Source organism: Verrucomicrobium sp. GAS474 (assembly GCF_900105685.1).
Classification (GTDB): Bacteria; Verrucomicrobiota; Verrucomicrobiia; order Methylacidiphilales; family GAS474; genus GAS474.
In genome coordinates this window covers 2746343-2860195 of record NZ_LT629781.1, presented here as the reverse complement: position 1 = coordinate 2860195, position 113853 = coordinate 2746343, and the positions used below count along the sequence as shown (strand labels likewise).

Below are 113853 nucleotides of genomic sequence, written 5' to 3'. Positions count from 1 at the left end.
GGCGAGGTCGGAGACGAAGGCCGTCGCGCCGGGGAAGTTGATCTCGTTGTCGAGGAAGATGCCGATGCACCAGGGATCGTTGAAGGCGTCGGAGCGGGTCGCGAGCGCCTTCTCGACATTCGGGCGGAAGGTGGGACTGAACACGTCGGGGAGGTGCTTCGGGAGGACGGTGTCCCGCTTGTACTCGATGTCGACGACGTAGGCGGTCTTCCGCACCCGGGTGAAATCGCCGTTCGACCACGCGCCCATCGTGTTCATTCCCCAGCTGGCGAGGCGGCGAACGGAGAGGTCCCGGTAGGCGTTCTTCCAATCGCTGCCGAACTTCCGGTAGAGATTCGCCTGGGTGTAGGTGAAGTTCCCTTCCTTCCCCATGAACTGGGCCAGGGGCGAGTCGGAGGCGGGGAGGTCGGAGAAGAATTTCTCCCGTCCCGCCATCCGCGTATCGGCGCCGCCCAAGCCGCAGCAGGTCACGCCATGGGACCAGAAGAGCCAGCCCTCGGGGTCGACGAGCCACCACTTCCCCTGATATTTCTCGGTGCGGAAGAAGCCGGTCGCCTCCAGGTGGGGGCCCTTCGTCCAGCCGCCGAAGCGGGAGCGGTCGGCGGGAGCGGGATGGTCGGCGAGGTCCTTTTCCTCCTGCCGGGCCGATTCCCGCAAGTCCTCGTCCCTCGTCACCTTGCCGGGCCACGTCTCGTGGATGTATTGGCCGTAGCCGTCGACGAACGGGAAGAACGCCTCGGGATTCGCCTTCAGGAGGGGGGCCACGGGCGGGTGGGAAGCGTAGATGGCGCCGACGGAGAGCTTCACGTCCTGGTCGGAGGGAAGGACCGTGATCCGGATGTCCTCGATCTTCGAGGGGTCGAAGGCGTGGTCGTTGTCGAAGAGGAGGCCGCCGGGACTGCTCTTCATGCCGGGAGCGGGCTTGGGCGGGGAAAAGACGAGGAGCTCGGGATAACGGTCCCGAATCACGTTCTTGCGGACGAAGAGGATGTTCCCGTTCTTCGCCTGCCCGGCGGTGATCCGGCCCGCGAAGGTCTCGATGCCGCCCCAGGCGAGGTCGAGGCTGGTGCGACCCGCGGCGAGGGCGACGCGCTGCGCCTCGGCGGCGCGGGGGTTGTCGATGCGCAACTCATACTGGACGTCGGAGAGCCCCTGATTCTTCAGCTCGAAAACGAGCCGGGTGAATTCGTCGGCGTCGTAAAGGCCCTGCGGAGGCCGGATCTCGACCGAGCCCGAAGTCCCCTTCGGAACCTGGATCAGCAGGTTGCCGTCGGGATAGGAAACCGTCGCCCCCTTCGCGGTTACGGCTCCCGTCTGGCCCAGTTGCCGCCACCCCTCCCCGCCCGGAATCAGCGTCTTGGTCGGCATCTCGACAGGCTGCAGCGGTTCCCCCTGCGCGACGATGGCCAGGAGAAGGAAAGAGAGGGTGGTGAGGAGCAGGGAGGGAGAGGGCTTTTGCATGAAATCAGGTTCGTTCAAAAAAGGAGGGATCGTCCGCCGTCTCTATGCCTGGCAAGTCTGCCTGCGGCGGGCCGCGACGGAAAGCACCGATGCTCCGAGGAGGAGGAGCCAGAGCGGGCCCGGTTCCGGCACTGCGATGGCGGAGAACGTCAGGACGCCGCTCGAGCTGAGCGTGGCCAGGTAATCGGCCGTATCGTACCCCGTGATTGCGAGGCCGGAAACACTGCCGCTGGTGAACCCGCTGAACAGGGTGTAGGCCGAGGCGTAATCGTAACCGGTCCCCAGGGTCAGGGAGAGCGTCCCCCCGGAGATCGTGAACGTCCCCGAGCCGAGGCTGAGGACCTGGTCCTGCGCGGTGCCGATGTCGAAGGCAAGAGTGCCGCCCGTCATGGTGAAGTTCTGCCCGGAGGCGAGCGTGATCGTTCCCGCCGTGCCGACGCCGTTCAGCTGGAGGCCGCCGCTGGAGAGCGTCACCCCGCCCCCGGTGCTCAACGCCGCCTGGGCGATGTTCAGGAAGCCGTTCTGGACGGCCAGGGCGCCGATCGTCCGGTTGGAGACCAGTGTCGCTGCGCTCGACGCAGTGGCGGAGCCGGAATAAAGGAAGGTCGAGGTGGCGCTGATCGTGCCGGTCGCAGTTCCCGCCACGGCGGTCGAGCCGCCGACGCTCAGATTCCCGAGATTGTTCGCCGTCCCGTTCCCGCCCGCCGCCTGGATCGTGACGCTCCCCAGGATCGAGGAGGAGCGGATGTTTGAAATGTCGAACGATCCCGCCTTGACCGTCCCGCTCCCCTGCATGACCCAGTTCACCAGGGTGGTGGTGCCGCTCTGGTTGGCGGGGGCGAGGGCCCCGTTGTTGGTTCCCGCGCTGAGATCGAAGACGTAGCTGGCCGTATCGATGATGTAGTTCTGGGTGTAGCTGCCCGCGCCGTAGGCGCTGTTCGTCGGCATCGCGGCATTCGTCGTCAGCGTCAGGTTGCTCCCGAGGAGGAGGGTGATGCTCGCGCCCCCGGAATGGCCGTCGAAGGTGATCGCCCCGATCGTTCCGGTCGTCGAGCTGATGGTCTTCACCGCCGTGCTGTTCGAGGTGCTGTTGCGGAGGAGGACGGTGCCGATCGAATTCGATCCGATGCTCAGCGATTGGGTGGAGGTGGTCCCCGTGGTCGTGGGCGAGTTCGAGAGGCTGATGCCGATGTTCGTGCTGAAGCTGGTCAGGCCGGAGAGGTCGTTCGTCCCACCGTTCAGGTAGAGCGAGGTGTAGCCCTTGGCAAGCGAGGTGGTGATCGAGCCTCCCGTCGCGATGAAGTTGCCGGTGACCGAGAAGCGGGTGTCCTGGGCTGTCCCCGCCGGGCCGCTCAGGGGCGTACTTCCGATCACCAGCATCCCCGCCGACATCGAGACCGCGCCGGAGATGGTGATCGGATAGGCGACGAAGTTGACCCGGCCTCGCTCGACGTTGACCGTGCCGCCGGCGATTGACAGATTGCCGCTGAAGGTCGATCCGGCCGCCGCCGTGGTGCCCGAAAGGCTGGTGCCGAACTCGAGGACGCCGCCGCTCGCCACGGTCAGGGTTCCCGTCCCGGAGCCGACGGCGAGGGTCAGCGCGGAGTTCGCCGTATAGCTGTCGAGGTAGAGGAGGCTGGTCCCCGCGCTCGCGCCGAGGGTGAAGCTGTTCGCCACGGAGAGGCTGCTCTGCACGCTCAGCTCGTTCGTTGCCCCGCTGGTACTCTGCACGAGGGAAAGCGTTCCGAGAGAGCCGCCCGATCCCGAGCCGTAGACGGAAACCATGGTCCCCGAGGCCACATTCCCCAGGATGGCGGTGTCGCCAGCGCCAGGGAAAGTCGTCCCGGTTCCGGTGGTCGGGCTCCAGTTCGCGGCGGCCGCCCAGCTGGACCCGGAAGCCCCGGCCCATGTGTAAGTGGTTTGCGACCAACCACCCAGCGGCATGAAGACGACCAGGGAGAGGGCCAGCAGCGAAGGGATTTTCATAGGGGAATGAGTTTTCGTTAAATAGCGTCGTTAACACAATAATGTGAGGTTCATCTTGCCGGAAGCCCATTTCAATGCCATCAGTAGCATCATGGAAAAGCGGGTCATCCTGCGTGACGTGGCGTTGAAGGCGGGAGTCCATCTCACGACGGCCGGACGGGCGATGAAGAACGATCCCCGGGTCCGGCCCGAGACCCTGGCCAAGGTCCAACGGATCGCCCAGGAAATGGGCTATGCCCCCGATCCGATGCTCTCCGCCCTCAGTACCTATCGTACGCAGAGCCGCCCTTCCCTCTATCATGGCACCATCGGGTGGATCACCAATTACCCGACGCGAAACGGCTGGCAGCACGAGTCCTTCCGCTATTACCGCCAGGGCGCCGCCGAGGCCCTCACCCGCCACGGCTACCGGCTGGAGGATTTCTGGCTACAGGAGCCGGGATTGACCGCCAAGCGGGCCGTCCAGATCCTGCAAAGCCGGGGCATCCGCGGCCTCCTCATCTGTCCCCTCCCCGGCACCTCCGGCCACCTCAGCCTGAAGTGGGAACGCTTCGCCGCCGTCACCTTCGGCTACACCCTCCTCCGCCCCGAGCTCGACCTGGTCACGACCTCCCACTACCAGAACATGCAGATCTGCATTCGGAACCTCCACCACCTCGGGCACCGCCGCATCGGCTTCGTCACCTGGGAGGAGATGAGCCGACGGCTCCACCAGCAATGGAGCGCAGCCTATCACACGCCGCCCCCCTCGATCGCAAAGGGGAAGGCCCTCCCCATCCTCGACCTGAAGGTCAGGAACGGCCTCTTTTCAGCCCACAACAAGGAGATCTTCTTCAAGTGGTTTGACGCCCATCGCCCCGACGCCGTCATCGTCGTCGACGAGCATATCCTCCATTGGCTGCGCGAGCGCGGCTGCCGGGTCCCCGCCGAGGTCGCCTACGTCTCCCCCGGCCTCCAGGAATCGAACGTCGATCACGCGGGGATCCTCGAGCCGTCGATGGAGATCGGCCGCACCGCCGGGGACTTCCTCGTCGGCAAGCTCAACCGGGGGGAATACGGCATCCCCGCCGTCCCCCGCCGTATCCTCCTCGACGGCTCCTGGCAGAAGGGCAAGACCGTCGAGAAGCGTGCCCGACCTTCCGCAGGGCATCGATGACCCACGTTGCCCTTCCTGCCATTCTGCTCGATGAAGCTTGCAGCCCGCCTATTTCACGACCTCGGACAGTCATTGTCCGACGCCGTAAAACTCAGCGGTTCTTTCAGTCTTCTTGGGTGCTTTTAAGGGAGCCGTCATTTGCCCGCATCTCCAGCGCCATTCCGGAGTTTGCACGCATGACGTAGTGCCGGGGAGGGCGAGGCCAGACTACCGCGAACCAGACCACGATCAGGAAACCGATGAGGCTCCACGAGTAAAAAGCATCGCTGGAATTGGAGAGCGGCTTGAAAATCTGAACCAGCAGGACATAGGTCGCGTTCCGCCAGAGGCAGGGTTGGAAGGGCGGCGACGTTCCCGTGCCGGAGAGGCAGCCCCCCGCTCCGGCGAGGTGGGTAAGGCGAAGGAGAATCCCGAAGAACATGCCCAGGACTACGGCCAGCATGACGACCCCCGCGATGCCGAAGTTCAAAAAGGATTCGCCGAAGAACGAAATACGGAGGCCGAAGTGGTTTTCGGTGTCCAAGCCGACCATCCGGAGGGCGTTGAGGCCGAGGTGCCACTCCTTCTTCTGCGGAAAGAGTCCGCTCGGCACCATGGAAACCATGCCGCCGAGATAGGTCTTTCCCATGAGGGGTTGGAAATCCCAATGACTGAAGACCCATGCGCCGTCGTGGAGGTCGATGATATTGTCCCCGTAGAAGGTCTCCTCGATGCTCGACTCGAGCACGTCGCCCGACTGGAGCTTGGCGACGTTGTTGCGCAGCAGGGCGCTGAATCCGGCCAGGACCGTGAAGCAGCCCAGATAACCGACAAAGAACGCCGCGAGGAGCCAGCGCGGCCACTTCCGCTCCATCGAGAGCAGCGCCGCCGTCGCCATGATTGCGAAGAGGAGGGAAGAGCGTTCCGACGTCAAGATCTGGAGCAGGAGGAGCGCTCCCAAGATCAATCCATCCGGTCCCAGAAACCGGCGCGGCTTCCGGTAGAGCATCACCGAAAGACCTCCGACCATGATGGGGAAGAACGTCTCGGCAAAGTTGTACGTCGCCCGCAGGGGATCAATGATGCCGAGTGCCAGGCGATCCCCCCGTCCCGAGAGGAGCGGGATCGTCCCGGAGTAGATCATCGGAAGGGCGATGAGGAGGGCGCAGAAACAACCTCCCACCCGGAAAACCGTTTCCATCCTGCGATCAAGAACTTCCTGGGGGCGGGGCAGATCGGGCAGGCGGGCGTGAAAGGCTGCGGCGGCGCGGTAGAAGAAAAGCATCGCAAAGAGAAGGACGAAGAAGCCGATCGCGTTGATCAACAGGAGTAGCCCCACCATCTGCAGGATGCCGATGGCTTCCTTCGGGATCTTGTTGGCCGTGGTGCTGATGGCGAAGTAAGCGAAGAGATTGATCGCCTCGAGAGGGAGAAGGAGCGAGAGGAAATCAATGGTCCGATGCCGCCAGACCCACACGAGGGGGCAGAGCAACAGCGCCGAACCTGCCACCGCACACAACGTCGCCAGCCCCGGATCAGGCCACGGGGTGGTGAAGTTCTGGAACAGGGCCGGATCGTAGGTCCCCGTCCAAAGAGAGATCGCCAGGCCGAGCCCGAGAAGGATGACCTCCATCGCAAAGACGTGGCGGAAGCGAAGGGCAAACCCGGAATGAGGCGAACGAGAGATGGGAGGATGCGGCGTAAACAAGATCAAACGGTGACGCACATTCGGGAAAACTCAAAATAGCCACCCTCCCCTTATTTATTAATTCCGAAAACCGAAACCTTCTTTTTCGATCTCGGAGTCGGCCTTTCCATCTTTCCTCTCCCGCGCACTCCTCTTAGGGGAAACCCGTAAGGTGTTCCGCGCAGCGTTCTCTGACGCATGCCTCTGATGTCATACGGCAGCCTTGTCCCATCACCCACTCCACGCCTCCAAAAGCGGAGGCCGCCTACTCCCCCACGGGCATCCATTGCCGCGCTGAAAATTCCCTTCGATTTTTTCGGGACCGCCGTTGCGATCCTTCCGTGTGTTAGGTTACCCGTGAGCCTTCCCTGACTTTCGCTCTTTTCCCACCCACGAAACATGCCCACTCCCCTTCCGCCTCCCTTTCCCGGCGCATTGCCCCCGTCCGCGGTCAACGCCCACGCAATCGCCACCAGAAAGGGCTACGGCATGGGAGAGGCTGCGGCCAGACACGCCCTCCTCCTGCCCCACCCCGCCGCGCCGATTCCGGTCGATTACGTCGCCGACGAAAGCCGCGATCCCACTTTCCAGAACTTCTTCGTCATCGCGAGGGAGCAGATGCATATCTGGCTCATCGGCCTCGCCTTCGGGCTTCTGATGGGGATCGTCATGTATCTGTTCACCCCGCGCACCTATCAGGCCAAAGGCGTCTTCCTTGTCGACCAGATCCCTTTCCAGACCACGGCCGAAAATGCGAACGACGCCGAGACCGCGCGGGAAATGGTGCAGAGCCTCATCCTCAGCATCCCGGGGCGGGAGATCAAGCAGGCCATCGCCCGGCAGCTCGATGTCCTGCCCGGTGCCCTCGCCTTCACCGACAAGGAACCGAAGATTTCCCTCCGCCGTTTCGACTCCGACCGCGCGAACATCCGGATCACCTCCACGCGGAACAGCCGTCTCGGGACGATCGTCGTCGAGTCTCGGAGCCCCGAGTTCGCCACCCGGGTGGTCAATGCCCTCTTCGACCAGCTCATGACGATGAACTCACTCGCCGGACGGTTGGGCGACGTCCAGTCCCAGCTTCTCCTTGCCAGAGGCACGGCGGGGAAGCTTCTCGACAATCTCGCAATCGTGAGCGGGGAACGCCTCAAGCTGGAAGAACAAGTGAGGGAGCTCGACGCATATGCCTCCGATAAATTCCCCCTCGAGGAGTTCCCCACCTTCAGCAATGACGCGACGATCAACAACCTCAAGACCCAGCTCATCCTCGTCGAATCCGAATACGCCTCCCTCGCCTCCCACCTGACGCAAGGAGCCCGCCTCGACGGGAAGCGGGGCGAGGTGCGCGACCTCCGAAGCCAGGTTTCCCGGCAGGGCTTCCACCTTGCCCAGTCCCTCCGCGTCTCCCTCAAAATCAGCCGCACCGAGGAAGGAGTCCTCTCCGGGCAAGTGGCGGAAAACGAGAAAAGCATCAAACAGCTTCAGATGAAAAAGGGCGATCTCGACCGTGCCTTCAGCGAGTTCAACCTCCGCCAGCGCCTCCTTGCCGAAGACAAGCCGGAGGGCGGCGTGGAAAACCAGGCCAGCGTCTTCGCCGTCGTCGATCCCGGACTCGCGGACAAGAAGCCCGCCCGGCCCAGCCTCTTCCTCAACCTCGTCCTCGGCGGTTTTTTCGGCCTCTCCGGAGGCGCGGCCATCGCCTTCCTCATCCATCTGCTCGACTCCCGCCTTCGGGCTCCGATCCAGATCGAACTCGCCACCGGTTTCCCCTGCCTCGCAACGCTTCCCCTTCAGGCCGCCTCGGGACGTCCCCCCACCCACTTCACCGACTCCCCCTCGGACCTCGGTTTCATTCGCGGGCAGCTCTTGCGGGATTCGTTCACCAGCCGGGAAAATCAGATCTTCGCCCTCACCACCGTCGGCGTGGGGGGCGATTCGACCGAGGTTCTGGCCCAGCTCGCCATTCTTCTGGCGAAGTCGGAAAAGAAGACCCTTGTCGTCAGCCTCAACTTCTCCGACAAACGCCTCGCCCGCCGTCTCGGCGTCACCCCGGCCAGCGGCCTCGCCGACTGGCTATTCGCCGATGACGGGATCGAAAAGCACATCGCCTATTCTGCCGTGCAGGAACTGGCGATGATCGATGCCGGAGATTTCGAGGGCGATATCGACAGCCTGATCTCCCGCCGATCCCTTGCACCCGAATTGACCCGGCTGACGGAAAAATGGGATTTCATCCTCATCGACGGCCCTCCGCTCCTGGAGCAGTGGCACCTCCTCCTCGTGGCTCCGCCCAGGACCCAGGTCATCGTGGTTTCAGCCTATCTGGGCGCGACCACGTCGGACCTCCTGCGCCTCGCCGCCCGGGCCGCCACCGCCAGGATGGAAATCTACGGCGTCGTCCTCCAGCGCTGCCCCGACCTGGAGCCGATCAAGGAATGGTTCCTGCGGGCGAAGACATTCGCCGAAAACCTAGGGAGAAGAAGCTCCGCCGCAGCCGCCTGATCGGGTCTCCACGTTTTCGATCCTCTGCCCGATCATGCAATCGACACGGGGAGTAGACCCATAGATATCCACCCGCTTCTTCCTTAATATTGACCCATCCCTTATGATCACCGTCAAAACACCCACCGTCTTTGCTCTTGTTTCCGATGCCGAGCAGGTCGAATTCGCAGTCTATCGCTTTCGCGATGCCGCCATCCTCCCCGATTCGATCTCCCTCCTTTATCTCAATGCCCCCGGAACGAATAAGCTTTCCTCGGTGAACTCAACGAAAGCCCCCGAAGGTGCCGTTGTCGGCGGCACCGCCTTGGGTGTTCTCGGCGGTGTCGGCGGTTTTCTGTTGGGCCTCGGCCTGCTGGTCATCCCCGGCGTCGGGCCATTCCTGGCAGCCGGCCCCGTCATGACCGCTCTCAGCGGCGCGGCAGTGGGCGCAGCCGTGGGAGGTATCGGCGGCGGCCTCATCGGCTTCGGCTTGACCGAATACGAGGCAGGGACCTATGACGAAAAGGTGCGCAAGGGAAAGACGCTCATGGCGGTTCATTGCATCGACTCGGTCCAGGCAAAGGAAGTGCGCGCCATGTTCGAGGAAATCGGGGCGACCGATATCTCGACGACGAACACGACCACGAGTATCGACCAGCAAAAGCCCGCCACGATCCTTTAGAGGAATCTTTCGATAACGTCTTTAAAAGATGGCCCCCGGTCAGTTCGCCTCTCCTGATACCGCATCAAAAAAGACTGCGCCCCGATCGCGATGATCGGGACGCGGCGATGTGACGACGTGTTGGATGCGGCGTATTACTTGTTCTGCGTCGGCTTGTCGCCGAGGGGCTGCTGGAGCTTGCTCTTGAGGACGCGGTTGCCGACGAGGGGGCTGGCGATCGCGATGACGCGCTGCTCTTCTTCCTGGCTCTTCACTTTGCCCCAGAGGTAGACCTCGCCGTTGGCGGTGGTGACGACGCGGGCGTGCTTGGCTTTCAGGGAGAGGTTCGGGTCGTTCTTCAGGGCCTGCTTGATGTCTTGGGTGACCTTCAGATCGTCGGAGGCGGTCGACTGGATGACGGGGACGGTCGATTCGTTGCGGTCCTGGGTCTGCTTCGCGGTCGTCGTGGCGACGTTGTCCTTCGAGGTCTGGGCTCCTTCGGTGGCCGCGGTGGCGGCGCTGCTGGAGGTATCGGAGGAGGCACTCTTGCTGCTCGGGCTCGACTGAGTTTGCGCGACGAGGGACATGTTGCCCAGGGAGAGGGTGGCGGCGGCGCCCGCGAGGGCGACGATCTTCAAGGAGGTCTTCATGGAGGGTGATTCGGTATTTGTTTCTAGGGTTGTTGCGGGAAAGGATCGGGGGGCGGGGCCTTTCTAGGCGTGCTGGCCGGAGTGGATGCCCTCGGCGAATTCCTCGACCATCTTGGCGTTGAAGGCCGGGATGTCGGCGGGGCTACGGCTGGTGACGAGGCCCTGGTCGACGACGACTTCCTCGTCGACCCATTCGGCGCCGGCGTTTTCGAGGTCGGTGCGGATCGAGGGGTAAGAGGTCAGCTTGCGGTCCTCGACGACATCGGCCTCAATCAGCAATTGGGGACCGTGGCAGATCGCGGCGACGGGCTTGCCCTGGTCGAAGAAGTCGCGGACGAAATCGACCACGTCCTGATCCTGGCGGAGCGTGTCGGGATTCATCACACCTCCGGGAAGCAGGAGGCCGTCGTAGTCGTCGCAGGTGGCGTTTCCGATAGGGAGATCAACCAGGATCGAGGCTCCCCAGTTATGGTCGCTCCAGCCTTTGACTTCCTGCTCATTGGTCGAAATCACGGTGACCTCGGCTCCCGCGTCGCGCAAGGCGTTGACCGGCTTTTGAAATTCGCTTTGCTCGAAGCCGTCGGCGACGACCACGGCGATCTTTTTTCCATCCAAGCGGTATGTAGTCATAATAAAAGGGGAGGATCAGATCACGTGCCAGCGTCCGGGATTCAGGCGTAAGCCGCTTGATTCCAGCGACTTTCCGATCAACCCCCTTTCCCTCCCCTGCCCTCCGGGTTGCAGCCTGCATCGTTGGCACCCTTCTTTCGCACGAAAGAGGGTGGCGGAGCGGCGGCTTATCCGGCGGGGAGGACGTCGTGATTGGCGAGGGCCCGGCGCAGGCCTTCCTTGCCGCCGGTCTCCACGACTTCGTTGTGCCCGGCGATGATCCGGTCGAAATCCCATTCGAGCATCCTCCGCACCGAGCGGTCGAAGGCGGCCCGGTCCTCGATCTGGCCGGGCAGGTTCCGCGCCACGTCGGGATGGTCGTGGATGCCGACGACCTTTTCCCGGAGGAAATGGGTCCATCCCGAGGAAGGACCGAAATTGAAGACCAAGTCGGCGACGATCAGCGTCCGGGAGGGGATGTGAAGGAAGACGTGCTCTTTCGCCTTCGGCATCCCCTCGATCAGCAGCACCTCGACCTCGCCCCTCCACGCGGCGGGAGGCGGCAGAAGGGGCCGGGCGTTGACATGGGCCGCCTCGGCAAACCCCTCGGGCGCGAGGTAGGGCAGGTAGGGGAAGGCGGCGCGGCCCTCTTTCGCAAAGGTGTCGTGCCGCAGCATCGAGTCGACGAGCCACGAGGGACGGCCCAGCGCCTCGATCTCCGCGACGTGGGCGCGGGAAAACGGAGCGGTCGAGTGGATGATCAGTTCCCCCGTCTTCAGCCGGATCACCGTGACCACCCGGCCAAGGTGTCCGCCGAGGACGTTGAGGTCGAAGTGCTCGATCCAAAGGTTTTCAGCGATGGCTTTCATCCCTTAATTTAAGCGCCTCCGCGCCGATGCGCAATCGGAGCGAGCCGCCGCCGGAAAGGGCGAGCCCTTCTTTTTTGCGTTCCGCGAGAGGGCGTGTAAAGTGGAGGGTGCCTTCCACCCCCTACCCCGCGGAAACGGATGTCCTCCTGCGGGTCTCCGACGCCGAGTTCCGCAGCGAAACCATCTACTTCATCGTCGTCGACCGCTTCCTCAACGGCGCGGGACCGAAGCAGGGTCTCCTCGATCCGACGCTCGACGACCTGGAGCACAAGGACTGGCGCAAATACTGGGGCGGCGACCTTCAGGGCGTGATCGACAAGCTCGATTACCTCCAGGCGATGGGGGTGACCGCGATCTGGTGCACGCCCCTCTTCGAGCAGGTCGAAGGGATGTTCGGCGGCAACGCCCCGATGCACGGCTACTGGGCCCAGGATTTCAAGAAGCTCAACTCCCGCTGGGTGAACCAGCCCGACGAGGTCCATCTCTTCAGCCATCCCCACACCGTCTTCGACGAACTCCTCGACCAGCTCCACCGGCGCGGGATGAAGTTCATCCTCGATATCGTCTGCAACCACAGCAACCCCGAAACCCCGAACGGCAAGGGCAAGCTCTACGATGACGGCAAGCTGGTCGCCGACTTCAATGACGACAAGGACCATTGGTACCACCATTACGGCGAGGTCACGAACTGGCAGGACGACTGGCAGGTGAAGAACTGCGAGCTGGCCGGGTTGGCGACCTTCAACGAGAACAACATTCTCTACCGCCGCTACATCGTCGAGACGATCAAGGCGTGGCTGGACCGCGGGGTCGATTCCCTCCGGATCGACACGGTGAAGCACATGCCGCTCTGGTTCTGGCAGGAGGTGACCTCCGAGTGGCAGTTCCACAAGCCCGACCTCTTCATCTTCGGCGAATGGTACGCGAGCGATCCCGAGGTCCCGGAGTCGGTCGAGTTTGCGAACAAATCGGGGATGACGACCCTCGACTTCGGCCTCTGCTACGCCGTGCGGGCGGCGCTGGCCCAGAACCATCCGGACGGCTTCGGCGCGGTCCAGCAGGTCTTCGAGAAGGGCATCCGCTACCGGGGTGCGAATGAGCTCGTCACCTTCTGCGAGAATCACGACATGCCCCGCTTCCAGTCCCTCGGCGCTTCCGATGCGACCCATCGGCTGGCCCACATCCTCCTCATGACCTGCCGCGGCATCCCCTGCATCTATTACGGGGCCGAACAATACCTCCACAACGACACCGACGGCGGCGAGGATCCCTACAACCGCCCCATGATGAGCGGATGGGCACCGACCGAGATGACCCGTGTCCTGAAGATCCTCTCCGACGAGCGGAAACACAATCCCGCCATCCAATGGGGCGCCCAGCGGGAGCGTTACGTCACCAAGGACCTGTTCGCCTTCACCCGCGTCTACCGCGACTCCCGGTGCTTCACCCTTCTCAACAAGGGCGGCGAGGTCACCGTCCCCCGGATCGAGACCTCCCTCTCCGACGGCCTCCACCGATGCCTCCTCACCGGACGGGAACTCACCGTCCGGGACGGGGCGATCGAGAACGTCTCCCTCGCGGCCCAGGAGGCGATCGTCCTGAGCTGGATCGGCCAGGTGGTGACCGGAAAGACCGTGATCCACCTTCAACTCAACGGCATCCACACCCAGCCGGGGGAACGGATCGCCGTCATCGGGAACTGCCCGGAGCTGGGGGAATGGGATCTGAGCCGCGCGGTGCCGCTCGATTACGTGAACGGGACGACGTGGTTCGGCCAGCTCGTCTTCGAGGCGAGCGCGGGGATCACCATCGCCTACAAATTCGTCCTCTTCGCCGACGAGGGCATCGATCAGCCCCGCCGAGAAAACCGGACCACCCGCCGCCGCCCGCTCCCGTACGAGGGGATGGCCAAGTGGCGCGACGTCTGGGAATCGTAAGGCCCCCGCTTCCTTGCGATTCGCAATGCGTTGAAACTGCGTTAACGTGGGTAAGTGGCCTTCTTCGTTTCCTTCCTCAACCAGCATCGCCGGGGCCTCGCCTGGAGCGCGGCCGTCTTGCTGCTCCTCCTCGCGGTCGGCATCGCGGGGGGATTCCTGGTCGGGGAACGGCTCACCGCCTACGTTGCCAGCGACCTCTTCCGCGACAGGGTCTCCGAGTCGACCTCCCACGGATTGAAGGTCGAGGGGAAATACGATCTCTTCCATCCCGACGGCCTCGAGGTGACGACGGCGGGCTGGCGGAGCGTCGGCCGCCCGGGGGAGAGCATCGCCGCCCTCGACGCCGACGGCATCGCGGGCCGCTTCAACCCGTGGGGCGTCCTCCTCCGCCGCTGGACCCTCGACTGGGTCTCCCTCGACCACGCGTCGATCACCCTCCGCAAGGCCGACCAAGCCGCGAAGATCCCCCTGCCCGTGAAGAAGAAGCCGTGGTACGCCTTCCTCATGCCGAAGCGGATCTACCTCAAGGAGGTCCGCTGCGAGAGCGGCGAGGTCCTCTGGAACTTCCGGGGCCAGACCGGCGGCATCCATCATATCCGGGTCCTCATCACCCCCTACGGAAAGAAGGATTGGCGCTTCGAGAGCTACGACGGCAGCGGGGCGCTCGACTTCCCTCCCCTCCCCCCGCTCCGCCTCGCCGAAGTGTCCGCGACGTTGAGCAAGCCGTGGCTGACGCTGGAGCACGTCGTCCTCGCCCCCGCCGATCCCGCCGATCCGGGCCGCTTCTACCTCTCGGGCAAGGCCGGGCTCCAGCAGGACAAATCGCTGGTATTGCAAACCAAGTTCGACCGCATGCCTCTCTCGGCCTGGCTTCCCGAGGACTGGTCGCACCGGATCGCGGGTACGGTCGACGGCGAGGCCGCCTGGGATGGGGATGGCACCCGCCTCGAAAAATCGCACGGCGACGGCGCGCTCCGGGTGAACGACGGGACGGCCTCCCATCTGCCCCTCCTCGACCAGCTCGCCCTTTTCAGCGGGAATCCCGCTTTCCGCGACCTCCACTTCTCCCGCGTCTCGCTCGCCTGGCGCTGGCGGGATCCGGCCGCCGACATCACCGACATTGCCGTCGAGGTCCCCGGCCTCGCCTCCCTGAACGGCAACGTCCACGTCGAGGGCGGCGTCCTCTCCGGCACCATCCGTTTCGGCCTCCGACCCGACGACTTGAAGTGGCTGCCGAAGCACGGCGTCACCCTTTTCCCCGAAGAACGCGATGGCTTCCGCTGGACCGAGATCGCCCTCTCCGGGACGATCGAAAAGCCGAAAGAAGACTTCACCCCCCGCCTCCGCGCCGCCCTGTTCCACTCTCCCGGGACGCTCCTCAAGCTCGGCTGGACCGAGCTCTTCGCCCCCGACGGGATTGGCAAATAGTTTCCCATGGCGCGATTTGACCTTTTCTTGCTGGGCTTTTTTGGGCTATCTTTGTCCTATTGCCGACTTCCAAGGCAATAAGGGGAGGGAGAAAGAAGTGAGCCGCGCGTCGATTCCATATTTGGAATTCACGCCGTCTTCGCTTATGCATGGCAGTGATGAAACTCTCTATCGGCGTCAAAATCAGTATCGGCTACGGTTTGGTGCTGGTTTCCCTGCTCCTCATCGGCGTCGTCTCCTTTCATAATCTCAAGCAGCTGAACTCCGATTCGGAGTGGGTCGAGCATACCGCCCTCGTCCTCCAGAAGATGGAGAGCCTCTCCGCGCACCTCACCGAGGCGGAGAGCAGCCAGCGCGGCTTCCTTCTCACCCGGCTTCCGGGCCTCCTCAACCGGTTCGACGAACTCTCTCCCTTCGTCCTCGACGACCTCCAGCAGATCCGCACCCTCACGAAGGATAACGCCTCCCAGCAGGCCAACCTCGATGACCTGGAACCGGTCCTTGCCGAGCGGATGGAGCTCCTCCAGCGGGTCCTCCATATTTTCCAGGCCAAGGGAAAGATCGGCCTCGACGAGGTCGCCCTCTTCGCGAAGGGCCAGCAGGACATGGAGTTCTGCCGCCTCACCATCCAGAAGATGGAGGCCCAGGAATCGCGGCTGCTCGCCGACCGCAAGGAACGGGCCACGTCGGCCCAGAGCCTGACCGGGCTCACGATCACCTGGGGCACCCTCGCCGCCTTCCTCATCGTGGCGCTGGCCAGCTGGATCATCGTGCGCGGGATCAGCAGCTCCCTGCGGACCCTCACCAACGCGGCGACGAAGATCGGCGCGGGCGATTACAGCAAACGGGCCGACGTCATCGCCCGGGACGAGATCGGCCAATTGGCGACCGTCTTCAACCAGATGGCCGACCAGGTCGAGCAGCGCCAGGATCAATTGGCGAAACAGGAATGGCTGAAGGGCAACCTCGCCCATTTCAATTCCCTCTTCCAGGGGAAGAGGAGCCTCCAGGAAGTCTGCCAGACCCTCGTCTCCCAGCTCGCCGCGATCCTCGACACCCGCCGCGCCTCCCTCTACCTGGCGCAATCGGTTCCCGGAACGTCGGGCGGCAAGCCGCAGTTCGCCCTCCGCTGGCAGGCCGGCTTCGCGGTTCCCGAGGAGCGCCGGGCGATCCGCCCGGGCGAAGGCCTCCTGGGGCAATGTTTCCTCGAGAAAAAGCCCTTCTTCATCGACGACGTCCCGCGCGATTACTTCACGATCGGCTCGACCCTCGGGGAGGCCTTGCCCCGCTCCCTCGTCCTCCTTCCCATCCTCTTCGAGGATAAGGCCAAGGGGGTTCTCGAGCTCGCCTTCTTCCGGGAGCTGACCGAACTCCAGAAAAACTTCCTCGTCCAGCTCCTCAACGGCTTCGGCCTCGTCCTCAGCGCCATCGAGGCGAATCTGCGCACCGAGGAGCTCCTCACCCAGGCCGAGATCCTCTCTTCCAACCTCCAGACCCAGCAGGAGGAACTCCGCCAGACCAACGAGGAGCTCCAGCAGACGAACGAGGAACTGGGGCAGGCGAACACCGAGCTCGAGGAGCGGACCCGCCGCCTCGACGAGCAGCGGGTCGAGATGGAGCGGAAGAACCGCGAGATCGAGGAGGCCCAGCAGGCGCTCGAGGAAAAGGCGGGCCAGCTCGCCCAGACCTCGAAGTACAAGTCGGAGTTCCTCGCGAACATGTCGCACGAGCTCCGCACGCCGCTGAACAGCCTCCTCATCCTCTCGAACATCCTTGTCGAGAACAGCGAGCGGAACCTCAGCGAGAAGCAGATCCAATACGCCGAGACGATCCGCGGGGCCGGGAACGACCTCCTCCAGCTCATCAACGACATCCTCGACCTCGCCAAGATCGAGTCGGGGACCGTCGGCATCGAGATCGGCGACCTCGTCTACGTCGACCTCGCCCATTCGATCGAGCGGGCCTTCCGCCCGATGGCCGAGGCGAAGAAGCTCGACTTCACGATCGATCTCGACCCGAACCTCCCCGATTCCCTCCGCACCGACGTCCGGCGCGTCCATCAGGTCGTGAAGAACCTCCTCTCGAACGCCTTCAAGTTCACCGAGCAGGGCGTGGTCCACCTGAAGGTGGGGATCGCCCCGAACGGCGAGATCGCCTTCTCCGTGAAGGACAGCGGCATCGGCATCTCCGAGGAAAAGCAGCAGATCATCTTCGAGGCCTTCCAGCAGGCCGAATCGGGGACCGCCCGCCGCTACGGCGGCACCGGCCTCGGCCTCTCGATCAGCCGGGAGATCGCCCGCCTCCTCGGTGGCTCCCTCCGGGTCTCCAGCACCCTCGGTCAGGGGAGCACCTTCATCCTCACTCTCCCCGCGACCCTCGCCGCCGCCTCCGACGCGGCGGCCCCCTCCCCCCAGCGTCCCGCCTCGGCCTGGGAGCCGAAGCCGAGGATCGGCCACGGCCATGCCCCGGCGGCTTCGGCCCAGCCCCAGGAACTCGCCAGCGAGAGCGGCGGCGTCGAGGACGACCGGGCGAACATCTCTCCCGAGGACCTCGTCCTCCTCGTCGTCGAGGACGACGCCAACTTCGCCGGGCTGATGGCCGATTTCGCCCACGGGAAGGGCTTCAAGGTCGTCATCACCCGCCAGGCCGGTTCGGTTCCGCTCCTCGCCGAGCGGTTCAAGCCCGCCGCGATCACCCTCGACCTCGGCCTGCCCGACCGCGAGGGCTGGGTCGTCCTCGACCAGCTGAAGCATTCCGCCGCCACCCGTCACATCCCCGTCCACATCATGAGCGTCCGGGAGGAACGGGAGCGCGGCCTGAAGCTCGGCGCCGTCTCCTACCTGAAGAAGCCGGTCACGAAGGAACAGATCGACGGGATGCTGGGCCAGGTGAAGGAATTCGCCGCCCGCTCCGTGAAGAACCTCCTCATCGTCGAGGACGACGAGCGCCAGCGGAAGAGCCTCATCGAGCTGATCGGCAACGGCGACGTCGTCACGACGGCGGTGGGAACCGGCCTCGCCGCCCTCGCCGCCATCGAGGAAAAGCATTACGACTGCATCATCCTCGACCTCGGCCTGCCCGACATCGGGGGCCTCGACCTCATCCGGCGGATCAAGGACCATCCGGGCGGCGAGAACCTGCCGATCATCATCTACACCGGCCGGAGCCTGACCGAGGCCGAGGAGCGGGACCTGAAGCAGTTCAGCGAGGCGATCATCATCAAGAACGTGAAGTCCCCCGAGCGGCTGCTCGACGAGACGGCGCTCTTCCTCCACCGCGTCCAGAGCAAGCTCCCCGAGCGGAAGCGGCAGGCGATCGAGCTGGCACGGCAGGAAGACTCGATCCTCGCGGAGCAGGCTGTCCTCATCGTCGACGACGACCCCCGGAACATCTTCTCCATCACCGCGGGTTTGGAACAATACCGGATGCAGGTGCTCTACGCGAACAACGGCCGCGAGGGGATCGAGATGGTCGAGAAGCATCCCGAGATCCGGGCCGTCCTGATGGACATCATGATGCCCGAGATGGACGGATTCGAGGCGATGCGCCGGATCCGGGCGAACCCGAAGTACCACGACCTGCCGATCCTCGCCATCACGGCGAAGGCGATGAAGGGGGACCGCGAGAAGTGCCTCGACGCGGGAGCGTCCGATTACGTCACCAAACCCGTCGACATGGAGCAGCTCCGCTCGCTCCTCCGCGTCTGGCTCTATAAATGATGACCGACGATTCCGCCCGCGCCGCAGCCTTCGCCGGAGAGGACGAGGACGGGATCTCCCTCCTCTCCGCCGATCCCTCCTTCGTCGCGGCGGTTCCCCGGCTCTTCGAGAAGGTCTTCGACCAGTATGGCTTTGATTTCCGCCATTACTCGGAAGGCTACCTCGAACGCCGTGTCGCGCGGGCCCTGGCCGATTTCAAGCTGGAGAACGTGGCCCAGCTGGAGGCGCGCGTCCTCGGCGATGCCGACGGCATGATGCAGCTCGTCGAGATCCTGACCATCCGCACCACTTCCCTCTTCCGAGACGCCGCCTTCTACCGGGCCGTCCGCTCCGAGATCATTCCCTGGCTCCAGACCTATCCCTTCATCCGCATCTGGGTCGCCGGATGCTCGACCGGCGAGGAGGCCTATTCCCTGGCGATCCTCCTCCACGAGGAGGACCTCTATTCCCGCTGCCGGATCTACGCCACCGACTTCAACGAGGGCAATCTCGCCCGGGCCCAGTCGGGCGTCTTCCCCTTCCCCCTCGTCGCCGAGTATTCCAAGAACTACAAGGCGGCCGGAGGCACCCGCGAGTTCTCCGACTACTACGTCCACGACGGCGAGAACGCGATGATGCGCTCCCATCTTGCGGAGCGGATCGTCTTCGCCCACCACAACCTCGCCTGCGACGGCTCCTTCAACGAGTTCCACGTCGTCTTCTGCCGCAACGTCCTCATCTATTTCAACCGCGACCTTCAGTCCCGCGTCCGGGACCTGATCTGGAAGAGCCTCATCCCCCGGGGCTTCTTCGCCCTCGGCAGCGGGGAGAGCCTCTACCTCTCCTCCTACCAGGACCGCTACGAGGAAGTGGCCGAGAAGAAACGCATCTACCGCAAAATCCATGCCGACTAAGACCCAACCCATTCCCATGAGTACCAGCACCAGCACTACATCGAAGGTCAAGATTCTCCTGGTCGACGACGAGCCCTCCAACCTCCTCTCCATGGAAGCCGCGCTGGAGTGCCTGGGTCAGGAACTCGTCAAGGCGAACTCGGGCGAGGAGGCCCTCTCCCGCCTCCTGCGGGACGACTACGCCGTCGTCCTCCTCGACGGCCACATGCCGGGCATCGACGGCTTCGAGACGGCGGAGCTGATCCGCCAGCGCCCCCGTTCCCGCCACACGCCGATCATCTTCGTCACCGGTTCCTTCGTCTCCGAGGAGATGATGTTCAAGGGCTATTCGAGCGGCGCCGTCGACTACATCATCAAGCCGGTCATCACCGGCATCCTCCGCGCCAAGGTCGAGGTCTTCATCGAACTCGCCCGCATCCGTCACCAGCTGGAGGCCGAGGTCGACGACAAGATCCGCGTCGCCGCGAAGGTCAGCAAGCTGAACCTCGAGCTGGAGAAGAAGAACCGGGAGCTCCGGGTCGCCAACTCGAGCCTCGAGTCGTTCAGCTACTCCGTCTCCCACGACCTCCGCGCGCCCCTCTCCCACATCACCGGCTACATCGGCCTCGTCGAGCGGTATAAACCCCAGCTCAGCGAGGAGCTCCAGGATTACCTCGAGAAAGTGAAGAAATCGGCGATCCGGATGCGGGAGCTGATCCACTCGATGCTGAACTACGCCCGCTCCGGCCACGTCGCGATGAGCGAGGAGCCGATCGACCTCGATGTCCTCATCGCCGACATCGTCCGGGAAGACCTCCGCACCGAGGACCGGCGGATCGAGTGGACCATCGCGAAGCTCCCCGAGGTGAAGGGCGATCCCACCCTCCTCCGCCAGGTCTTCAGCAACCTCCTCTCGAACGCCGTGAAATACACCGGCCTCCGGCCCGTCGCGAAGATCGAGGTCGGCTGGAACGAGAGCCAGAACGGCAACGACCGGATCTTCTTCGTCAGGGACAACGGGGCGGGCTTCGACATGAAGTACGTCAACCAGCTCTTCGGCGTCTTCCAGCGGCTCCACTCCGACGACCAGTTCGAGGGCAACGGCGTCGGCCTGGCCACCGTCCGCGCCATCGTCGAGAACCACGGCGGGAAGACGTGGGCCGAGGGGAAGGAAGACGAGGGCAGCGTCTTCTCCTTCTCCCTACCGAAATGAGTCTCGCCACTTCCTCCTTCGCGCCCCACGAAGCCCTGGCGGCCGCCCTCCTCCCCCATATCGACGGGGCGGGCGACGGGGCGCACGACCTCGCCCATCTCGTCCGGGTCTGGAAAAACGCCTTCCTCATCCACGCCGAGGAAGGAGGCGAGGCCGAGGTGCTGGCGGCGGCGACGCTCCTCCACGATTGCGTGACGGTCGAGAAAAGCTCCCCCCTCCGCTCCCAAGCCTCGCGCCTCGCGGCGGAGCGGGCCGCCGCGGTCCTGGGCTCCCTCGGTTGGCCTGCCGAGCGGGTCGAGGCCGTACGGCACGCCGTCGAGGCGCACAGCTTCACGGCGGCCCTCGCGCCCCGGACGCTCGAGGCGAAGATCCTCCAGGATGCCGACCGCCTCGACGCCATCGGGATGATCGGCGTCGCCCGCTGCTTTTACACCGCCGGGCGGATGGCCAGCGCCCTCTACGATCCCGCCGATCCCCGCGCCCGGCATCGCCCCCGGGACGACCGCCGCTTCGCCCTCGACCACTTCGAGGAAAAGCTCCTGAAGCTCGCCTCCGGCTTCCAGACCTCCGCCGGAGCCCGGATGGCCGCGACCCGGCAGGACCGGCTCCGCCGCTTCATGGAGGAATTCCTCGACGAGGTCGACCTCTCCTGAGCTTCGCCCCGGAGCCCCCTGCGGAAAGGGGGGTTGCCAAATCGATCTCTTGGGCTAACTAGAAAAGGTGCATCCATTGGCAAGGGTATCGGTATCGGATCAGGCGGCGCGGGGCGTTTCGCTGCTCCGGCTGGCTTGCGCCCTCCTCCTGGCCCTCCCCCTCCTGCTCGGGACGGGCTGCTCGAAGAAATCGAAGTATGCCCCCGTCGGCATCGTGACCGACAAGCACGGCGCCTATGCCAAGGCCCTCCAGGACGCCCTGGCCACCGCCTCCCCCAACCTCCCCGCCAGCGACCTGATCGACGACCTCGACCTTCCCTCCCTTCCCGACGACCGCCTTTCGGCCTACCTCGTCGACCAGGCCACCGCCCGGATCGCCGAAGGGAACCTCCTCGTCATCGCCGTCGCCACCCAGGGCGGCAAGGACCACCCCCTCCTCCTCGTCCGCAGCAAGGCGAAGAAATACTACCTGGCCGAGAGCGGCTCCATCGTCAGCCTCCTCCTCCTCCGGGAAAACATCGACAAGGTCTGGATCCTCGACAAGCCGGAGTACTACCCCGCCGGTTCGCTGAAAACCAAGGAAGGGGAGGTCCCCCCGGCCCGCGTCATCATGAACGATCCCGACGCCCTCGCCGCGCTCCTCGCCGCCCTCTCCCCCGCCCTCGCCCTGCCGCCGAAGAAGCAGACCAACGATTACGGCACCCCCGTCAAGACCCCCGATCTCCTCCCCTTCAACACCCCCCACACCGCCGGCCAGACCGTGAGCGGGGAAATCCTCTTCATCGATTCCGAGGGCAATATCGTGACGAACATCCCGAAGGGCGTCGCCACATGGCTGAAGGAGGGAACCCTGCTCCGGATCCTCTACGGGAAGGAACGGATCCATGCCCCCCTCGTCGCCACGCCGAACGAAGTCCCCATCGGCCGTTACGCCGCGATTTACTCCCCCGAAGGCAAGCTCCTCATCATCGTGAACAAGGGATCGGCGGCGCGCCTGCTCAAGGCCCACCTCGGCGATACGTTCACGCTCGAGCCCTAAAGCAAAAGCTCAAGCCCTGGGCAAACTACGCGCCGCGCAGGTCGGCCAGCGCGGGGGCGATCCACTCCGCCACTTCGACCGCGCCGAGTCCTTCCTCGGCCCCGCGCGACCGTACGGCCAGATCGGCGGCCCGGCCATGGAGCCAGACGGCCAGCGAGGCCGCCTCCCGCAACGCCAGCCCCCGGCCCGCCTGCGCCGCGATCATCCCGGCGAGGAGATCGCCGCTCCCCCCCGCCGCCAGCCCGGGATTGCCCGTCGTGTTGAGCCGCGCCGGAGCACCGGGGGCCGCCACCACGGTGCGGACTCCCTTCAGGACGAGGACGACGCCGTGCTCCTCGGCAAAACCGACCGCCACCGCTTCCCGCTCCGCCTCGGCGCAGGGGCGACCGAGGAGCCGCTCCATCTCGCCCGGGTGGGGGGTCAGGATCGCCCGGCCCCGGCAGGCGTCGAGGAGGGTCCGGTCCTGCGCCGCGAGCGTCAGGGCATCGGCATCGAGGACCAGCGGCACCGTCGTCTCGGCCAAAATACGGCGGAGCAGTTCCGAGGCGTCATAATCGGTTCCGAGGCCCGGCCCCACGACGAGGACCGACATCCTTCCCAGCAGCCCCGTGAAATCGGCCCCGTCGCCCGCCGCCACGACCATCGCTTCGAGCGGTGCCCGAAGGGAGACCGTCGCAAGGGCCTCCTTCCGCGTCGCGATATGAAGGAGCCCCGCGCCGGAGCGGAGCGCACCCAGGGAGGAGAGAACAGGCGCGCCGGTCATTCCGCGCGATCCGCCGACGATCAGGATGCGGCCATAGGTCCCCTTATGGGACCGGGCGGCGCGGCGCGGCACCAGCGGGAGGAGGAGCGGGGGCGTCAAGGCCTCGGCCCGATCCGATGCCGCCCTCTCTTCCTCTTCCTGCCCTTCAAAGATCGGAACGGCGATGATCCGTCCCACCGCATTGGCGGCGGCCTCGGCGAAGAGCGGCTCCTTGCCGAAGCCGAGCGTCAGCGTCACGTCGGCGATCAGGGCCTCCTCCTTCTCCGCCAGGCGATGCGCCCCGGTCGGCCCGTCGATGGCCGCGACCCGGAAGAAACGTCCGTTCCGTTCCCGGTTCACGAGAGAGACGATCTCCCCGAGGACCGGCGAGAGGCCTCCCCTCGCCCCGATGCCGAGGAGGGCGTCGATCACGAGGCCCTGCGCTCCGGGCCACGGGATCGGTTGTCGAGAAGGCTCGGTCAGGGAAAAAACGGGAACGGCGGGAAAAGCCGTCCGCAACCATGTCAACTTCGCGGCACAGAGGGGGGTGGCGGCGGCGGGCTCGAAGGCCAGGCCGACGGCGACGCGCCAGCCCGCTTCGGCCAGGCGGCGGGCGACGGCGAGGCCGTCCCCGCCGTTGTTCCCCTTCCCGATCAGGCAAAGGACGTCCCGGGCGGCGGGAAATTCCCGAGCGAGCGCCGCGACGATGCCCTCCGCCGCCCGTTCCATCAGGGTGTCGGCGGAGGTTCCGGAGGCGATGATCCGGTTCTCGATTGCTCGGACTTCTTCGTTCGTGAGGATCTTCAAGGTGGCGTCAACCTACCACAGCCCCCTTACAAGCGACAGATCAGGAGTTCCCGCTCGAAGATCATCTCCTTCGGCAGATGGTCCTGGAGCTTCAGGAAGAGCTCGCCGTGGCCGAGGGTCTGCTGGCGCCAGGAATCGTGGTCGATCTCCATCGCCTCCTCGAACTTCTTCTGGGGGAAATCGAGGCCGGTGAAGTCGATGTCGCCGTAGCGCGGCATCCAGCCGATCGGCGATTCGGCGCCCCAGGCCTGACCGCGGCAGCGGCCGACGATCCACTTGAGGACGCGCATGTTCTCGCCGAAGCCGGGCCAGAGGAATTTCCCGTCGTCGCCCTTGCGGAACCAGTTCACGTGGAATATCCGGGGCGGCTGCGGCACCCGCTTGCCCATCTTCAGCCAATGGCGGAAGTAATCGCCCATGTGATAGCCGCAGAACGGAAGCATCGCCATCGGGTCATGCCGCATCTGGCCGGTGGCGCCGACGGCGGCCGCCGTCGTCTCTGAGCCCATCGTCGCCCCGAGGTAGACGCCGTAGCTCCAGTTGAAGGCCTGGAAGACGAGGGGCAGGTCCTTGCTCCGCCGTCCGCCGAAGACGAAGGCCGAGATCGGGACGCCGGCCGGATCTTCCCAGGCCGAATCGATGCAGGGGCACTGCGAGGCCGGGGCGGTGAAGCGGGAATTGGGATGGGCCGCCTTGCGCCCGCAATCGGGGGTCCATTCCTTGCCCTGCCAGTCGGTCAGCTTCGGCGGGGGCGTGTCGGTCATCCCCTCCCACCAGACGTCGCCGTCGGGCGTCAGGGCGACGTTCGTGAAGATCGCATTGGCCTTCATCGAGGCCATCGCGTTCGCATTCGATTGTTCCGAGGTGCCGGGGGCGACGCCGAAGAAGCCCGCCTCGGGATTGATCGCGCGGAGCTGCCCCTCGGCGTCGGGCTTGATCCAGGCGATGTCGTCGCCGACCGTCGTCACCTTCCACCCCTTGAAGGCCGGGGGCGGGATGATCATCGCGAAGTTCGTCTTGCCGCAGGCGCTCGGGAAGGCCGCCGCGATGTAGGTCTTCTCCCCCGCGGGCGATTCGACGCCGAGGATCAGCATGTGCTCGGCCATCCATCCCTCGTCGCGCGCCATCACGGAGGCGATGCGGAGCGCGAGGCATTTCTTCCCCAGCAGCGCGTTGCCGCCGTAGCCGCTGCCGAAGGACCAGATCGTCCGTTTCTCCGGGAAGTGGACGATGTACTTCTCCTTGTTGCACGGCCAGGGCACGTCCTTCTCCCCGGCGGCGAGCGGCTTCCCGACCGAGTGGACGCACGGGACGTAACGGCCCCGGTCGCCGAGCTCGGCGAGGACCGCCGTCCCCATCCGGGCCATGATCTTCATGCTGACGACGACGTAGGGGGAGTCGGTCAGCTCGACGCCGATGATCGAAAGCGGGGAGCCGAGCGGCCCCATGCAGAACGGGACGACGTACATCGTCCGTCCCTTCATGCAACCGGCGTAGAGCTCCTCCATCTTCGCCCGCATTTCCTGTGGATTCATCCAGTTGTTCGTCGGGCCGGCGTCGTCGCGGACGCGGCTGCAGATGAAGGTCCGGTCCTCGACCCGGGCGACGTCGTCGGGATCGGAGAGGGCGAGGTAGCTGTTGGGCCGCTTTTCCGCGTTGAGCCGCTTGAACGTCCCCGCGTCGACCATCTCCTGGCAGAGGCGGTCGTACTCCTCCTTGCTCCCGTCGCACCAGACGATGCGGTCGGGCGTCAGATGCTCGGCGACGGTTTCGATCCAGCGGAGAAGTCTCCGATGGGAGGTCGGAGGAACGGCGGGGTGCGTCGGGATGGGGGTGCTCATGAAGAGGGGTGGGAGGTAAAAAAGAAGCGGAACCGGATCCGGGGACCTCGGTCAGCCGCTCCGCTTCATTATTTGCTCCGAAGACGCCCCGGGCAACCCCAACTTTTACTTATTTCAGGCCTTTTTAAGGGGCCGACTCGATCTTGATGAGATGCCGGACCGGAGCGATGCACCCGACGGCGTCCTTGAAGAGCGTCTCATCCTGTTCCAGGGCCGCCGCCTTGAGATCATCGAACGTCGAGTCGTGCCGGGGGGCGACCTTCTTGAAAGAGGTCAGGCCGTGAAAGAATCCCTTTACGAGGGGGACTTCGTTGGACTGCTGGATCTTCACCGCGTTGTGGACCTTCTGAAAGGCCGCGCTCAGCGGCGTCTGCCCGATGAAGGCGGCCGCAAGGTTCACTCCCTTTTCGAGGTCGGCGGCAGGGAAGACCTGGGAGACCGAGACCGAGCCGTCCGGGCTACTCCAGGTCACCTTCGCCTTGTCTCCCTTGAATCCCTTCACGACGAGGAGGTAGCGGTTCAGGTCTTCGTTGAACGTCGTGAAGGCGACGATCGCGGCGGGGGTGCTCTCGACGGCCTTCGGATCGCCCTCGAAGAAGAAGGGGAGGCGGGTGCTCTCGACCTCGACCGTGCCGTCCTTCACCGAGACAATCTTCTGCCCAGGGGTCCCCTCCCCCTTGCCCGAGGCGAGGTCGACGGTGATCGTTCCGATCGCCCCGTCGCAGCCGAGGCCCTTCAGGATCGCCCCCGCCATGAGGAGGTGGCCGTTCGGGCCGGGATGGACGCCGTCGCCGCCCGCAAAGACATAGGCGTCGCCGAGGGCCGCCTTCGCCTTCCCCATCGCCTCCATCATCGGTCCATGGACATCGGCGAAGTTGACCCCCTCCTTCTGGGAGACATCGAGGGCGGCATCGCTCAATTGGCGGAGGTTCTCATTGTAATCGGCCGCCGAGACCGAGCGCTTGAACGTCGTCGAATCGACGACGCCGGGCGTCCCCAGAACGATCGATCGGACGCCGTTCTTCTTGAGGTCGGCAACCGTATCGGTCAGCCCCTTCCGGTAGGTTTCGACGATATCGGGCTTCACCGGGACGTATCCGCCGTCGTTCATCCCGTAGCAGGTCGTGACGACGGTCGGCTTGAAGGGATAGAGATCGCTCTGGAGCCGGGAGAGGAAGCCGCCGACCCGTTCCCCGCCCCAGCCCAGCTGGACGATCCGCTGCCCCGGCGTCGGCTGGCAGAGGAGGAGGTAGTCCTCGACGAAGACCGAATAGATCTGCTGCTCGGTGATCGAATCGCCGCAGATGGCCACCACATCGTTCGGCTGGATCAGGAAGGCGGCCTGGGAAGCGGTGCCGAAACCGAGGGAAAAGAGGAGTGAAAGGAGGACGCGTTTCATCGAATTTCGATCATTGACCCAAAAAAAGGGGATGACAAGGGCGTTCCCAAGTCATCCCCCAGGGACGGTCTTAAGCCTAAGCCCAGGCCGGGGCTTAGCCTAGATCCACCAGCTGGACGCGGACGATGTCCTTATCCGCCTCGATTTCCTTCAACGCCTCGGCCGAGGGGAAGCTGTCGAGGCTGAGGATGCTCAGCGCCCGGTCGCCCTTGTCGGCGCGGGCCAGGGCCATGTTGCCGATGTTGACCTTGTGCTTGCCGAGGATCGTCCCGATCCAGCCGACGATGCCGGGGCGGTCGATGTTCTCCATGAGGAAGAGGAGGCCGGAGGGGATGAATTCGAGCGAGTAGCCGCCGAGGGAGACGATCCGGGCCTTGTTCCCGTAGAAGGTCGCCGCGATCTCGAGCTTCGTCTCGCCCGAGAGGGCCTCGACGGTGATCAGGTCGGTGAAGTCGCCCGGCTGGGAGAGCTTCGTCTCGACGATCTCGATGCCGAGGTTCTTCGCCAGCATCGGCGCGTTGACCTCGTTGACGTCGCTCCCCGACGACTTGCGGAGGATCCCCTTCAGGACGGCGCGGGTCACCGGCGTGGTGTCGAACTCGCGGACCTTGCCGCTGTAATTGATGCGGAGGCTGTCGAGGCGGCTCGGGGCGAGCTGGCTGACGAGGAGGCCGAGCTTCGTCCCGAGGTCGAGGTAGGGCTTCAGGAGGGCCGCCGTCCGTCCGTCGACGTTCGGCATGTTCACCGCGTTGCGGATCGCGCCGTCGACGAGGGCGTCGCGGAGGATCTCGGCGACCTCGATGCCGACGTTCTCCTGCGCCTCGGTCGTCGAGGCGGCGAGGTGGGGCGTGAGGACGACGTTCGGGAGGCTGCGGAGGGGGAAGTCGGCGGGCGGGGGTTCCTGCTCGTAGACGTCGAGGGCGGCCCCGGCGACGTGGCCCGACTTCAGCGCCTCGTAGAGGTCGGCCTCGTTGATGAGGCCGCCGCGGGCGCAATTGATGATGCGGACGCCCTTCTTGCACTTCGCCAGGCGCTCCTTGTTGATCAGTCCCTGCGTCTCGGGGGTCAGCGGGGTGTGGATCGTGATGAAGTCGGCGACGTCGAAGAGCGGGTCGAGCTGGTCGACGAGCTCGACCTGGAGGCTCTTCGCCCGGGCGGCGGAGAGATAGGGATCAAAGCAGACCACCCGCATCCCGAAAGCGATCGCGCGGCGGGCGAACTCGCCCCCGATCCGCCCCATCCCGATGATGCCGAGGGTCTTACCGCAAACCTCAGTCCCCTCGAACGTCTTCCGGTCCCACCGTCCCGCAACCATCGAGGCGTGGGCCTGCGGAATCTGGCGAGCCAGCGAGAGCATCAGGGAGAACGAGTGTTCCGCCGTCGAGATCGTGTTCCCGCCCGGGGTGTTCATGACGATGACGCCCCGTTCGGTCGCGGCGGCGACGTCGACGTTGTCGACACCGACCCCGGCGCGGCCGACGATCTTCAGCTTCGTCGCGGCGGCGATGACCTTCTTGGAGATCTTCGTCTGGCTGCGGACCAGGATCGCGTCGTATTCGGCGACGATCTGGAGGAGTTCGTCCTCCTTCAGCCCCGTTTTCACGTCGACCTTGAAGAGGGAATTGCTGGAAAGGAGCTCGATACCCTTGGTCGAAATCGAATCGGCGACGAGAACGCGGAACAGATCACTCATAGAGGGGGTCGAAAGTAGATATTCGTCCCCGTCTCGGCAACAACCGAATCACGATTCGCCCCGCTTCTGATTTTTATATTTAAATACGTGTAAAGTTTCCTGCAAAAAGACCGATCTCTTTTTCGTTGCAATTTGAAAGCATCAACCTAAAAAAGTAAAAACCTCGGCGCTTCCGTTTCACCACGGAATGCGGGGGCGGTTTTTACAATTTTTTTTCTTAATTACACTCATCCGTTTCCGTCCAAAAAGAGTATGAACAGTGATTTGCTGCAAAAGGTCGTGAAAAGCCAGAAATACCAGATTCTGGCCGAGATCAAGCGCAGCCAAGGCCTCTCGGTCGCCGAGCTCTGCAAACGGGTGAACCTCTCCTACATGGGGGTGAAGCAGCACTGCATCTCCCTCGAAAAGGACGGCTACCTCGACACGTGGCGCCGTCCGAAGGGTATGGGACGGCCCGAGAAGGCCTACCGCCTCACCCCCCGCGCCCAGGACTTCTTCCCGAACGAGTTCACCAATCTCACCTGCCGCCTCCTCGAGAGCATCGGTGAGGTCTACGGTCCCGCCGCCCCCGAGAAGATCCTCTACCAGATCTATCAGACGCAGACGGAAAGCATGCGGGCGAAGATGGTCGGCACCTCCCTCGAGGAAAAGACCCGCGCCTTCGCAGCCCTCCGCGAGGCCGAAGGCTACATGGCCGAATATTACTTCGACACCGAGGCCCGCCGCCATCAGGTGATCGAGTTCCACTCCCCTCTCCTCCCCCTCCTCGATCATCATCCGATCATCAAGGAGATGGAAGAACGCCTCTTCGAGGCCGTCTTGGAGACCCGCGTGATCCGCAACGAAGAGCGGATTTCCGGCCTCTACAAGTGCACCTTCTCCCTTTTCCCCACCGAGTAATCGGCCGGAGAAAAGCGTCCCACCCCCTGTCCGAATCCCCCCACTCCCCCTAGCCATGCCCGTACTCGTCGTTGGTTCCGTCGGTATCGACCACATCAAAACCCAGACCGAAGACCATCCCGAGCTCCTCGGCGGCTCGGCCAGCTATGCGGCCGTCTCGGCTAGCTTCTACGCCCCCGTCCGCCTCGTCGGCGTCGTCGGGAACGACTTCCCCCCCCAGCACCGCGCCCTCTACGAGGCGAAGAAGATCGACCTCGAGGGGCTCGAAGTCGCCGACGGCGAGACCTTCCGCTGGACCGGCCAATACGAGGCCGACATGAACAACCGGAAGACCCTCTCCCTCGCCCTGAACGTCTTCGAGCACTTCTCCCCGAAGATCCCCGCCTCCTACAAGAGCACCGACTTCGTCCTCCTGGCGAACATCGCCCCCGCCCTCCAATCCCAGGTCCTCGACCAGATCGAGAAGCCGAAATTCGTCGTCGCCGATACGATGGACCTCTGGATCGAGATCGCCCGCCCCGACCTCCTCGCCCTCCTGAAGCGGATCGACCTCCTCGTCCTGAACGACAGCGAGGCGAAGGCCCTCACCGAGGAAGGGACCGCGATCCAGGCGGGCAAGAAGCTCCTCACCTGGGGTCCCAAGTTCGTCATCGTGAAGAAGGGCGAGCACGGCGCGATCCTCTTCTCCAAGGAAAAGCTCTTCGTCCTCCCCGCCTTCCCCCTCGACACCGTCTTCGACCCGACCGGGGCCGGGGATTGCTTCGTCGGCGCCCTCGTCGGCTATTGCGCCAGCAAGGGGGATGCCTCCTTCGCCACGCTGAAGGAAGCCCTCGTCCACGCAACCCTTGTCGCCTCGTTCAATGTCGAGGCGTTCAGCCTTCGCCGCCTGGAAAAGTTGACCAAGGCGGAGATTGAGGCTCGCGCGGTGGAGTTCAAGGAAGCGGCGGGGTTGGCTTAAAGGGGACGGCCGCTTTGGTTTGGAGGGCTTGGGCCGGGAAAAGCGCGGCCTTAGCGTCGTCTTCTCGGAATGCCCTTCGGGGCTGGCGCATTCCACCTTGTACAGCTGGATGTAATCCGTTTTATAGCCACAGAGGGGCTTGCCCCTCCGTGACCTCCTGTTCTGAGGGCCTGAACTAGGCGGGCGCGTTTCCCCCTGCGCCTCGTCTTCTCACTGGATTAAAATCGGATGCTTACGGTACGCCCGAGGGTACGTATTGAAGGGGTAGACGGCACCCATGCGCCCTGATTCCTATCGGGAGAGGAGCGCTTCGCTACTTCTTCTTCTCCGCCGCTCCTGAGAACGGGGAGGAAAAGAGGACGCCCGAGACCAATCCATCCTTCACGGCCATCCGGAAGAGGAGATCGGAGCGGGTGCCGGGGGCACTGATCTTCCAGAAGTGGACGTCGTGGCCCTCGTGGCGCAGCGGTCCCATGTAGGTGCATCCCGCTTCGGAGGAGCGGAGATAGGAGCCCAGGCTTTCCGAGACGGTCTCGAAGTGGGCCTGCGGGATCGCCGCTTTCACGTGCTCGTTCACCACCGAGCACCATAGCGCGTAATCCTTCGTTTCGGTCGCCTTCAGGATCGTTCCCGAAAGGGCGAAGATCGGATCGGCGGCGGGGGAGTCGTTCGTTTCCATGCTCAGCTCAGGCGAGGAGGCCCTTCATCCCGACGCGGGACTTGAGGTCGCGGCAATAGGCCTCGATGTCGGCGTCCGCCCCGGCCTGCAGGATGCCCGAGACGACGACGACCCGGTCGGCCCCGGCGGCGAGGACCTCGTCGAGGTTCTCCCGCTTGATCCCGCCGATGCAAAAGCGGGGGATCGCCACCCGGGCCGCGACCTCGCCGATCAGGCCGAGGCCGACGGGAACGTAATCGGGCTTCGTCGGCGTCGCGAAGAGCGGGCCGACGCCGATGTAATCGGCCCCCTCCCCTGCGGCGGCGACGGCCTGCTCGACGCTATGGCTCGATTTGCCGACGATCTGATCGGGCAGGATCCGGGCGCGGATCTCGGGGACAAGGCCGTCGTCCTGGCCGATGTGGACGCCGTCGACCTCGGCGTCGCGGGCCGCCTCGGGGTCGTCGTTGACGATGAAGAGGGTGTCGGTCCCCTGGAAAATCGGGCGGAGGAGCCGGGCCCAGGCGGTGATTTCCTCGTGGCTCCGGCCCTTGGCGCGGAGCTGGATGAGATCGACGCCGCCCCGGATCATCGCCTCCCCGACCGGGACCAGTCGATCCGGGGAGAGGTAGCCGAGGTCGAGAATGCCGTAAAGGCGGGCTTTCTGGAGGCGGATGCGCCGCTGCAGGAGGAGGTCAGACATGGCTGTCTGAAACCCTACTCCTTCTTCGCCGCGCCGCCAACGCCGGCGGAGAAATGGCTCTCGATGAAGTGGGTCGAGTAATCGCCCTTCTGGAAGTCGCCGTGCCGGAGGATTTCGGAAGCCAGGGGGATCGTCGTCTTCACCCCGCGGATCGAGAACTCGCCGAGGGCGCGGAGGGCGCGGTCGATCGCCGTCTTCCGGTCGGGGCCGGTGACGATCAGCTTGCCGATCATCGAGTCGTAATAGGGCGGGATCACATACCCGGCGTAGGCGTGGGTATCGAGGCGGACGCCGATGCCGCCGGGGGCGAACATCGACTCGATCTTGCCCGGAGAGGGGCGGAAGTTGTCGTAGGGGTCCTCGGCGTTGATCCGGATCTCGATGGCGTGGCGGAGGGGCTTCACGTCGTCGTATTCCTTGCCGAGGGGGAGACCGGCGGCGATCTCGATCTGCTTCCGGACGAGGTCGATGCCGTAGACCTCCTCGGTCACCGGATGCTCGACCTGGATCCGGGTGTTCATCTCCATGAAGTAGAAGTTCCCGGCGTGGTCGACGAGGTATTCGATCGTCCCGGCGTTCTCGTACTGGACGGCCTCGGCCAGCTTCACGCTCGCCTTGCCCATCTTCTTGCGGAGGTCGGCGTTGACGATGGCGGAGGGGGCCTCCTCGATCAGCTTCTGGTTGCGGCGCTGGATGGAGCAATCGCGCTCGCCGAGGTGGATGACCTTGCCGAAGCGGTCGGCCAGGACCTGGAATTCGATGTGGTGGGGCTGCTCGATCAGCTTCTCGACGTAGAGGCCGCCGTTGCCGAAGGCCTTCTCGGCCTCCATCTTCGCGGCGTGGAAGCCCTGGATGAGGCTGACGTCGTTGTGGGCCCGGCGCATGCCGCGTCCGCCGCCGCCGGCGACGGCCTTGATCATGACCGGGTAGCCGATCTTCTTGGCGACCTTGAGGGCCTCCTGCTCGGTGTCGACGAGGCCGTCGCTGCCGGGGGTGATCGGGACGCCGGCCTTGCGGGCCGTCTCGCGGGCGACGGCCTTGTCCCCCATCGAACGGATGGCGGAGGGCTTCGGCCCGATGAACTTGATGTTGCAGCTCTCGCAGACCTCGGCGAAGTGGGCGTTCTCGGCGAGGAAGCCGTAGCCGGGATGGATAGCGTCGACGTCGCCGATCTCGGCGGCCCCGATGATCCGCTCGATCTTCAGGTAGCTCTCGTTGCTGGCGGCCTTGCCGATGCAGATGGCCTCGTCGGCCAGGCGGACGTGGGGGGAGTTCTTGTCGGCCTCGGAATAGACCGCGAGGGTCTTGACCCCGAGGTCGCGGCAGGCACGGATGATCCGGAGGGCGATTTCCCCCCGGTTCGCAATGAGAATCTTGTTAAACATTTGGGAAGGCGGATCAAAACCCAAGACCGATGGCGCAAAAGGCGGCGAGGAAGCGTGGGGAACGCTTACTTCGCCCGGACCGCGAAGAGAGGCTTGTTGAAGTCGACCGGCTTGCCGTTTTCGGCGAGGACTTCGGTGATCGTGCCACGGATCTCCGCCTTGATCTCATTCATGACTTTCATGGCTTCGATGATGCAAACCACGGTATCTTCGGTGACTTCCTGTCCGACGGTGACGTAGGGAGCCGAATCGGGCGAGGGAGAGTGGTAGAAGGTGCCGACCATCGGGGAGACGATCTCCTTGGCATCGGCCGCGGGGGCGGCGGGAGCCGCCGGGGCCGGGGCGGCTACGGGAGCCGCAATGGCGGGAGCGGCCTGAGGTTGGGCAAAAACGGCGCCGACGGGGGCGTTATAGGTCGAAATCTCGTGAATTTCCCCCTTTTTGATCCGAATTTTGAAATCCTGCTTTTCGAGTTCAAATTCGAGGAGGCTGTTTTTCGTCATCAAATCGATGACGGCTTTGATTTCCTTCAAGTCCATTAAACGTATCCTTGTTTGAGGCTGCTGCGGGCTGTTCGGGTTCACGTTAGGGGGGGGCGGGGGCAAAGGTCAACCCTTTCCTGTAGCTAAAAAAACCGCCTAAAAAGGGCTGAAAACCGGGGTAAATCATAAAAAAACGGGGTGAAAACGGGAAAATCGCGCTTTCCCCCTCTTTTTGAGATATAAGGAAGAACGATGTCCTCCCTCTTCCCGATTTTCCAGGAAAAGCGTTCCCGCCGGGGCCGCCTGCTCCCCGCCCTCCTCCTCGCGACCCTCGCCGGGATCGGCTTCATCCTCTTCTGCCTTTCCGCGATTCTCGCCGATATCGCAATGACGATTCCGCCGGTCTCCCATTCGGGATGGACCCCGGCGATGGCCGGTCTCGGGTACGAGGAACGGGAGGCGACGGCCTCCGACGGGGTCCGGCTGGCCGGTTGGTTCATCGCCCCGGACGAACGGGCGCAGGGACGCAACCTGCCGACGGTGGTGATCGTCCACGGGCTCGGCGCGGGCAAGGAATTCATGGTGAATTATATCCTGCTCGCCCATCAGCAGGGGTATCCCGTCCTGGCGATCGACCTCCGGGGCCATGGGGCGAGCGCCCCCGGCCTGACGACGCTCGGCTACCGGGAGCCGCTCGATATCGTCGCCTGGGCACGGACGCTGCGGGCGGCGGGAACGACCCGCGTGATCTTCTGGGGGACCTCCCTTGGGGCGGTCACCTCCCTTCGCGGTGCGGCGGCGGTCGAGAAGGCCGCATCCGATCCCGTCTCCGGCCTGCAGGGTCTCTCCGTCGCCGGGGTGATCGCCGACGCCCCCTTCGATACCCTCCCCCATTCGATCGCGAATCACGGCCGGATCTTCTTTCACCTCCCCTATTTCCCCCTGGTCCCCCTGACCGAATGGCAGATTCACCGGAAATTCGGCTTCGCAACCTCCGAGGTCGATTCCCTGGCCGCCGTACGGCATCTCCACGCGCCGGTCCTGATCCTGGCGGCCGAACTCGATCAACGGATGCCCCGGCCCGAAGTCCACGCGATCTACGAGGCGGCGGCCGAACCGAAGGAATTTTACCTGATCCCGGGGGAGACCCACGAGACGCGGCGCTTCGCCCCCGCATTCCGCGAACGGATCACGGCGTTTTTGGCGCGGTACTCGACGGGGCAGCCGACGGGACCGGTGCCGACGGCTCCGGAGCAGGCCCGCTAGCGTCGGTTTTCGGGACGACGACGGGACCGTATTTCTTCGTGAGATGGCGGTCGAGTTCCCGGTCGTAAGCCTCGGGCGCGGGGCTCTTCCCCTTTTTCTTCTCGGCGATGAACCGTTTGTGGAGCCGGAGCCGTTCCCGGAGGTAGTCGTCGGTGAAGGCGTCGTGCTTCTCCGGGGGGACGGCGAGGCCGATCTTCACGGCATGCTCCAGGGCCCGTTTCTCAGTCTGCTTCCGCATCGCCGCCATCCGGCCCAGGAAGGCCGACTGCTCTTCCAGGGTCATCTTCTTGAAGGACGGCCACTTGGAGAGCTCCTTCCAGAGCTTGTCCTTCGGCAGGAGGAGGAGTTCGGCCATCCGTTCCCGGACTTCGGGAGGCTGCTGCGGCTGGCCTCCTTCCTGAAGCTCGCCGCCCTGGACCTGTACCCGTTCCTGCGCGAGGAGGGGGTAGATCGAGAGGAGGGAAAGGAGGACGATCAGGGCGCGGACCATGAAACCCCTTCGACGACGAGCGGAACGGAAGCCCCATCAACATTGGCCTGGGCCGTCCCCTTCCCTCCCTGCGCGATGGCGTCGAGGGCGGCGAAGGTGACCTGATCCTCTTCCGAGACCGTCTTCGCATGCTCCCCGATGCCGAGGAGGAGAATGAAGAGCGCGACCAACCCGGAGGGGATCAGGACGCGAGCCCAATGCTGGCGGCGCATCCGGCGTTCGGCCTGCTCCGACTCCTCCCGGCGGATGCGGGCGAGCACCGAGGTGGCGAACCAGGCCGAGGGCTCGGGCGTGGCCGCGCCTCCGCGAATGCGGATGGCGGCGAGGAGCGCCGGGGGCACGGGATCCCGTTCCACCGCTCCGGGGTGGGAGGAGAGGAAGGAGGTCAGGAAAGAGAGGAAATGCCGTTTCATCGCGCTGAAGCCGTCGGTCTATTTCGATTAAACACCTTGTTTCTCAAAAAGTTTCGATCAAAAAGCCCCATCGAAGAGGTCGCCCGCCGCCTCCCCCAGGGAAGCCTTCAGGGCTTCGCGGGCGCGGAAGAGGAGCGACTTGGTCGCGCCGAGGGAGGTTTCGAGGATGGCGGCAATCTCCTCGTAGGGGAGATCCTCGTGGGCCTTCAGCAGGATCGCCATCCGCTGGTTCTCCGGAAGGGCGGCGATGGCGCGGTCGAGCTTCCCACGGAATTCCTTCCCCGCCAGGAGGCTCGCCGGATCGCGCTGCCTCGGGTCGAAGAGATCGGGCTCCGACGGCTCCTCCTCACCTTCCCTCGGCTGGAAGAGCTTCGTCTCGACTGTCCGGAGGCGGGAGAGGCGGCGGCTCTCGTTGAAAACCAGATGGCGGACGATGGTGAGGAGCCAGGTGTTGAACTTCGCCTCGGGCCGGTAGCGGGGGGCCGCCTGCCAGACACGGACGAAGACCCGCTGCGCCACGTCCTCCGCCTCGAAGGGATCGCCCAGCATCCGCAGCACCGTGCCGTGGACGAGGCGCTGGTGCCGCTCCATCAGCAGCCGGAAGGCCCCCTCGTCGCCCTTCGCGACGGCCTCCATGAGCTGATGATCGGTCAATTCCATTGCGATTTCGGTCCGACGATCTTATTTAGGTACCGTCGCGAAAACCATCCCGAACCTCATGCCCCCCTATATCTTCCTCGACCATCAGGCGGGAGCCCCCCTTTCCGAGGGGGTCCGGGCGGCGATGCTTCCCTTTTTGAACGAACCGGCCAACCCGGCGAGCCACCATCGCGGAGGCGTCCGGGCCCGCGAGGCCCTCGACCTGGCGCGGCGCGAGGTGGCAACGCTGATCGGAGCCGCCTCGCCCGAGGAGATCGTCTTCACCGCCTCCGGCACCGAGAGCGTGAACCTGGCCCTCCTCGGCTATGCCCGGGCCAATCGAGACAAGGGAACCCATCTCCTCCTCGGAGCGACCGAACATCGCGCCGTCCTCCGCACGGCGGCCGCCCTCGAGCGGGAAGGCTTCACCGTCACCCTCGTCCCCGTCGATGCCGCAGGCCTTCTCTCCGCCGACACCTTCCTTGCCGCCGCCCGGGCCGGGACGATCCTCGCCGCCGTCCATTGGGCGAACCACGAGATCGGAACGATCGAGCCGATCGCCGAGCTCGCCTCCCGCTGCGCCGAGCGGAGCATTGCCTTCTTCACCGACGCCGGGGCGGCGGCGGGCTCGATCCCGATCGACGTGGCCGCCGCGCCGGTCTCCCTCCTCTCCTTAAGCGCCCATCGCTTCGGCGGGCCGCAGGGCGCGGGGGCGCTCTATCGCCGTCGGGGAATCGCCCTGGAACCGCTCCTCCACGGCGGGGAACAGGAGGGAGGCCTCCGCGCGGGGACCGAGAATCTCCCCGCCATCGTCGGCATGGGGGCCGCCGCGGCCGAGGTCACCGCAGCCCTTCCCTCCCGGCAGGAAACGCTGGGCCGCTGCCAACGCCTCCTGCTCGACACCCTCCGCGCCACAATCCCCGGCCTTCTCCTCAACGGTCCCGAGCCCGGGCCGCTGCGGAACGCCGCCAATCTCAACGTCGGCATCCCCGGCCTCGACGGCGAGGCCCTCGTCCTCCTTTGCGACATGCGGGGCCTCGCGCTCTCCAGCGGGGCGCTCTGCGTGAGCCGCGAGGAGCGGAGTTCCCACGTCCTCGCCGCCCTCGGGCTGCCGCCGGAGCGGAGCCGCTCCAATGTCCTCTTCACCCTCGGGGCGGGAACGACCGGGGAGGAGATCGCCGCCGCCTGCGCCATCGTCTCCAAGGCCGCTGAAAAACTGCGCGCGACGTAAAACGCGCAGGCCTCTTCGTCCGCGAAACCGGATCAATTCAGGCGAACTCGAAAGAAGCTTCGGCCCGGGCACGAAAAAACCCGGACAGCAAGCTGTCCGGGTTTTCGTCAAACTTGGAAAGAATCCAAGATCGAAGAGAAGAACTAGAGGCTCTTCTTGAAGCCGCTGCCGACGGAGAACTTCACCGTCTTGGAGGCCTTGATCTTGATCTTCTCGCCCGTCTTCGGGTTGATGCCCGTGCGAGCCTTGCGATTGGCAACCTTGAAGGTGCCGAAACCGATCAGCTGGACGCCGCCCGACTTCTTGACCCCGACCTTGATGCTTTCGATGACGGCCTCGACGGCGCGCTCAGCGGCGGCCTTCGTGGTTTCCTTGCCGAGGGCCTTCTGGACCTGGGCGACCAATTCTGCGCGATTCAAACTCATGGTTTGTTTTTACTCCTTTTTGGTTTTGCTTGGCCCTCCGCCCCTTATGCAGTGGGCGTCGAGCCGCTATTCGGTAGTTACAGTGCGGGGGAAAACCGTCAACTTCAAAAGTGATTTTTTGAAAAAAAGAAATTCCGCGGAACCCTGTAAAATCAGGCCTCCGCGGGGATCGGGGCCCGTCGCTCCGCGTCGATTCGCGCCGGCTTTTACGAGCCGAAGGTCCCCTCGATCGCGAGCGTCGCGCGCTCCACGGCGAGGTTCTGGTCGACATTCTGCAGGAGGCTGGCGTTGAGCTCCTCGAGGGCGCGGACCGATCGGAAGGCCGTGGAATCAAGGGTCGAAGCCTCCCCCTCGACGACGGCCCCGCGCCAGGCCTCGTGCTCGAGCGCGGCGATGAGGCGGCGGCGGGCGAGGAGATACTCGCCCTCGATCGCCGCCTTCATCATTTCCTCCGCCTCGTCGGAATCGTCGTCGGCCTCGCGCGCGGCGGCCTTCGCCGCGCTCTCGATTTCGTCGCGGAGTTCCTGGCAGCGCGTCGAAAAAAGCGCGGCGCGGAAATACGCGCGGAGCGATCCGGGAGCCTGCCCCCCCGCATGGAACCACTCGCCGGCGAAGGCGGGGAAGCGCGGATCGTCCTGCGCGCGGTCGGTGACGGGCAGGCGGATGCAGCGCGAAAGGATCGTCGGGAGGACGGCCTGCGCCTCCGCCGTGGTGAGGAGGAGGAGCGTGCCGGGCTGGGGCTCCTCCAGCGTCTTGAGGAAGGCGTTGGCCGCGTCGGCGCTGCCGAGGCACATCCGCTCGACCTCGCAGAGGAGGGCGACCTTGTATCCCCCGCGGTAGGCCTTGAGATGGAGCGCCTTTTCGAGGTCGCGGATCTGCTCGATGCGGATGCGGCGGGACTTCGACTCCGGCTGGAGGAGATGGAAGTCGGGATGAAGATCGGGCGTCTCCCCGGCGGGGAGGCCGAGGACGGCGGCGGCGACGCGGAGGCCGAGTTCCTTCAGGCCGTTCCGGTCGTCGCCGGTCAGGAGGTAGGCGTGGGCGAGGCGGCCATCGGCGCGGGCCCGGTTGAGCCGGGCGAGGACTTCGTCAGGCGGGAAAGGCATGGAGGAAATGGGTCCAGATGATCTCGGCGACGGTGCCGGGATCGGCGTCGGCGTTGATCCGCTTGATCCGGTCGGGTTCCGACTCGGCCAGCGTGACGAAGCCCTCGCGGACGATGTCGAAGAACTCGGGCTCCTCGTCCTCGATCCGGTCCCGGGTGGCGCGGTGGGCCATCCGTTCCGCCGCCTTCGCGGGAGAGACCTCGAGGAGGAGGGTGAGGCCGGGGACGAGATCGCCGGTGGCGAAGAGGTTCAGCGTGCTGATGAACTCGATGGGGAGCTCGCGGGCGATCCCCTGGTAGACGAAGGTCGAGTCGGTGAAGCGGTCGCAGAGGACCCAGGCCCCTTCCTTCAGCGCGGGGGCGATGACCTTCGTGACGAGCTCGGCCCGGCTCGCGGAGAAGAGGAGGAGCTCAGTGGCGTCGGTCATCCCCTTCCCTTCGGGGGCGTCCTTCAGGAGGTGGCGGATCTTTTCGCCGAGCGGGGTGCCGCCCGGCTCGCGGGTGACGAGGACGGTCTCGCCGCGCGTTTCGAGCTTTTCCTTGAGGAGGCTGATCTGGGTCGTCTTGCCGCAACCCTCGGAGCCCTCGAACGTGATGAGCCGGTTCATGCGTCTTCCTTATTTTTTGACCAATTCCTGCCCCTTGGCCGAATCGCGGACCGACCAGCCGAGGCGGGCGAGCTCGTCGCGGACGGCGTCGCTTTTCTTCCAGTCCTTCGCGGCGCGGGCGGCGAGGCGCTCCTCCCCGAGGGCCGCGATTTCCGGGGGGATCTCGGTCTTGAGGATGCCGAGGCCGAGGACGGCGTCGATCTTTTCCCAGATGGCGGGAAGATCGGGGAGCGGCTTCTTCTGGTCCATGAGGTTGTTGGTCTCGCGAATGAAATCGAAGAGGTGGCCGAGGGCGCCGGAGATGTTCAGGTCGTCGGCCAGGGCGGCGGAGAAGGCGTCGAGGAAGGCCTTCCCGTCGGGATGGGTGACCATGAAGCGTTCCGGCGACTCGGCCTTCCAGCGGACGATCCAGTTGTCGACCCTCGTGAGCGCGGTGCTGGCGGCCTCGAGCTCGGCCCAGGTGAAGTTGAGCGACTGGCGGTAGTGGGTCTTCACCAGGACGTAGCGGAGCTGGCGGCCGGTGAAGCCCTTCGCCTCGACGTCGCGGACGGTGAAGAGGTTCCCGAGCGACTTCGACATCTTCTGGGAATCGACGAGGAGGTGGGCGCTGTGGCCCCAGCACCGGGCGAAGGGGCGGCCCGTCGCGCCCTCGCTCTGGGCGATCTCGTTCTCGTGATGGGGGAAGAGGAGGTCGATCCCGCCGCAATGGAGGTCGAGTTCCTCGCCGAGGTAGCGCATCGCCATGGCGGAGCACTCGATGTGCCAGCCGGGGCGGCCCTTCCCCCAGGGGGATTCCCAGGCGACGTCGCCGTCGTCCTCGGTCCACGCCTTCCAGAGGGCGAAGTCGCCGAGGGTCTCCTTCTCGTACTCGTCCTGGGCGACGCGGGCACCGGGCTTCAGCCCCTCCTTATCGAGGTGGGAGAGCTTCCCGTAATCGGGCAGGGCGGCGACGCGGAAGTAGACGGAGCCGCTGTCCGCGCCGTTCCCGGAGACGTAGGCGAGGCCCTTCCCGATCAGCTTCCCGATGAGGGCGACCATCTCCGGGATGTGGTCGGTGGCCCGGGGCTGCTCGTCGTGGGGGGTGATGTTGAGGATCTCCATGTCCCGGCGGAACTCGGTGATATGGCGGTCGGTGAAGGCGCGGAGGCCTTCGCCCGCGGCGCGGGAACCCCGGATCGTCTTGTCGTCGACGTCGGTGAAGTTCATCACGCTGGTCACGGAGAAGCCGAAGTGGCGGAGGGTCCGCCGGAGGAGGTCGCCGTAGAGGAAGGAGCGGAAGTTCCCGATGTGGGCGTGGTTGTAGACCGTCGGCCCGCAGGAGTACATGCCGACGCGCTTCGCCTCGCGGGGCTGGAAGGCCTCGACCGTCCGGGTCAGGGAGTTGTAGAGCCGGAGGTCGGCGCTCATCGGGTCGGGTAAGAGTCCGCTTGAGGATTGGTTCAGGAAACCTTCGTCAGCGAGGCCACAGCCATCGCCGCGATCCCCTCGCCGCGTCCGACGAAGCCGAGGCGCTCGTTGGTCGTCGCCTTGATGCCGATCCGCTCGGCCTCGATGCCGAGGGCGGTCCCCATCGCCTCGCGCATCTGGGCGAGGAACGGCCCGATCTTCGGCGCTTCGGAGATGAGGGAGGAATCGATGTTCTCGATGACGAAGCCCTTTTCCTTGGCGATCCGGGCAATCTCGGTGAGGAAGACGGTGCTGCGGACGCCCCGCCAACGCTCGTCGCTGTTGGGGAAGTGGTGGCCGATGTCGAGGGAACCGATGGCACCGAGGATGGCGTCGGCGATCGCGTGGATCAGGACGTCGGCGTCGGAATGGCCGTCGAGGCCCCGGTCATAGGGGATCTCGACTCCTCCGAGGAAGAGCTTGCGCCCCGGGACAAGGGGATGGACGTCATAACCGATTCCGACACGTGACATAAGAGGGGAAGAATACGGCCTCTCTCTCAAGAGTAAAGCGACCAGTGCAGGAAGAGAAGGAGGCCGAGGCCCGAGCCCGCGACGAAGCGCCGCCCCGGAAGGAGGAGAGCCTCGGGGGCCGTTCCCCTCCCCGTCAGCCAGACGAAGAGCGCGAGGGCGTTGAGGCCGACGTAGGCCTGCGCGAGCAGGAAGAAGGCGGCGAAGGAAGAGAGGGGCTGATGCCGCAACCCGAACCATGCCTCCAGGCCGAGCGACCAGGGAAGGAGTCCCGCGGCCATCGCGATGAGGGAGGGCGTCTTCCCCCAGCCGAGAGAGAGCAGGAGGACCACCGAAGCGACGGCGGCGGGCCAGAGCCCGCGCAGGGCCAGGGCCGTTCCGGGAGCGACCCAGAAGGCGGCCCCTTCCCTCAGGACGATCGCCCCGCCGACGAGGGCGGCGAAGAGCATGAAGTCGACGGCCAGCAGGAAGAAAAAGCCGAGGCGGACCGCCGGAGAGGGAGCCTCACTTGACGGCATCATAGGCCATGAGGCCGAGCAGGAGCGGGAGATAGAGGATCGAGGCGAGGAAGAGGACGCGGGCCGAGGCACGGTCCCGGCGCTGGAAGAAGCGCCAGCCCGCCCAGACGTATCCCCCGCCGATCACCACCGCGCCCCAGAAGTAGGGCTTCCCGGCGATGTGGAAGAAGGTCGGAAGGAGGCCGATGGGAAGGAGGGCCGCGGCCGTGTAGAGGGAATGCCGGGAGGTCTTCTCCCCCTGGGGGTCGTCCCCCGTGATCATGCGGAACCCGGCGTCGCGGTATTCGTCCCGGTAAAGCCAGGCGATGGCAAGGAAGTGGGGGATCTGCCAGAGGAAGAGGATGGCGAAGAGGATGTAGGCCTGGGGGCCGACCTCGTCCCGGGCGGCGGTGAAGCCGATGACCGGCGGCAGCGCCCCGGGGATCGCGCCGACGAGGGTGTTCAGCGTCGTGTGCCGCTTCATCGGGGTGTAGACGAGGACGTAGGAAAGGAGGGTCGCCGCCGCGATGACGGCCGAGAGGACGTTCACCGCCAGGGCGAGCCAGACCGTCCCGCCGATCCCGGCGAGGAGCGCCCCGACGAAGACCTCGCCGACGCGCCGCCGTCCCGAGGGGAGCGGCCGGGAGGCCGTCCGGGCCATCCGGGCGTCGTGCTTCCGCTCGATGACCTGGTTCAGGGCCGAGGCCGAGGCGGCGACGAGGCCGGTCGCGAGGATCGTGTGGAGGAGGAGCCGCCCGCTGACGACGCTCGGATTGCCGAGGTAGAACCCGGCCAGCGTCGTCATCAGGTTGAAGAACGTCAGCCGGAATTTCACCAGCTCGAAGAGGTCGGAGAGGAGGGTGTGCCTCTCAGCGGGGGCCTCGATCTCGACGGCGGCGGCGGTCTCGTCGCCCTTCATCGGAGTTTCTCCATGCGCCGCCAATGGATGATCAGGAAGGTCAGGTGGGAGCCGACCAGGAGGAGGAGCGCCCCCGTCACCACGTGGAGCGAGGTGATGAACGGATTCTTCTGGCTCCAGATCACCGTCATCCCGAGGGCGACCTGGAGGCAGACGAGGCCGGTCCAGATCCCGCTCAGGAAGCGGAGATGGGGCGGGCTCTGGCGGCAGCGGAAGATGGCGAGCGTCGCGGCGATGATCCCCGAGAGGATGACGAGGGCCATCGCCCGGTGGGCCACCTGGAGGTAGATCTGGACGAGCGAGGTCGGCACCTGGCCCGCCTGCTGCCGGTGCGCGTTGATGCGGACGAGGTCGGCCTCGGTCACGTGGGGGACGACGTGGCCGTAGACGGTGGGGAAGTCGGGGATCGAGAGCCCGGCGTGCTGGTGCCGCATGACCGCGCCGAGGATGAGCTGGCAGAAGATCAGCGCCGAGACGAAGGCGATGCCCTGCTCCCACCCCTTCGGCAGGCGCGCGCCGTTCGAGGGGAGGACCCGCCAGTTCCGGCTGTAGACGAGGGCGAGGAGGCCGGTGGTGACGAGGAAGAGCTGGGCGAGGGTGCCGTGGACGATGCCGTAATCCTGCTGGGCCTTGATCACCCGGATGCCGCCGACGACGCCCTGGAGTATGACGAGGGCGACGGCGAAGACCGCCAGCTTCCGCACCCAGGGGCGCGGTTCCTTCAGCCAGACCCACCCGGCGAGGATGACGGTGAAGAGGCCGACGACCGAGGCGACGAGGCGGTGGGTGTGCTCGTAGAAGATCGGCCCGATCCATTTCTGGATGGGGAAGGTGAACATGTTGTACCCGTAGCTCGTCGGCCAGTCGGGGACCGACATCCCGGCATTGAAGCTCGTGACCAGCGCCCCGATGCAGATCAGGAAGACAACCGAGGCGGCGACGAAGGCGCTGTAGAGGGGAAGGCCCTTTGGGAAAGCAGGGAACGTGGGGAAGGCAGGCGGAGAGGGGGGCTGGGGCTGGCTCATTACGGGGTTGGCAAGGGAGGAAGGTTAGAGCGGCTTGTCCTGCGATGAAAAGTCCGAGTTTTCGTCGGAAGCGGAAGAGGCACTGTATTCATACGGGCCCCGGTGGACGACAGGTATTTTTCCGAAGTTTCCCGGCGGAGGGGGCGACGGGCAGGCCCATTCGAGGGTCGCGGCCCGCCACGGGTTCTCCCCGGCCGGTTCCCCGCGGCGGAGGCTGAGGCAGAGGTTCACGAGGAAAACGAGCTGCGCCAGCCCGAGGCCGACAGCGGCGAGGGTGACGAACTGGTTGAGCGGCTGGAGGGAGCGGAGGTGCTCGTACTGGGTCGCGTCGGGAATCCGCCGCATCATCCCGCCGAGGCCGAGGGTGTGCATCGGGAAGAAGGTCAGGTTGAAAAAGACCAGGGTAAGCCAGAAGTGGAGCTTCCCCAGCCCCTCCCCCATCTTCCGCCCACAGACCTTGGGGAACCAGTAGGCGATCGCCCCGAAGACGCCGAAGAGGCTCCCCCCGAAGAGGACGTAATGGATGTGGGCGACGATGAAGTAGGTGTTGTGGATGAAGAGGTCGACCGGGGTCGCCGCCATGAAGATCCCGCTCAGCCCCCCGATGACGAACATCGAGATGAAGGCGAGCGCGTGGCACATCGGGAGGTCGAACCGGATCGAGCCCCGCCAGAGCGTCCCGAGCCAGTTGAAGGTCTTCACCGAGGAGGGGACGGCGATCAGGAAGGTCGAGAAGGAGAAGGCGGCCGAGAGGAGGAGGCTCATCCCGCTCACGAACATGTGATGTCCCCAGACGACGAAGCCGAGGCCGCCGATGGCGATCATCGCCCAGACCATCGCCCGGTAGCCGAAGAGGGGGCGGCGGGCGAAGACGGGGAGGATCTCCGAGACCACCCCCATCGCGGGGAGGATCAGGATGTAGACCTCGGGATGGCCGAAGAACCAGAACAGGTGCTGCCAGAGGAGCGGCTGCCCTCCCCGCGTGACGTCGAAGAAGGCGGTCCCGAAATCGAGGTCGAGGATCAGCATGACGTCGGCGACGAGGAGGACCGGGACGGCGATCAGGACGAGGAACCCGGTGATGAAGAGCGACCAGGTGAAGACCGGCATCCGGAAGAGAGTCATCCCCGGGGCCCGCTGCGTCGCGACCGTCACGGCGAGGTTCGCCGCCGTGAGGAGGGAGCCGAGGCTGTTGATCCCGAGGGCGACGCACCAGAGCGATTGCCCGGCGAGGCTCTGGTTGTAGCGGGCGAAGGTCGAGAGCGGCGCGTAGGCCGTCCATCCCGTCGCCGCCGCCCCGCCCGGGGCGAGGAAGCTCGCGATCCAGACCGCGCCCGAGAGGAGGTAGAGCCACCACGCGATCGCGCCGAGCCTGGGGAACGCCGTCCCCCGCGCGCCGATCTGGAGCGGCACGATGTAGTTCCCCAGCCCGCCCAGCAGCAGCGGCATGACGACGAGGAAGATCATCACCGTCGCGTGCATCGTGAAGGAGACATTGTACCCCTCGGCCCCGAGGAGGCCGAGCTTCGGGAAGGCCATCTGGCAGCGGATCAGCAAGGCCAGCGCCCCGCCAACGAAGAGGAAGCCGAGGGCCGAGACGACGTAGCGGAGGCCGACGGCCTTGTGGTCGTCGGAGGCGAAGAGGGAGCGGAAGGCGGGAGGGCGGGTCAGGTCGTTCATGGTTTCCTCGCCCCCTTCACCCAGGCTTCCCATTCGGCCTCCGTCACGACGCGGAAGCGGCCCTGCATCAGGCCGTGGCCCGAGCCGCAAAGCTGGCTGCAGGCGATCGAGAACTCGCCCGTCCGCTCCGCCGTGAAGGAGATCCAGTTGATCGTCCGGCCCGGCAGGAGGTCCTGATGGATGCGGAACTCGGGCGCGTAGAAGCCGTGGATCACGTCGAGGGAGCGGAGATGGAGATGGATCAATTTCCCGACGGGGACGACGAGCTCGTTGAACGCCGTCACGTCGTCGGCCCCGGCCGGGTCGGCGGGATCGAGGCCGACCTTGTTGTCGGGGCTCCGCTTCGCATCGTCAGCCCGGCCCAGGAGGCCGTCGGGGCCGGGATAGCGGATCACCCAGTCGTACTGCTCCCCGCAGACCTCGATGTCGATGGCCGTGCCGGGCGGCGGCGGGACGATCATCCGCTTCCAGAGCCCCTCCCCGAGGCAGAAAAGGAGGAGAAAGACCGCCGTCGGGATCACCGTCCAGATCACCTCGGCCTTCCAGCTGCCCGCGACGGGACTCGCCGTCCTCCCCTCCTGCCGCCGGTACCGGTAGAGGAACCAGAGCAACGTCCCCTGGACCCCGACGAAGACCGCCAAGACGATCCAGAAGATGAGGAGGAGCAACCCGTCGATCTCATGCCCGCCGACGGTGACGCAGGGAGGGAGGAACCAGAGGCCGCTCTGCCGCACCTCGGCCCGGAGCGGGAGGGGGAGGGCGAAAAAAAGGAGGGCGGCGATGGACAGGAGGCGCTTCAAGGGGAGTCCCGAAAGGGAAGTGCAAATTGAATCACCCCGACGCCGCGCCTTGCCAGCTTAAAACCATGGGCCGGTTCCCCTTTCCTGCGGCGTTTTGCCGCTGGGCCAGAATGTATTGCGGCGGGACTTGGGGAGACGGTAGCCTTTCCCTCTTCATGCGCCTCCCCTTCGTCACCTCCCTGACCAGCGAGGAGCGTTCCGCCCGGATCGCGGCGCGGCGGCAGCGGTCCCTTTTCTGGCGCTGGGTCCACCGCGGGGCCTCCCTCAACGTGGCGATGACCCTCCTCCTGACCCTCGGCCTCGCCTGCGCCGCGGCGACGATCACCGAGTCCCGCTTCAACACCGACGTCGCCCGGTATTACATCTACCGCAATCCGCTCTTCCTCGGCTGGCTCGCCATCCTCTTCCTGAACCTCTTCTGCGTCACCCTCGACCGCTGGCCCTGGCAGAAGCGGCACCTTCCCTTCGTCATCACCCACTACGGGATCATCACCCTCCTCCTCGGCGCGGCGGTCGGCTCCCGCTTCGGCTACGAGGCCTTCATGAGCCTCGAGAAGGGAGGCGTTCCCGAGGGCCGCGTCGCCCTCAACCAGAACATCGTCGTGATCCAGGGGCTCCGCACCGGCGGCACCTACGAGCATCCCTTCTCGACGCTCGTCGACCTCCCCGACGCCTCCCGTCCCCACCTGATCTCGGTTCCGGAAGCCCCCGCCAATCACCCCCTGACGCTGAAGATCGACGGCTACGCGACCTCGCTCGGCTGGGTCGAATCGCTGGCACCCGACGCTCAAGGCGGCCCCGGCCTCCTCCTCCGCTTCCGCAACGGCGCGACCGGGCAGGAGATGCCCCTCGTCCTCCTCCGGGAGAGCGAGGCGGGACGGAAACGGAGTTTCTTCGGGCTGGCCAGCGTCGATTGGGTCGCCTCTTTCGACGCCCCCGCCCACGAGGAGAAGCCGACACCGACGCTCCAACTCCTCGGCGGAACCGAGGCCCCCCTCCGTTACCGCCTGCTGCGCGGCGAGCGGGTCGAAAAGGAAGGGACCCTCCTCTCCGGCACTCCCCTTCCCCTCGGCTGGGCCGAATGGCAGGTGACCCTCGAAAGCGCCCTGCCGAACGCCCGCGTCGAGAAAACCATCGCCCCGACGATCGCCGCCACGGCCGAAGCCAACTCGGGCATCCGGGTCGCGCTCCTCGACGGGGAGAAACCGGTTTCCCCGTCCCTGTGGATTCCGTCCGGCACCTCCCAGGACCTCCCCAATCCGCTCAACGCCGAACATCCCGTCCGGGTCGGCTTCGGACTCCAGACGAAGCCCCTCCCCTTCGCCGTCGAGCTCGTCTCCTTCGACGTTCCCCGCGACGAGGGCGGAACCACCCCCTCCGATTTCATCAGCACCCTCCGCTTCTACGACCTCCGGGGGACGACCTCGAAGGCGACCGCCCACATGAACTACCCGGCCACCTACCCCGCCGGTTTCTGGCTCTCCGCGCTCGGCCTCAACTACAAGTTCTCCCAGGCCAACTGGGATCCCGACAACCTCGACCACACCACGCTCCAGGTCCTCCACGATCCGGGCTGGCCGCTGAAATGGGTCGGCTCCCTGCTGATCGTCTTCGGCATCGCCTCTCTCTTCTACTCCCGCACCCCTTCCCCATGAAACGCCTCCTCCTTCTTCTGCTCCTTGCGCTTGCGCTCATCGTCGGACTTCACGATGCCGATGCGGCCGGGGCCGCTCCGGAATTGAAATTCGATTCCCTCTCCCAGGTCGCCATCCAGGACCAGAGCCGCAAGAAGCCGCTGACCACCTTCACCCGCGAGGCGACCCTCCAGCTCACCGGGCGGACGAGCGTTCTCCTCGAGGACGAACACCGCACCCTTTCGGCCGACGCCTTCATTCTCACCCTCTGGCTCAATTCCGAGGGGTGGGACGAGAAACCGCTCCTCCTCGTCGATTACCTCCCCCTCCGCAAGGCCCTCGGCCTCCCCGCCGAGAAGAAGCGGTTCACCTATCGCGAACTCGCCGGGAACGCCGCCCTCCAGACCCTCCTCGCCGACGGCGGACGGATGAAGCCGACGCTCAATCCCGCGGGCGGGAACGACGGCGCCCCGCGCCTCCAGAAGGCCGCCGAGGATGTCGCCGCCCGGCTCCATCTCTTCGAGGCGATCGCCACCGGCCGCGCCTTCACCCTCCTCCCCTCCCCGCCGCACGCCGAGAACGGGGCCTGGCACGTCCTCACCGACATCGTCTCCCTCTACCCGAAGGAGACCTGCCTCGACGTCCTCCTCCCCTTCCGCGATTTCGTCGATGCATGGAAGGGTGGAAAACAGAAGGAACTCGACGACGCCTCGGTCCGCCTCGCCCGTTCCCTCCGCTCCCTCAACCCCGCCGCCTATCCGACCTCGGCGAAGCTCTCCCTCGAGGCCGCCTACCTCCGCCTCCATCCGTGGCGCTGGGCATGGATCTGCTACGGCGCGGCCGTCCTCGCCTTCCTCCTCACCGCCCGCTGGTTCCCGCAGGGCGGTTACCGGGCGGGATGGGCGCTGGCGCTGGCCGGGTTCGCCTGCCAGCTCTTCGGCTTCGTCTGCCGGATCCTCATCGCGGGACGCCCCCCGGTCACGAACATGTACGAGTCGATCATCTGGGTCTCGTTCGCCGTCGTCCTCTTCGCCCTCATCCTCGAGGCCGTCCACCGTTCCCGCGTCTTCCTCGCCGCCGGGACGCCCCTCGCCGTCCTCGCCCTCATGGCCGTCGACTTCCAGCCCCTCGCCTTCGACGCCTCGATCCAGCCGCTGACCCCCGTCCTGCGGAACAACTTCTGGCTCGCGATCCACGTCATGACGATCACCCTCTCCTACGGGGCCTTCGCCCTCGCCATGGCCCTCGGCCACGTCACCCTCTTCCGCTCCCTGCGGGGCAAGCTGGCCCTGAAGAACGACGCCATCACCCTCTACGTCTACCGCGCCCTCCAGATCGGCGTCCTCCTCCTCGCCGCCGGGACGATCCTCGGCGGCGTCTGGGCCAATTATTCATGGGGCCGGTTCTGGGATTGGGACCCGAAGGAAACTTGGGCGCTCATCACCCTCCTGGGCTACCTCGCCGTCCTCCACGGGCGGATCGCGAAATGGTGGGGCGACTTCGGCCTCGCGGTCGGCGCCATCGTCGGATTCCTCTCCGTCGTCATGGCGTGGTATGGGGTAAACTTCGTCCTGGGCAAGGGGCTCCACAGCTACGGCTTCGGGACGGGGGGGACGACGTGGGCGGTGATTTACGCGGTGATCGAGATTGCTTTTGTCGCGGTGGTTTTGCGGCAGAGGAAGAAAGCCTAGAACGTTTTTCCTTCCTGATCCCGAAGGGATCAAAGAAGGTAGCCGGGGGTTGAGCGAAGCGATACCCCCGGCTAATTTCTTCGACCCTTTCAGGGTCAAGAAAGGCTTACTCCTTCTTCCCCCACTTCACCAGGATCTGCGGCGCGACCAGGAGGCTGGTGATGAGGCACATTCCGACCCCGGCGAACATCAGGAAGCCGAGGCTGAAGAGGCCGGTATACTTGCTGACCATCATCGAGCCGAAGCCGATCATCGCGGTCAGCGCCGAGAGGAAGATCGCCTTGCCGGTGCTTCCCTCGAAGAGATGGACTCCGCCGTCTTCGCGGCAGCGGTCGACGGTGTAGACGCCGTAGGCGACGCCGATCCCGATCACGAGCGGCAGCGTCACGATGTTGGCCGGGTTGAAGTCGAACCCGAAGAGCCGCATCATCCCGACCGTCCACAGAATCGCGATCACGAGCGGGAAGATCGCCAGCGCGATCAGCCCCGGCTTGCGGAAGTGCAGCGAGATCAGGACGACGATGGCGACGAAGGCCCACTGCGCCGCCTTCACGTAGCTGGCGCGGAGGAGGTCGATGTACTCGTAGTTCTGTACCGCCATCCCGGTCACATGAGGATCGACGGTCCGCAGTTCCTTCACGAAACGGGCGTCGGGCTCCCGATCCCAGATGTTTTCCTTCGGCACCACCTCGATGAGGAGCTTTCCGTTCGGCGAGAGGTAGCGGTCGCGCAGCGGTGCCGGGATGTCGGCGGAGGTGATCGTTCCCGTCGTCTTCTGCTTCGCGAGGAAGGCGAGGTTCCGCTGCATCGTCCCGAAGACGCTGATCTGGTAGCGATTCAGCCGCTTCCCGAGTTCGTCCTGGGAGAGGCCCGCCATCGCCGCCTGGGCGCGGGTGAGCGGGGGGATGAGCTTCCCGAGCACCTCGACGGCCTCCCGCGCCTGCGGGATGACGGGGGCGAATTTCTTCGCCTGCGCCACCCCTTCGGTGCAATCGGCCAGCAGGGAGGAGATCTTCGTCCGCGCCCGCTCGACGTCGACCTGGTTCTTCACGTCGGTGCTCAGGGAGAGGCCCTGGAGGGAATCGACGATCCGCTTGATGATGGCGGCCTTGCTCGCCGCGTCGGTCGGGATGAGGTCGACGGGAGGGCAGCGGACGTCGGCGACGGTCGGCAGGGCCTTGAACGCCGCGATCTTCCGCTTGGCGTCGTCGATCGAGTCGGCGACCGAGACGGCGTAGAGGAGCGATTCCGAGTTGCCGCTCTCCTTGTCGGCCTGCGAGTCGTCGTTGAGGCGGTGGAGTTCCCGGACCGAATCGATCTTCGGGTTCTGGAGGTGGAGCGTGTTGTAATCGAAGCCGACCTTCGGGGCGAGGAAGGCCGCGCCGACGGTGACCGCCGCCGCGACGGAGAGGACGAGGCCGGGCCGGGAGAAGAGGACCGCGTTGATCTTCGCCGCCTGCTCGGAGGAGACGGTCGAGCCGGTTTCCCGGAGAACCTGGGGCGACTTCCGCCGGTCGAGGAGGACGTAGCAGGCGGGGAGGAGGAAGAGATTCGCCAGCAGGCAGAGGAGGACGCCGGAACCCGCCACGATGCCGAACTCGGAGAGGCCGACGAAGTCGTTGAAGCACATCGTGTAGAAGGCGATGGCCGTCGTGCTGCCGCCGGTGACGACGGCGACGCCGGTGTGGCCGATCGAGGCGACGAGGGCCTGCTCGAGGTTCGCGCCCTTGCCGAGTTCCTCCTCGTACCGCCCCATGATCTGGATGCCGAAGTCGATCCCGAGGCCGATCACCATCGCGACGAAGGCCTGGGAGATGATGTTCAGGTGGCCGACCGTGATGACGGTGAAGCCGAGCGACCAGCAGACCCCCATCAGGAGGACCCCGATGGCGACGAAGGGCCGGGTCCGCGCCCGGTAGCCGACCGCCATGAGGATGACGACGAGGACGAGGGCGAGGAGCCCCGCGTGGAGGCTGTCGGCGGAGCTGGTCTGGAGCTCGTCATCGCTCAGGACGGGAAGGCCGGTGAGGCCGAACTCGACGCCGGGGAAGGCGGCCCGCGCCTCGACGAGGAGCTTCCGGAGATCTTCGGTCGTCTTGCCGTAGGGCCGCTCGGAATCGACGACGGGGCCGGGGACGGCGCTGACGAGGAGGACCTTGCCGCCCTGGAGGCCGGGGTATTCGTGCTCGGCGAGGACGCGGTCGATGTCCTGGAGCTGGTCCTGGACGTGGCTGCTCGCCTGGTTCGAGACGGGGGAGGCATTCAGCGACGGAGGGCGCTTCCCTCCCTTGCCGCCGGTCTTGCCGGGCGCCTTGTCGGCCGTTCCCTCGATCGAGTCGGCCAGCTGGTTCAGCATGTCGACGAAGCGGTCGACGAAGGGCTTGAATTCCTTCCAGTTGTCCTTCTTCCGAAGGTACTTGTCGTTGAACATCCGGTCGGTCTCATCGAGCATCGAGTTGAGATCGAGGCGGACGTTCGCCTGCCGCATCTGCGTCGCATACCCGCCGACCTCCTCCTCGACCTTCTTCAGCTCGTCCGGGTTGAGGAAGAGGAGGAAGTGTTCCGAGATGTGGGAGAAATCGAAATGGTACATCACCCGGCGGATGCCGGGCTGCATCGCCTCCATCCGCGGCCCGATCCAGCGGATCGCCTCGCGGTTCTTCTCGACGTCGTCGGAGCGGATGATGACGACGTACTCGTCGTCGGCGTCGAATTCCTTCGCGTAGGCGAGGTAGTCCTTGTTCGCGTCGGAGTCGGCGCGGATCAGGTTGCTGGTGTCGTTGATGACCCGGAGTTTCGTCGCCGTCAGCCACGCGGCGACGGCGGTCACGATCAGGGACAGGAGGACGATGGTCCCGGCGCGGCGGAAGACGATGCCGGCCGCGCGGCGGAGTGCCCCTTGGAGAAGACGATGGATCATTGGAAAAAGTAACGCTAAAAAGGAAGTGACGCTAGGCGAGCGGCGCCGAAAGGGAAGCCTTGCCTGCGGGAGGAGGGGACGATTTCGCGGCTACGGCCTCGGCGGCAACGGGAAGCGGGGCGACCCCGATCTCCCGCAGCACCGCCTCGGCAGCCCGGACGCTCGCCCCGGCCTTGCCGAGGCGCTCGACGACGCGGCGCATCCCCTTCCGCATCTCCTCCTGCTGGACGGCGTCCTTCAGCAGCTCGGAGGCCCGGGCGGAGAGGAGGGCGGGGCTGAGGTCGCTCTGGATGAACTCGGGGACCACCTCGCGGTCGGCCAGGACGTTGACCATGCTGACGTAGGGAACCTTCACGACCATCCGGCCGATGAAATAGGTGAGCGGATTGACCTTGTAGAAGACGATCTGCGGGACGTCCATGCAGGCGCACTCGAGGGAGACCGTTCCCGAGGCGAGGAGGGCCAGATCGCACCGGCTGAGGTGGGAGAGCTGGTAGCCGACGTACGATTCGATCGGGATGTCGCCGCCGCCGCATTCGAGGAGGATCCGCTGGCCGAGGCGTTGCCGCTCCAGGTCGGGGCTCATCCAGACGAAGCGGAGATTCGGATGGCGGCCCATCAGGTCCCGCGCCGTCTCGATGAGGATCGGCAGGTGCTTGCGGATCTCCCCTTCCCGGCTGCCGGGGAGGAGTGCGACGCGCCGCTCGATCCGGTTCCCCGTCTCCTCGCCCTTCGGCTGGATGCGGTCCCAGATCGGATGGCCGACCCACTCGGTCCTGAGCTTCGGCACCCGCTCGGCGAACCAATCCTTCTCGAAGGGGAAGATGACGAGGAGGAGGTCGAGGATCTTCGCCATCGTCTTCGCCCGCCCGCTCTTCCACGCCCAGACCTGCGGGCTGATGTAATAGACGAGCTTCGTCGCCTTCAGCGCCTTGATCTTGCGGAGAGCCTTGGCGAAGCGGAGGTTGAAGCCGGGATAATCGATGAAGACGACGGCGTCGGGCTGCTCCTCCTTCGCCAGGGCCAGGAGGCGGCCGAAGAGGTCGCGGAGCGTCGGGTAATGCTTGAGGACCTCGACGAAGCCGACGACGGCGTGGTCGGTCAGGTCGAAGAGCTGCTCCTGGCCCGCCGCCCGCATCCGGGGGCCGCCGGTGCCAATGCAGCGGAGGTCGGGCCGGAAGCGGCGCAGGGCGTTGACCAGCTCGGCCCCGTGGCCGTCGCCGCTCGGTTCCCCGGCAATGAGGAAGACGACGGGGGGCCGTCCGTCGGCGCGGGCCGATACCGATTTCGCGAGGGATTCGGGAACGGGGACGCTCACGACGTCGCCCCCAGCGGCAAAGGCTGCGGCACGAAGGGGGCCATCCCCGAACCGGCCAGCTTCGGGTCCCAGATCATCGCCGTGATCCGCATCGCCACGTCGAGGGCGGCGGCGGCCCGCTCCCCGTCGACGAGGGGCGTCCCCCCGGCGGCGACGCACTCGAGGAACGACTCGAGCTCGAGCTTCAGCGGCTCGTCCTTCTCGACCGGGATCTTGTCCCGCGTGATCTTGTCCCCGGCCTTCCGGTAGATCTCGCCGCTCTGGTTCTGGTAATCGAGGGAGAGGTAGGCGTCGTCCTGGAAGACGCGGATCTTCCGCATCTTCTCCGGGCTGATCCGGCTCGTCGTGATGTTCGCCACGCAGCCGTTGCGGAAGCGGAGCCGGACGTTGGCGATGTCCTCGCTCTTGCTCAGCACCGCCACGCCGACCGCGTCGATGCTCTCCAGCGGGGAGCGGACGAGGTGGAGGATGATCTCGATGTCGTGGATCATCAGGTCGAGGACGACGCCGATGTCGATGCTCCGGCCCGGATAGGGGGAAAGGCGGTGGGCCTCGATGAACTTCGGCCGGGTCAGCATCCCCTCGAGGGCGCGGAAGGCGGGGTTGAAACGCTCGATGTGGCCGACCTGGAGGATCGTCCCCCGGCGGGCCGCCGCCTCGACCATCTCCCGGGCCTGGGGGAGGTTGTCGCTGATCGGCTTCTCGATGAGGAGGTGCTTCCCGGCGGCGATCGCCGCCATCCCGATCTGGTGATGGGTGAAGGTCGGCGAGGCGATGGTCAGCGCGTCGACCTGGGCGAAGAGTTCCTCGACGGAGGCGAAGGCCGTCCCCTTGTGCTGGGAGGCGATCTTCTTCGCCGTCCCGGCATCGGCGTCATAGAGGCCGACGAACTCGGCCCGATCGCTCTTGGAATAGATACGGGCATGCTCCTTGCCCATGTGACCGACCCCCACGACCCCGACACGCACTTTACTCATCTTTTATAAATACAGAAATACCGCAGCGAACGACGAACGTGAACCAAGCCTAGCCTATAAACCGATCAGCGCCACCTTGCCCTCGGCGGCCAGGGCCAGCACCCGCTCCCGGTCGAGCAGGAGCGTCCGCCCCGCCTCGCAACCGATGGCGGCGATGCCCGAGGCGATCGCCCCCTCCAGCGTCCGGGGACCGATCACCGGAACGTCGAAGCGGAAATCCTGATTCGCTTTGCTCACTTTGACAAGCGTCGATCCGCTCCGCCCCAACTCCCCTCCCCGCTTCAGCGCCGCATCGGTACCCTCGAAGGCCTCGACCGCCAGCACCGTCCCCCGCTTCACCACGACCGATTGGCCGACGTCGAGCCGGGCCATCTCCTTCGCGATCTGGAAGCCGAAGGCCGTATCCTCCGTGATCTGCCGCTTCGGCTTGGGACCGCCGAAGTGGCCCGTCGGCGCGAGGGAATCCTCCATAAACGTCGTCGCCGGAAGGAGTTCCGTCCCGCCCTTCGCCAGCTCGTCGGCCACCGCGCCGAAGATCGTCTCCGCGTTCCGCTGCTTCAGCTTCGCCAGGAGGAGGAAAGCCTTCAGGTCGGGCTTCAGGTCGAAGAGGCGGCCCGGGGTGATCTGCCCCGCCATCACCGCTTTTTTGACGCCGTGCTCCTTGAAAAAGGAAAGAAGCGCGCCGAGTTGTCCCACCCGGAGCGTCGTCGCCTCGTCGGCGAGGGCATGGAGCGAGGGGTCCGTTTCGGCATCGAAGGCGACCAGGGAAAGACGCTGCACCCCGGCGGCGCGGGCCGCCTTGGCCAGGAGGACCGGATAGCTCCCCTTGCCCGCAATGAGACCGAGGTGGATAAGAGAGGGAGGCATTTTTACGTAAAGAATAGATGGCGAAACAAAACGGTCCTTGACCGTCTACCTCGAATTGCTAGGTTACTTGTCTTTTGGTACACTAAGCAGTTCGTCGGAGGAGGTGGAAACTTTCGCTAGTTTCCACTTTTTTGTCTCCGGCGATCAAACAGAAGGAGACAACCATGAGTCAAGAAATCGTTGCGATCATGGAGTACATGGAGAAGGAAAAAGGGATCAAGCGGGAGATTCTCATCGAAGCGATGCAGAACGCCCTGCTGGCCTCCTCGCGCAAGAGCTTCGGCCCTGCGAAGGACCTTCGCGTCGAAATCGACCCGAAGAACGGCAAGATCCGCGCCTTCGCCCGTCTCGAGGTCGTTGAGAAAGTCACCGTCGCCCACGACCAGATCTCCCTCTTCCGCGCCCGGGACATCAAGCCCGACGTCCAGCTCGGCGAGTCCGTCGACATCGAGGTGACCCCGAAGGAATTCGGCCGCATCGCCGCCCAGGTCTTCAAGCAGACGATCAACCAGACCCTCCGCGGCATCGAGCGGAAGATGATCTTCTCCGAGTTCAAGGACCGTGCCGGCTCCATCGTCAGCGGCACCATCCGCCGCTTCGAGCGTTCCGACATCATCGTCGACCTCGGCAAGTTCGAGGCCATCATGCCCTCCCGCGAGCGCGTCCCCACCGAGGAATACAACCCCGGCGAGCGGATCCGCGCCTACGTCGTCACCGTCGACGACGGCCTCCGCGGCCCCGAGATCATCGTCAGCCGCAGCCACCCGAACTTCGTCCGCCGCCTCCTGGAGCTCGAGGTCAACGAGATCAACGACAAGACCGTCGAGATCAAGGCGATGGCCCGCGAGGCCGGCTACCGCACGAAGATCGCCGTCTTCTCCGCCAACGACAAGATCGACCCCGTCGGCGCCTGCGTCGGCATCCGGGGCGCCCGGGTGAAGAACATCGTCCGCGAGCTCAACAACGAGAAGATCGACCTCTTCAAGTGGTCGTCGAACCCCCGCGAACTCGCCGTCGAGGCCCTCAAGCCCGCGAAGCTGAAGAGCATCGAGGTCGACGAGGCCGCCAAGCGCGTCAAGGTCCTCGTCGACGGCGAGAACTACTCCCTCGTCCTCGGACGCAAGGGGCAGAACACCCGCCTCGCCACGAAGATCCTCGGCGTCGGCTGGGAGATCGACATCACGAAGGAACACACCGCCGAGGAAAACTTCGCCGAGCAGATCGCGAAGGCCGCCGGCGAACTGGCCCTCTCCCTCTCCATCGACGCCGCCCTCGCCGACAAGATCGTCCACGCCGGCCTCGTCAGCGCCGAGGCGATCGCCGAGGTCGAGGAGGCCGACTTCCTCGACGCCCTCCCCGACATCGACCCCGAAGTCGCCAAGGGCGTCCGCAAGGCCGCCCTCGACAAGGTCAACGCCACCGCTTAATCCCCGCAGCCAGACAACCCTCCGATCCCGCCCTCTCAACCGCCGCCCGATCCAGCCCCACCCCACCGCATGCCTCCCGCCAAGACCACCGCCCCCGCCACGAAACCCTCGGCTCCCGCCGCTCCCGCTCCTGCCACGGCAGCGGCCCCGGCCGTCGAAACTCCCGTCGGCGGCGGCAATCCTGGTGCGGAAGCCGCTTCCGAGGAAAAGCTGATCACCATCAAGGGCCCCGTCGTCGTCAAGGACCTCGCCGGGAACCTCGGCCTGAAGCCGTTCCAGCTCATCCATCACCTGATGGAGCTGAACATCTTCGCCACCCTCACCCAGGTCCTCGACGAGGAATCGGCCAAGAAGGTCTGCACGAAGCTCGGCTACTCCTTCCATACGGAGAAGCGGGACCGCGCCGCCCATCCGCCCACGCCCCCCACGCCGAAGAAGGACAAGCCGAAGAAGGAGGAAGTCTCCGTCGACACCACCCTCAAGCTCCGCGCCCCCGTCGTCACCTTCATGGGCCACGTCGACCACGGCAAGACCTCCCTCCTCGACGCCATCCGCAAGACCCGCGTCGCCTCCGGCGAAGCCGGCGGCATCACCCAGCACATCGGCGCCTACAGCGTGAAGCGCGGCGAGCAGCACATCACCTTCATCGACACCCCCGGCCACGCCGCCTTCACCGAGATGCGTTCCCGCGGGGCCAAGGTCACCGACATCGTCGTCATCGTCGTCGCCTCCGACGACGGCCTCATGCCCCAGACCCTCGAGGCCATCGCCCACGCCAAGGCCGCCAAGGCCCCGATCATGGTCGCCATCAACAAGTGCGACCTTCCCGCCGCGAACCCCATGAAGGTCAAGGGCCAGCTCCAGGAGCAGGGCCTCGCCCCCGAGGAATACGGCGGCGACACCATCGTCGTCGAAGTCTCGGCGACCAAGGGGACCGGCATCGACGCCCTCCTCGACATGATCCTGCTCCAGGCCGAAGTCCTCGAGCTCAAGGCCCGCTACACCGGCGACGCGAAGTGCCGCGTCATCGAGTCCCAGACCGAGGTCGGCCGCGGCCCCACCGCCACCGTCCTCGTCCTCGAAGGCTGCCTGAAGGTCGGCGAGATCGCCCTCTGCGGCCCCTTCTACGGCCGCGTCAAGGCCCTCATCGACGACATGGGCAAGAACGTCAAGGAGGCGACCCCCTCGACCCCCGTCAAAGTCATCGGCCTCGACGGCGTCCCCTCCCCCGGCGAGGAACTCGTCACGCTGGAGAACGAGCGCCAGGCCCGGACGACCGCCGAAGAGCGGGCCGCCGCCCTCCGCACGAAGAAGATCGAGTCGGCCCCCAAGGTCACCCTCGAAAACCTCTTCGCCACCATCGCCGACGGCCAGAAGAAAGTCCTCAATCTCATCATCAAGGGTGACGTCCAGGGCTCCCTCGAGGCCGTCGTCGGCCAGCTGCGGAAGATCGAGAGCAAGAAGGTCGACCTCGAGGTCGTCCACACCGCCGTCGGCCCGATCAGCGAGTCGGACATCCTCCTCGCCAAAGCCTCCCAGGCCATCGTCATCGGCTTCGGCACGAAGACCGACAACGCCGCCGCGAACGCCGCCAAGCGCGAAGGAATCCAGATCAAGCTCTTCAGCATCATTTACGAGCTCGTCGACCAGATCAAGGACGCCATGGCCGGCCTCCTCGACCCCGAACTGCGTGAAAACCAGATCGGCACCGCCATCGTCAAGAAGGTCTTCGACCTCTCGAAGTACCCCGTCGCCGGTTGCTCCGTCCAGACCGGACGCGTCACCCGCAACGCCCGCGCCCGCATCATCCGGCGCAAGCAGCCGATCTACGACGGCGGCGTCCAGACCCTCAAGCGGTTCCAGGACGACGTCTCCGAAGTCCGCTCCGGCATGGAGTGCGGCATCCGCCTCGGCGACTTCACCGAATACGAGGAGGGCGACATCATCGAGTGCTACACCCTCGAGAAGTTCCCCCAGAGCCTCTAGCCCGTCCCGGCTCGACCGAACCCAAGGCCTCCCCCCCGGAGCCTTGGGTTCTTTTTTGCACGAGGCCGAGATTTCGAGAGTCTCCATTCCAAGCGACTTCCCGGGGTGGTGAAGTCAAAACGGGCGGCCATCCCACAGGCTCATGCATTGCACTTCAGTCTTGTTTAGAATAAGATGGGAATCGCACCCGCTCTCATTATTGGACGCAAAACGTGTAGTCCGGTGATGCAAAGGCCGCAACGAATCGGGATCTTCGTTTGGTTCGCCGGGTGTCCCCCCCTTTCTTCGCATAGACTCCGCCCTGATCGCAATCCCCCCGAGTTTCAGGGATTCATTGCTTCGAGCTAGAGACGATGCTCTGGCGAGACCCAGATAAGAAGCCCCACAAAGAGCAGGATAGCAATCCAATGCATGGAATGATCATTGCATCGCATCATGATCCAAGCTTCCCAATGTTCAGCCTGGATAGCGCATTCCCTTAACACTCATGTAGTTCATCTCATGAACTTTTCACCCTCATAAGATTGCCTCCTTTCCAAAAGCCGTTAATCTAGAGGGCCGTTCATGGAACCCGCCGCCCTCGCCCCTGTTTCCTCCCCCGCCTTCGATCCTTACGCGAGCAAGATCGCGCGGCGGGCTGCCGAGCATGGTTGGCTGAAATGGGCGATCCTCCTCGCCGCCTCCTTCGGCGCGATCCTCGAGGTCATCGACGTCAGCATCGTGAACGTCGCCGTCCCCGACATGCAGGGGAACCTCGGCGCGACCCTTTCCGAAATCGGCTGGGTCTCCACGGCCTACACGATGGCGAACATCATCGTCATCCCCCTCTCCGCCTGGCTCGGCCATCGCTTCGGGAAGAAGCGTTACTTCATCTTCTCCCTCACCGGCTTCACCTTCGCCTCGGTCCTCTGCGGCATGTCGGTGAACCTCACGATGCTCCTCATCGCCCGCGCCCTCCAGGGCCTCGCGGGGGGCGGCCTCCTGGCCAAGGCCCAGGGCATCCTCTACGAGACCTTCCCGAAAAAGGATCAAGGCAAGGCGACGGCGATCTTCGGCCTCTGCGTCATCGTCGGCCCCGCCATCGGCCCGGCGCTGGGCGGCTACCTGACCGACGCGTTCAACTGGCGCTGGATTTTCTTCATCAACATCCCCTTCGGCATCCTCGGCGTCTGGATCGCCTACCTCTTCTTCCTGAAGGACAATCCGGCCGACCTGAAGAAGGACGAGGACGTCGATTGGCTCGGCATCGCCCTCCTCTCCATCGGCCTCGGCACCCTCCAGATCGTCCTCGAACAGGGCGAGCAGGAAGATTGGTTCGACTCGAGCTTCATCCGGAATTCCCTCGTCATCAGCGCCGTGGCGCTCTTCTTCTTCGTCCGGCACGAGTTGAAAACACCCCACCCCGCCGTCGACCTCCGCGTCCTCCGGCACCGGACCCTCGCCGTCGGCAGCCTCTATTCGATTGTCCTCGGGATCGGCCTCTACGGGGCGATGTTCGCCGTCCCCCTTTTCACCCAGCACTCCCTCAACTTCACCGCGGCGAAGACCGGCCTCATCCTCATCCCCGGCGCGCTCGCCTCCGCCGTCGCGATGATCGCGGTGAACATCGGGATGAAGCGGTTCGACCCCCGCATGCTGATCGCCTTCGGGGCCATCGTCACCGTCGTCTCGATGCTCCAGCTCGTCGACATCAATCCGGGGACCGGGGCCGGGGCGCTCTTCTGGCCCCTCGTCCTGCGCGGGTTCGGCTCGGCGATGATCTTCATGCCGCTCTCGATCGCCACCCTCGGCTCCCTGCCGAAGATCGACGTCGCGGCGGGCGCGGGATTCTTCAGCCTCACCCGGCAGCTCGGCTCCAGCGTGGGCATCGCGATCATCACGACGATGGTCCAGAAAGCGACGGCGACCCACCGCGCCGAGATCGTCACCCACATCGATCCCTACCAGGCCGCCTACGCGGAGCGCCTCCAATCGGGCATCGCCTCCTTCACCGCCTCCGGCTCCGATCCCGAGACCGCGCAGAAGCAGGCCATCGCGATGATCGACGCGGCGGTGAACGGGCAGTCGGCGCTCCTCGCGTATGTCGATATCTTCTGGCTGATGGTCATCCTGTTCGGTCTCACCCTTCCGCTCCTCCTCTTCTTCAAGAAGAGCGATCCGAAGATCGCGGCGGAAGCGGCGGCGGAAGCGCATTAGGGATTAAAAGGGGGGGGCGCGGGTTGAGGAGGCCCTTCGGGCAGGGTAGAATCACTTCGCTTCCCCGTACAGCTGGAGGCGATCCGCGCGTTTGAACGAACGGAGGGGCACACCCCTCCGGACCTTGTATCCCTACCCTGCAAGTTAGTTCCCCTTTACAAGATGTTGCGCTATCGCGCAGGCAGTCCTGTCTGATAGGCCGTGGTGTAGATGGGGCGCAACCCAAGAGGCCTATCTTCCCTAAGCCCGCTCTACTCCGCTGAATCTAACTCGATGGGGTGCCATGACCCTTGGCGAGATGGGGAAGCCGAGGAGAGAGTCGCTTCCCCGGCCTTGTCCTCACCGGCGATTGGCTTTACCCTCTCCCTCTTCATGAAACGGCGCGTCGTCATCACCGGTCTGGGCTGCCTGACCAGCTCCGGCCCCGACGCGGCCTCCCTCTGGCAGGCCGTCCACGACGGGCGGAGCGGCATCGCCCCCCTCACCCGCTTCGACGCCACCCCCTTCAACGCCAAGTGGGCCGCCGAAGTGCCGCCCTCGGACTACGATCCCGCCGCCCACTTTCCACCCCACCAGCTGAAGCGGCTCGACCGCTACGCCCAGTTCGCCCTCGTCGTCGCCGCCCAGGCCTGGGCCGATGCCGGGCTCCCGCCGCGCACCGAGGAATCGGAACCCGACAACGAGACCGGCGTCAGCTTCGGCACCGCCCTCGGCGGCATCGCCATCGCCGAGTCCCAGCACAGCCGCTTCCTCGAGAAAGGAGCGGCCTCCATCCCTCCCGCCCTCGCCTTCCAGGTCTTCGGCGCCTCGGCCCACGCCAACATCGCCATCCGCCACCAGCTGCGCGGCTATGCCACGACGAACACGAACAGTTGCGCCGCCGGGGTCGTCGCCATCGGCGAGGCCTTCCGCGCGATCCGGGACGGCTACGCCGTGCGGATGATCGCCGGGGCCGCCGAGGCTCCCCTCGCCCCCCTCACCTACGGTTCCTTCGCCGCCGTGAAAGCGATGAGCCGGGAGCCCTCCGACGCCGCGCTGGCCTGCCTCCCCTTCGATCTCCGCCGCACCGGCTTCGTCATGGGCGAGGGTGCCGCCGCCCTGATCCTCGAAGAGCGGGAATCGGCCCTGAAGCGCCAGGCCCCGATCTATGCCGAGGTTACCGGTTACGCCCTCAACAACGACGCCTACCACATGACCTCCTCCCTCGCCGACGGTGCTGCCGCCGCCGTGGCGATGAAGAAGGCCCTCGCCGAGGCGGCCCTCGCCCCCGGCCAGATCGACTACATCAACGCCCACGCCAGCGGCACCCCGATGAACGACGCCAACGAGGTCGCCGCGATCCGACGCCTCTTCGCCCCCTCCGGCAGCCGCCCCGCCGTCAGCGGGACGAAGCCCTTCTACGGCCACCCCCTCGGCGCGGCAGGCGCGATCGAGACCGTCCTCTGCGCCCTCGCGCTCCGGGACCAGTACCTCCCCCCCACCCTCCACTGCACCGAGCCCGAGCCCGCCTGCCTCGACGGCATCGACCTCATCCGCCTGCAGGGCCAGCCCCGCCCCGTCCGCCACGTCCTGAACAACGCCTTCGGCTTCGGCGGCATCAACGCCTCTCTGGTCTTGAGTCGGCCCTGATGTTTTGAGACAAATCCCCACGCCCATGTCCCTCCGCAAGCCGACCCTCCTCTCCCTCTTCCTGATCGTCTTCATCGACCTCATCGGCTTCGGCCTCATGATGCCGCTCCTTCCCTACTTCGCCCGGGACTTCGGCGCTTCCGGGGCCAAGGTCGGCTGGCTCCTCGGCATCTTCTCGCTGATGCAGTTCTTCTTCGCCCCGGTCTGGGGCCAGCTCTCGGACCGCGTCGGGCGGCGGCCCGTCCTCCTCGTCAGCCTCGCCGGGTCGACCTTCTCCTACCTCCTCATGGCCTTCGCGCAGAGCTACCTCCTCCTCTTCCTCGCCCGCATGCTGGCCGGGATCTGCGCGGCGAACATCGCGGTGGCGAACGCCTACGTCTCCGACATCACGACGAAGGAAAACCGCTCGAAGGGCATGGGCGTCATCGGAGCCGCCTTCGGAATCGGCTTCGTCTTCGGCCCCATCCTCGCCGCCCTCTTCGGACGGCACGGCCACCTCGTCCCCTCCCTCATCGCCTCCGGCATCTCGGCCACCAGCTTCGTCCTCACCCTCGTCCACCTCCCCGAATCGCTTCCGGTCGAGCTCCGGAAGGCCGACCGCCTCACCCTCTGGCGGAACCCCTTCACCGGCTGGAACGAGGCCCTCTCCCTTCCCTTCATCGCCCCCCTCGCCGCCATCGCCTGCTTCAGCAACGTCGCCATGGCCCAATGGGAGACGACCTTCGCCCTCTACCTCAAGGAACAACCCGCCTTCGGCTACGACATCGGCACCGTCGGAAAACTCTTCGCCTTCGTCGGCCTCCTCAGCGCCATGATGCAGGGCGGCCTCCTCGGGCGGCTCGTGAAGCGTTTCGGCGAGGGGGCGCTCCTCCGCGCCGGCCTCGTCGGGACCGCCCTCGGCACCCTCCTCATGCCCCTCGCCCCCGGCCTCGGCCTCCTGCTCTGCGGCCTCACCCTCTTCGGCCTCGCGCTGGGGGCCGTCCGCCCCGTCCTCTCCGGCACCGCCTCGCTCGCCACCTCGCCGGAAAAGCAGGGCCTCGTTCTCGGCGTCATCCTCGCCTCCGGCAGCATCGGCCGCATCGCCGGTCCCCTCCTCGGCGGCTGGCTCTTCGACCACGGCCGCGCCCTCCCCTTCTTCATCTCCGGCGGCATCATGCTCCTCCTCCTCCCCCTCTCCCCCCGCCCCGCCCTCGTCTCCGCCCTGAAGAAAATCTAAGCAATCGCGATTTTGCTTTTCAAAAGCGGGGCCGCTTTGCCAGCCTGTAGCCTGATGAGGTACATCACGGCCCTTTTGCTCACGCTCAGCCTCCTTTCCGTTTCCGTTGCCGAAGACGCCGCGCCGCCCGATCCCGCCGTCGTCTTCATCCAGGCGAGGGCGCTGATCGCCAAGGCCAAGGAAACGTCGAATTCCGGAGCCCAGCTTTCCTTCCTCAGCATGGCCCTGCGCCAACTCCGCAGCCTCCCGCCCTCGACCAAATACAAGGGCCACCGCGGCGAGGCAGTCGAGGCGCTCTCCTCCATCATGGGAGTCAATATGCCCATCGGCCTCCCTCCCGGTGCCGTCATGACCTCGAAGCCGACCGATCCCGCGAAGATCTCGGACGCGATCGACGTCGCCCTCCAGGAAATCGATTTGGCCGTCCTCGCGTGGAGCGGGGTCGATAGTCCCGGCTCCGACAGCACCCCGGTCGTCAAGGCCGATGCCAAGGCCGTGACCGCTCCTTCCGAATCGGAGTCGGCCGCGCTCCAGTCGGTCGTCATCATCAAGGGCGATCAGGGCCAGGGGACCGGCTTCCTCGTGAAGACCGCCGACGGCCCCTGCGTCATCACGAACCTTCATGTCCTCTTCAACAACCCGAACCTGAAGATCACGACCCCGGGGGGCGACGAAGTCGTCGTCACCACGCTGAAGGGGGCCGCCGACCGCGACCTCGCCCAGATCAGCATCGAGGACAAGGGATACAAATACCTCGAGCTCGCCTCCGACGTTTCCAAGGAGGCCCAGATCGGCGACGACCTCATCACCCCCGGCAACAGCAAGGGCGGCGAGGTGATCCTCCCCACGCGGGGGAAGCTCCTGGCGTCGGGCAACCAGAAAGTCGAGTTCGACAATCCCATCTATCACGGGAACAGCGGCGGCCCGGTCTTCGACGTGAAGATCGGCAAGGTCATCGGCGTCGTCACCCAGGCAGTGAAGGTCAACACCGGCAACGAGCTCGATAAGGCCTCCTTCAACAGCAAGAACTCGGCGATCACCGGATCGATGCGCTACTTCGGCTACCGGGTCGACAGCGTCTCGAAGTGGGAGACCTACGATTGGGGCCAGTTCCTGGGCGAGAGCAAGTTCGTCGACGACTTCCATTCCCGGAGCGAGGCACTCGATTCCTACCTCAACGGCGACGAAAAGAAGCCCAACGGCATCAGCGCCACCCTCTACATGCAGGACGATCCGATCCGCCTGGCCCACCTCGAATTCCGCAGCCAGATCGATCACAGCATCGACGGGAGCACCGCGCGGGGCCGGGCCGTGAACCAGCTCATCGTCACCCTGCGGAACCTCGCCGACATGCAATGCGAGGAGATCGACCGCTCCATCGAGAGGAAACGCTTCTACGGCTACACGCTGCAGCGGGCGAAGGAGGAAGTCGCCTACCGCAAGGAGCTCAAGGACGAGCTCGACCATCTGAGCGAGACCTTCGACCGCCGCTAGGGCGAAAGAAAGGCCGCCCTCGCGCGGCCCTACTCCTCCTCTTCGAGGAGAAGCTCGCGGACCTTGTCGCCGACGTTTTTCGCCCGCATGAGGGTCTCGCCGACGAGAATCGAGTTGATGCCGTTCGCCCGGAGGAACTTCACATCGTCGGCGGTCTTGATCCCGCTCTCGCTCACCGCGATGGCGTCGTTCGGGATCTCCTCGGCGAGGTCGGCCGTCGTCTGGAGGGAGACCTGAAACGTCGCCAGGTTCCGGTTGTTGATTCCGATGAGGTCGGCTCCCAGGTCGAGGGCGCGGTCCATCTCGCGCAGGTCGTGGACCTCGACGAGGACGTCGAGCTGGAGGGTCCTCGCCAGCTCGTAGAGCCGGACGAGGCTCTCCTGCGGCAGCGCGGCGACGATCAGGAGAATCGCGTCGGCCCCGGCCACGACGCTCTCGTAGACCTGCAATTCATGGACGATGAAATCCTTCCGCAGCAGCGGGAGGCCGACCTGGCCCCGCACGTCGTCGAGGTAGCTGAGATGGCCGCCGAAGTATTTCTCGTCGGTCAGGATGCTCAGCGCGTGGGCACCGGCCTTCTCGTACTCGCGGGCCTGGGTGATCGGATCGAAGTTCTCCGCGATGATCCCGGCGGAGGGCGAGGAGCGCTTCACCTCGGCGATCAGGGAGAGGCCGGGCTCCCGGTAGAGGCCGGGGCGGAAAGGGCGGAAATCGTTTCGGGCGAGGGCCTTGCGCCGCACCAGGTCGGCGATCGGGACGAGGCGCTGCCATTCGGCCTCCTTCGAGGCGAGGATTTCGAGAAGCTTGTTCGAGAGAGGGGCAGTCATCGGGATGGAAGAGGAAAAAGGCGTGAAGGGAACGCCTTTTCTACACCCCGAGAGAGAGGGCGGGAAAGCCCAAAATAAGGCCCCCGCCTCGCCAGTGCCCTAGGCGTGGTGGACTTCCGGATCCGATTCCGGATTGAACGTCGCGGCCTCGGCCGCCGCCTTGGCCGCCGCTTCCTTCTTCGCGCGGAGGGGGGCTCCGTAGAGTTCCCAGCTGTGGAAGACCTTCGCGCCGAACTGGCGCGTCAGGTTCGCGATCGCCGTGGCGTGGGTTCCCTTGCCGGGAGTGAACCACGCGTCGTAGAAAAATTGGGGTTTCACCCGCTGGGACCAGACCTCGGCGGCGACACCCTGGAGCCAATCATGGACGTTCGCCCCGATGACGAAGACTTCCTTGGCCGTCTTCACCTTGTCCCGGATGACCTGGGGGAGATCGTCGGCGGCATGCATCGGGATCGTCGGCAGCCCCATCTGTTCGAGCTCGGGATAGATCGCCCGGTCGTAATCGAGGCGGACTTCCTCGAAGGCCTTTTCAAAGGCCCAATCGGGGGGATTCTGCCACTTGAGGATGTAGACGTCCTCCATCAAGTCGGCCGCTTCGACAATGCTTTTCAGGACCCCGCTATTGCACTTTTCCAGGAATCCATTCTGAGGAGCGACAATCAGGAGCATTCTTCCGTTATACCACAACAAATCCCCATCGCAACATTCTGCCCTTTAACCAGTTAAAATTACCTAGAAGAAAACGCGTAAAATGGCGCGCCCGCTCTTCCGGCCTCCTTCCACGCGCCGTTTGCGGCTTGCGCTTGGGAGGAGATTTACGCCATGATAGACCCTCCCATGGTACTGCCGATTCAAGACCTCAACGTCGCCTCCATTGTCCGGATCCCTTCGCCGAAGGAGATCAAGGCGCGGCGTCCCCTCACCGCGGCGGCGGAAAAAACCGTCATCGAAGGGCGCGAGGCCGTCAAGGCCGTCCTCGAGGGCCGCGATTCCCGCTTCCTCGTCGTTATCGGGCCGTGCTCGATCCACGATCCCGAGAGCGCCTTCGACTACGCCCGCCGCCTCCGCGCGGTCCAGGAAGCGACGAAGGATGTCTTCGTCATCCTGATGCGGGTCTACTTCGAGAAGCCCCGGACGACCATCGGCTGGAAGGGCCTGATCAACGACCCCCATCTCAACGGCACCTACGACATGGAGGCGGGCCTCGTCCTCGGCCGGGAAATCCTCCTGAAGATCACCGAAATGGGGATACCGACGGCGAGCGAATTCCTCGACCCCATCGTCCCCCAATACACCTCGGACATCGTCAGCTGGGCCGCCATCGGCGCCCGGACGACCGAGTCCCAGACCCATCGCGAGATGGCGAGCGGCCTTTCCATGCCGATCGGCTTCAAGAACGGCACCGACGGCAGCCTCCAGGTCGCGATGGACGCGATGCAGTCGGCCCGGCACCCGCACAGTTTCCTGGGAATCGACCAGGACGGCTGCACCGCCGTCGTCTCCGCGAAGGGCAATCCCTGGGGCCACATCATCCTGCGCGGCGGCCATAAGCGGACGAACTTCGATCCCGAGAGCATCGCCGACGCCGCCACCCGGCTCCGCGCCGCGAAGCTCCCCCCCGGCCTCATGGTCGACTGCAGCCACGCCAATTCGGAAAAGAAATTCGAGCGTCAGGAAACCGTCTGGAACTCCCTCATCGACCAGAAGCTGAGCGCCGAGCTGAAGGGCAGCCCCGACCTCATCGGCGCCATGGTCGAGAGCAACATCAACGAGGGCAACCAGCCCTTCCCGAATCCCGCCGGGCTGAAGCCGGGCGTCTCGATCACCGATGCCTGCATCGGCTGGGCGATGACGGAAAAAATCCTCCTCGAAGGAGCCGAACGGCTCCGCGCGGCGAAGCTGGCGGCGGCGTAGAAGCTCTCTGCCCCGAAGGGGCCAGCGCCCTACTTCCGCACCTGCCCGTTGCCGGTGATCAGATACTTGTAAGAGGTCAGCTCCTCCAGGGCCATCGGCCCGCGCGCGTGGAGCTTGTCCGTGCTGATCCCGATCTCCGCGCCGAAGCCGAACTGCGCGCCGTCGGTGAACCGCGTCGAGGCGTTCCAATAGACCGTCGCCGAATCGATTTCCTGGAAGAAGCGCTCGGCAGCCTTTGCGTCCTCCGTGATGATCACGTCGGAATGGTGCGAACCGTACCGTTCGATATGGGCGATCGCCTCGCTCTCGTCGCCCACTACGGCGGCGGAGAGGATGAGGTCGAGGTATTCGGTCGTCCAGTCGGCCTCGGTCACTTCCTTCACCTCGGAGCCGCCGAGCTGGCGGGTCTCCCCGTCGCCCCGGACCTCGACCTTTTCCTTGTGCAGGCGGGCGACGATGCGGGGGATGAAGGTCGCGGCGACGGCGCGGTCGACGAGGAGGTTCTCGATCGAGTTGCAGGCGCTGGGGCGCTGCACCTTGGCGTTGACGATGATCTCCTCGGCCATGCCGAGGTCGGCGTCCCGGTGGACGTAGGCGTAGCAGACGCCGTGGAAATGCTTGATGACCGGCATCCGCGCCTCCTTCACCACCGCCTCGATGAGGCCGTGGCCGCCCCGGGGGATCAACACGTCGACCGTCTTGTCCTGGCGGCAGAGAGCCGCGATGGCGTGGCGGTCGACCGTCCCGATGACGCGGACGGCGTCGGCGGGAATGCCGCCCCGTTCGAGGCCCTTGCGGAGAGCCGTGGCCAAGGCGTGGTTCGAGTGGAACGCCTCGCTCCCCCCGCGCAGGACGACGCCATTGCCGGTCTTCAGGCAGAGGACGGCGGCGTCGATCGTCACGTTGGGACGGGACTCGTAGATGATGCCGATGACGCCGAGGGGCGTCCGGACCTTGCGGATCGCGATGCCGTTGGGCTGCGTCCATTCCTTCAGCGTCTCCCCGACGGGGTTGGGAAGGGAGATCACCTGCCGGACGCCGTCGATCATGTCGGCGAGGGTCTTCTCCTTGATCGCCAGGCGGTCGAGCATCGCGGAGGAAAGGCCCTTGGCCTTGCCCGCCTCCAGGTCCTTCCGGTTCGCGGCAAAGATCGCCTCCCGGGCCTGGTCCAGTTCCTCGGCGACGAAGCCGAGGGCGCGGTCGATCTGGTCCTTCGGCGTGTTCGCGAGGACACGCGCCGCCGCCTTCACCGTAACGCACAGTTCGGCGACGTGCTTTTCGACTTCGTTGACGACTTCACTGACGCTGGGCGCGGCGGCACTCATGGGAGGAATAGTATAGCCTAAATCTTGCCCTTCAGCTCGCCCAATTCGCCGAACAGCGTCCCGATCTTGTCGCCCTTCGCGATCTTCACCAGGACGTCGGTCGTCCGTCCGTGGGCGATCTGCATGAGGATCCCCTCCCCGTTGGCGATGCGGGCCGCCGTCAGCTTCGTGATCATGCCGCCGACGGAACGCTCGCTCGCCGTCTTCCCGGCGAGGGAGAGGATCCGCTCGTCGATCTTCGGGACGTGGGCGATCGCCTTGCCGCTGCCGTCGGAATTTTCCGTGAGGCCGGGGACGTTCGAGAGGATGATGAGGCGGTCGGCCTTCGCCATGACGGCGACGTGGGCGGAGAGCTGGTCGTTGTCGCCGAACTTGATCTCCTCGTGGGAGATCACGTCGTTCTCGTTGATGATCGGGACGTAGCTCCCCTTGTCGAGGCGGAGGATGTGGGAGAGGGTCTTCTGCGCGTTCGCGTAGAGGGAGCGGCTGTCGAGGTCGAAGTAGGTCAGGAGGATCTGCGCGACGTGCATCCGGTGCTTGCCGAAGAGCTCCGCGTAGAGGCTCATCAGGTAGGGCTGGCCGATGGCGGCGCAGGTCTGGAGTTCCTCGATCGCCTTGGGCCGCTTCGCGAGGCCGAGGATGCCCATGCCGCCGCCGATCGCGCCGGAGCTCACGAGGATGATCTGGATGCCCCGCGCCCGGAGCCGCGCGACCTGCGAGACGAGCTTCCGGATCTGCTCCAGGTCGAGGCGCCCCTCGGGCGTCGTCAGGATGCCGGTGCCGAGCTTCACCACCCAACGCTGGAGGGATTTGCCCTGCGACTTTTTCGATTTGGAAACAGACTTGGAACGGGACTTGGGGGAGAGAGACTTCGCCATAACGTGAAAGGGAAATCCTGCCCGCGCTTTTTCGGGGAAACAAGGCCGCAAACAAGGTCGCAAAGTGGATGAATCAGGTGAGGGGGTTTACTCAGGTGCTTTCCCTGGAGCTTTCTTGTTGCCTCCCTGAGGGTTAAGACAATATAAGCGTGGCTGCCATGCAGGTCACATTCTTGGGTACCGCCGACGGACATACCAGCCCTCTCGGACGCAGCCATTCGGGCATCCTGATCCAGGCTTCCGACTTCAGCCTCCTCCTCGATTGCGGCGCCAACGTCGCCCAATACCTGTCGATGCACAAGATCGACCCGAACGTCCCCGAGGCGATCTGGCTCAGCCACGCCCACAGCGACCACATCGGCCAATTCCCCATGCTGATCCAGTCCCTCTGGCTCCGCACCCGCCGCGCCCCCCTCCACATCTACGCGCCCGACGCGATCGTCCCGGTGCTGCAGGACTACCTGGTGAAGTGCATCCTCTTCCCGGAACTCATCGGCTTCCCCATCGTCTGGCATCCCCTCACCCCGACGGCCAAGGCGACGAAGCACGGCGGCTTCACGTTGAAGGGCTTCGCCACCGCCCACCTCGACAACCTCGCCAGCTTCTTCCAGAAGAAGTATCCGCAGACCTGCTTCGACTGCTACGGCCTCGTCCTCGACACGCCGAAGGGCCGCTACGTCTACTCCGCCGACATCGCCCTTCCCGAGGAACTCCGCCCCGCGCTGAAGAAGCCGGTGAAGGCCCTCTTCTGCGAATTGACCCACTTCCCCGAGGCCGCCCTCTTCGAGGAGCTGGCCGGGAAATCGGTCGAGACCCTCTGCGTCACCCATTATCCCGACCACTTCGTGAAGGCCGAGGCCGCCCTCCGCAAGCTCGCGAAAAAATCGGGCTACAAGGGCAAGGTCGAAGTCATGACCGAGCGCCAGACCTGCGAGCTGTAGCCCTGACGCGCGGTTCCGGCCGATTGTAAAAACAATCGGCCGCCTTTTTTGAGGCAACGTCCTTTCCGCCGCGCATTCGGCTAGACGCCTTTCGTCGCGCTCTCTACAATCACCCCCCATGCACGAACTTTCCGCCATCGGTATCTTCTCCACTCTCAAGGAAGATGATCGGGACCTTCTGGCTTCCTATGGGGAATTCCAGCCCGTCGCCGAAGGAGCCGTCCTGATCGAGGAAGGCCAGCTGCAGCCCTACCTTTACTGCATCCTCAGCGGCCAGCTCCGCGTCGTCCGCTTCAACGAGAGCGACGCCTTCGTCATCGCCACCCTCTTCCCCGGCGAGTCGATCGGCGAGATGGCGATCTTCGACCTCTCCCCCGCCAGCGCCACCGTCCAGGCGACCCAGTTCACCCACGTCTGGCGGATCGCCTACGAGCAGTTCATGGCCTTCGTCACCGACAATCCCGTCACCGGCGTCCAGATCCTGACCTCCCTCCTCATCACCCTCTCCCGCCGGATGAAGCAGATCGATCCCCTCACCTCGCCCGGCGTCGCCCAAAAAATCGAATAGATCAACACGATCGAGCAGAAGATCGAGCAGTGAAAGCCGCCCGCCTCCTTTCCCTTCTTGCCGCGGCGGCGTCGATCTGCGCCGGCCTCGTCCTGCCCTTCGCCCCGCAGGCGGCGGCCCTGGCCCAGAGCCAGACCCAGCCCGCCGAGCCGACCGCCCCCCAGCCGACCCTTCCCGCCGTCGAGCTCCGGATCGGCAATGCCCGCGTGACCGCCGAGATCGCCCGCACCCCGGAGCAGCTCGAGCGCGGCCTCATGTTCCGCACCGCGATGGCCGACAACGCCGGGATGCTCTTCGTCCTCGGCCCCGAGCGGCGGGCGACCTTCTGGATGGCCAACACCCTCCTCCCCCTCTCCGTCGCCTACATGGACAAGAACGGCCGCATCCTCGAAGTCCACGACATGCGCCCCCTCGACCGCAGCCCCGTCCCGAGCCAGAGCGACAAGATCGCCTACGCCCTGGAGATGAACCAGGGCTGGTTCGAGCTCAACCGGATCACGCCCCCCGTCGCCGTAAAACCCGCAGAAGGGACTTTCGGCAAGGCCCCGCTTGCGCCATAGTGAGGCTTCCCTCATGAAGCTCTTCACCGACTACCACAGCCATCCCCAAGCCCACAAACTCCAGCCCTACACCGCCGAGCTCCTCGGCCCCTGGGCGGTGACGGCCCGGGAAAAGGGGCTGCGGGACATCGCATTCACCGATCACGACCGTTATTGCGCCGGGGTCGACCTCGACGCCCTCGACCGTTTCCGCGCCGCCAATCCCGACCTCGCCATCCGCGCCGGGATCGAGCTCGACAACGATCCCGAGACCTCCGCCGCCGGACGGGCGTGGGTCGAGAGGAACTGGGACCGCCTCGACTTCGTCCTCGGCTCGGTCCACTACCTCGCGGGCAAGGAGAAGATGTTCGACTCGGCCGACCAGACCGCCCAGTTCGCCGAGCGGCCCGTCGAGGCCATCTACGAGGATTACATCGACCAGGTCTTCCGGATGATCGACCGGGGCCACATCGATTGCCTCTCCCACCTCGACCTCGTGAAGATCCACGGCTTCCGCCCGGCGGGGGAACCCCTGCCCTTCTTCGAGCCCCTCCTCCAGCGGATCAAGAAGGCCGACCTGGCGATGGAGATCAACACCGCAGGCTGGCGCAAGACGGTGAACGAGCAGTACCCGAGCGAGACCCTCCTGCGGCGCGCCGTCGAGTTCGGCATCCCGATCACCTTCTCCTCCGACGCCCACTCCCACTTCCAGCTCGGCGAGGATTACGCCAAGCTCGCCCCCATCGTCGCCGCTCTCGGAATCAAGGAAGTCCCGATCTTCGAGAAGCATCGGCGGACGATGGTCCCCCTCATCTGAAACGAAAAGGGGAGGAACCCTTCCGGATTCCTCCCCCCTGCGCGATAGCGCGTCCGACAGGACGCCGGGGCTCGCCCGCCTAGGGCGTCGTCCCCACGTCGAGCGCCTCGAGGCTCACCCAGCCGACGTCGAACGTTCCCGCCGTCGAGCTGTTGGTGAGGAGCACCTCGGCGTAGTTCAGCGGATTTCCATTGAGGATCTGCCGGGGGCAGAAGTCGATCGTCAGATCCTGCCACGTCCCGGTCCCTCCCGTCACCGTCGCGGAACTGGGACTCGACGAACGGAAGCCGTTGATCGTATCGAAGACCTGGAGCCGGATCTTCGCCCCGCTCGAATTGAGGCCCGTCGCCCGGACGTGGGCGCGGAGCCGCCATTTCTCGCTCTGTCGGAGGGAGAAGATCGAGCTCAGCCCCGCCAGGTTCGTTCCGCCGCTCTGGACGTAGGCGATGTCGCCCGCCGTCGAGGTCTTCACGAGGCGGGCGTAATGGAGGCCCGTCGCCGCGTCGGCCGCGATCGTGATCGTGCCGGTGCCGCTCCCCTCGCCGCGCGGGCTCCAGCTCCCTCCCGTCGTGAAGCCGGGGTTCTGGAGCCAATTCTGCCGCCGGATCAGGGTGAAGCCGTCGGCGTCGAGCGAGCCGACCGACGAGCCGATTCCGAGGATCGCCTCCACGCGGCCCAGCGCGATCCCGTTCAACAGCGAGCCGGGGACGACCTCGGCGCTCAGCGTCTGCCATGTCGAGCCGCTGTTCGTGGCCGCCGCCGAGCTCGCCGCCGAACTGACGTTGCCGTTGATGTCGAAGAGCTGGAGACGGATCGACGCGCTGCTCGCGTTCAGCCCCGTCGTCCGGACATGGCCGCGCAACACGTAGCTGTCCCACGGATTGAGGGCCATCACGCCGGTCGAGGAGAGATTGCCGTTCCCGTTCCAGTAGGTCTGGGCCAGCTCATAGCCGCCGCCGGCCGTCGAGGTCCGGGCCATGTGGACGAGGTTCGCCCCCTCGACCGTGTTCGCCGTCGACGATCCCGCCGAGAGGGTGAACGATCCGCTGCCGCCGTTGGTGCGGACCTCCCACCCGGTCGACGAGGTGCTGCTCGACTCGAAGCCGCCGTTGACGAGGAGGTTCTGGCCGACGACGGTGTAGTTGAAGACCCCCCTCGCCTGGACCGGCACCGTTCCCTGGTTCGAGGCGACCGTCACCGGAAGGTAGCGCCGGACGATGGAACCGCCGGTCGTGTCGTCGCCGCCGACGCTCTCCTGCCGGACCACCCATTCGCCCGAGACCCACGACGGCAGGATCCACTTCAGCGGATACCGGGCCGTCGCGCGGTTGGCCACGAGGAGGCCGTTGGAGCCCGACGCTCCGTAGCGGTAGGCCGCGACGCGGAGGTCATAGGGATTCGACTGCGAGGTGCCGTAATTCGACGCGCGCGGGGTGACCAGCGTCGTCCCGATCACCTGCGCCTGATAGAGCGTCCGGTTCAGGAGCCGCAGCGTGTAGGCGAGCGGCCGGGGCTGGAAGGTCGAGATGTTGTAGCTGCCGTCGGCGTTCACCACGTCGAAGAGCGCCCACGGGCTGACCGAGCCGAGGGCGTGGTCGAGGTCGGCCTTCACCTCGGGACGGAAGGCCTGGGTGATGAGGAAGTCTCCCGCGCCGATGGAGCCGGCGATGTCGGTGGTCATCGACCAGGTCGTATTCGCGCCGACCGTGGTGCCCCAGGGCCAGCGGCCATGCTCGGTGACGTAGATGCCGGGCGTCGTCGTCCAGGAGTTCGCCGTCACCGCCGAGTTGATGTCGTTGTAGATCTGCCCGTCGCACTTCAGCATGTCGGGGATGTCGTAGCCGTCGTAATAGGGATGCCAGGCGATCCCGGTGAGGTTGCTTCCCACCTGCGCCAGGACGGTCTGGTGGAAGGCGGCCCAGCCCGAGGTATCCCAGGGATTGGTCCGGGCATGGGCGATGAACTTGAGGTTCGGCATCTTCGCTCGGAGCGTCGTGATGATGTCGGCGCAGCGGGCCGAATAGTCGGTCGCCGAGAGGCCCGAGGCACCGAGGTCGAGCTCATTCCCCAGCTCGACGATCTGGACGTTGTAGGCACTGTGGCCGTTGGTCTGCCGGGTCTGGCCGTCGTAGGTACCGTCACCGTTCCAGTCGGCCGTGGCCGGGGCGTTCAGGTACTCCATGAGGCCGAGGGCCCGCTTCTTGCACTCGGCCCAGTTCGGATCGGTCGTCCCGCCGATGAGGCCGACCCCGTCGACCGAGGCGATGTTCAGCTGGATGAGCGGCGTCCCGCCGACCTGGTTGACGAAGGCCATGAACTCGTCGAGGCCGAAGGTCGCGACGTAGGAGCTGCCGTAGTTCGCGTTCATGCCCGCGCGGGAACCGACCGCGCCGATCGAGTGCTTCCACTCGAAGAGATTCGAGAGGGTCCCGCCGGGATAGCGATACATCGACCCGGGGAAACCGTCCTGGAGGAATCCGGTCAGATCGCTCGTCGGGGCCTGCGAGGTGCTGTCCCACAGGATGCCGTCGCCGCTGCTCCCTCCCTGGAAATCGGCCCACTCGACGTTGAATCCCAGCTGGAGGGGATTCGTCGTGTCGCGGATGACCGAGGTCCCCACCGTGATTTGGGCGGAACTGGCTGCGGTGCTCGTGTATCCCTGTGCATAACCCGAGACAATGGTCCCGGCTATCACCAACCCTGCGGCGCACAGGCCGGAGAGGAAACGATGCGTGGCGTGATGTGGCATGTCGAATTCCTTTGTTTATTATTAATAAACACCTTTTCGCCTACGAAATGATTATCGAATTTGAAACGGTATTGATTGAAGATGACATCGCATTGATAATGAAGATGTCACCCAAAACTTCCTTTATTTCAACACCATCGTCAAATGGAATCCTGCTAACCGTGGTGCGCTAATATGATTATATATTGTAAACGAAACGAATGAAATACTTCCATCACCACTGAGGAAGAGAGAAATCGACTCCGCGGGCTACGGAGGAGGCAAGGACGAAAAAAATCGGAAGCAACCCGCCCCAACTTAGGCCTGCTCGGCGAGCGCCGCCGCCTCGTAGCGGGCATGGATCTCGGCGATCTCGGGGAAGAGCTCGGTCCAATCCCCTTCGAGGAGCTCCTTCTCGAACGAGAGCGTGCTGGCCGTGCCGAGATGATCGGCGACGGCAAAGAACGCCGCGACGATGTCGGCTCCGAAAAAGACTTCCCGCGAACGGATCTGCGCCAGGGCCCGGTCGAGCCGCTGGGCCTCGGTCAGGCCCGCCGTCTCCGTCGTGTTCCGGTAGGCGGTATTGTGGAAAAAATCGGCGACGGCGATGATCCGGGCCCCGACGGGGATCTGCTCCCCGGAAAGCTTCTTCGGGAAGCCGCTCCCGTCGAGGCGCTCGTGATGGGCTTCGACCAGATTCCGCACCTTCTCGGGCAGGCCGGCCTTCGCCAGGATGGCGACCCCTTCGGCGACATGGCGCTCGTAGACGGTCTGCTCCACCGGGGTCAGCCTTCCCGGCTCCGGCCAGAGGACCGAGGAGGAGACCTTCTCGGACAGGGAAGGCGCGCTTTTGCCGACGTCGTGGAAGAGGGCCGCGACGACGAGGGGCATCATCTCCGCCTTCGGCAGATTCATCGCCCGGCCGATCTCCCGCGCGACGTAGGCCGTATGGAGCGCGTGGTTCGTCTGATGGATGTCGCCCAGGGTCAGGGCACCGAGGAGTTCCCCGAGGATCGAGATCATCTGGAAGTGGTTCCGGGCCAGCTCGGAGGTCTCCGTCGCCATCCGGCGCTGGGAGATCCGGTTCTCCTCCCGGACCTTGTCGAGGACGGTCGACTCCCGCGACTTCTTCGCGCGCAGGCCCATGGCCTGCGTGTTCAGGCGGTAATACTGGAAGGCCAGGCGGACGGCCTGGATGATTTCCGGGATCTGCCATTCGAGGTTCAGGAACATGTAGTCCTGGCCGTTGAGGACGGTACTCAGGCCCAGCACGTTCATCTGTTGACCCGTGACGGTGTAGACCACCGCCACCCCGGGCATCATGCGCCGGGCGTCCTCGATGAAGCTGTCCCCCTTCAGGTTCATGTAACGGTGCGAGGTCAGGATCACGTTCGGCTGGAACCCCTGGCGGATCATGACGCCCGCGTCGGTCGCCGACTCGCAGAAGGCGACCGAATAGATGTTCCGAAAATAGGAGGCGAGGCTGTCGAGGACGACCCGGTCGTCATGGACGATCAGGAGATGCTTCAGCGGTTCGGTGGCGGCGGGAACGGACATCGGGGGTTTTCCGGGGGGCGGGGAATCGATTGTAGCTTGGTAGTGAAGTGCGCCCTTTTCAATCCGGAATTCGCGTTTATTGTTCCCCTATCTCCGCATGAGCGTCTCTTCCCGCATTCTCGTCGCCTCGAACGACGCCAATCTGAACTTCGCGCTCGACGGCCTCCTCGGCGCCTTCCGGGCCTCGATCTTCTACGCCGACACCGAGGAAAAGCTCGTCACCTTCCTCTCCGCCGCCGACGGCTTCGACATGGTCGTCTTCGACGCCGCCTGCGCCGAGATCTCGATGGAGACCGTCTACCGGACGATGCAGAAGCATCCCGGCCTGGCGCAGACCTTCCTCCTGATGCTCCTTCCCGAGGTCACCCCCGGGACGGCGATCTTCGCCTACAACCTGAAGGCCGACGCCGTCCTCGCCCGCCAGCTCGACATCCCCGCCTTCATGACCGTCTGCCGCGAGGCAATCCGTTCCGCCGGGACGATCCGCCGCGTCGCCGAGGTCGAGAAGCGCCTCGATGCGCTCGAGGAAAAGGCCGAGGACGAGGAGAAGCAGGCCTTGGAGGAGGAAGAGACCGCCCGGAAGGCCTCCGTCGCCCTCTCCGGGCCGAAGGAGAACAAGCCCCTCATTCTCTCCGACGAGAACCGCCCGCCCCTCATCCAGCATCTCGAAAAGGCGGTCCTCGCCTTCTTCTCCGAGATGAAGGTCGCCGGGAAGGACATCTACAGCAAGAAGGCCGAGGGCGTCCTCCTCCGGGGCGACTTCATCGGCTGGACCGGCGTCTTCCTCCCCGCCTCCTCCGAGTGGTACGACGTCGTCCTGAACTTCACCCGCCCCGGGGCCGAATACATCTCCGGCGAGCTCTACGGGCGGGGGACCGACGACACCGCCCTCCAGCTGGCGATCGTCGACTTCGTCGGCCGGGTACAGACCCTCTACCGGGAAAACAGCGAGACCGGACGCGGCCCCTCCAGCGCCGTCTTCACCCAGCCCCTCACCTCGCCCCGCTTCCCCTGGATCGGCGAGATGGGGACCCCCTCCTACTCCCATCTCTTCCGCCTGCCGAAGCTGATGATGGTCTGCGATTTCTACCAGACGCGCGGTACGCCGAAGATCAAGCCCGCCGGGGGGATCAGCCCGGGCGACGTGATGAACGAGAACATCTCCGCCCCCGGCCAGAGCCGCATCGCCCTCGTCAACCGGGGCGTCGTCCTCACCGAGGAGCGCCTGCGGAAGATCGTCCCGATGGTCGAGGCGACGCGGAACTTCTGGGTCATCGAGCCCTCCCTCATGACCCGCCAGCTCCACGCCGGCCCCGGGAAATAGCGCCCGCATCGCCCAGCCCCCCAGCCGAATGGCTCCCCCCACCCTTTCCCTCACCCGGGACCACCTCGCGAGGATCGGCGGCTGGCCCGTCCTGAAGGAGGCCGAGGCCCTCGTCAACGGCGGCCGCGTCGAGGGGGTCGAGCTCGATCCCGCCACCGGCTTCCTCACCGGGAAAGTCCGCCTTCCCTCCGGCACCGCCTTTCTCACCCCCCGGCTCCGTCCCGCCTTCCGCCTTTCGGAAGTCGAGGCCGTCTGCAGCTGCCGCCCCTCCCGCGAGGGCGGGATCGTCTGCGCCCACGCCATCGCCCTCGGCCTGGCCCGGCTCAAACACGGCACGGCGGGAGAAAAGGCGTCACCTTCCGCCGCCCCGTCCGCGCCGCAACAGCAACCCCCGCCCCCCTCCCTCTTCGTCCCCCTCGACGAAGCCCCGCCCGGAGCCGAGCCGCTCTTCCCCTCCTTCCTCCTTCCCCTCCAGTTCGCCGAGGCGTGGCGGGGGAACCGGATGCGGATCATCCTCGAGGCGGCCGCCGAAGAGGGGAAGCCCTCCCAGCCTTGGGATGCCGTCGTGCGGGGGAAGAAGCCTCCCTTCGCCGTTCCCGAGCCGCTCTGCACGGCCCTCCGCATCCTCGAAAAAAAGAACCATCCCCTCCCCGGCATCGTCGTCCTGGAGTCCGCCGACTTCGACCCCTTCTTCCTCGCCCTCGCCCAGACCGGAACCGGGAGCCCCTCCGCCTCGCTCGGCAAGAAAGAGGCCGTGCGGGTGGGACGCTCCGACGTCGTCCCGATCCTCCACGTCACCCGCCTGCCCGACACGGCGCAAAAGCAGAACCGCCTCCGGGTCGAACTCCTTTCCCCCACCGCCGAGGTCGGGGAATGGCTCCCGTCCGCCACGGGCCGGTGGCTCCTCGGCAACGGACGGCTCACCTTCCACCCCGGGGCGGGGCCCGCCCTCCAAAGCCTTTCCAAGGCGCCGACCGAGATCGGCATCGCCGAGTTGCCCCACCTCCTCCAGCTCCCCTCGATCGCCGGGAAGATCGAGGTCCAACTCGACGCCGCCGTCGCCGCCATCGAATGGCGGGAGAGCCGCCCGAAGTTCTCCGTCTTCCTCGACGGCACCCTGAACGCCCTGGTCTGCCGCCTCGAGGCCCATTACGGCGAGCGGGGCTTCCCCCTCCTTGGACGACCCCTCCCGAAGCCCTCCGATCCCGCCCGCTGGATCGCCGACGCCGTCACGCCGGGGCTCTTCCACGGTCGCCAGATCGGGACCGAGACCGCCGCACTCCACGACCTCGCCGCTGCCGGATTCCAGGCCGCGCCGGGAAACTCCGACATGGCGAAGCTCGCCGGAGAGCGGGAGATCATCGCCTTCCTCGCCGATCACCTCCCCGAGTGGCGGCGGGAATGGGAGGTCGAGACCTCCCCCCGCCTCGCCTCCCTCCTGGCCCAATGCCGGACCATCGAGCCGACGATCCGGGTTTCCTCCGCTGCAGGAGGCAACGACTGGCTCCAGGTCGAGACCTCCTTCGCCAGCCGGGACGGGGCCGTCACCCTCTCCCCCGGCGAGGTCCGCCAGCTCCTCGACACCGGGCGGACCCACAAGCGGCTCGCCTCCGGCGCCATCGCCCTCCTCCCCGGGAAGGCCCTCGCCGAATGGCAGGCGACCCTCGCCGATTGCGATCCCGAATCGGAGGCGAGCCTCGGCTCGGCCCGCGTCGAAAGCCGGTACGCCCCCTACCTCGCCGAGACCCTGAAAGACCGCTCCGGCGTAACGTGGACCGCCCCGTCGGTGCTGAACGCGAAGGCCGCCGCCCCGGCCCTCCCCGCCTCGCTCGACGCGGTCCTCCGCCCCTACCAGAAGGAAGGGACCGCCTGGCTCCACCGCCTCACGGCGGGCGGCTTCGGCGGCATCCTCGCCGACGAGATGGGCCTCGGCAAAACGCTCCAGACCCTCGCCTTCCTCCTCTCGCGGAAGGAATCGGGAAGCGCCAAGGGCCCCTCCCTCGTCGTCGCCCCCACCGGCCTCCTCTACAATTGGCAGCGCGAGGCGGCCCGCTTCGCCCCCGGCCTGAAGACCGCCCTCCTCCACGGCCCCGACCGCCACGCGATGCTGGCGCAGGCGGCCGGGTACGACCTCCTCCTCACCTCCTACGCCCTGCTCCGCCGGGACGGCGACGCCTACGCCCCGCTCGCCCTCGACACCGTGATCCTCGACGAGGCGCAGCACATCAAGAACCGCTTCAGCCAGAACGCCCAGGCGGTGAAGCGGCTCCGCGCCGCCCAGCGCCTCATCCTTACCGGGACGCCGCTCGAGAACAGCCTCCTCGACCTCTGGTCGATGTTCGACTTCCTCATGCCCGGCTACCTCGGCCCGGCGAAGGCGTTCCGCGACCGCTACGAGACCCCGATCACGAAGACCGACGACGGCCCCGCGTTGAAGCGCCTCCGCCGCCGCATTCACCCCTTCCTCCTCCGCCGCACGAAGGCCGACGTGGCGAAGGAAATCCCCGACCGGATCGAGAGCGTCGCCTGGTGCGAGCTCTCCGCCGAGCAGCGCGAGACCTACCAGGCGCTCCTCGAGGCGGGCCGCCGGGAGGTCTTCGAGCATTCGGGGAAGCAGGGCAACGCGGCGAAGCGGACGATGGCGATGCTCTCCGCCCTCACCCGCCTCCGGCAGGCCGCCTGCCACCTCGATCTGCTTCCGCTCCCGAAGGAGAAGAAATGGGAGGAACCGTCGGCGAAACTCGACACCCTCTTCGACCTCCTCGAGGAAGCCGTCGACGGCGGCCACCGCCTCCTCGTCTTCAGCCAGTTCACCCGTTTCCTCGACCTCATCGAGGCGCGCCTGAAGGCGGAGGGGATCGCCTTCTGCCGCCTCGACGGCTCGACCTCCCCGCTGGCGCGGCAGGCCGAGATCGACCGCTTCCAGGGCGACGCCGCGGTCCCGGTTTTCCTCATCAGCCTCAAGGCGGGCGGCGCGGGCATCAACCTCACCGCCGCCGACACCGTCGTCCATTGCGATCCGTGGTGGAACCCCGCCGCCGAGGACCAGGCGACGGCCCGCGCCCACCGCATCGGGCAGGAGAAGGTCGTCACCTCCTACAAGCTCATCGCGCGCGGGACCGTCGAGGAGAAGATCCTCCAGCTCCAGGAAAAGAAGCGCGACCTGGTCGAGAAGACCCTCCTCGGGGAGGAGGCCCTCCTCTCCCGCCTCACGCAGGAAGAGTGGGAAGACCTCCTGGCAGGTTGATCCATCGCCTACTTGTTCGGCGGGTACTTCGAGAGTTTCCGCTGGAGGGAGCGCCGGTCGATGCCGAGGACGCGGGCCGTCTGGCTGATGTTGTGGCCGCAGTCCGATAGGATCCGCTGCATGTGCTCCCACTCGACCCGGTCGAGCGTCGGCGTCTCGACCTCGGGAAGCGGAGCCTCGACCGAGGGGGTCTTCCCCTGCAGGGCCTCGTGGATGCGGTCGGCATCGGCGGGCTTCGTCAGGTAATCGGCCGCCCCCAGCCGGACGGCGTCGAGCGCCGTGGCGATGCTCCCGTAGCCGGTGAGGACGATCACGACGATGTTCGGGAACCGCTCCCGGAGGGCCTTCACCAGGACGAGGCCGTTTTCCTCCGGCATCTTCAGGTCGACGACGGCGGCGGTCGGCCCGAAGGCCGGGGCGAGGCGGAGCGCCTCGGCGGCGGAGGGGGCGGTGAGGGTCTCGTAGCCGCGTCGCTTCATCGCCACGGCGAGCCGCTCGCGGAACGCCTCGTCGTCATCCACGAGGAGGAGCTTCTTCAGCGCGGGAGCCTGCACGGGGTCGGGTGTCTTCATAAATCCAAAGGAATCGAAAGGAAAACCGCGGTCCCCTGCCCCCGCACCGACTCGACGCGGAAGGTCCCCCGCGCCTTCTCGGCGAAGGCGCGGACGAGGAAGAGCCCCAGCCCCATGCCGAGGCCCGGGGCCTTCGTCGTGAAGAACGGCTCCCCGACGCGACGGACCGTCTCGACATCCATCCCGCATCCCTCGTCGCGGACGATGAAGGAAACGTGGCCCCCCTCACGCTCGATGCGGACCACCACCCCCGGCTCCGGCGAGCGGTTCCCGGCGACGGCCACCGCCTCGGCCCCGTTGTTCACCAGGACGGCAAGGGACTGGAGGAGCGCCTCCTCCGAGATCACGAGCCGGAGGTTCCGGGCCTCGACCGAAATCTCGTAGGCGACCTGCCCCCGGGAGGAGGCCTTCAGGTAGGAGGGGAGGAGCTCCGGGATCTTCCCCAACGCCACCGGCGCGGGCGACTCGCCGAGGCTGCTCATCGTCTTGTCGTTGAGCTTTTCGAGGATATGGCGGCACCGCTCGACCTCGTTGCGGATCAGGCGAGCGTCGGGGAGGATCTCCTCGCCCGGCTTGTTTTCCTTCGCCAGGTATTCGAGTTCGGAACTCGCCACCGCGATCGTCCCGAGCGGGGTCGCCAGCTCGTGCGCCACCCCCGCGGCGAGGGTCGCCAGGGCGGCGAACCGCTCCCCCCGCTCCGAGATCGCCCGGGCGCGGGCCAGCTCGGCCTCGTGCCGCCGGAGGTCGGCGCTGAGGCGGGTGACGAAGTAGGTGATGCAGGCCCCGGTGAGGACGAGGCCGGAGATATTCCCGTAGAGGAAGAAATCGGGATCGGAGATCAGGATCTGTCCCGAGGTCGTCCGCAAGAGCGAGGGCGAGTAATAAAGAAGGACCGAGCCGACGCCGCTCAGGCTCACCCCGATCCACGTCCAGAGGGGCGGCAGGAGGATCGCCGCGATGGTGAGGTGGAGGAGGAAGAACGTGGCGAAGGGATTGTGGATGCCGCCCGTGACGTAGAGCATCGCCGTGAGGGTCGCCGTATCGAGGAGGAGGAGGGCGCCGCAGACGAGCCGCGAGGTCGACTCCTCCAGGGGCGACCGCCGGAGGCTCATCGCGATGACCCCGGCATTCGTCACCACCGTCAGGACGATCCCGGCGGCGAGGGTCACGACGGGGAGCTCGATCTTGAAGACGAGGCGGGCCACCAGGCAGGCCGCGATCTGGCCGATCACCGCGACCCAGCGGAGCCGCAACAACCCGTCGAGGGCGAATTTCTGCGATTCGATCGGCGTGCCGGAAACCATGACCCCTTCAGGATGCCCCATTTCGCCCCCGATGGCGACGCTTTCCCACGCGACAAATTACCGCATCTCCCTCCCCGCCTGCATCGGAATGGACAAGAAAGGGCGACGGAGCTTCAATAGGCCCACCCATGAAACGGCCCGGCCTGTTTGTCCTCTTTGCCCTCTTCGCCCTCCTCCTCGTTTCCTCCCGCCTGCTGGCCGACGGTCTCTCCCCCGCCTCGGGCTCGGGTGCCGCCGCTCCCCTTCCTCCTCCCGGCACCCTCCCGATCCAGGACCGGGAGAACGTCCTCGCCCTCTTCCAGGACCGGTACGCGAAGGCGAAGCAGCCCCGCCTCCTGATCTACATCAACCGGGACCTCGTCCGCGACCGGGGCGAGATGACGACCGTGACCCAGGTTCAAAACGGGACCCAGGTGAAGGGCGACGCCGTCCCCACCCCCGGCGCGGGGGCGACGAACATCCAGATCGGCTCCAACCAGAGCGCCCCCGGATCAAGCTCTGCCACCTCCCTGAATCCGACCGCGACCGGGGCGGGCGGGGAGCGGCAGGAGAGCTCCTCCGTCGCCGTCCGCGTGAAGGACGGCGCCGACAAGGGGGTCCTCCCGATCAACGATTACGACGCCCGGCAGGTCGAGGAACTCTTCACCCAGCCCTTCTTCGACGCGGGAGCCCGGTTCCTCGACCAGAAAATCTCGGCCCTCCTCCTGAAGCCCTTCGCCGAGGCCGGCACCCGCTTCCTCACCGCCCCCGAGACCGACAAGGAAAAGGCCGACATCGAGGCGCTGAAAAAAAGCGCCGACATCGTGATCGAGGTGATGGCGCGGAAGCGGGTCGTCGTCATCCCCCTCCCCGGCGGCGAGGAGCGGCGGGAAGACCGGATCGCCCTGACCGTGACGGCGATCGACCTCCGCCAGCCCGGCCTGATCCTCGCCCGGATCTCAACCGACACCCTCTTCGGCTTCAATGGCCGGGACGGCGAAGCGCGGGAGCGGAAGGCGAAGAAAATCGTCTCCGCCGAGATCATCGACCAGGCCGCCCTCGCCCTGATGCAGCGGCTCCAGTTCTAGAACGAGATCTAGAACTCTTTCTTCCGTCCCCGCTTTTCGAGGACGCGGGTGATCTCCCCGATCTGGTGATGGCAGATCCGCTTCCACGTCTTCGTGAAAAGGGAGATGAGGAAGAAGACCGCCAGGATCGCGCTGCAGCTCAGCTCGATCGCGAAGGCCAGGGCACTCCCGAACGGGCTGTAGCGCGAGGGGACCGCATCGAACCCCGGCCAGAGGAACGGGGCGAGGCCGAGCAAGACCCCCAGGAGCGAGAGCGCCAGGAACAACGGCCCCAATCCCTTCACCCGGGAGAAAAGCCGACGCTGCCCCGCCAGCTCCCGGTCGGAGAGCCGATTCAGGTAGGAATCGCTCTTGGCGAAGAGGATCAGGGCGAAGCGCATGGGACAGTCGGCCTTAGGAAATCGGCTTCGGCGGCCGGGCATTGCCGCGCACCGAGGGGTGGGGGACGACGGCGTACTGCATCTTCGCCGCCTTCGCCGCATTGATCCCGGTGAGGGCATCCTCGAAAACCAGGGTCTTGTCGGGCGTCGTCCCCATCCTCTCGGCGGCGAGGAGGAACATGTCGGGGAACGGCTTCCCGTGGACCACGTCCTCGGCGGTCACGACGATGGGGAAGAAATCCTTCAGGCCGATCGCCTCCAGCGTCTTCAGGACCACCGGCCGGGTCCCGCCCGAGGCGACCGAGACCGGTTTCCCTTCCGCCTTGTACTGCCGGGCGAGGGCGATCACCTCGTCGATCGGCGTCAGGTCGTGCATGATCTCGGTGAAGATATGCTCCTTGTGGTCGGAGACCGTCTGGGGATCGTAGCTCGTCCCGTACTTCTCGTTGAAGATCTGGACGATCCGGACCGTCGGCGTCCCGCCGAGGCTGTAGAAGTAATCCTCGTCGAAGACGAAGGGCGTCTTCAATTCCTCGAAGGCCCGGGTCCAGGCCTTGTAATGGAGCGGCATCGTCTCGGCGAGGGTGCCGTCGCAGTCGAAGATGTAGCCGTCGAAGGGACCGGCGGGGACGACGAGTTCAGCGTGGGGATTCATGGGGATAAGGGGAAGTTCTACTCGTCGTCGGGATCGATGTCGGTCCGTTTCTTGCCGCGGAGATAGGCTTCGATGAAGGGGGTGATCTCGCCGTCGAGGACGGCCTGGACGTCGCCGGTCTGCTCCCCCGTGCGGAGGTCCTTCACCATCTGATAGGGCTGGAGGACGTAGGACCGGATCTGGCGGCCCCAGCCGATCTCGCCCTTCTCGCCGTAATACTTCTCCATGTCGGCCCGCTGCTTGTCCTGCTCCAGCTCGTAGAGGCGGGACTTGAGGACGTTCATCGCCGAGGCCCGGTTCTTGATCTGGGAACGCTCGTTCTGGCAGGTCACCACCAGCCCGGAGGGCATGTGGGTGATCCGGACGGCGGAGTCAGTCGTGTTGACCCCCTGCCCGCCGTGGCCGCCCGCGCGGTAGACGTCGACCCGGATGTCCGATTCCGGGATCTCGATGTTGATCGTGTCGTCGACCTCGGCGATGACGTCGAGGGAGGAGAAGGAGGTCTGCCGCTTCCCCTGGGAATTGAACGGCGAGATCCGGACGAGGCGGTGGACGCCCCGCTCCGCCTTGAGGTAGCCGTAGGCGTACTCGCCCTTCACCAGGAGGGTACAGGCCTTCACCCCGGCCTCTTCGCCGGGAAGCATGTCGAGCATCTCGGTCTTGAAGCCGTTCCGCTCCGCATACCGCTGGTACATGCGGAGCATCATGTTCGCCCAGTCGCACGCCTCGGTCCCGCCCGCCCCGGCGTGGATGCTGATGATCGCGTTGTTCGGGTCGAGCTCGCCGGAGAGGAGGACCTTCAATTCATAGGCGTCGAGGGCGGCGATCGTCGCCAGGGCCTCGATCTCCAGATCCTTCTGCGCGGCCTCGGTCGGCTCGTCGGCGACGAGCTCGGCGAGGACGGCGAGGTCGGCGATCCGCCCGTCGATCTCCTTCAGCGGGACGATCTTCGCCTTGATCCGGTTGCTCTCGCCGATGAACTCCTGCGCCTTGCGCGAGTCGTTCCAGAAATCGGGCTCGGCCATTTTCGCCTCGATCTCGGCGAGGCGGGCGCCGAGCGTCTCGGGATCGATGAAACGGCGTACCTGGGCGAAACGGCTCTTGAGCGCCGGGAGGTCGAGGTTGAAATCGGGAGAGGCCATGGATCGGGACTTGCTTACTTGGCCAACCGGCCTTTGAACTGGCGCTGCCCCAGCCAGACCATCCCGAGGAGGTCGATGGTCGCGCGGAGCGCCCGCTTCCCCTGCAGCACCTTGCTGACCCCGGCATGCCGGGCGCGGTGATTCACCGGGGTCTCCCCCGTCCTGTAACCCATGCTGTGAATCAGCGCCGGGATGAAGCGGTGCATCCCGTTCCAGGCCGGAAGCCGCTTCGCCGCCTCGGCCCGGAGGACCTTGAGGGAGCAGCCCGTATCGCTCGTATGGTCGCCCAGGACGCGGGAGCGGACGGCGTTGGCGAAGCGGGAGGTGAAGCGCCGGACCCAGTCGTCGTTCCGCCGGGTGCGGATGCCGGTCACGAGGTCGGCCGAGCCCGCCTGGACGAGGGCGAGGAGCTTCCCGAGATCGGCCGGATCGTTCTGAAGATCGGCGTCGAGGTAGCCGACGAACTCGCCCAAGGCCGCCTGCGTCCCGAAATACATCGCCGCGCTCTGGCCGGAGCGGGCCGTGATGTCGAGCCACCGGACCGGATAATTCGGGCTCCGTTCCGGCTTCGCGTAGCTGTCGGTGCTCCCGTCGTTCACCAGGATGATCTCCCCCGGCAGGCCGATGGCCGAAAGGGCCTTGTCGATCTCGGCGATCAGGAGGGGAAGATTGTCGGCCTCGTTGAAGAAGGGAACGACGACGGAGAAAACGGGGGATTCGGGAACGAGGGCCATGGGAAAGGACAACAATGCAAGAGAGGCGCTTGGCCGTCAATTACGGTGTCACCTCGACGCCTTTTGCAGAGGAAAAGGTCAGCGTCACCTTTTTCTCAAAGCGCCTCAAGCTCCCCAAATCGGTTTTTTCAATGCCTCCCACGGAAAGCTCTAACGTCTTCGGCCCTGTCCATCCTTGACCCACCCGGACTCGCATCCTTTCCACGTTTTTGGCGAGTTTTCGGGCACTGATCAGCGAGGATGCCTTCAAAACAGTCCCGGAGCCGATAAAACCCGTATCGACTACCAACACATCGCCGATGAAACGATAGTTATCCTCGTCGATCGCCACGAATGTCTCAGCCTTATTCCAATAAATGGCGGCGTCTTCGGCGCGTTTTAGGGCAAAACCTCCGTCATCGGGGCTAGAATGGTAGGACGAGGCCACCGACGAAACCCGCTTTCCCTCCCGAAGCAGGAGGTACACAAGCTCCTTGCCTGAGCTTAGCCTGATCTCATAACGGCCACTCGGCGAGGTGCCGCCGTTCAGGGGAATATCCCCGGCGAATCCCGCATGACAAAAGAACAGGAAGGCAAGGAGTGGAAGGCCTTTGCTCATCACGCCGTCAATTCCAGTACCGCCAGCTCGATCGCCCGCTGCTTGTCGGCCTGGCCCGTCACAATCTGGCGGTGGACGCGGTGGAGGAGGTCGATGGCCTTCACCCAGAAGGAGGCGGGGCGTTTCCTCGACTTCTGGCAGACCTGGCCCAGCTGCCAGGTGTTCACCGTCTCGCCCGATTTCTTGCGCGGGAGATAGGCCTCGGCCTCGGGGGAGAGCTGGACGTTCATGAAGTTCCCCTTCGGGACGAGGCGGAGGAGCTTGTTCTCCGCCAGGACGCCCCCGAGGGCGGCGAGGCGGATCTGCTGGGAGAGGAGGATCAGGATGCCGATCTCCGATTCGCCCTGCCGGAAGAGCTGCTCCAGCTCCTCCAGCGCGTCGCGGGAACGGCCCGCGAGGACGGCGTCGCAGAAATCCCAGATCGCGACTTCGCGATTGCCGCCGACGAGGACGCGGGCCTCGGCCGCCGTCACCGTCCGCCCCTCCCCCGCGTGGAGGTCGAGCTTCTCGACCGCCTCCTCGATGCTCCGCTTGTCGGCCCCGAAGGCGGCGAAGATCCGCTCGGCGACGCCCGGCTCGGCCTTCAGGCGGCGCTCGAAGAGGCGCGACTCGATGATCGCGATGGCGTCCTCGGGGTCGATCTTCCGGGCATCGGGCAGGTCGAAGGCGCGAACCTCGGCGAACTTGCCGAGGGCCTTGAAGAACGCCCGCCGCCGGTCGATGCCGAGGGCGCTGATGATCACCTTCACCGTCTCGTCGGCCCCCTGGAGGACGGGGACGAGCTTCTCCAACGCCTCCAGGACCGCCTCGCTCCGCCCCTGCGGCGTGTCGGCGAGGAAGGTGACGTTCTTCCACCAGACGACCTTGCCGCCCCCCATGAAGGGGAGCGTCAGCACCGCCTCGCGGAGGGCGGCGATCTGGGCGAGGGCGTCGTTCACCGTATCGGCCTGGGCGTTCAACACCTCGTAATTGAGCGGGTCCTCGGGGGCCATGCTCTCGGCGAGGGCGATCGCGGCGCGCTGGACCTCGTAATGGTCCGATCCGGCGTAAAGGGTGACAGGTTTCATGAAAACGAAAAAACCAATCCTTGGCCTTGGACTCCCGGCCGGTTCATGGTCTGATGTCCGCCATGGAACATCTTTGGGCTCCCTGGCGCAAGGCCTATGTGCAGGACGCCGCCACGCCCCGGGGGGAAATCTTCCTCCGCCTCGGCCAGGCCCCGGAAGCCGACGACGAGGCGAACGGCATCGTCCTTCGCGGCAAGGGCTTCTACGCCGTCCTGAACCGCTTCCCCTACAACACGGCCCACACCCTCGTCGTCCCCTACCGCGTCGTCTCGACGCTGGAGGAACTCTCCGAGGACGAGCAGATGGAGGGCCTCCGCCTCCTCCTCCGGCTGAAGGCCGCGATCACCGCCGCCTTCCATCCCCAGGGCTTCAACATCGGGGTGAACCTCGGTGCCGCCGCCGGGGCCGGGATCGAGGCGCACCTCCATTGGCACATCGTCCCGCGCTGGGGCGGCGACTCCAATTTCATGACCTCCGTCGGCGACACCCGCGTCCATCCAAACGACCTCGCCGCGGTCTGGAAGCTCCTGAAGACGGAGCTCGGGAAGTAGCCCTCCCGCCCTTCCCCTCTGAAAAAGAGGCTTTACAACCCGTCCCCCCGGGGACACGCTCCGCACCCCCCTTTCACCCTGTTATTTACGTCATGAGCAAGGCCTTGAAGACTCCGAAATCGACCCCCAAAACGAAAACGACCAAGAGCGTCCCCGCCCCGGCCGATGACACCCTCCGCCTCGGCCTCCCGAAGGGGAGCCTCGAGGAGAGCACCTTCAACCTCTTCGCCAAGGCCGGTTACAGCATCTCCGGCTCGGCCCGCGGCTACCGCCCCTACGTCGAAGGGAAGCCCTTCGAGGTCCGCCTCATCCGCCCCCAGGAGATCAGCCGCTACGTCCACCAGGGCTTCCTCGACGCCGGCATCACCGGCAAGGACTGGATCGCCGAGAACGAGAGCGACGTCCAGGTCGTCTGCGACCTCAACTACAACAAGGCGACCCGCCTCCCCGCCCGCTGGGTCCTCGCCGTGCCGGAGAACTCCCCCTTCAAGACCGTGAAGGACCTCGAGGGGAAGCGGATCGCGACCGAGCCGATCAACCTCGTGAAGGCCTACCTGAAGCGCCACGGCGTCACTGCCGAGGTCGAGTTCTCCTGGGGCGCCACCGAGGTCAAGGTCCCCGAGCTCGTCGACGCCATCGTCGACATCACCGAGACCGGCTCCTCGATCCGGGCGAACAACCTCCGCATCATCGACACGGTGATGGAAAGCTACCCCCAGTTCATCTGCAGCCGCGAGGCGTGGAAGAACAAGGTGAAGCGGAAGAAGATCGAATCGGTCGCCCTCATGCTCAACGCCGCCCTCGCGGCGCGGGACAAGGTCGGCATCAAGATGAACGTCCCGACGCGGAAACTGGCGAAGCTCCTGAAAGCCCTCCCCGCCCTCCGCCGCCCCACCATTTCCCCCCTCTCCGACAAGGGGTGGGTCGCCGTCGAAACCATCCTCGACGAACGGGTCGTCCGCGACATCATCCCCCCTCTCCGGGAGCTCGGAGCCGAGGGAATCATCGAATATCCCCTTAATAAGGTTGTTTATTAAGAGAGAGTTACCAAAAAAACCGATTTTACAGCGGTCTTCATTGACGTCCCCTGTCGGATCGGTATCCTTTCCCTCCCTTTAAATCACTAGAAAGCAGAGAAAACCATGGGTTCGTTAAAGAAGCGCCGTAAGAGCAAGATCAATAACCACAAGCGCCGCAAGCGGCGGCGTGAGAATCGCCACAAGAAGCGGTTGCGCTACAAGGCCTAGGCGACTAGGTTGCTTCGGTGAAAACGGCCCGGCCTTTCTTTGCCCCTTCGGGGATCGGGAAAGTCCGGGTCGGTTTTTCGCGGGCCCTTCCTCTCCTCCCTTGGCATTCGGTTCCGGGCTCGGTCCCCCGCTTCGGCTTCGCCCTCGCTCTGGGCCTTTGCCTCGGTTTCATCGCCTCTCCCCTGCGGGCCGTCGAATCGACGCCTGCCCTTCCCCCTCCCGCGGCACCCCCTGCCGTCCCTAAACAAGGGGAAGTGACCGTCCTCCCTCCCGACGACGCCTCCTCCCCGGCGCCTTCGTCCGCACTCCCTCCTGCCCCCGTCCCGAGTCCGGCCCCTCCTCCGGTTTCCGCCCGCCCCTCCTCCCTCCTCAATCCCGACGAGGGCGTCGAGGAGACCCTCTATCCGATCCGCCTCTCCGCCCCCGCCGAGAAGCAGGCGACCGCCTACGCCCTCTATTCCGAGGCCGTCAGCCGCGAGGCCGACGCGGGCCTCCCGGCCGCGATCCCCCTCTACCGCGCCGCCCTGAAGCAGGACCCCTCCTACGTCCCCCTCTACCTCAAGGTCACCCTCGCCCTCCTCACCGACCGGCGCTTCGCCGAGGCCGACACCCTCCTCACCCAGGGCCTCGCTGCCAACCCCGATTCCCCCTCCCTCCTCGCCTCCCTCGCCCTCACCCGGGAATACGAAGGGCAGCCCGCCGAGGCCCTCCGCCTCGCCGCGAAGGCGAAAGACCTCGCCCCCGCCCACCTCCTGGCCCACCGCGTCGCCTTCGAGACCCTCCGCAACCAGAAGAAGGATGCCGAGGCCCTCCGCCTCATCCGCGCCGCCTCGGCCGTCCCGGTCGAGAAAATCCCCCGCGCCCAGGACTGGGCCGCCCTCGCCCGGCTCTACACCGAGCTCGAGGCCTCGCTCAACTCGCCCCCCCCGCTCCTCGTCAACTCGATCGCCTCGAAGAACAAGACCTCGCCGATCCGGGAACAGCTCGCCGACCTCATCCTCCCCTTCTACGAAAAGGCCTTCGCCGCCGGGCCGCCGACGCGGGACCTGCTCCGCCAGCGCGGGGAATTCGCCATCTACCTCGACCGCAAGGAGGAGGCCTACGGCTACCTGAAGCGGGCCTCCCAGATCGACGACAGCAGCGTCGAGATCTACATCACCCTCGCCGGGCTCTGCTCCGACCTCGGGAAGAACGGCGAGGCGATCGACAACTACGAGAAGGCCTACGCCCTCCAGCCCGATTTCCCCGAGCTCTGGAAAGTCCTCGCCCACCTCTACGTCACGCCCGAGGCCCCGAACCTCAAGATGACCGACAAGGCGATCGACCTCCTCGAGGATGTCCTCCGCCGGAACCCCACCGAGCTCGAAGCCGCCGTCGCCCTCGGCGACCTCGACATCGAGACGAACCAGCTCGAAAAAGCCGAGCTCAACCTCCGCCAGGCCCTCATCCTCTCCCTCGCCTCGCCGAAAACCGCCTCCCCCCTCTTCCACCTGAAACTCGCCCTCCTCCTGATGCGGGAAAACCGGATGGAGGAAACCGCCGCCCTCCTGCGCGAGGCCGAGCAACGCTTCCCCCAGTCGGCCCGCATCCCCTTCCTCGAGGGGATCATCGCCCGGAACCTGAAACAGCCGAAGGAGGCCATCGATTTCTTCGCCAAGGCCCGCATCATGGCCAAGGACCAGGAAGCCGACCTCCTGAACGGGGAATTCTACTGCGAGCTCTCCATCGCCCAGGAACAGGCGGGGCAGATCGCCCAGAGCGAGGAGACGCTCCGCCAGGGCCTCGTCGTCGAGCCGGAGAACCCCAACCTCCTCAACGCCCTCGCCTACCTCTGGGCCGAGCAGAACCGGAACCTCAACGACGCCCTCAAATACAGCCGCCGCTCGATCGAGCTGAAACCGGGCCAGGGCGAATACATGGATACCCTCGGCTGGATCGAATACCGCCTGGGCCAATACGCCGAAGCCGCTGCCAACCTCCAGAAGGCCGCCGAGATCACGGGGAACGACGCCACCGTGCTGAACCATCTGGCCGACACCCTCGCCAAGCTCGGCAAGGCCGACGACGCGAGGAAAGTCCTCCAGAAAATCCTCTCGAAGGAGCCCGACAACGCCGAGGCCCGCAAGAAACTGGGGAACTAACTCCTCCCCCCGTTCCGACCCCGGCCCTCCTCCCGCGGGAAAAGAGTTCTTGAGCGATCCCGTTCCGCGATCTACCAAGAACGGAATCACGACCGCCATCACGCCTTCCTCATGCCGCTGCTTCTCCCCCTTTTCCTCCTGCTCGCCATCCTGCTCGCCGCCCCGGTCTCCGAGGCCCGCTCCCAGACTTCGGCCTCCCCCACCCTCTCCGAGCTGAAGGACCGGGTCCTGGCGAAGTCGGCCCTCCTCTTCGACGCCTCGACGGGGAAGGAGATCTTCGCCCGCAATCCCGACACCCCCTTCCCCCCGGCCAGCACCACGAAGCTGATGACCGCCCTCCTCCTCTACGAGAAGAAGGGCCTCGCCGGTTCGATGAAGATCACCGCCGCCGACACCGGCGTCGAGCCGAGCCACGTCCCCCTCATCGCCGGGGAGACCGTCTCCATCAGCGACCTCGTCCATGCCCTCCTGATCTCCTCCGACAACGATGCCGCCATGGCCCTCGCCCGCTACGTCGCCGGCTCCTCCACCGCCTTCGTCGACCTGATGAACCAGCGCGCCATCGACCTCGGCTGCACCCGCACCCACTTCGCCAACCCGAACGGCCTCCCCGCGCCGAACGAGTACGTCACCGCCCACGATCTCCTCAAGATCTTCCAGAAAGTCCTCACCATCCCCGAGCTGCGCCAGATCATGCGGCTGAAGACCTACACCATCGAGACCGAGAGCGGCACCCACGTGATGAAGAACCACAACCGCCTCCTCGGTCTCTACCCCGGCATGGGACCGGCCAAGACCGGCTGGACCCTCTCCTCCCGCCACACCTACGCCGCCTCCGCCTCCCGGGACGGCCGGGAACTCCAGCTCATCATCCTGAACAGCAAGGACAAGTGGCCCGACGCCATCGCCATCTTCAACTACGGCTTCGCCAACCTCGTCCCCCTCGCCCCCCCGCCCTCCCTGAAGCCGGGTCCCGAGTGACTGCACGGCAAGCGTAAAAAGTCGCCCCCGAAGCGGGTTTCCAAGCCCCTTTCCAAGCCGCTTCCCCCTCGAAAAAAGCACCGATAGCCCCCTCCCCGGCGGGCCGCCGACAAATATTCTTTGTCAAACCCCGGCGTACCCGCTAAGACCTCACCCCTCACTTTATGGAAAAGATTCGCAACATCGCCATCATCGCGCACGTCGACCACGGTAAGACCACCATGGTCGACCAGCTCCTGCGCCAGTCCGGAACCTTCCGCGCCAATCAGGCCCAGGCCAGCACCGAGCGGGTCATGGACTCGATGGACCTCGAACGGGAAAAGGGCATCACGATCAAGGCGAAGAACGCCGCCTTCCAGTACAAGGATTACCACATCAACATCGTCGACACCCCCGGTCACGCCGACTTTGGCGGCGAGGTCGAACGCTCCCTGAAGATGGTCGACGGCGTCCTCCTCGTCGTCGATTCGACCGACGGTCCCCAGGCCCAGACGAAGTTCGTGCTGAAGAAGGCCCTCGCCATCGGCGCCCGCCCGATCGTCGTCCTGAACAAGGTCGACCGCGAGAACTCCCGCCCCAACGTCGTCCTCGACATGGTCTTCGAGCTCTTCCTCGAGCTCAACGCCACCGACGAGCAGCTCGACTTCCCCATCGTCTACGCCTCCGGCAAGGTCGGCTTCGCCTCGAAGACCTGGCCCGGCCACCTCACCGAGGAGATCCGCAACGGCGGCATGACCGCCCTCTACGACACCATCGTCGAGAAGATCGCCCCCCCCGTCGCCAACCCCGACAAGCACTTCGAGCTCCTCGTCGCAAACCTCGACTACAGCGAATACGTCGGCCGGATCGCCATCGGCAAGATCTACGGCGGCAGCGTCAAGGTCGGCGACCCGATGGTCTGCCTCCACAAGGACGGCCGCAAGACCAAGGGCAAGGTCACCCAGATCATGTCCCACGCCGGTCTCGCCAAGATCGAAATCCCCGAGGCCTTCGCCGGGAACATCGTCGGCATCGCCGGCATCGACGAGGTCTACATCGGTGAGACCATCACCGACAAGGAAGACCGCACCGCCCTCGAGTTCGTCGACATCGATCCCCCCACGATCAACATGCAGATCCTGGTCAACGACTCGCCCCTGGCCGGCAAGGAAGGCAAGTTCCTCACCGCCCGCCACATCCGCGACCGCCTGATCAAGGAAACCCGGACAAACGTCTCCCTCATCGTGAAGGACACCGACTCCGCCGCCGCCTACCAGGTCAGCGCCCGCGGCGAAATGCAGATCGCCGTCCTCGTGGAGCAGATGCGTCGCGAAGGCTTCGAGCTCATGGTCTCCCGCCCGGAAGTCATCTACCGCAAGGACGAGAAGGGCGACACCCTCGAGCCGATCGAAAACCTCTACGTCGACATCCCCCAGGAAAACCTGGGCGACGTCCTCCAGGCCATCGCCGCCCGCAAGGGCGAGGTGACCGACATGAAGCACGCCACGAAGACCGTCCTCGTCGAGGCCGTCATCCCGACCCGGGGCCTCATCGGCTTCGAGACCGACCTCGTCAATTTGACGCGCGGCACCGGCATCATGAGCCACATCTTCAAGGAATACGGCCCGAAGCGCGGTGAAATCGTCACCCGCCAGAACGGCGTCCTCGTCTCGATGGAAGGCGGCGAGGCCACCGGCTTCGCGATCAACAACATCCAGGAGCGCGGCATCCTCTTCGTCGCCCCCGGCGAGGAATGCTACGAAGGGATGATCGTCGGCGAGAATTCCCGCCCCGACGACATGGCCGTCAATCCGTGCAAGGCGAAGGCCCTCACGAACATGCGCTCCCAGGGCGACGGCAAGGGCATCCAGCTCCAGGCCCCCCGCGTCCTCACCCTCGAACGCTCGCTCGAATACATCGCCGCCGACGAATACGTCGAGGCGACCCCGACGAAGCTCCGCATCCGCAAGAAGATCCTCAACGAGGATCAGCGCCGCCGGACCGCGAAGCAGTCGGCCTCCTAGGCTTAAGGCCAAAGCCGATCAAAAAAGGCGGGCTCCCGAAAGGGGGCCCGCCTTTTTCGTCTCGCGTCCCGGATCGCGACTCACACGCACGTACGCTTCGCGAGGTGGAGCGTGTGGTCGCTCACATCCTTCGGCCACGCCGCGCAATGGCGCTCCAGCGCCGTCTTGTCCTTCGCGAAGAACGCGCGGGAGGCCTCCTCGAAGCCGGGCAGATTCCCCGCGACGGCGGAAAGGAACCGGTACGTCGCCTCCTGCGCCCGCCAGAGCCGGTCGGGCTCCTCGCTCGCATGCCGCGCCTGCTCCACCAGCTTCCGCAACGCCACCGAAGTCCCGCCCGGCTGGCGCGCCAGCCATTCCCAATGCCGGGGCAGCAGCGTCACCTCCCGCGCCACCACGCCGAGCTTCGGCCTTCCCGGCCCGGGGGCCGCCACGGGCAGCGGCTCCGCCAAGGCGGCCTCCTCCTGCGGCAACCGCTCCAGGACCTCGGCCAGGGTCCCCCGCAGATCGAGCTCGACCGGCTGGCACTCCTCGTCGTCGAAGATCAGGACCGGGATCCCCTCCTCCTCGAGGTGCGTCTCCTTGATCGCCGTGGCCACGGCCCGCAGGGAGCCGGTGCCGATCCGCCGGTGACCGAGGAATGCCGTAAAAGTGGGATGGGATGAATAGCTCATCTTTTAATTATACCCGGATAAATTAAGCTGTCAAATATCACCCGGATATAATTCTTTTCCAACTCTATTTCATCCGGCTGACCCCGAAGATCACCAGCACCAAACCGACGACCTGCAGCACCGACCACGGCTCCCCCAGGATCACCCAGCCGAGCCCGATCGTCAGCGCCGGGCCGATCATCCCCACCGCCGCCGCCCGGCCCGCGCCGAGCCGCTCCACCGCCAGCGCCGCCAGCCAGATCGGCACCACCGTCGAGACCAGCGCCATCGCCCCGGCCCAGCCCCAGACCGCGCCGGGGACCGAAGCCAGCACCCTCCAGGGTTCCGGCTTGATCGCCAGAAAATGAGCCGCCACCAATCCGCACGCCAACGCCCCCGACCATCCCGCCAACCGTGCCGACCCGATCCGCGCCACCCCGTGCATCATCCCGAGGAAATAGCCCGAATAGGTCAGCGTCGCCAGCAGCACCCATCCCCCGCCGATCCAGACCGCCGCCTCGTTCGGCACCTGCCTCAGATCGTGCCAGAACGCGATCACCAGCCCGAGGTAACTGATCGCGATCGCCCCCCAGATCCGTTTCGGCACCGGCTTCCGTTTCCACACCGCCTCCATCAGCAAGACCATCGAGGGGTAGACGAAGAGAATCAGCCGCTCCAATCCCGCCGAGATCGAGAGGAGGCCGAGGAAATCGAAGAGGCTCGAAAGGTAATAGCCGAGGAACGCCAGGCCGAGCAGGTAGGCCCAATCCCTTGCCGTCAGCCGCTCGCGATTCCGTCCCGCCGTCGCCCACCACGCCAGGCAGACGAAGGCCGGGAACGAGAGGAGCATCCGCAGCATGAGGAGCGTCACCGTATCGACCGGCCCCGGTTCCACCGCATAGGCCAGCTTCACGAAGATCGCCTTCAGCGAGAACCCCGACGCCGAGAGGAGCGCCAGCATTCTCCCCGTCCGCTCCCGCTCCCGCTGCGGATCGGCCATCATACGAAAAGCGCCGCCACGCTATCGGCCAGCAGCCGCCCCTGCCGCGTCAGGACGAGATGATCCTCCCGCCATTCGGCCAACCCGTCCCGCGTCGCCTCCGCCACGGCGGCGTCGTGGCTGAGGAGGAGTTCCTTCTCGATCCCCTCTCGCGTCCGCAGGCCGAACATGATCCGTTCCTTCCGCCGCGTCTCGGGCGAGAGCGCTTCCCGCTCCCCGATGGGGAGCCGCCCCGCCTCGACCTCGGCGGCATGACGGGCCGTATCCTTCACATTGGTCCACCGCTCCGTGCCGACCGTCGAGCAGGCGCTCGGCCCCAACCCCAGGTAATCGGCCCCGCGCCAATAGGCCCGGTTGTGGCGGGACTCGAAGCCGGGCCGCGCGTAGTTGGAAACCTCGTAGAACGGGAGCCCCGCCGCGTCCAGCTCCCGGGCCGTCCCCTCGAACATCTCGATCTCCGCCGCCTCGTCCCGGAGCCACTCCCCCCGGTTTAGCCGCTCGAAGAACGGCGTGTCCTCCTCGTAGGTCAGCGCATAGGCGCTGATATGGTCGGGCCGCAGCGCGAGGGCGTGGCGGAGCGTCGCGGCAAAGCCCCCCGTCGCCTCCCCCGGCAGGGCGAACATCAGGTCGATATTCAGGTTTTCAAACCCGGCCCCGCGCAGGAGCGCCACGCTCCGCTCGACAATCTCCGGCGTGTGGTCCCGGCCCAGCACCTTCAGGAACCCGGGATCGAACGACTGGACGCCGAGGCTGATCCGGTTGATCCCCGCTTCGCGCCACGCGGCGGCCTTCTCCGCCGTCACCGTGATGGGATTCGTCTCCAGCGTCACCTCGGCCCCGACCCGGCGCGGGGGAAGCGCCGCCATCAGCGTTCCCCATTCGTCCGCGGGCAGGAGCGAGGGCGTCCCCCCGCCGAGAAAGACCGTCTCCAGGTCGAAGGCGAACGACCGCCGCGCCAGCGCCGCCTCGGCAATCAGCGCCCGGACAAAGGCCCGCTGCTCCCCCACTCCGCCCCGGTGGACGTAAAAGGCGCAGTAGGGACAGATGCGCGAGCAAAACGGCACATGGAGGTAAAGATGGCGGATTGCGTCTGTCATTTCCCGAAAAGGGATATAATCTCACACCCCATGTCCGTTGGAAACACTCCCCTTTCCTCCCCCCTGACGCCGACCCGCATCGAGGTCATCGGGGACGAGCTCGCCGTCGCCTGGAACGACGGCGGGGAAAGCTACCTGAAGCTCGAGCCGCTCCGCCGCCACTGCCCCTGCGCCTCGTGCGGCGGGGAGCCCGATCTCCTCGGCCACGTCCGCCCCCTCGTCACCTACCGCGAGGGAAGCTTCGCCCTGCGGGAATGGCGCGTCATCGGCGGCTACTCCCTCCAGCTCGTCTGGAACGACGGCCACAACACCGGCCTCTACACCTACGCCTTTTTGAGAAAGCTGAACGATGCCCTCGCCAACTGATTCCCATCCCCCCGAAATCTCGCGGCAAATCCCGCCCCCCACGCGGAAGGAAATCATGGCGTGGTGCGGCTACGACTTCGCCAACTCCTCCTTCTCCACGATCATCGTCACGGTGGTCTTCAGCGTTTACTTCACGAAGATCATCTGCGCCGACGCCGGGCCGGGCCGGGCCGACTTTCTCTGGGGCCTCGCCGGGACGCTCTCGCAAAGCGTCGCCCTCGTCCTCTCGCCGTTCCTCGGCGCGTGGGCCGATTTCCGCGCCTCGAAGAAACGGCTCCTCGCGATTTCCACCGCCATCTGCTGCGCCGGGACCCTCGGCCTAGCCGTCGTCGGCCACGGGGATATCCTCACCGCCTTCTTCCTCTTCATCGTCGCGAACATCGCCTTCTCCCTCGGGGAAAACTTCAACGCCGGTTTCCTCCCCGAACTGGCGAAGCCCGAGGAAACGGGGCGCATCTCGGGCTACGGCTGGGCGTTCGGCTATGTCGGCGGCCTCGCCAGCCTCTTCGTCTGCCTTCCGCTCCTGAAGGGCGGCTTCACCGTCGAGAACGTCCCCGACCTCCGCCTCTCCATCCTCTTCACCGCCCTCTTCTTCGCCCTCTGCGCGCTCCCCGCGCTCCTCATCCTGCGGGACCGGAGCATCCCCCGCATCCTCCCTGCCCGGGACATCTTCCGCGCCTCCTTTGCCAGCGTCTGGGAAACGACGAAGGAGATCGCCCGCCGCCCGCTCCTCCGCACCTTCTTCTCCGCCTTTTTCCTCTACACCTGCGGCGTCACCACCGTCATCTCCTGGGCCGCCATCTATGCGGAACGGGAGATCGGCTTCACCGGGCAGAACCTCATCATGCTCTTCCTCGTCCTCCAGATCAGCGGATCGGTCGGGGCCTTCGCCTTCGGCTTCGTGCAGGACAAGTGGGGCTCCCTCCTCACCCTCCGCCTCACCCTCGTCCTCTGGATCGGCGTCATCGTCGCCGCCTACTATTGCCATAGCGTCAACGGCTTCTACCTCATCGGAAACCTCGCCGGGCTCGGCATCGGCTCCCTCCAGTCGGCGGGCCGGGCCGTCGTCGCCTACCTCGCCCCGCCCGATCGCCGGGCGGAGTACTTCGGTTTCTGGGGCCTCTTCTCGAAGCTCTCCGCCGCCGTCGGCCCTTTCGTCTACGGGACCGTCTCCGCCATCAGCGGAAGCCAGCGCATCGCCCTCCTCGGCACCCTCGTCTTCTTCATTTCCGGCTTCATCCTCCTCGGCGCCCCTTCCCTGCGGCATATCCACCCCCGGCCCGAGAAAGCCTGATCCCATGAGACTCCTCCTTCTTTCCCTCCTCTTCCTACTCCCCCTCGCCCCCCTGCCCGCGAAGGAATCGAAACCGGTCTACCTCGACCCCGCCACGGTCGACATCGCCATTCTCGGCAATCCCCCCGCCGACGGCTCCGCCGAGACCCGCGCCGAGATCGAGACCCTCCTCGCGTTCCAGCAGAGCCGCACCCCCGCCGAAGTGGCCCGCGCCACCGCCGAGATCGACTACGATCCCGCCGCCTTCTTCAGCGGCGTCCTCGATCCCGCCTGGTTCAATGCGAAGACCCTCCCCCTCACCTTCGCCCTCCTGGAGGCGGTGAAGGCCGACTCGAAGAACGTCACAGCCCAGGGCAAGAGCCTGTGGAAGCGCCCCCGGCCGCCCCTGCAGGACAGCCGCCTCCATCCGGCCTGCCCCCTCCCCGACAGCGCCTCCTATCCCAGCAGCCATGCCGCCCTCGGGATCACCTGGGCGCGGATTCTTTCCGAGGCCCTTCCCGACCTGAAAAACACCCTGCTGGAACGGGGCACCCTCGCCGGAAAGGACCGGAACCTCCTCGGCGTCCACTTCCCCTCCGACGTCGCGGCGGGGCAAAAACTCGGCCTCGTCCTCGCCGACCGCTTCCTCGCCCTCCCCGCCTTCCAGGCCGACCTCGCCAAGGTGAAGACCGAGATCGAGGCCGCCCGTCCCCAGCCAATCCGGTAACAGCGAGGTAACGTTTTCGCGACAGCCGATTCGGGCATTGCCCGGCTCGGGGGAAGGCCGTAACTCCATTCCATGAAGCGCCTTCTCCCGTTCGTTCTCCTCGCGTTCGCCCCCCTCCTCGCCGAAGCCCAAGTCCCGGCCACGACGATGGCCCCTCCGGCGGCTTCGGCTGCGGCCGCTCCCGCCGAAAAGGCGAAGCCGGTCTACGTCGAGGCGTCCTTCTTTGAAGTCGAAGCGCTCAAGACCCTCCTCGGCACCTACCCCGCCGCCGACTCCCTCGAAGGAAAAGCCGAAATCACCACCCTCCTGAAGCTCCAGACCACCCGCACCCCCGAGGAGATCGCCCGCGTCACCTCCGAGGTCGAGCTCAAGCCCGAAGTCTTCGCCAACGTCCTCGGCACCTGGTTCGACACGAAGAACCTCCCCCTCACCGCCGCCCTTTTCAAGAAGATGACGAACGACCTGAAGCTCGCCTACAACACCGCCAAGGACGCCTACGCCCGTCCGCGTCCTCCCCTCGTCGATTCCCGCATCACCCCCTGCATTGAGCTGATTAAAAGCCCCGCCTATCCGAGCGGCCACACCACCACCAGCGTCGCCTGGAGCCTCGTCCTCGCCGAACTCGCCCCCGATCTCCGCACGAAGCTCCTCGCCCGGGGCAACGAGATCGGGAAAGACCGGGAAATCGCCGGCGTCCACTATCCCTCCGACATCAAGGCGGGCAAGAAGCTGGCCCACGAGCTGATGAAGCGCTTCCTTGCCAACCCCGAGTTCCAGACCGACCTCGCCAAGGCCAAGGTCGAGTTCACCGAGGCGCGCTACGCCGCCAAGGTCGCGGCCAAGTAAGAAGAAGCGGCATTGCCCGCTTCCTCCGAAGGGTTCTAGTCTGGGAACATCCCCGGATGAACCCCTTCCTCGATCCCCTCCTCCCTCTTCCGGAGCAGCCCCTTCTCGGGCTCTCCGGGGGGATCGACTCGGTCACCCTGCTCGACGCCCTCCTGGAGGCGGGGAAACGCCCCGTCCTCCTCCACTTCGACCACGGCTGGCGGAACGAAAGCGGGGACGACGCCCACTTCGTCCGCGCCCTCGGCAAGGAACGCGGCCTCCGGGTCATCGTCGCCAAGGCCCCGGCGGTGACCCCGCGCAACGAGACCGCCGCCCGCGCCGCCCGCTACGCCTTCTTCGCGAGGGCCGCCAAGCGGCTCGCCCTCCCCGACCTCGTCCTCGCCCATCATGCCGACGACCAGGTCGAGACCTTCCTCCTCCAGCTCTTCCGCGGCAGCGGCTCCGGCTGGAGCGGGATGGAGTGCGGGACCGTGCGCGGCCCCCTTCGGATTCATCGCCCGTGGCTCGGGCTCTGGCGGAAGGAGATCGTCGCGCGGGCGGCGGCACGGCACCTCGCCTGGCGGGAGGACACGACGAATCACGATCCGGCCCATTTCCGCAATGCCATCCGCCATCACCTCCTCCCGCTTCTTGAAACCGAGACCGGCCTCGGCAAGGCCCTCGGCCCGCGCTTCCTCCGCACCGCCACCCTCCAGCGCGATACCCAGACGTGGATCGACACCCTCGTCGCCCCCCTGGCCGATGCGGAGCGGCTCGCCGTCGCCGTCGTCGCCGCCCAGCCCCTTCCCCTCCAACGACGCCTCCTCCATCTCTGGTTGAAAAAACAGGGCGTCGCCGACCTTTCCTTCGACGACGTCGAGGCCGCCCGGGGCCTGGTCAGCCGGATCCGTCCGGCGAAGATCAACCTCAGCCGGGGCCGCCACCTGCGGCGTCAGGCCGGGGTGCTGTTTGTCACCGCCGCCACGGCCGATTGAATCGCCTCCAGCTCGGCGATCAGCCGCCGCCGCAACGGACGCGCCCGCTCCGCCAATCCGCGCTGCAGCGCCTCGTACTCGGCCCGTCCCTCCGGCGTCTCGATCGGGACCGACGGAAACTCGGGCATGCCGTGGGCGACGAAGTCGTAGGGACTCGCCCGCATGTCGATTTCCCGGATCGCGACGGCCAGCTCGAAGCCGTCGGCCAGCAGCTCGCCGCTCGTCCAGGGGGCGAACTTGTAGGCCCACTTGTAGAGATCCATGTTCGCGTGAAGGCAGCCGGGCTGCTCGAGATCGTGGCGATTCTCCCGCGTCGGCTGCAGGCGGTTCAACGGCCGGGCGTCCGAAGTGAAGAACCGGAAGGCGTCGTAATGGCTGCACGCGATCGGCTGCGACTCGACGATCCGGGCCAGCTCCGCAGGCGGGAAGCGGAGCGGCACCGCGCCGTGCCGGACCCCGGCCTCCTCCATCCGGTAGACCATCGCCCACTCGTGGAGGCCGAAGCAGCCGTGGTGGGCGGGACGCCCTTCCGTCGCCCTCAGGAGGGAGAGCGTCCAGCGGAGCGCCTCGATCCGCGAAGCCGGAAAGGCGCCGGGCTGGAAGAGGCCCCCCTCCTCCAACAGCACGCCGGGGCCGGGGCTCCAGCGGAGGAGCTTCGCCACGGGATGATTGTAATACTCGAAAAGGAAATCGTAGACCGGATGCCGCCGTCCCGCGCGGCGGCGGGCCAGATGGGGGGCCGTCCACCTCTCCAGCCGGAGGCGGTGCTTCCGCTCCCGCTCCCGCCACTCCGCCTGCGGCAGGAGGCGGAGGCCCGGGACGCCGGCGCTAGCGGAGGGGGCGGCGGACGTGGATGGTGAAGCGCCTGGCGACATGGCTCAAGGCTTGGGAGCGATAGGGCATCGTGCCGTTCGTCGTCAGGGTCACCGTCGTCCAGGGCGTCTCGTTGCCCGGCTCGGAATCGAGGACGAGGCCGTTCTCGTCGTAGAAGAGGGTCTGGACCTGGACGACCACATCCTTGTCGGTCCGGTTCCGGACGTTGGCCTGGACGGAGAGGAAGCCGTTGGGATTCTTCCCGACGTTGATCACGTCGACGGCGATCACGTCCTCCAGGTCGGCATCGAGGAGGGAGACCGGGGCGTGGACCGCCTCCAGGCTCTTCGGATCGCCCGCCGGGACAATCGGCCCCTCCACGCAGCCGGAAAGGAAAAGAGCCGTCATGCCGGAGAGAAGGAGAGCGATTTTTTTCATGGGAGTGGAAGGTCGGGATTGAACAGGGACGAAAAGGGAAATCAAGGCAGCTTGACCCAAATATAACGCTTTTGGGTGCCGTCGCCAAGATTGACCTCCTTCAGCGCCGTCGAGATGACGGCGTCGGTGCCGTCGCGGCCCTCGATCTTGATCTTGGAGATCTCCCCCACCGGCACCTTCAACCCGGTCAGGAAGAGGGAGTGGGGCAGGTTGTCCCAGGCCCGGATATCGGCCTCCGGATGGGTCGCGGAGGAGACGACCTTCGTGATGATGCCGCCGACGACGAGGCCGAGACCGGCAAGGCTCTGCGTGTCGCTGCGGCTCGTCATCGCCGTCGCCGCGCCCGCGACGATGGCGGCGTCCCCGGCGGTGTTCGTCGCGTTCTTGAAGACGGCCTTCCCGGCGAGGATGTGGTCGACCTTCCGGTCCCCGCGCGTCGAGGCCTGGTGGTAGAGGCTCTCGGCGGCGAAGGTGCCGATCGACAGCGGCGGGGGATTCCCCTCCCCGGTCGAGACCGTGACGCGGATCGTCCGGCAGCTCCCCTCGCGGATCGCGAGCTCGTCCCCGTACTCGCCCTGGCGCATCTTGATCGGGGCGTCCCCGGCCTCGGCGATGACGATGACGTTCCACTGGGGGTCGGGCGGGGGGACCGGCCCCTGTTTGCTGAAGAAATTGGCAGCCCGGGCCAGGGCGTCCTTCGCCGTCCCGGGATCGGCCTGGAGGAGGGAGGCCAGGGCGAGGAGCCACTCGCCGCTGTACCAATCGCCCTGGCTCTCTTCCTTGCTGGAAAGGTCCTCGATTTGGACCCGCTTCGCGCAGGCGGCGGCGTTCCCCACGTCGCCCGTCTCCAGATAGAGGAGGCCGCGATAGAGATAGAGGGAGGCGCGCTCGTAAGGCTCGCCCTTGAACCACTTTTCCTCGTCGCCGACGAACTTGCTCTGCGCCCGCTCCGCCTGCTCGCTCCCGGCCTGGAGCGACTGCTCCCGGCGGATCGCCGAGTCGAAGACCCGCGCCGCGAAGGCGTGCTCCCCGATGCGGACGGCGTCGAGGCCGAGGCGCATCGCGTTGACGACGTAATCCTTTTCCCCCGAGGAGAGGAGGTCGATGTAGCGGGCGCGCAGCGGCTGGGGCACCCCGTCGGCATCGGCCCGCGCGGTGGCCGCGGCGAGGACCTGCCCCTCGGCGGCGGAGCCGCCCCCGGCGCACCCGCCGAGGGAGAGGAGCAGGAGCAACCCGAGGGCCGCCGCAAACGCAAACGCGGGCCCGACCGGGGACGGGGCTTTAGCGATAGACGGCACTTTCTTTGCCTTCCTTCTTGATCTGGTAGGGATTCGACCAGATCAGGAGGTCGGTCTTGCGTGAGATCAGCTTGAAGGAGATGCGGAAGTAGTCGCTCTGCCCCTGGGTCGAGGCCATGCCGATGCCCTGGAGTTCGGCCGTCAGGATGTAGTCGTAGGAGAGGGCGTTGCGGTCGCCGTTCTGCTGAACCGATCCGGCGTCGGCCATCTGCTGCTCCTTCTCGTTGAAGGCCGCGTTCGTCCGGTCGAGGAACTTCACCTTGCCCCCCGTGTTGTTCAGCAGCGTGTCCCGGAGGATGCTGGTGTAGAGCGAGGTGTCGATCGGGCTGCTCGATTTGTTGAGGACGGGGGTGATGATGATGACGGGCGGGGTCAGCGCGTGGGCGATCTCCGGGACGTTGATGATCGACTGGGCGGCCTGGAGCGCCGCCGCGTTGATATCCTGGGATTCGATCCCGGTCGAGGCCACCGCGCCCTGCGCGTTGGGATCGACATAACGGACGTTCTGGTCGGAGCCGCAGCCGGAGAGGAAGAGGGTGCCGAGGGCGAGGGCAGCGGCCCCGGTCAGGACTTTGCGGGAATTCATAATCATGTTATTTCGACAAAAGGCGGGGTTCATGGCGAGTTCAAACTAGGAGGCGGGGGCAGCGGCGATCTGAGCGGTCTTCGCCTCGATCAGCTTCACGACATACTTCGCCAGCATGTCGAATTCGAGGTTCACCTCCTCGCCCGGACGGCGCGACATCAGGTTCGTGACCTGCCGGGTGTGGGGGATGATCCAGACGGTGAAACGGGTCTTCGTGACCTCGCCGACGGTGAGGCTGATGCCGTCGATGCAGATCGACCCCTTCGGGATGAGGTAGGCGTCGTCGCCGGGGCGGAGGCCGATTTCGAGGAGGTAATCGCCCTTCCCGGAGTCCTCCCAACGGAGGATCGGGGCGGTGCCGTCGATGTGGCCGGTGACGAAGTGGCCGCCGAGGCGGGCGTCGGCCCGCATCGCCCGCTCGAGGTTGACGGAGGCGCCGGGGGCGAGGGACTTCAGGTTGGTCCGCGCCACGGTTTCCTGGAGAAGGTCGAAGGAAAGGGAGAGGCCGTCGAAGGCGACGACGGTGAGGCAGCATCCGTTCACGGCGATGCTCTCCCCGAGGGCGACGTTCTCGAACGGAAGATCGGAGACGATGACGAAGCGGACCCCCTCGGCGCTCTCGGTGCGGGAGACGACGCTTCCCCGCGTTTCAATGATTCCGGTGAACATGCCCTTATCTGGTGATTACCCTAGCCTGACACAGCAGGTCGGGTCCAAGTTTCGTAAAAATAGCGTCTTCCAGCGCCACGTCGAGCCTCCCCGTCGGAAGCAAGAGAGCCGGGGCCAAGGCCGGGACCTCGGTCCCCCGCCCGAGCATCACGGGGGCGAGGAAAAAAGCCGCCTCGTCGACGACCCCTTCGCGGAACGCCTCGCCGAGCACCCCGCCCCCTCCCTCGATCAGGACATGGGTCACCCCCTCGCCCCCCAGCCCGGCGAGCAACGCCGCCAGCGTCCCGCCCCGCACCACGCGGGTCCGGTCCCGATGGACGTCGGAGAAGAGATGGAGAGAGCGATCGAACGGGCGGCCTCCCTTGCTCCAGACGATCCGCCACGGCTGCGTCTTCCCCGCCCCCTCGCGGCCCAGCCGGACGGTGAGCCGGGGATTGTCCCGCCGGGCGGTCGTGCCGCCGACGACGACGGCATCGGCCTCCAGCCGGAGCCGGTGGGCCTGCCGCCGCGCCGCCGCCGAGGTCAGCCACCGGTCGTCCCCTTCCCTCGGGGCGATGCCGCCGTCGAGGGAGAGGGCGATCTTCGCCGTCACCCAGGGGAGGCCGGTCACGATCCATTTGTTGAAGGCGCGGTTCAGCGCCGCGCTTTCCTTCGCGAACAGGCCGTGGGCGACCTCGATCCCAGCCTTCTTCAGGATGCGGAACCCGGCCCCGGCGTGATGGGGATTCGGGTCCTTCGCGGCGACGACGACGCGGGCGATCTCCTCCCGCCGGATGAGATCGGTGCAGGCCGGGGTCCGGCCGCAGGTGGAGCACGGCTCCAGCGTCACGTAGAGGGTCGCCCCCTTCGAGGAATGGCCCCGGCGGCGGGCGTCGCGGACGGCCTCGACCTCGGCATGGGGCCTTCCGGCCCGGAGGTGGCGGCCCTCGCCGATCACCTTCCCCTTCTTCCAGAGCACGGCCCCGACGGCGGGATTGGGGCTCGTCCGCCCCAGCCGCGTCCGGGCCAGCGCCAGCGCCCGGCTCATGCAGCGGCGGTCATTCTCCGAAAAAGTCGCGGACATAGGCTTCGGGATCGAAGGGGACGAGATCGTCCGGGCTTTCCCCCTTGCCGATGAAGAGGGTGGGAATGCCGAGTTCGGCGCGGACCGCCGCAATCATCCCGCCCTTCGCGGAGGAATCGTACTTCGTCAGGATCATCCCGGTGAGGCCGACGGCCTCGTGGAATTCCCGGGCCTGGGTCAGGACGCTGTTCCCCGAGGTGCCGTCGGCGACCAGCCACGCATGATGGGGGGCCGCCGCATCGCGCTTCTGGAGGATCCGCTTCACTTTCCCGATCTCGAGCATCAGGTTGCTCTTGTTCGGAAGGCGTCCGGCGGTGTCGACGATCAGGAGATCGCTCCCGTGGAGGATCGCCGACTCGTGCGCCCGGTAGGCGACGCTGGCCGGATCGGTCCCCGGCGGGGCCGAGATGACGGGGACGCCGAGGCGCTCCCCCCAGACCTGGAGCTGATCGACCGCCGCCGCGCGGAAGGTGTCGGCCGCGCCGAAGAGGACCGTCCTCCCCTCCCCGAGGGCGCGATGGGCCAGCTTCGCCGCCGTGGTGGTCTTGCCGCCGCCGTTGACGCCGACGAGGAGGATCGTCTCCGGCTTGTGGGCGACGGCGGGAAAGGAAGGCGGCGGGACGACGAGTTCCCGCATGCGGAGGGCGAGCCATTCCCGCGCCGCGGGCAGGTCCCGGGCGATCCCCTCCTTTTCAAGGCCGCGCTGCCATTGGTCGGCCAGGGCGTAGCCGAGGTCGGCCTCGATGAAGGTCTCCTCCCAGTCGATCTTCTCGCCGGTGAAACGGGCGAAGAAATCGCCGAGGGCCGCGACCGGAGCCGACGCGGCGGGATTGATCTTCTCCGCCAGACGACGCCAGAAACCGGCCATCAGGAACCCCCTGCGGCGTGCCGGGCGGGACGGAGGAGATCCTTCCGAACCCGGTCGAGGATCCCGTTCACGAAGCGGCCCGATTCCTCGGAGCTGAAGCGTTTCGCGATCTCGATCCCTTCGTTGATCGAGACGACGGGGGGGATGTCGTCGCGGTAGAGCAATTCGTAGACGGCGAGGCGGAGGATGGCGAGGTCGACGGTGGCGATGCGCTCGAAGTCCCAGTTGTCGGCATAGGCCTTGATCTTCTCGTCGATCGCCGCGAGGTGCTCGAAGACGCCCCGGATGAGGGCGTCGGCGAATTCACGGGTCGGCCCCTCGATCTCGCGCAGGGGCCAGAAAAGCTCCAGGGCCTTGTTCAGGGACGTCCCCGCGTCGACATGATGCTGGTAGAGAAACTGAACCGCGCACTCGCGGCCAAGACGGCGAAGAGACATAGGGGATCAGGCTAGGGCCTGTTCCCCGATTAGACAAGATGGCGTTTGGACCTCCCCTTCCGTCCAAACACTCACCGCCTCGTATCCCTCAAGCCGGTTCCCTTCAGCCACTGATCGTATTTCGCCTTCCCCGTCTCATTCAACATCGCAGAACGGGGCGGCGATTCTCCGTTGAGGAAGACCGATACCACGCCGCAGTCGTTCACATGGATTCGCGCAAAATCGTTTCCCACCCGGACAACGAAGTAAAAAGGCGGCGCGGTGCATACCACGCTGAACAGCCCGTGATACCAATTTCCACGATCGAGGAAAAGGGCAAGCAACGCGCTTCGCTGCTCTTCGGTCAAGGGAACCGGCGCGCGCTCGGTCGCCTGCCGCCCCGTCAGAACAGGATGGCTTTCGAGAAGCTTCAGGATTTCCGGGGGAAAGGGGATGCCCAAAGCCGCATCGTCCATCGCCCACGCAAGAGACGAGATCGTTAGTAGCACAAGCATCGACGACAAGAACCGTCCCATAAGCATCCCTGCGATTTACGTCCGCCTAATCTTCCGCCTGGGTCCGGGAGCGGCGCGGCACGTGGAGGCCGGCCTCGCTCAGGGAGGTCGAAAGGGCGATGGCGGCCCGCGCCGCCTCCAGGCCCCGGTTCAGCCGTCCCGAGGTCCGGGCGCGGACATCCTTCTCGTTGTCGACGGAGAGGATCTCGTGGAAGACCGGGATATTGTAATCGAGGACGATCCGCATCAGCGCATCGGTGCAGGCGCGGAGGATCTCGGTGGCATGGAAGGTCTTCCCCGTCCAGACGACGCCGAAGGCGAGGATGCCGTCGTAGGCCCCCGTCCGGGCCAACCGCTGCACGGCGATCGGAATCTCGAACGCGCCGGGAACGCGGACGACGTCGATCTCGTGCTCGCGCAACTCGCGCTGGGCCGAGACGAGCATCGCGTCGCAATACTCCTGATGATAGGTGCTGACGACCGCCGCGTAGCGATAGGGACCGGCAGGAGAGGAGGATTCGCCCATAATGGAAAGGTGCTTATTTGCTAAGGGTTTTACATCCAAAGGTAAAGCTCTCTCCCCGGAAGAGGTTGGTGAATAATACCTACCCGCTTCGTCCAAGGGACGAAAGGAGCGCCGCTAGAGGATATGGCCCATCTTCACCCGCTTCGTCTCGAGGTACCGCTTGTTGTGCGGATTCGGGACAACGCGGATCGGGACCTGCTCGACAACCTCGAGGCCGTACCCGGCGAGGCCGACGATCTTCTTCGGATTGTTCGTCATGAGGCGGAGCTGCCGGATGCCGAGCTCGAAGAGGATCTGCGCGCCGAGGCCGTACTCCCGGAGGTCGCTGCCGTAGCCGAGCTTCAGGTTCGCCTGGACGGTGTCGAGACCCTGCTCCTGCAGCTTGTAGGCGTGGATCTTCGCCGCGAGGCCGATACCGCGCCCTTCCTGGCGCATGTAGAGGAGGACGCCACGCCCTTCCTTGTCGATCCGCCGCAGCGCGTCGTGGAGCTGCGGGCCGCAATCGCAGCGGCAGGACCCCAGGACGTCGCCGGTCAGGCACTCGCTATGGACGCGGACGAGGACCGGCTCGCGGCCCGTGATCTCGCCCCGGACGAGGGCCATGTGGTTCTGCCCGTCGACGACGGAGCGGTAGAGGTAGAGGTCGAAGTCGCCGTATTCGGTCGGCAGCTTGATCTTCTCGACGAATTCGATGAGGCGCTCGCTCCGGCGGCGGTACTCGATGAGGGAGCGGATCGAGCAGATCTTCAGCCCGTGCTTCTTCTTGAACTTCAGGAGCTGGGGGAGGCGGGCCATCGTCCCGTCCTCGTTCATGATCTCGCAGATCACGGCGGAGGGATCGAGGCCGGCCATCCGGACGAGGTCGACCGAGGCCTCGGTATGGCCCGCCCGCTGGAGGACGCCGCCCGGCTTCGCCTGGAGCGGGAAGACGTGGCCCGGCTGGACGAGATCGAGTGGGTTCGCCTTCGCGTCGGAAAGGATCCGGATCGCCCGGGCCCGGTCGGCGGCGCTGATCCCGGTGGTCACCCCCTTGGCGGCGTCGACGGAGACGGTGAAGTCGGTCCGCAGGCTCTCCCGGTTGTCGAGGACCATCCGGGGGAGGCCGAGCTGGGTGGCGCGCTCCGGGGTGATCGGCGCGCAGACGAGGCCCCGCGCGTGGCGGATCATGAAGTTGACCGAGGCCGTCGTCGCCTTCGAGGCGGCGAGGACGAGGTCCCCCTCATTCTCCCGGGAGGCGTCGTCGGTCACGATCACCATCTTCCCCTTGCGGAGATCGGCGAGGATCGCGGGGATCGAGTCGCAGCAGCCCTCCCCGGCCTTCGCCATCGCCTTGGCTTTCTTCGGCTTGGAAGGGACAGGCTTCCTGATCGTCTTCGCTGCGGTCTTTTTCCGGGAAACGGGCATGGGAATGAGGGGCGTTGGCGGTGCGCAGGGAGTCCGGCCTAGAACAGCTGGGCGGCCCGCTGGAGGGCCTGGGGGATCTTCTCCGGATTTTCGCCGGAGCCGCGGGCGAAGCCGGGCTTGCCGCCCCCCTTGCCGTTCACGATCGGGGCGATTTCCTGGAGAATGGAGGAGGCGTTGAGAGCTCCCTTCAGCGCATCGGCCACGGAGACGGCCAGCGTCACCCGGCCCTGGCTCTGCGAGGCGAGGACGGCGACGCCCTGCCAATCCTTCTTCAGCGCGTCGACGAGGTGGACGAGGAAATCGGGATGGCGCTCGCCGCAATCCTCGATGATCGTCTGGACCGCGTTCCGTTCCGTCACCTTCTGGAGCAGGGCCTGGGCCGTCTCGGCGGCCTCGGACTGGAGGCGGGCGGTGAAGTTCGCCGCCGCTTCCTTCTCCCACTGCCGGACCTCGCGGTCGAGGATCGCGAGCTGCTGCTGGCGGTTGAGGAGCTGGTGCCAGTTGGCGCGGGGGACCTCCTCCTCGACGTATTCGGCGAGGGGCTCGATGTCGGCCTTCTTCAGGCGGAGGGCCTGCCACCGCTCGTCCTGCTTCGGGAGCTCGTGGCGGACGTGGTCGGTCAGCGCCCAGCCCGCGACGGCCTCGATCCGACGGACCCCGGCGGCGATGCCGCTCTCCATGATCACCTTCACGAAGCCGATCTGGGAGGTCGATTGGACGTGGGTCCCGCCGCACAACTCCTTCGAGTAATCGCCGATCGAGACGACGCGGACCGTCTCGCCGTACTTGTCGCTGAAGAACTGGAGGATCGAGGGGTCGCCCTTCACCTCGGCGTAGGGACGCTCCTCGGTGAGGATCGCGGCGTCGGCCTCGACCTTCT

General features: G+C 65.9%; 101 protein-coding genes (2 of these 101 only partly in view). 41 read left to right on the top strand and 60 right to left on the bottom strand.

Going from position 1 to position 113853, the window contains the following annotated elements; genetic code table 11:
• Both BLU04_RS12000 and BLU04_RS11995 read right to left on the bottom strand, forming a co-directional pair.
• A protein-coding gene (locus BLU04_RS12000) for a hypothetical protein (protein ID WP_093286354.1) crosses the window boundary here: on the bottom strand, positions 1-1461 show its 5' portion. It extends 738 nt beyond the left edge of the window; 1461 of the gene's 2199 nt are visible here — the first part of the coding sequence; the start codon lies at positions 1459-1461; the stop codon falls past the left edge of the window.
• Positions 1462-1503: 42 nt separating this feature from the next.
• Positions 1504-3447: a PEP-CTERM sorting domain-containing protein gene (locus tag BLU04_RS11995; protein ID WP_157895317.1), complete on the bottom strand. Its 1944-nt coding sequence runs from the start codon at positions 3445-3447 to the stop codon at positions 1504-1506.
• Positions 3448-3538: 91 nt separating this feature from the next.
• On the opposite strand from BLU04_RS11995, the gene BLU04_RS11990 reads away from it, so the two are divergent.
• Positions 3539-4603: a LacI family DNA-binding transcriptional regulator gene (locus tag BLU04_RS11990; protein ID WP_093286349.1), complete on the top strand. Its 1065-nt coding sequence runs from the start codon at positions 3539-3541 to the stop codon at positions 4601-4603.
• Positions 4604-4706: 103 nt separating this feature from the next.
• Here the strand turns inward: BLU04_RS11990 and BLU04_RS11985 are convergent, their stop codons facing one another.
• Positions 4707-6215: an O-antigen polymerase gene (locus BLU04_RS11985; protein WP_093286346.1), complete on the bottom strand. Its 1509-nt coding sequence runs from the start codon at positions 6213-6215 to the stop codon at positions 4707-4709.
• A 453-nt stretch (positions 6216-6668) separates the two neighbouring features.
• On the opposite strand from BLU04_RS11985, the gene BLU04_RS11980 reads away from it, so the two are divergent.
• Together BLU04_RS11980 and BLU04_RS11975 are read left to right on the top strand one after the other, a co-directional pair.
• Positions 6669-8771, top strand: a complete 2103-nt coding sequence (locus BLU04_RS11980) for a hypothetical protein (RefSeq protein ID WP_157895316.1) — start codon at positions 6669-6671, stop codon at positions 8769-8771.
• Between the two features lie 103 nt (positions 8772-8874).
• Entirely contained in the window at positions 8875-9432 is a 558-nt protein-coding gene (locus BLU04_RS11975; RefSeq protein WP_093286342.1) for a hypothetical protein, read from the top strand.
• Between the two features lie 134 nt (positions 9433-9566).
• Here the strand turns inward: BLU04_RS11975 and BLU04_RS11970 are convergent, their stop codons facing one another.
• The 3 genes from BLU04_RS11970 to BLU04_RS11960 form a co-directional block, all read right to left on the bottom strand.
• Entirely contained in the window at positions 9567-10061 is a 495-nt protein-coding gene (locus tag BLU04_RS11970) for a BON domain-containing protein (RefSeq protein ID WP_093286339.1), read from the bottom strand.
• Between the two features lie 63 nt (positions 10062-10124).
• Positions 10125-10691, bottom strand: a complete 567-nt coding sequence (locus BLU04_RS11965; protein ID WP_173862571.1) for a type 1 glutamine amidotransferase domain-containing protein — start codon at positions 10689-10691, stop codon at positions 10125-10127.
• 167 nt (positions 10692-10858) lie between these two features.
• Entirely contained in the window at positions 10859-11539 is a 681-nt protein-coding gene (locus tag BLU04_RS11960) for a hypothetical protein (protein ID WP_093286334.1), read from the bottom strand.
• Between the two features lie 107 nt (positions 11540-11646).
• Here BLU04_RS11960 and BLU04_RS11955 point away from each other — a divergent pair, with 107 nt between their 5' ends.
• From BLU04_RS11955 to BLU04_RS11925, 7 genes are all read left to right on the top strand, one after another.
• Positions 11647-13476, top strand: a complete 1830-nt coding sequence (locus tag BLU04_RS11955; RefSeq protein WP_197672949.1) for an alpha-amylase family glycosyl hydrolase — start codon at positions 11647-11649, stop codon at positions 13474-13476.
• Between the two features lie 54 nt (positions 13477-13530).
• Positions 13531-14904: a hypothetical protein gene (locus tag BLU04_RS11950; protein WP_093286329.1), complete on the top strand. Its 1374-nt coding sequence runs from the start codon at positions 13531-13533 to the stop codon at positions 14902-14904.
• 158 nt (positions 14905-15062) lie between these two features.
• Positions 15063-18623: a response regulator gene (locus BLU04_RS11945; RefSeq protein WP_162274682.1), complete on the top strand. Its 3561-nt coding sequence runs from the start codon at positions 15063-15065 to the stop codon at positions 18621-18623.
• On the top strand, positions 18620-19516 hold the full coding sequence (locus BLU04_RS11940) for a CheR family methyltransferase (RefSeq protein WP_197672948.1): 897 nt from the start codon (positions 18620-18622) through the stop codon (positions 19514-19516). The genes BLU04_RS11945 and BLU04_RS11940 overlap by 4 nt, the downstream gene beginning before the upstream one ends.
• A gap of 16 nt (positions 19517-19532) precedes the next feature.
• Positions 19533-20708 (top strand): ATP-binding protein, encoded by a 1176-nt coding sequence (locus tag BLU04_RS11935; protein WP_162274681.1) that lies wholly within the window; start codon positions 19533-19535, stop codon positions 20706-20708.
• Positions 20705-21361, top strand: a complete 657-nt coding sequence (locus BLU04_RS11930; RefSeq protein ID WP_093286322.1) for an HD domain-containing protein — start codon at positions 20705-20707, stop codon at positions 21359-21361. Before BLU04_RS11935 ends, BLU04_RS11930 begins: the two co-directional genes overlap by 4 nt.
• A gap of 67 nt (positions 21362-21428) precedes the next feature.
• Positions 21429-22400: an SAM hydroxide adenosyltransferase gene (locus BLU04_RS11925; protein ID WP_093286319.1), complete on the top strand. Its 972-nt coding sequence runs from the start codon at positions 21429-21431 to the stop codon at positions 22398-22400.
• Between the two features lie 25 nt (positions 22401-22425).
• Here the strand turns inward: BLU04_RS11925 and BLU04_RS11920 are convergent, their stop codons facing one another.
• From BLU04_RS11920 to serA, 4 genes are all read right to left on the bottom strand, one after another.
• Positions 22426-23949 carry an NAD(P)H-hydrate dehydratase gene (locus BLU04_RS11920; RefSeq protein WP_093286317.1) on the bottom strand — a complete coding sequence of 508 codons (1524 nt, stop codon included), beginning with the start codon at positions 23947-23949 and terminating at the stop codon, positions 22426-22428.
• A gap of 26 nt (positions 23950-23975) precedes the next feature.
• Positions 23976-25790, bottom strand: coding sequence for a phosphoenolpyruvate carboxykinase (GTP) (locus BLU04_RS11915; protein ID WP_093286314.1), 1815 nt, complete (start codon positions 25788-25790; stop codon positions 23976-23978).
• 124 nt (positions 25791-25914) lie between these two features.
• On the bottom strand, positions 25915-27189 hold the full coding sequence (locus BLU04_RS11910) for an SGNH/GDSL hydrolase family protein (protein ID WP_093286311.1): 1275 nt from the start codon (positions 27187-27189) through the stop codon (positions 25915-25917).
• A 94-nt stretch (positions 27190-27283) separates the two neighbouring features.
• Complete coding sequence (gene serA / locus BLU04_RS11905; protein ID WP_093286310.1) at positions 27284-28882, bottom strand: phosphoglycerate dehydrogenase; 1599 nt, start codon at positions 28880-28882, stop codon at positions 27284-27286.
• 252 nt (positions 28883-29134) lie between these two features.
• Here serA and BLU04_RS11900 point away from each other — a divergent pair, with 252 nt between their 5' ends.
• Together BLU04_RS11900 and BLU04_RS11895 are read left to right on the top strand one after the other, a co-directional pair.
• Positions 29135-29782 (top strand): winged helix-turn-helix transcriptional regulator, encoded by a 648-nt coding sequence (locus tag BLU04_RS11900; RefSeq protein WP_093286307.1) that lies wholly within the window; start codon positions 29135-29137, stop codon positions 29780-29782.
• 55 nt (positions 29783-29837) lie between these two features.
• Positions 29838-30740, top strand: a complete 903-nt coding sequence (locus BLU04_RS11895; protein ID WP_093286305.1) for a PfkB family carbohydrate kinase — start codon at positions 29838-29840, stop codon at positions 30738-30740.
• Between the two features lie 313 nt (positions 30741-31053).
• Here the strand turns inward: BLU04_RS11895 and BLU04_RS11890 are convergent, their stop codons facing one another.
• The 4 genes from BLU04_RS11890 to accB form a co-directional block, all read right to left on the bottom strand.
• Entirely contained in the window at positions 31054-31419 is a 366-nt protein-coding gene (locus BLU04_RS11890; RefSeq protein ID WP_093286302.1) for a hypothetical protein, read from the bottom strand.
• Between the two features lie 7 nt (positions 31420-31426).
• Entirely contained in the window at positions 31427-32101 is a 675-nt protein-coding gene (gene thiE / locus BLU04_RS11885) for a thiamine phosphate synthase (RefSeq protein WP_093286300.1), read from the bottom strand.
• Positions 32102-32115: 14 nt separating this feature from the next.
• Positions 32116-33486 (bottom strand): acetyl-CoA carboxylase biotin carboxylase subunit, encoded by a 1371-nt coding sequence (gene accC / locus BLU04_RS11880; RefSeq protein ID WP_093286297.1) that lies wholly within the window; start codon positions 33484-33486, stop codon positions 32116-32118.
• A gap of 65 nt (positions 33487-33551) precedes the next feature.
• Entirely contained in the window at positions 33552-34070 is a 519-nt protein-coding gene (gene accB / locus BLU04_RS11875; RefSeq protein WP_231964863.1) for an acetyl-CoA carboxylase biotin carboxyl carrier protein, read from the bottom strand.
• 150 nt (positions 34071-34220) lie between these two features.
• On the opposite strand from accB, the gene BLU04_RS11870 reads away from it, so the two are divergent.
• Positions 34221-35234: an alpha/beta fold hydrolase gene (locus tag BLU04_RS11870; protein WP_093286291.1), complete on the top strand. Its 1014-nt coding sequence runs from the start codon at positions 34221-34223 to the stop codon at positions 35232-35234.
• On the opposite strand, the gene BLU04_RS11865 is transcribed toward BLU04_RS11870, so the two are convergent.
• The 3 genes from BLU04_RS11865 to BLU04_RS11855 are packed head-to-tail and all read right to left on the bottom strand — an operon-like array spanning position 35158 to position 36797.
• Entirely contained in the window at positions 35158-35724 is a 567-nt protein-coding gene (locus BLU04_RS11865; RefSeq protein WP_093286288.1) for a hypothetical protein, read from the bottom strand. The genes BLU04_RS11870 and BLU04_RS11865 overlap by 77 nt on opposite strands.
• Positions 35709-36137, bottom strand: a complete 429-nt coding sequence (locus BLU04_RS11860) for a hypothetical protein (protein ID WP_093286285.1) — start codon at positions 36135-36137, stop codon at positions 35709-35711. Before BLU04_RS11860 ends, BLU04_RS11865 begins: the two co-directional genes overlap by 16 nt.
• Positions 36138-36194: 57 nt before the next feature.
• Positions 36195-36797: a sigma-70 family RNA polymerase sigma factor gene (locus BLU04_RS11855; RefSeq protein ID WP_093286282.1), complete on the bottom strand. Its 603-nt coding sequence runs from the start codon at positions 36795-36797 to the stop codon at positions 36195-36197.
• A gap of 58 nt (positions 36798-36855) precedes the next feature.
• Here BLU04_RS11855 and BLU04_RS11850 point away from each other — a divergent pair, with 58 nt between their 5' ends.
• A complete protein-coding gene (locus BLU04_RS11850) occupies positions 36856-38007 on the top strand; it encodes a cysteine desulfurase family protein (RefSeq protein WP_093286279.1) in 1152 nt (383 codons plus the stop codon).
• Between the two features lie 143 nt (positions 38008-38150).
• Here BLU04_RS11850 and BLU04_RS11845 read toward each other — a convergent pair whose 3' ends face one another.
• The 10 genes from BLU04_RS11845 to BLU04_RS11800 all read right to left on the bottom strand — a co-directional run bounded on the left by BLU04_RS11845 (position 38151) and on the right by BLU04_RS11800 (position 46982).
• Entirely contained in the window at positions 38151-38426 is a 276-nt protein-coding gene (locus BLU04_RS11845; protein WP_093288640.1) for an HU family DNA-binding protein, read from the bottom strand.
• A 212-nt stretch (positions 38427-38638) separates the two neighbouring features.
• On the bottom strand, positions 38639-39538 hold the full coding sequence (locus tag BLU04_RS11840) for a hypothetical protein (protein ID WP_093286277.1): 900 nt from the start codon (positions 39536-39538) through the stop codon (positions 38639-38641).
• A complete protein-coding gene (gene tmk / locus BLU04_RS11835; RefSeq protein WP_093286274.1) occupies positions 39522-40145 on the bottom strand; it encodes a dTMP kinase in 624 nt (207 codons plus the stop codon). The genes BLU04_RS11840 and tmk overlap by 17 nt, the downstream gene beginning before the upstream one ends.
• 9 nt (positions 40146-40154) lie before the next feature.
• Positions 40155-41552, bottom strand: coding sequence for a cysteine--tRNA ligase (gene cysS, locus BLU04_RS11830; protein WP_093286271.1), 1398 nt, complete (start codon positions 41550-41552; stop codon positions 40155-40157).
• 32 nt (positions 41553-41584) lie between these two features.
• Complete coding sequence (gene ispF, locus BLU04_RS11825) at positions 41585-42064, bottom strand: 2-C-methyl-D-erythritol 2,4-cyclodiphosphate synthase (protein ID WP_093286268.1); 480 nt, start codon at positions 42062-42064, stop codon at positions 41585-41587.
• 26 nt (positions 42065-42090) lie between these two features.
• Complete coding sequence (locus tag BLU04_RS11820; protein ID WP_093286265.1) at positions 42091-42582, bottom strand: hypothetical protein; 492 nt, start codon at positions 42580-42582, stop codon at positions 42091-42093.
• A complete protein-coding gene (gene cyoE, locus BLU04_RS11815; protein WP_093286262.1) occupies positions 42566-43477 on the bottom strand; it encodes a heme o synthase in 912 nt (303 codons plus the stop codon). Before cyoE ends, BLU04_RS11820 begins: the two co-directional genes overlap by 17 nt.
• Positions 43474-44502, bottom strand: coding sequence for a COX15/CtaA family protein (locus BLU04_RS11810; RefSeq protein ID WP_093286259.1), 1029 nt, complete (start codon positions 44500-44502; stop codon positions 43474-43476). The genes cyoE and BLU04_RS11810 overlap by 4 nt, the downstream gene beginning before the upstream one ends.
• Positions 44503-44526: 24 nt before the next feature.
• On the bottom strand, positions 44527-46182 hold the full coding sequence (locus BLU04_RS11805) for a cbb3-type cytochrome c oxidase subunit I (protein WP_093286256.1): 1656 nt from the start codon (positions 46180-46182) through the stop codon (positions 44527-44529).
• Positions 46179-46982 carry a cytochrome c oxidase subunit II gene (locus BLU04_RS11800; protein WP_093286253.1) on the bottom strand — a complete coding sequence of 268 codons (804 nt, stop codon included), beginning with the start codon at positions 46980-46982 and terminating at the stop codon, positions 46179-46181. The genes BLU04_RS11805 and BLU04_RS11800 overlap by 4 nt, the downstream gene beginning before the upstream one ends.
• Before the next feature lie 155 nt (positions 46983-47137).
• Here BLU04_RS11800 and BLU04_RS11795 point away from each other — a divergent pair, with 155 nt between their 5' ends.
• Together BLU04_RS11795 and ccsA are read left to right on the top strand one after the other, a co-directional pair.
• Positions 47138-48637, top strand: a complete 1500-nt coding sequence (locus tag BLU04_RS11795; RefSeq protein WP_093286250.1) for a hypothetical protein — start codon at positions 47138-47140, stop codon at positions 48635-48637.
• Positions 48634-50307 carry a cytochrome c biogenesis protein CcsA gene (gene ccsA / locus BLU04_RS11790; RefSeq protein ID WP_093286247.1) on the top strand — a complete coding sequence of 558 codons (1674 nt, stop codon included), beginning with the start codon at positions 48634-48636 and terminating at the stop codon, positions 50305-50307. The genes BLU04_RS11795 and ccsA overlap by 4 nt, the downstream gene beginning before the upstream one ends.
• 106 nt (positions 50308-50413) lie before the next feature.
• Here ccsA and BLU04_RS11785 read toward each other — a convergent pair whose 3' ends face one another.
• From BLU04_RS11785 to lpxI, 4 genes are read right to left on the bottom strand one after another with little or no spacing between them, the layout of a single operon-like run.
• A complete protein-coding gene (locus BLU04_RS11785; RefSeq protein ID WP_093286244.1) occupies positions 50414-53227 on the bottom strand; it encodes an MMPL family transporter in 2814 nt (937 codons plus the stop codon).
• Positions 53228-53258: 31 nt separating this feature from the next.
• A complete protein-coding gene (gene lpxB, locus BLU04_RS11780; protein WP_093286241.1) occupies positions 53259-54545 on the bottom strand; it encodes a lipid-A-disaccharide synthase in 1287 nt (428 codons plus the stop codon).
• Entirely contained in the window at positions 54542-55522 is a 981-nt protein-coding gene (locus BLU04_RS11775; protein ID WP_093286238.1) for a Gfo/Idh/MocA family oxidoreductase, read from the bottom strand. The genes lpxB and BLU04_RS11775 overlap by 4 nt, the downstream gene beginning before the upstream one ends.
• Positions 55523-55576: 54 nt before the next feature.
• On the bottom strand, positions 55577-56389 hold the full coding sequence (lpxI, locus tag BLU04_RS11770) for a UDP-2,3-diacylglucosamine diphosphatase LpxI (protein WP_093286235.1): 813 nt from the start codon (positions 56387-56389) through the stop codon (positions 55577-55579).
• Positions 56390-56553: 164 nt separating this feature from the next.
• Between lpxI and nusA the strand changes: the two genes are divergently transcribed.
• From nusA to BLU04_RS11740, 6 genes are all read left to right on the top strand, one after another.
• Positions 56554-57816, top strand: coding sequence for a transcription termination factor NusA (gene nusA, locus BLU04_RS11765; RefSeq protein WP_093286232.1), 1263 nt, complete (start codon positions 56554-56556; stop codon positions 57814-57816).
• A 69-nt stretch (positions 57817-57885) separates the two neighbouring features.
• Complete coding sequence (infB, locus tag BLU04_RS11760) at positions 57886-59802, top strand: translation initiation factor IF-2 (protein ID WP_093286230.1); 1917 nt, start codon at positions 57886-57888, stop codon at positions 59800-59802.
• Between the two features lie 564 nt (positions 59803-60366).
• Positions 60367-61998 carry a DHA2 family efflux MFS transporter permease subunit gene (locus tag BLU04_RS11755; RefSeq protein ID WP_093286227.1) on the top strand — a complete coding sequence of 544 codons (1632 nt, stop codon included), beginning with the start codon at positions 60367-60369 and terminating at the stop codon, positions 61996-61998.
• Between the two features lie 372 nt (positions 61999-62370).
• Complete coding sequence (locus BLU04_RS11750; RefSeq protein WP_093286224.1) at positions 62371-63627, top strand: beta-ketoacyl-[acyl-carrier-protein] synthase family protein; 1257 nt, start codon at positions 62371-62373, stop codon at positions 63625-63627.
• 25 nt (positions 63628-63652) lie between these two features.
• On the top strand, positions 63653-64843 hold the full coding sequence (locus tag BLU04_RS11745) for an MFS transporter (RefSeq protein ID WP_093286221.1): 1191 nt from the start codon (positions 63653-63655) through the stop codon (positions 64841-64843).
• 54 nt (positions 64844-64897) lie between these two features.
• Positions 64898-66337 (top strand): serine protease, encoded by a 1440-nt coding sequence (locus BLU04_RS11740; protein WP_093286218.1) that lies wholly within the window; start codon positions 64898-64900, stop codon positions 66335-66337.
• 29 nt (positions 66338-66366) lie between these two features.
• On the opposite strand, the gene trpC is transcribed toward BLU04_RS11740, so the two are convergent.
• Both trpC and BLU04_RS11730 read right to left on the bottom strand, forming a co-directional pair.
• The gene (gene trpC, locus BLU04_RS11735; RefSeq protein WP_093286215.1) at positions 66367-67164 is read right to left on the bottom strand and encodes an indole-3-glycerol phosphate synthase TrpC; all 798 of its coding nucleotides are present in this window, start codon (positions 67162-67164) and stop codon (positions 66367-66369) included.
• Between the two features lie 99 nt (positions 67165-67263).
• Complete coding sequence (locus BLU04_RS11730; protein WP_093286212.1) at positions 67264-67833, bottom strand: hypothetical protein; 570 nt, start codon at positions 67831-67833, stop codon at positions 67264-67266.
• A gap of 168 nt (positions 67834-68001) precedes the next feature.
• Between BLU04_RS11730 and BLU04_RS11725 the strand changes: the two genes are divergently transcribed.
• Positions 68002-69078 (top strand): 3-deoxy-7-phosphoheptulonate synthase, encoded by a 1077-nt coding sequence (locus BLU04_RS11725; protein ID WP_197672946.1) that lies wholly within the window; start codon positions 68002-68004, stop codon positions 69076-69078.
• A gap of 29 nt (positions 69079-69107) precedes the next feature.
• On the opposite strand, the gene BLU04_RS11720 is transcribed toward BLU04_RS11725, so the two are convergent.
• Both BLU04_RS11720 and proB read right to left on the bottom strand, forming a co-directional pair.
• Positions 69108-70403 (bottom strand): glutamate-5-semialdehyde dehydrogenase, encoded by a 1296-nt coding sequence (locus BLU04_RS11720; RefSeq protein WP_093286206.1) that lies wholly within the window; start codon positions 70401-70403, stop codon positions 69108-69110.
• A gap of 17 nt (positions 70404-70420) precedes the next feature.
• On the bottom strand, positions 70421-71281 hold the full coding sequence (gene proB / locus BLU04_RS11715) for a glutamate 5-kinase (RefSeq protein ID WP_093286204.1): 861 nt from the start codon (positions 71279-71281) through the stop codon (positions 70421-70423).
• Positions 71282-71439: 158 nt separating this feature from the next.
• Between proB and BLU04_RS11710 the strand changes: the two genes are divergently transcribed.
• The 4 genes from BLU04_RS11710 to BLU04_RS11695 all read left to right on the top strand — a co-directional run bounded on the left by BLU04_RS11710 (position 71440) and on the right by BLU04_RS11695 (position 74146).
• Complete coding sequence (locus tag BLU04_RS11710; RefSeq protein ID WP_093286201.1) at positions 71440-72222, top strand: MBL fold metallo-hydrolase; 783 nt, start codon at positions 71440-71442, stop codon at positions 72220-72222.
• A gap of 118 nt (positions 72223-72340) precedes the next feature.
• Positions 72341-72790: a cyclic nucleotide-binding domain-containing protein gene (locus BLU04_RS11705; RefSeq protein WP_093286198.1), complete on the top strand. Its 450-nt coding sequence runs from the start codon at positions 72341-72343 to the stop codon at positions 72788-72790.
• 29 nt (positions 72791-72819) lie between these two features.
• Positions 72820-73350, top strand: coding sequence for a DUF192 domain-containing protein (locus BLU04_RS11700; protein WP_197672944.1), 531 nt, complete (start codon positions 72820-72822; stop codon positions 73348-73350).
• Positions 73351-73363: 13 nt separating this feature from the next.
• Entirely contained in the window at positions 73364-74146 is a 783-nt protein-coding gene (locus tag BLU04_RS11695; RefSeq protein ID WP_093286195.1) for a histidinol-phosphatase HisJ family protein, read from the top strand.
• Between the two features lie 79 nt (positions 74147-74225).
• On the opposite strand, the gene BLU04_RS11690 is transcribed toward BLU04_RS11695, so the two are convergent.
• Complete coding sequence (locus BLU04_RS11690) at positions 74226-76895, bottom strand: hypothetical protein (RefSeq protein ID WP_157895315.1); 2670 nt, start codon at positions 76893-76895, stop codon at positions 74226-74228.
• 297 nt (positions 76896-77192) lie between these two features.
• The gene (locus BLU04_RS11685; protein WP_093286189.1) at positions 77193-78431 is read right to left on the bottom strand and encodes an HD domain-containing phosphohydrolase; all 1239 of its coding nucleotides are present in this window, start codon (positions 78429-78431) and stop codon (positions 77193-77195) included.
• Between the two features lie 97 nt (positions 78432-78528).
• Between BLU04_RS11685 and BLU04_RS11680 the strand changes: the two genes are divergently transcribed.
• Both BLU04_RS11680 and BLU04_RS11675 read left to right on the top strand, forming a co-directional pair.
• Positions 78529-79755: a hypothetical protein gene (locus tag BLU04_RS11680; RefSeq protein WP_157895314.1), complete on the top strand. Its 1227-nt coding sequence runs from the start codon at positions 78529-78531 to the stop codon at positions 79753-79755.
• Between the two features lie 28 nt (positions 79756-79783).
• The gene (locus BLU04_RS11675) at positions 79784-83002 is read left to right on the top strand and encodes a DEAD/DEAH box helicase (RefSeq protein WP_093286183.1); all 3219 of its coding nucleotides are present in this window, start codon (positions 79784-79786) and stop codon (positions 83000-83002) included.
• Positions 83003-83010: 8 nt separating this feature from the next.
• Here the strand turns inward: BLU04_RS11675 and BLU04_RS11670 are convergent, their stop codons facing one another.
• Complete coding sequence (locus BLU04_RS11670) at positions 83011-83574, bottom strand: response regulator (RefSeq protein ID WP_093286180.1); 564 nt, start codon at positions 83572-83574, stop codon at positions 83011-83013.
• Entirely contained in the window at positions 83571-84878 is a 1308-nt protein-coding gene (locus BLU04_RS11665) for an ATP-binding protein (RefSeq protein ID WP_162274680.1), read from the bottom strand. The genes BLU04_RS11670 and BLU04_RS11665 overlap by 4 nt, the downstream gene beginning before the upstream one ends.
• A 128-nt stretch (positions 84879-85006) precedes the next feature.
• Between BLU04_RS11665 and BLU04_RS11660 the strand changes: the two genes are divergently transcribed.
• Positions 85007-85945, top strand: a complete 939-nt coding sequence (locus tag BLU04_RS11660) for a hypothetical protein (RefSeq protein WP_093286174.1) — start codon at positions 85007-85009, stop codon at positions 85943-85945.
• Positions 85946-85953: 8 nt separating this feature from the next.
• On the opposite strand, the gene BLU04_RS11655 is transcribed toward BLU04_RS11660, so the two are convergent.
• The 6 genes from BLU04_RS11655 to holA are packed head-to-tail and all read right to left on the bottom strand — an operon-like array spanning position 85954 to position 90521.
• On the bottom strand, positions 85954-86325 hold the full coding sequence (locus BLU04_RS11655) for a hypothetical protein (RefSeq protein WP_093286138.1): 372 nt from the start codon (positions 86323-86325) through the stop codon (positions 85954-85956).
• 13 nt (positions 86326-86338) lie between these two features.
• Positions 86339-86980, bottom strand: a complete 642-nt coding sequence (locus BLU04_RS11650; protein ID WP_093286135.1) for an HAD family phosphatase — start codon at positions 86978-86980, stop codon at positions 86339-86341.
• A 17-nt stretch (positions 86981-86997) separates the two neighbouring features.
• A complete protein-coding gene (gene prfB, locus BLU04_RS11645) occupies positions 86998-88122 on the bottom strand; it encodes a peptide chain release factor 2 (RefSeq protein ID WP_093286132.1) in 1125 nt (374 codons plus the stop codon).
• A 14-nt stretch (positions 88123-88136) separates the two neighbouring features.
• Positions 88137-88856, bottom strand: coding sequence for a glycosyltransferase family 2 protein (locus BLU04_RS11640; protein WP_093286129.1), 720 nt, complete (start codon positions 88854-88856; stop codon positions 88137-88139).
• Between the two features lie 40 nt (positions 88857-88896).
• Entirely contained in the window at positions 88897-89454 is a 558-nt protein-coding gene (locus BLU04_RS11635; RefSeq protein ID WP_093286126.1) for a hypothetical protein, read from the bottom strand.
• Positions 89454-90521 carry a DNA polymerase III subunit delta gene (holA, locus tag BLU04_RS11630; RefSeq protein ID WP_093286123.1) on the bottom strand — a complete coding sequence of 356 codons (1068 nt, stop codon included), beginning with the start codon at positions 90519-90521 and terminating at the stop codon, positions 89454-89456. Before holA ends, BLU04_RS11635 begins: the two co-directional genes overlap by 1 nt.
• A gap of 62 nt (positions 90522-90583) precedes the next feature.
• On the opposite strand from holA, the gene BLU04_RS11625 reads away from it, so the two are divergent.
• From BLU04_RS11625 to typA, 6 genes are all read left to right on the top strand, one after another.
• Positions 90584-91072, top strand: a complete 489-nt coding sequence (locus tag BLU04_RS11625) for an HIT domain-containing protein (RefSeq protein ID WP_093288635.1) — start codon at positions 90584-90586, stop codon at positions 91070-91072.
• A gap of 92 nt (positions 91073-91164) precedes the next feature.
• Positions 91165-92109 (top strand): ATP phosphoribosyltransferase, encoded by a 945-nt coding sequence (hisG, locus tag BLU04_RS11620; RefSeq protein WP_093286120.1) that lies wholly within the window; start codon positions 91165-91167, stop codon positions 92107-92109.
• A gap of 105 nt (positions 92110-92214) precedes the next feature.
• Positions 92215-92319 (top strand): AURKAIP1/COX24 domain-containing protein, encoded by a 105-nt coding sequence (locus BLU04_RS17245; protein ID WP_093286117.1) that lies wholly within the window; start codon positions 92215-92217, stop codon positions 92317-92319.
• 254 nt (positions 92320-92573) lie between these two features.
• Positions 92574-94460 carry a tetratricopeptide repeat protein gene (locus BLU04_RS11610; RefSeq protein WP_157895313.1) on the top strand — a complete coding sequence of 629 codons (1887 nt, stop codon included), beginning with the start codon at positions 92574-92576 and terminating at the stop codon, positions 94458-94460.
• A gap of 111 nt (positions 94461-94571) precedes the next feature.
• Positions 94572-95441 (top strand): D-alanyl-D-alanine carboxypeptidase family protein, encoded by an 870-nt coding sequence (locus BLU04_RS11605; RefSeq protein ID WP_093286112.1) that lies wholly within the window; start codon positions 94572-94574, stop codon positions 95439-95441.
• 164 nt (positions 95442-95605) lie between these two features.
• Positions 95606-97444, top strand: coding sequence for a translational GTPase TypA (gene typA / locus BLU04_RS11600; protein ID WP_093286109.1), 1839 nt, complete (start codon positions 95606-95608; stop codon positions 97442-97444).
• Positions 97445-97524: 80 nt separating this feature from the next.
• Here the strand turns inward: typA and BLU04_RS11595 are convergent, their stop codons facing one another.
• The 3 genes from BLU04_RS11595 to hemW all read right to left on the bottom strand — a co-directional run bounded on the left by BLU04_RS11595 (position 97525) and on the right by hemW (position 100191).
• Positions 97525-98115 (bottom strand): DUF2239 family protein, encoded by a 591-nt coding sequence (locus tag BLU04_RS11595; protein ID WP_093286107.1) that lies wholly within the window; start codon positions 98113-98115, stop codon positions 97525-97527.
• Between the two features lie 64 nt (positions 98116-98179).
• Positions 98180-99097 carry a DMT family transporter gene (locus tag BLU04_RS11590; protein ID WP_093286104.1) on the bottom strand — a complete coding sequence of 306 codons (918 nt, stop codon included), beginning with the start codon at positions 99095-99097 and terminating at the stop codon, positions 98180-98182.
• The gene (gene hemW / locus BLU04_RS11585; RefSeq protein WP_093286101.1) at positions 99094-100191 is read right to left on the bottom strand and encodes a radical SAM family heme chaperone HemW; all 1098 of its coding nucleotides are present in this window, start codon (positions 100189-100191) and stop codon (positions 99094-99096) included. Before hemW ends, BLU04_RS11590 begins: the two co-directional genes overlap by 4 nt.
• A 30-nt stretch (positions 100192-100221) precedes the next feature.
• On the opposite strand from hemW, the gene BLU04_RS11580 reads away from it, so the two are divergent.
• From BLU04_RS11580 to tilS, 5 genes are all read left to right on the top strand, one after another.
• Positions 100222-100557 carry a DUF971 domain-containing protein gene (locus tag BLU04_RS11580; protein ID WP_093286098.1) on the top strand — a complete coding sequence of 112 codons (336 nt, stop codon included), beginning with the start codon at positions 100222-100224 and terminating at the stop codon, positions 100555-100557.
• Complete coding sequence (locus tag BLU04_RS11575) at positions 100541-101851, top strand: MFS transporter (protein ID WP_093286095.1); 1311 nt, start codon at positions 100541-100543, stop codon at positions 101849-101851. Before BLU04_RS11580 ends, BLU04_RS11575 begins: the two co-directional genes overlap by 17 nt.
• A 4-nt stretch (positions 101852-101855) precedes the next feature.
• Positions 101856-102557: a phosphatase PAP2 family protein gene (locus BLU04_RS11570; RefSeq protein WP_093286093.1), complete on the top strand. Its 702-nt coding sequence runs from the start codon at positions 101856-101858 to the stop codon at positions 102555-102557.
• Between the two features lie 72 nt (positions 102558-102629).
• Positions 102630-103403: a phosphatase PAP2 family protein gene (locus BLU04_RS11565; RefSeq protein ID WP_093286091.1), complete on the top strand. Its 774-nt coding sequence runs from the start codon at positions 102630-102632 to the stop codon at positions 103401-103403.
• Between the two features lie 56 nt (positions 103404-103459).
• Positions 103460-104377, top strand: a complete 918-nt coding sequence (gene tilS / locus BLU04_RS11560) for a tRNA lysidine(34) synthetase TilS (RefSeq protein ID WP_093286089.1) — start codon at positions 103460-103462, stop codon at positions 104375-104377.
• Here the strand turns inward: tilS and BLU04_RS11555 are convergent.
• From BLU04_RS11555 to alaS, 12 genes are all read right to left on the bottom strand, one after another.
• The gene (locus BLU04_RS11555; protein ID WP_093286086.1) at positions 104335-105252 is read right to left on the bottom strand and encodes a hypothetical protein; all 918 of its coding nucleotides are present in this window, start codon (positions 105250-105252) and stop codon (positions 104335-104337) included. The genes tilS and BLU04_RS11555 overlap by 43 nt on opposite strands.
• Positions 105206-105628 (bottom strand): DUF1425 domain-containing protein, encoded by a 423-nt coding sequence (locus tag BLU04_RS11550; protein WP_093286084.1) that lies wholly within the window; start codon positions 105626-105628, stop codon positions 105206-105208. The genes BLU04_RS11555 and BLU04_RS11550 overlap by 47 nt, the downstream gene beginning before the upstream one ends.
• Positions 105629-105669: 41 nt before the next feature.
• Complete coding sequence (locus BLU04_RS11545; protein ID WP_093286081.1) at positions 105670-106860, bottom strand: hypothetical protein; 1191 nt, start codon at positions 106858-106860, stop codon at positions 105670-105672.
• A gap of 49 nt (positions 106861-106909) precedes the next feature.
• Positions 106910-107512 (bottom strand): hypothetical protein, encoded by a 603-nt coding sequence (locus tag BLU04_RS11540; RefSeq protein ID WP_157895312.1) that lies wholly within the window; start codon positions 107510-107512, stop codon positions 106910-106912.
• Positions 107513-107557: 45 nt separating this feature from the next.
• Positions 107558-108181, bottom strand: coding sequence for a riboflavin synthase (locus tag BLU04_RS11535; RefSeq protein WP_093286076.1), 624 nt, complete (start codon positions 108179-108181; stop codon positions 107558-107560).
• A gap of 4 nt (positions 108182-108185) precedes the next feature.
• Complete coding sequence (gene ribD / locus BLU04_RS11530) at positions 108186-109244, bottom strand: bifunctional diaminohydroxyphosphoribosylaminopyrimidine deaminase/5-amino-6-(5-phosphoribosylamino)uracil reductase RibD (protein ID WP_093286074.1); 1059 nt, start codon at positions 109242-109244, stop codon at positions 108186-108188.
• The gene (ftsY, locus tag BLU04_RS11525; protein WP_093286071.1) at positions 109219-110112 is read right to left on the bottom strand and encodes a signal recognition particle-docking protein FtsY; all 894 of its coding nucleotides are present in this window, start codon (positions 110110-110112) and stop codon (positions 109219-109221) included. Before ftsY ends, ribD begins: the two co-directional genes overlap by 26 nt.
• Entirely contained in the window at positions 110112-110549 is a 438-nt protein-coding gene (gene nusB / locus BLU04_RS11520; protein ID WP_093286068.1) for a transcription antitermination factor NusB, read from the bottom strand. The genes ftsY and nusB overlap by 1 nt, the downstream gene beginning before the upstream one ends.
• A gap of 71 nt (positions 110550-110620) precedes the next feature.
• Complete coding sequence (locus BLU04_RS11515) at positions 110621-111064, bottom strand: hypothetical protein (RefSeq protein WP_157895311.1); 444 nt, start codon at positions 111062-111064, stop codon at positions 110621-110623.
• Between the two features lie 25 nt (positions 111065-111089).
• Positions 111090-111569 (bottom strand): 6,7-dimethyl-8-ribityllumazine synthase, encoded by a 480-nt coding sequence (locus BLU04_RS11510; protein ID WP_093286063.1) that lies wholly within the window; start codon positions 111567-111569, stop codon positions 111090-111092.
• A gap of 114 nt (positions 111570-111683) precedes the next feature.
• A complete protein-coding gene (locus tag BLU04_RS11505) occupies positions 111684-112895 on the bottom strand; it encodes a bifunctional 3,4-dihydroxy-2-butanone-4-phosphate synthase/GTP cyclohydrolase II (protein ID WP_093288633.1) in 1212 nt (403 codons plus the stop codon).
• Between the two features lie 116 nt (positions 112896-113011).
• On the bottom strand, positions 113012-113853 hold the final stretch of the coding sequence (alaS, locus tag BLU04_RS11500; protein ID WP_093286060.1) for an alanine--tRNA ligase. 1924 nt of this gene lie beyond the right edge of the window; only the last 842 of its 2766 coding nucleotides appear in the window; the start codon falls outside the window, past its right edge; its stop codon occupies positions 113012-113014.

Bases quoted from the DNA above. Each gene is read 5' to 3' on its own strand.
- BLU04_RS11995 (WP_157895317.1), bottom strand. From the start codon at position 3,447: ATGAAAATCCCTTCGCTGCTGGCCCTCTCCCTGGTCGTCTTCATGCCG.
- BLU04_RS11990 (WP_093286349.1), top strand. From the start codon at position 3,539: ATGGAAAAGCGGGTCATCCTGCGTGACGTGGCGTTGAAGGCGGGAGTC.
- BLU04_RS11985 (WP_093286346.1), bottom strand. From the start codon at position 6,215: ATGGAGGTCATCCTTCTCGGGCTCGGCCTGGCGATCTCTCTTTGGACG.
- BLU04_RS11980 (WP_157895316.1), top strand. From the start codon at position 6,669: ATGCCCACTCCCCTTCCGCCTCCCTTTCCCGGCGCATTGCCCCCGTCC.
- BLU04_RS11975 (WP_093286342.1), top strand. From the start codon at position 8,875: ATGATCACCGTCAAAACACCCACCGTCTTTGCTCTTGTTTCCGATGCC.
- BLU04_RS11970 (WP_093286339.1), bottom strand. From the start codon at position 10,061: ATGAAGACCTCCTTGAAGATCGTCGCCCTCGCGGGCGCCGCCGCCACC.
- BLU04_RS11965 (WP_173862571.1), bottom strand. From the start codon at position 10,691: ATGACTACATACCGCTTGGATGGAAAAAAGATCGCCGTGGTCGTCGCC.
- BLU04_RS11960 (WP_093286334.1), bottom strand. From the start codon at position 11,539: ATGAAAGCCATCGCTGAAAACCTTTGGATCGAGCACTTCGACCTCAAC.
- BLU04_RS11945 (WP_162274682.1), top strand. From the start codon at position 15,063: ATGAAACTCTCTATCGGCGTCAAAATCAGTATCGGCTACGGTTTGGTG.
- BLU04_RS11940 (WP_197672948.1), top strand. From the start codon at position 18,620: ATGATGACCGACGATTCCGCCCGCGCCGCAGCCTTCGCCGGAGAGGAC.
- BLU04_RS11935 (WP_162274681.1), top strand. From the start codon at position 19,533: ATGAGTACCAGCACCAGCACTACATCGAAGGTCAAGATTCTCCTGGTC.
- BLU04_RS11930 (WP_093286322.1), top strand. From the start codon at position 20,705: ATGAGTCTCGCCACTTCCTCCTTCGCGCCCCACGAAGCCCTGGCGGCC.
- BLU04_RS11915 (WP_093286314.1), bottom strand. From the start codon at position 25,790: ATGAGCACCCCCATCCCGACGCACCCCGCCGTTCCTCCGACCTCCCAT.
- BLU04_RS11910 (WP_093286311.1), bottom strand. From the start codon at position 27,189: ATGAAACGCGTCCTCCTTTCACTCCTCTTTTCCCTCGGTTTCGGCACC.
- serA (WP_093286310.1), bottom strand. From the start codon at position 28,882: ATGAGTGATCTGTTCCGCGTTCTCGTCGCCGATTCGATTTCGACCAAG.
- BLU04_RS11900 (WP_093286307.1), top strand. From the start codon at position 29,135: ATGAACAGTGATTTGCTGCAAAAGGTCGTGAAAAGCCAGAAATACCAG.
- BLU04_RS11895 (WP_093286305.1), top strand. From the start codon at position 29,838: ATGCCCGTACTCGTCGTTGGTTCCGTCGGTATCGACCACATCAAAACC.
- BLU04_RS11890 (WP_093286302.1), bottom strand. From the start codon at position 31,419: ATGGAAACGAACGACTCCCCCGCCGCCGATCCGATCTTCGCCCTTTCG.
- thiE (WP_093286300.1), bottom strand. From the start codon at position 32,101: ATGTCTGACCTCCTCCTGCAGCGGCGCATCCGCCTCCAGAAAGCCCGC.
- accC (WP_093286297.1), bottom strand. From the start codon at position 33,486: ATGTTTAACAAGATTCTCATTGCGAACCGGGGGGAAATCGCCCTCCGG.
- BLU04_RS11870 (WP_093286291.1), top strand. From the start codon at position 34,221: ATGTCCTCCCTCTTCCCGATTTTCCAGGAAAAGCGTTCCCGCCGGGGC.
- BLU04_RS11865 (WP_093286288.1), bottom strand. From the start codon at position 35,724: ATGGTCCGCGCCCTGATCGTCCTCCTTTCCCTCCTCTCGATCTACCCC.
- BLU04_RS11860 (WP_093286285.1), bottom strand. From the start codon at position 36,137: ATGAAACGGCATTTCCTCTCTTTCCTGACCTCCTTCCTCTCCTCCCAC.
- BLU04_RS11855 (WP_093286282.1), bottom strand. From the start codon at position 36,797: ATGGAATTGACCGATCATCAGCTCATGGAGGCCGTCGCGAAGGGCGAC.
- BLU04_RS11850 (WP_093286279.1), top strand. From the start codon at position 36,856: ATGCCCCCCTATATCTTCCTCGACCATCAGGCGGGAGCCCCCCTTTCC.
- BLU04_RS11840 (WP_093286277.1), bottom strand. From the start codon at position 39,538: ATGCCTTTCCCGCCTGACGAAGTCCTCGCCCGGCTCAACCGGGCCCGC.
- tmk (WP_093286274.1), bottom strand. From the start codon at position 40,145: ATGAACCGGCTCATCACGTTCGAGGGCTCCGAGGGTTGCGGCAAGACG.
- cysS (WP_093286271.1), bottom strand. From the start codon at position 41,552: ATGAGCGCCGACCTCCGGCTCTACAACTCCCTGACCCGGACGGTCGAG.
- ispF (WP_093286268.1), bottom strand. From the start codon at position 42,064: ATGTCACGTGTCGGAATCGGTTATGACGTCCATCCCCTTGTCCCGGGG.
- BLU04_RS11820 (WP_093286265.1), bottom strand. From the start codon at position 42,582: ATGATGCCGTCAAGTGAGGCTCCCTCTCCGGCGGTCCGCCTCGGCTTT.
- cyoE (WP_093286262.1), bottom strand. From the start codon at position 43,477: ATGAAGGGCGACGAGACCGCCGCCGCCGTCGAGATCGAGGCCCCCGCT.
- BLU04_RS11810 (WP_093286259.1), bottom strand. From the start codon at position 44,502: ATGAGCCAGCCCCAGCCCCCCTCTCCGCCTGCCTTCCCCACGTTCCCT.
- BLU04_RS11805 (WP_093286256.1), bottom strand. From the start codon at position 46,182: ATGAACGACCTGACCCGCCCTCCCGCCTTCCGCTCCCTCTTCGCCTCC.
- BLU04_RS11795 (WP_093286250.1), top strand. From the start codon at position 47,138: ATGCGCCTCCCCTTCGTCACCTCCCTGACCAGCGAGGAGCGTTCCGCC.
- ccsA (WP_093286247.1), top strand. From the start codon at position 48,634: ATGAAACGCCTCCTCCTTCTTCTGCTCCTTGCGCTTGCGCTCATCGTC.
- BLU04_RS11785 (WP_093286244.1), bottom strand. From the start codon at position 53,227: ATGATCCATCGTCTTCTCCAAGGGGCACTCCGCCGCGCGGCCGGCATC.
- BLU04_RS11775 (WP_093286238.1), bottom strand. From the start codon at position 55,522: ATGAGTAAAGTGCGTGTCGGGGTCGTGGGGGTCGGTCACATGGGCAAG.
- lpxI (WP_093286235.1), bottom strand. From the start codon at position 56,389: ATGCCTCCCTCTCTTATCCACCTCGGTCTCATTGCGGGCAAGGGGAGC.
- nusA (WP_093286232.1), top strand. From the start codon at position 56,554: ATGAGTCAAGAAATCGTTGCGATCATGGAGTACATGGAGAAGGAAAAA.
- infB (WP_093286230.1), top strand. From the start codon at position 57,886: ATGCCTCCCGCCAAGACCACCGCCCCCGCCACGAAACCCTCGGCTCCC.
- BLU04_RS11755 (WP_093286227.1), top strand. From the start codon at position 60,367: ATGGAACCCGCCGCCCTCGCCCCTGTTTCCTCCCCCGCCTTCGATCCT.
- BLU04_RS11750 (WP_093286224.1), top strand. From the start codon at position 62,371: ATGAAACGGCGCGTCGTCATCACCGGTCTGGGCTGCCTGACCAGCTCC.
- BLU04_RS11745 (WP_093286221.1), top strand. From the start codon at position 63,653: ATGTCCCTCCGCAAGCCGACCCTCCTCTCCCTCTTCCTGATCGTCTTC.
- BLU04_RS11740 (WP_093286218.1), top strand. From the start codon at position 64,898: ATGAGGTACATCACGGCCCTTTTGCTCACGCTCAGCCTCCTTTCCGTT.
- trpC (WP_093286215.1), bottom strand. From the start codon at position 67,164: ATGACTGCCCCTCTCTCGAACAAGCTTCTCGAAATCCTCGCCTCGAAG.
- BLU04_RS11730 (WP_093286212.1), bottom strand. From the start codon at position 67,833: ATGCTCCTGATTGTCGCTCCTCAGAATGGATTCCTGGAAAAGTGCAAT.
- BLU04_RS11725 (WP_197672946.1), top strand. From the start codon at position 68,002: ATGGTACTGCCGATTCAAGACCTCAACGTCGCCTCCATTGTCCGGATC.
- BLU04_RS11720 (WP_093286206.1), bottom strand. From the start codon at position 70,403: ATGAGTGCCGCCGCGCCCAGCGTCAGTGAAGTCGTCAACGAAGTCGAA.
- proB (WP_093286204.1), bottom strand. From the start codon at position 71,281: ATGGCGAAGTCTCTCTCCCCCAAGTCCCGTTCCAAGTCTGTTTCCAAA.
- BLU04_RS11710 (WP_093286201.1), top strand. From the start codon at position 71,440: ATGCAGGTCACATTCTTGGGTACCGCCGACGGACATACCAGCCCTCTC.
- BLU04_RS11705 (WP_093286198.1), top strand. From the start codon at position 72,341: ATGCACGAACTTTCCGCCATCGGTATCTTCTCCACTCTCAAGGAAGAT.
- BLU04_RS11695 (WP_093286195.1), top strand. From the start codon at position 73,364: ATGAAGCTCTTCACCGACTACCACAGCCATCCCCAAGCCCACAAACTC.
- BLU04_RS11690 (WP_157895315.1), bottom strand. From the start codon at position 76,895: ATGCCACATCACGCCACGCATCGTTTCCTCTCCGGCCTGTGCGCCGCA.
- BLU04_RS11685 (WP_093286189.1), bottom strand. From the start codon at position 78,431: ATGTCCGTTCCCGCCGCCACCGAACCGCTGAAGCATCTCCTGATCGTC.
- BLU04_RS11680 (WP_157895314.1), top strand. From the start codon at position 78,529: ATGAGCGTCTCTTCCCGCATTCTCGTCGCCTCGAACGACGCCAATCTG.
- BLU04_RS11675 (WP_093286183.1), top strand. From the start codon at position 79,784: ATGGCTCCCCCCACCCTTTCCCTCACCCGGGACCACCTCGCGAGGATC.
- BLU04_RS11670 (WP_093286180.1), bottom strand. From the start codon at position 83,574: ATGAAGACACCCGACCCCGTGCAGGCTCCCGCGCTGAAGAAGCTCCTC.
- BLU04_RS11665 (WP_162274680.1), bottom strand. From the start codon at position 84,878: ATGGTTTCCGGCACGCCGATCGAATCGCAGAAATTCGCCCTCGACGGG.
- BLU04_RS11660 (WP_093286174.1), top strand. From the start codon at position 85,007: ATGAAACGGCCCGGCCTGTTTGTCCTCTTTGCCCTCTTCGCCCTCCTC.
- BLU04_RS11655 (WP_093286138.1), bottom strand. From the start codon at position 86,325: ATGCGCTTCGCCCTGATCCTCTTCGCCAAGAGCGATTCCTACCTGAAT.
- BLU04_RS11650 (WP_093286135.1), bottom strand. From the start codon at position 86,980: ATGAATCCCCACGCTGAACTCGTCGTCCCCGCCGGTCCCTTCGACGGC.
- prfB (WP_093286132.1), bottom strand. From the start codon at position 88,122: ATGGCCTCTCCCGATTTCAACCTCGACCTCCCGGCGCTCAAGAGCCGT.
- BLU04_RS11640 (WP_093286129.1), bottom strand. From the start codon at position 88,856: ATGGCCCTCGTTCCCGAATCCCCCGTTTTCTCCGTCGTCGTTCCCTTC.
- BLU04_RS11635 (WP_093286126.1), bottom strand. From the start codon at position 89,454: ATGAGCAAAGGCCTTCCACTCCTTGCCTTCCTGTTCTTTTGTCATGCG.
- holA (WP_093286123.1), bottom strand. From the start codon at position 90,521: ATGAAACCTGTCACCCTTTACGCCGGATCGGACCATTACGAGGTCCAG.
- BLU04_RS11625 (WP_093288635.1), top strand. From the start codon at position 90,584: ATGGAACATCTTTGGGCTCCCTGGCGCAAGGCCTATGTGCAGGACGCC.
- hisG (WP_093286120.1), top strand. From the start codon at position 91,165: ATGAGCAAGGCCTTGAAGACTCCGAAATCGACCCCCAAAACGAAAACG.
- BLU04_RS17245 (WP_093286117.1), top strand. From the start codon at position 92,215: ATGGGTTCGTTAAAGAAGCGCCGTAAGAGCAAGATCAATAACCACAAG.
- BLU04_RS11605 (WP_093286112.1), top strand. From the start codon at position 94,572: ATGCCGCTGCTTCTCCCCCTTTTCCTCCTGCTCGCCATCCTGCTCGCC.
- typA (WP_093286109.1), top strand. From the start codon at position 95,606: ATGGAAAAGATTCGCAACATCGCCATCATCGCGCACGTCGACCACGGT.
- BLU04_RS11595 (WP_093286107.1), bottom strand. From the start codon at position 98,115: ATGAGCTATTCATCCCATCCCACTTTTACGGCATTCCTCGGTCACCGG.
- BLU04_RS11590 (WP_093286104.1), bottom strand. From the start codon at position 99,097: ATGATGGCCGATCCGCAGCGGGAGCGGGAGCGGACGGGGAGAATGCTG.
- hemW (WP_093286101.1), bottom strand. From the start codon at position 100,191: ATGACAGACGCAATCCGCCATCTTTACCTCCATGTGCCGTTTTGCTCG.
- BLU04_RS11580 (WP_093286098.1), top strand. From the start codon at position 100,222: ATGTCCGTTGGAAACACTCCCCTTTCCTCCCCCCTGACGCCGACCCGC.
- BLU04_RS11575 (WP_093286095.1), top strand. From the start codon at position 100,541: ATGCCCTCGCCAACTGATTCCCATCCCCCCGAAATCTCGCGGCAAATC.
- BLU04_RS11570 (WP_093286093.1), top strand. From the start codon at position 101,856: ATGAGACTCCTCCTTCTTTCCCTCCTCTTCCTACTCCCCCTCGCCCCC.
- BLU04_RS11565 (WP_093286091.1), top strand. From the start codon at position 102,630: ATGAAGCGCCTTCTCCCGTTCGTTCTCCTCGCGTTCGCCCCCCTCCTC.
- tilS (WP_093286089.1), top strand. From the start codon at position 103,460: ATGAACCCCTTCCTCGATCCCCTCCTCCCTCTTCCGGAGCAGCCCCTT.
- BLU04_RS11555 (WP_093286086.1), bottom strand. From the start codon at position 105,252: ATGTCGCCAGGCGCTTCACCATCCACGTCCGCCGCCCCCTCCGCTAGC.
- BLU04_RS11550 (WP_093286084.1), bottom strand. From the start codon at position 105,628: ATGAAAAAAATCGCTCTCCTTCTCTCCGGCATGACGGCTCTTTTCCTT.
- BLU04_RS11540 (WP_157895312.1), bottom strand. From the start codon at position 107,512: ATGAATTCCCGCAAAGTCCTGACCGGGGCCGCTGCCCTCGCCCTCGGC.
- BLU04_RS11535 (WP_093286076.1), bottom strand. From the start codon at position 108,181: ATGTTCACCGGAATCATTGAAACGCGGGGAAGCGTCGTCTCCCGCACC.
- ribD (WP_093286074.1), bottom strand. From the start codon at position 109,244: ATGTCCGCGACTTTTTCGGAGAATGACCGCCGCTGCATGAGCCGGGCG.
- ftsY (WP_093286071.1), bottom strand. From the start codon at position 110,112: ATGGCCGGTTTCTGGCGTCGTCTGGCGGAGAAGATCAATCCCGCCGCG.
- nusB (WP_093286068.1), bottom strand. From the start codon at position 110,549: ATGTCTCTTCGCCGTCTTGGCCGCGAGTGCGCGGTTCAGTTTCTCTAC.
- BLU04_RS11515 (WP_157895311.1), bottom strand. From the start codon at position 111,064: ATGGGACGGTTCTTGTCGTCGATGCTTGTGCTACTAACGATCTCGTCT.
- BLU04_RS11510 (WP_093286063.1), bottom strand. From the start codon at position 111,569: ATGGGCGAATCCTCCTCTCCTGCCGGTCCCTATCGCTACGCGGCGGTC.
- BLU04_RS11505 (WP_093288633.1), bottom strand. From the start codon at position 112,895: ATGGCGAAGGCCGGGGAGGGCTGCTGCGACTCGATCCCCGCGATCCTC.